Origin of the sequence: Aliarcobacter cryaerophilus ATCC 43158 (genome assembly GCF_003660105.1) — a bacterium.
GTDB lineage: Bacteria > Campylobacterota > Campylobacteria > Campylobacterales > Arcobacteraceae > Aliarcobacter > Aliarcobacter cryaerophilus.
In genome coordinates this window covers 1,845,487-1,960,829 of record NZ_CP032823.1, presented here as the reverse complement: position 1 = coordinate 1,960,829, position 115,343 = coordinate 1,845,487, and the positions used below count along the sequence as shown (strand labels likewise).

The 115,343-nt window shown below is 27.8% G+C and carries 117 protein-coding genes, 1 tRNA gene and 1 riboswitch (3 of these 119 cut by a window edge); of the genes, 50 read left to right on the top strand and 68 right to left on the bottom strand.

The window, feature by feature from the left end; genetic code table 11:
• Positions 1-6: the final stretch of a 16S rRNA (adenine(1518)-N(6)/adenine(1519)-N(6))-dimethyltransferase RsmA gene (gene rsmA / locus ACRYA_RS09960; protein ID WP_105917040.1), read on the top strand. It extends 792 nt beyond the left edge of the window; the window shows 6 of its 798 coding nt (coding positions 793-798); the start codon falls outside the window, past its left edge; the stop codon is at positions 4-6.
• Positions 1-2,011, top strand: the 3' portion of a protein-coding gene (locus ACRYA_RS09955) for a ribonuclease J (RefSeq protein ID WP_105917041.1). The gene continues 11 nt to the left of window position 1, outside the view; the window shows 2,011 of its 2,022 coding nt (coding positions 12-2,022); its start codon lies beyond the left edge, outside the window; it ends in the stop codon at positions 2,009-2,011. Before rsmA ends, ACRYA_RS09955 begins: the two co-directional genes overlap by 17 nt.
• Before the next feature lie 8 nt (positions 2,012-2,019).
• A complete protein-coding gene (locus tag ACRYA_RS09950) occupies positions 2,020-2,982 on the top strand; it encodes a KpsF/GutQ family sugar-phosphate isomerase (RefSeq protein ID WP_105917042.1) in 963 nt (320 codons plus the stop codon).
• Complete coding sequence (locus tag ACRYA_RS09945) at positions 2,979-3,827, top strand: pseudouridine synthase (RefSeq protein ID WP_105917043.1); 849 nt, start codon at positions 2,979-2,981, stop codon at positions 3,825-3,827. Before ACRYA_RS09950 ends, ACRYA_RS09945 begins: the two co-directional genes overlap by 4 nt.
• Positions 3,811-4,995: a replication-associated recombination protein A gene (locus ACRYA_RS09940; RefSeq protein WP_105917044.1), complete on the top strand. Its 1,185-nt coding sequence runs from the start codon at positions 3,811-3,813 to the stop codon at positions 4,993-4,995. The genes ACRYA_RS09945 and ACRYA_RS09940 overlap by 17 nt, the downstream gene beginning before the upstream one ends.
• A 74-nt stretch (positions 4,996-5,069) precedes the next feature.
• A complete protein-coding gene (gene hemJ / locus ACRYA_RS09935) occupies positions 5,070-5,582 on the top strand; it encodes a protoporphyrinogen oxidase HemJ (RefSeq protein WP_105917045.1) in 513 nt (170 codons plus the stop codon).
• Between the two features lies 1 nt (position 5,583).
• The gene (locus ACRYA_RS09930) at positions 5,584-6,987 is read left to right on the top strand and encodes a PhoH family protein (RefSeq protein ID WP_105917046.1); all 1,404 of its coding nucleotides are present in this window, start codon (positions 5,584-5,586) and stop codon (positions 6,985-6,987) included.
• Between the two features lie 67 nt (positions 6,988-7,054).
• Positions 7,055-7,456, top strand: coding sequence for a hypothetical protein (locus ACRYA_RS09925; protein WP_105917047.1), 402 nt, complete (start codon positions 7,055-7,057; stop codon positions 7,454-7,456).
• Positions 7,457-7,487: 31 nt separating this feature from the next.
• Here the strand turns inward: ACRYA_RS09925 and ACRYA_RS09920 are convergent, their stop codons facing one another.
• The 6 genes from ACRYA_RS09920 to accB all read right to left on the bottom strand — a co-directional run bounded on the left by ACRYA_RS09920 (position 7,488) and on the right by accB (position 15,299).
• On the bottom strand, positions 7,488-9,080 hold the full coding sequence (locus tag ACRYA_RS09920) for an asparagine synthetase B family protein (protein WP_105917049.1): 1,593 nt from the start codon (positions 9,078-9,080) through the stop codon (positions 7,488-7,490).
• A gap of 4 nt (positions 9,081-9,084) precedes the next feature.
• Entirely contained in the window at positions 9,085-9,954 is an 870-nt protein-coding gene (locus ACRYA_RS09915) for an AEC family transporter (protein ID WP_265936542.1), read from the bottom strand.
• Positions 9,955-10,022: 68 nt separating this feature from the next.
• Positions 10,023-11,606 carry an inorganic phosphate transporter gene (locus ACRYA_RS09910; RefSeq protein ID WP_105917052.1) on the bottom strand — a complete coding sequence of 528 codons (1,584 nt, stop codon included), beginning with the start codon at positions 11,604-11,606 and terminating at the stop codon, positions 10,023-10,025.
• A 96-nt stretch (positions 11,607-11,702) separates the two neighbouring features.
• Positions 11,703-13,232, bottom strand: a complete 1,530-nt coding sequence (locus ACRYA_RS09905) for a DEAD/DEAH box helicase (protein ID WP_105917054.1) — start codon at positions 13,230-13,232, stop codon at positions 11,703-11,705.
• Between the two features lie 219 nt (positions 13,233-13,451).
• Positions 13,452-14,804 (bottom strand): acetyl-CoA carboxylase biotin carboxylase subunit, encoded by a 1,353-nt coding sequence (locus ACRYA_RS09900; protein ID WP_105917055.1) that lies wholly within the window; start codon positions 14,802-14,804, stop codon positions 13,452-13,454.
• A gap of 9 nt (positions 14,805-14,813) precedes the next feature.
• Positions 14,814-15,299 carry an acetyl-CoA carboxylase biotin carboxyl carrier protein gene (gene accB / locus ACRYA_RS09895; protein WP_105917057.1) on the bottom strand — a complete coding sequence of 162 codons (486 nt, stop codon included), beginning with the start codon at positions 15,297-15,299 and terminating at the stop codon, positions 14,814-14,816.
• 138 nt (positions 15,300-15,437) lie between these two features.
• Here accB and ACRYA_RS09890 point away from each other — a divergent pair, with 138 nt between their 5' ends.
• From ACRYA_RS09890 to ACRYA_RS09870, 5 genes are read left to right on the top strand one after another with little or no spacing between them, the layout of a single operon-like run.
• The gene (locus ACRYA_RS09890; protein WP_105917059.1) at positions 15,438-15,872 is read left to right on the top strand and encodes a deoxycytidylate deaminase; all 435 of its coding nucleotides are present in this window, start codon (positions 15,438-15,440) and stop codon (positions 15,870-15,872) included.
• Positions 15,873-15,925: 53 nt separating this feature from the next.
• Complete coding sequence (locus ACRYA_RS09885) at positions 15,926-16,753, top strand: peptidylprolyl isomerase (RefSeq protein ID WP_105917060.1); 828 nt, start codon at positions 15,926-15,928, stop codon at positions 16,751-16,753.
• A gap of 20 nt (positions 16,754-16,773) precedes the next feature.
• The gene (gatB, locus tag ACRYA_RS09880) at positions 16,774-18,204 is read left to right on the top strand and encodes an Asp-tRNA(Asn)/Glu-tRNA(Gln) amidotransferase subunit GatB (RefSeq protein ID WP_105917070.1); all 1,431 of its coding nucleotides are present in this window, start codon (positions 16,774-16,776) and stop codon (positions 18,202-18,204) included.
• The gene (locus ACRYA_RS09875) at positions 18,204-19,100 is read left to right on the top strand and encodes an NAD(P)H-dependent glycerol-3-phosphate dehydrogenase (protein WP_105917062.1); all 897 of its coding nucleotides are present in this window, start codon (positions 18,204-18,206) and stop codon (positions 19,098-19,100) included. The genes gatB and ACRYA_RS09875 overlap by 1 nt, the downstream gene beginning before the upstream one ends.
• Positions 19,101-19,108: 8 nt before the next feature.
• Complete coding sequence (locus ACRYA_RS09870; protein ID WP_105917064.1) at positions 19,109-20,095, top strand: YhdH/YhfP family quinone oxidoreductase; 987 nt, start codon at positions 19,109-19,111, stop codon at positions 20,093-20,095.
• A gap of 28 nt (positions 20,096-20,123) precedes the next feature.
• Here ACRYA_RS09870 and ACRYA_RS09865 read toward each other — a convergent pair whose 3' ends face one another.
• The 13 genes from ACRYA_RS09865 to purB form a co-directional block, all read right to left on the bottom strand.
• Complete coding sequence (locus tag ACRYA_RS09865; protein ID WP_105917065.1) at positions 20,124-21,788, bottom strand: ShlB/FhaC/HecB family hemolysin secretion/activation protein; 1,665 nt, start codon at positions 21,786-21,788, stop codon at positions 20,124-20,126.
• 16 nt (positions 21,789-21,804) lie between these two features.
• Positions 21,805-26,013, bottom strand: a complete 4,209-nt coding sequence (locus ACRYA_RS09860; protein WP_121443304.1) for a two-partner secretion domain-containing protein — start codon at positions 26,011-26,013, stop codon at positions 21,805-21,807.
• Positions 26,014-26,147: 134 nt separating this feature from the next.
• A complete protein-coding gene (locus ACRYA_RS09855) occupies positions 26,148-26,333 on the bottom strand; it encodes a hypothetical protein (protein ID WP_105917897.1) in 186 nt (61 codons plus the stop codon).
• Positions 26,334-26,351: 18 nt separating this feature from the next.
• The gene (locus ACRYA_RS10910; RefSeq protein ID WP_265735141.1) at positions 26,352-26,480 is read right to left on the bottom strand and encodes a hypothetical protein; all 129 of its coding nucleotides are present in this window, start codon (positions 26,478-26,480) and stop codon (positions 26,352-26,354) included.
• A 96-nt stretch (positions 26,481-26,576) separates the two neighbouring features.
• Entirely contained in the window at positions 26,577-27,263 is a 687-nt protein-coding gene (locus ACRYA_RS09850; protein ID WP_105917896.1) for a response regulator transcription factor, read from the bottom strand.
• Positions 27,260-28,627 carry a sensor histidine kinase gene (locus ACRYA_RS09845; RefSeq protein ID WP_105917895.1) on the bottom strand — a complete coding sequence of 456 codons (1,368 nt, stop codon included), beginning with the start codon at positions 28,625-28,627 and terminating at the stop codon, positions 27,260-27,262. The genes ACRYA_RS09850 and ACRYA_RS09845 overlap by 4 nt, the downstream gene beginning before the upstream one ends.
• On the bottom strand, positions 28,624-29,160 hold the full coding sequence (locus ACRYA_RS09840) for a hypothetical protein (RefSeq protein WP_105917894.1): 537 nt from the start codon (positions 29,158-29,160) through the stop codon (positions 28,624-28,626). The genes ACRYA_RS09845 and ACRYA_RS09840 overlap by 4 nt, the downstream gene beginning before the upstream one ends.
• Positions 29,150-31,177: a TonB-dependent receptor domain-containing protein gene (locus ACRYA_RS09835; protein WP_105917893.1), complete on the bottom strand. Its 2,028-nt coding sequence runs from the start codon at positions 31,175-31,177 to the stop codon at positions 29,150-29,152. The genes ACRYA_RS09840 and ACRYA_RS09835 overlap by 11 nt, the downstream gene beginning before the upstream one ends.
• Before the next feature lie 86 nt (positions 31,178-31,263).
• Positions 31,264-31,764 (bottom strand): helix-hairpin-helix domain-containing protein, encoded by a 501-nt coding sequence (locus ACRYA_RS09830; protein WP_105917892.1) that lies wholly within the window; start codon positions 31,762-31,764, stop codon positions 31,264-31,266.
• Between the two features lie 4 nt (positions 31,765-31,768).
• Positions 31,769-32,758 carry an OmpA family protein gene (locus tag ACRYA_RS09825; RefSeq protein ID WP_105917891.1) on the bottom strand — a complete coding sequence of 330 codons (990 nt, stop codon included), beginning with the start codon at positions 32,756-32,758 and terminating at the stop codon, positions 31,769-31,771.
• 37 nt (positions 32,759-32,795) lie between these two features.
• Positions 32,796-33,818 carry a ribonucleotide-diphosphate reductase subunit beta gene (locus ACRYA_RS09820; protein ID WP_105917890.1) on the bottom strand — a complete coding sequence of 341 codons (1,023 nt, stop codon included), beginning with the start codon at positions 33,816-33,818 and terminating at the stop codon, positions 32,796-32,798.
• Between the two features lie 49 nt (positions 33,819-33,867).
• A complete protein-coding gene (locus tag ACRYA_RS09815) occupies positions 33,868-36,252 on the bottom strand; it encodes a ribonucleoside-diphosphate reductase subunit alpha (protein ID WP_105917889.1) in 2,385 nt (794 codons plus the stop codon).
• 13 nt (positions 36,253-36,265) lie between these two features.
• A complete protein-coding gene (gene purB, locus ACRYA_RS09810; RefSeq protein ID WP_105917888.1) occupies positions 36,266-37,594 on the bottom strand; it encodes an adenylosuccinate lyase in 1,329 nt (442 codons plus the stop codon).
• 112 nt (positions 37,595-37,706) lie between these two features.
• Here purB and ACRYA_RS09805 point away from each other — a divergent pair, with 112 nt between their 5' ends.
• Positions 37,707-38,609, top strand: a complete 903-nt coding sequence (locus ACRYA_RS09805; RefSeq protein WP_105917887.1) for an RluA family pseudouridine synthase — start codon at positions 37,707-37,709, stop codon at positions 38,607-38,609.
• Between the two features lie 14 nt (positions 38,610-38,623).
• On the opposite strand, the gene ACRYA_RS09800 is transcribed toward ACRYA_RS09805, so the two are convergent.
• The 8 genes from ACRYA_RS09800 to ACRYA_RS09765 all read right to left on the bottom strand — a co-directional run bounded on the left by ACRYA_RS09800 (position 38,624) and on the right by ACRYA_RS09765 (position 44,878).
• Positions 38,624-39,886 (bottom strand): homoserine dehydrogenase, encoded by a 1,263-nt coding sequence (locus ACRYA_RS09800; RefSeq protein ID WP_105917886.1) that lies wholly within the window; start codon positions 39,884-39,886, stop codon positions 38,624-38,626.
• Positions 39,887-39,941: 55 nt separating this feature from the next.
• The gene (locus ACRYA_RS09795) at positions 39,942-41,153 is read right to left on the bottom strand and encodes an LL-diaminopimelate aminotransferase (protein WP_105917885.1); all 1,212 of its coding nucleotides are present in this window, start codon (positions 41,151-41,153) and stop codon (positions 39,942-39,944) included.
• 4 nt (positions 41,154-41,157) lie between these two features.
• The gene (locus ACRYA_RS09790) at positions 41,158-41,964 is read right to left on the bottom strand and encodes a hypothetical protein (protein WP_105917884.1); all 807 of its coding nucleotides are present in this window, start codon (positions 41,962-41,964) and stop codon (positions 41,158-41,160) included.
• 12 nt (positions 41,965-41,976) lie between these two features.
• Complete coding sequence (rlmB, locus tag ACRYA_RS09785) at positions 41,977-42,666, bottom strand: 23S rRNA (guanosine(2251)-2'-O)-methyltransferase RlmB (protein WP_105917883.1); 690 nt, start codon at positions 42,664-42,666, stop codon at positions 41,977-41,979.
• 15 nt (positions 42,667-42,681) lie between these two features.
• Positions 42,682-43,503 carry a 16S rRNA (cytidine(1402)-2'-O)-methyltransferase gene (rsmI, locus tag ACRYA_RS09780; RefSeq protein WP_105917882.1) on the bottom strand — a complete coding sequence of 274 codons (822 nt, stop codon included), beginning with the start codon at positions 43,501-43,503 and terminating at the stop codon, positions 42,682-42,684.
• Between the two features lie 9 nt (positions 43,504-43,512).
• Positions 43,513-43,716: a 50S ribosomal protein L31 gene (gene rpmE, locus ACRYA_RS09775; RefSeq protein ID WP_105917881.1), complete on the bottom strand. Its 204-nt coding sequence runs from the start codon at positions 43,714-43,716 to the stop codon at positions 43,513-43,515.
• A gap of 80 nt (positions 43,717-43,796) precedes the next feature.
• A complete protein-coding gene (gene miaA, locus ACRYA_RS09770; RefSeq protein WP_105917880.1) occupies positions 43,797-44,672 on the bottom strand; it encodes a tRNA (adenosine(37)-N6)-dimethylallyltransferase MiaA in 876 nt (291 codons plus the stop codon).
• Positions 44,669-44,878 carry a hypothetical protein gene (locus ACRYA_RS09765; protein ID WP_105917879.1) on the bottom strand — a complete coding sequence of 70 codons (210 nt, stop codon included), beginning with the start codon at positions 44,876-44,878 and terminating at the stop codon, positions 44,669-44,671. Before ACRYA_RS09765 ends, miaA begins: the two co-directional genes overlap by 4 nt.
• Before the next feature lie 77 nt (positions 44,879-44,955).
• Between ACRYA_RS09765 and mqnP the strand changes: the two genes are divergently transcribed.
• The 10 genes from mqnP (at position 44,956) to ACRYA_RS10795 (ending at position 51,593) form a co-directional block, all read left to right on the top strand.
• A complete protein-coding gene (gene mqnP, locus ACRYA_RS09760) occupies positions 44,956-45,831 on the top strand; it encodes a menaquinone biosynthesis prenyltransferase MqnP (RefSeq protein WP_105917878.1) in 876 nt (291 codons plus the stop codon).
• A 47-nt stretch (positions 45,832-45,878) separates the two neighbouring features.
• Positions 45,879-45,955 (top strand) — tRNA-Arg (locus tag ACRYA_RS09755).
• Positions 45,956-46,257: 302 nt separating this feature from the next.
• A complete protein-coding gene (locus ACRYA_RS09750) occupies positions 46,258-47,499 on the top strand; it encodes a tyrosine-type recombinase/integrase (RefSeq protein WP_105917877.1) in 1,242 nt (413 codons plus the stop codon).
• Positions 47,500-48,183, top strand: a complete 684-nt coding sequence (locus ACRYA_RS09745) for a hypothetical protein (RefSeq protein WP_105917876.1) — start codon at positions 47,500-47,502, stop codon at positions 48,181-48,183.
• A 219-nt stretch (positions 48,184-48,402) separates the two neighbouring features.
• Positions 48,403-48,639 carry a helix-turn-helix transcriptional regulator gene (locus tag ACRYA_RS10815; RefSeq protein WP_105917875.1) on the top strand — a complete coding sequence of 79 codons (237 nt, stop codon included), beginning with the start codon at positions 48,403-48,405 and terminating at the stop codon, positions 48,637-48,639.
• Positions 48,640-48,648: 9 nt separating this feature from the next.
• Positions 48,649-48,996, top strand: coding sequence for a VRR-NUC domain-containing protein (locus tag ACRYA_RS09735; protein ID WP_105917874.1), 348 nt, complete (start codon positions 48,649-48,651; stop codon positions 48,994-48,996).
• A gap of 792 nt (positions 48,997-49,788) precedes the next feature.
• A complete protein-coding gene (locus ACRYA_RS09730; RefSeq protein ID WP_105917873.1) occupies positions 49,789-50,025 on the top strand; it encodes a hypothetical protein in 237 nt (78 codons plus the stop codon).
• Positions 50,018-50,710: a coiled-coil domain-containing protein gene (locus ACRYA_RS09725; protein ID WP_105917872.1), complete on the top strand. Its 693-nt coding sequence runs from the start codon at positions 50,018-50,020 to the stop codon at positions 50,708-50,710. The genes ACRYA_RS09730 and ACRYA_RS09725 overlap by 8 nt, the downstream gene beginning before the upstream one ends.
• Positions 50,703-51,416: a hypothetical protein gene (locus ACRYA_RS09720; RefSeq protein ID WP_105917871.1), complete on the top strand. Its 714-nt coding sequence runs from the start codon at positions 50,703-50,705 to the stop codon at positions 51,414-51,416. Before ACRYA_RS09725 ends, ACRYA_RS09720 begins: the two co-directional genes overlap by 8 nt.
• Before the next feature lie 18 nt (positions 51,417-51,434).
• Positions 51,435-51,593 (top strand): hypothetical protein, encoded by a 159-nt coding sequence (locus ACRYA_RS10795; RefSeq protein WP_165786103.1) that lies wholly within the window; start codon positions 51,435-51,437, stop codon positions 51,591-51,593.
• A 213-nt stretch (positions 51,594-51,806) separates the two neighbouring features.
• On the opposite strand, the gene ACRYA_RS09715 is transcribed toward ACRYA_RS10795, so the two are convergent.
• A complete protein-coding gene (locus ACRYA_RS09715; protein WP_105918325.1) occupies positions 51,807-52,223 on the bottom strand; it encodes a DUF1090 domain-containing protein in 417 nt (138 codons plus the stop codon).
• Between the two features lie 304 nt (positions 52,224-52,527).
• Complete coding sequence (locus tag ACRYA_RS09710) at positions 52,528-52,743, bottom strand: helix-turn-helix domain-containing protein (RefSeq protein WP_105916990.1); 216 nt, start codon at positions 52,741-52,743, stop codon at positions 52,528-52,530.
• A 165-nt stretch (positions 52,744-52,908) separates the two neighbouring features.
• Here ACRYA_RS09710 and ACRYA_RS09705 point away from each other — a divergent pair, with 165 nt between their 5' ends.
• The 3 genes from ACRYA_RS09705 (at position 52,909) to zupT (ending at position 55,255) form a co-directional block, all read left to right on the top strand.
• Positions 52,909-53,184 carry a hypothetical protein gene (locus tag ACRYA_RS09705; protein WP_133160978.1) on the top strand — a complete coding sequence of 92 codons (276 nt, stop codon included), beginning with the start codon at positions 52,909-52,911 and terminating at the stop codon, positions 53,182-53,184.
• A 457-nt stretch (positions 53,185-53,641) separates the two neighbouring features.
• Positions 53,642-54,304: an ORF6N domain-containing protein gene (locus tag ACRYA_RS09700; protein WP_105916988.1), complete on the top strand. Its 663-nt coding sequence runs from the start codon at positions 53,642-53,644 to the stop codon at positions 54,302-54,304.
• A 105-nt stretch (positions 54,305-54,409) separates the two neighbouring features.
• Positions 54,410-55,255 carry a zinc transporter ZupT gene (zupT, locus tag ACRYA_RS09695; protein WP_105916987.1) on the top strand — a complete coding sequence of 282 codons (846 nt, stop codon included), beginning with the start codon at positions 54,410-54,412 and terminating at the stop codon, positions 55,253-55,255.
• 53 nt (positions 55,256-55,308) lie between these two features.
• On the opposite strand, the gene rpsU is transcribed toward zupT, so the two are convergent.
• Positions 55,309-55,521 (bottom strand): 30S ribosomal protein S21, encoded by a 213-nt coding sequence (gene rpsU, locus ACRYA_RS09690; protein ID WP_066157053.1) that lies wholly within the window; start codon positions 55,519-55,521, stop codon positions 55,309-55,311.
• A 113-nt stretch (positions 55,522-55,634) separates the two neighbouring features.
• Between rpsU and moaC the strand changes: the two genes are divergently transcribed.
• Both moaC and ACRYA_RS09680 read left to right on the top strand, forming a co-directional pair.
• Positions 55,635-56,105, top strand: coding sequence for a cyclic pyranopterin monophosphate synthase MoaC (gene moaC, locus ACRYA_RS09685; protein ID WP_105916986.1), 471 nt, complete (start codon positions 55,635-55,637; stop codon positions 56,103-56,105).
• Positions 56,102-56,365 carry an HP0495 family protein gene (locus tag ACRYA_RS09680; RefSeq protein ID WP_105916985.1) on the top strand — a complete coding sequence of 88 codons (264 nt, stop codon included), beginning with the start codon at positions 56,102-56,104 and terminating at the stop codon, positions 56,363-56,365. The genes moaC and ACRYA_RS09680 overlap by 4 nt, the downstream gene beginning before the upstream one ends.
• Before the next feature lie 4 nt (positions 56,366-56,369).
• Here ACRYA_RS09680 and ACRYA_RS09675 read toward each other — a convergent pair whose 3' ends face one another.
• The 4 genes from ACRYA_RS09675 to ACRYA_RS09660 form a co-directional block, all read right to left on the bottom strand.
• The gene (locus ACRYA_RS09675) at positions 56,370-56,633 is read right to left on the bottom strand and encodes a hypothetical protein (RefSeq protein ID WP_105916984.1); all 264 of its coding nucleotides are present in this window, start codon (positions 56,631-56,633) and stop codon (positions 56,370-56,372) included.
• A 33-nt stretch (positions 56,634-56,666) separates the two neighbouring features.
• Positions 56,667-57,455, bottom strand: coding sequence for a 5'/3'-nucleotidase SurE (gene surE, locus ACRYA_RS09670; protein ID WP_105916983.1), 789 nt, complete (start codon positions 57,453-57,455; stop codon positions 56,667-56,669).
• Positions 57,430-60,993 (bottom strand): DNA polymerase III subunit alpha, encoded by a 3,564-nt coding sequence (dnaE, locus tag ACRYA_RS09665; protein WP_105916982.1) that lies wholly within the window; start codon positions 60,991-60,993, stop codon positions 57,430-57,432. The genes surE and dnaE overlap by 26 nt, the downstream gene beginning before the upstream one ends.
• Positions 60,994-61,094: 101 nt before the next feature.
• Positions 61,095-61,637: a DJ-1 family glyoxalase III gene (locus ACRYA_RS09660; protein WP_105916981.1), complete on the bottom strand. Its 543-nt coding sequence runs from the start codon at positions 61,635-61,637 to the stop codon at positions 61,095-61,097.
• A gap of 232 nt (positions 61,638-61,869) precedes the next feature.
• On the opposite strand from ACRYA_RS09660, the gene ACRYA_RS09655 reads away from it, so the two are divergent.
• Together ACRYA_RS09655 and ACRYA_RS09650 are read left to right on the top strand one after the other, a co-directional pair.
• On the top strand, positions 61,870-62,508 hold the full coding sequence (locus tag ACRYA_RS09655; protein ID WP_105916980.1) for a FlgO family outer membrane protein: 639 nt from the start codon (positions 61,870-61,872) through the stop codon (positions 62,506-62,508).
• A 4-nt stretch (positions 62,509-62,512) separates the two neighbouring features.
• The gene (locus ACRYA_RS09650) at positions 62,513-63,112 is read left to right on the top strand and encodes a FlgO family outer membrane protein (RefSeq protein WP_105916979.1); all 600 of its coding nucleotides are present in this window, start codon (positions 62,513-62,515) and stop codon (positions 63,110-63,112) included.
• Here the strand turns inward: ACRYA_RS09650 and recJ are convergent.
• The 3 genes from recJ to ccoG all read right to left on the bottom strand — a co-directional run bounded on the left by recJ (position 63,107) and on the right by ccoG (position 67,783).
• Positions 63,107-64,672 carry a single-stranded-DNA-specific exonuclease RecJ gene (gene recJ / locus ACRYA_RS09645; RefSeq protein ID WP_105916978.1) on the bottom strand — a complete coding sequence of 522 codons (1,566 nt, stop codon included), beginning with the start codon at positions 64,670-64,672 and terminating at the stop codon, positions 63,107-63,109. The two genes, ACRYA_RS09650 and recJ, sit on opposite strands and share 6 nt — an antisense overlap.
• Positions 64,672-66,288, bottom strand: a complete 1,617-nt coding sequence (gene pyrG / locus ACRYA_RS09640; RefSeq protein ID WP_105916977.1) for a CTP synthase — start codon at positions 66,286-66,288, stop codon at positions 64,672-64,674. The genes recJ and pyrG overlap by 1 nt, the downstream gene beginning before the upstream one ends.
• 112 nt (positions 66,289-66,400) lie before the next feature.
• Positions 66,401-67,783 (bottom strand): cytochrome c oxidase accessory protein CcoG, encoded by a 1,383-nt coding sequence (gene ccoG, locus ACRYA_RS09635; RefSeq protein WP_105916976.1) that lies wholly within the window; start codon positions 67,781-67,783, stop codon positions 66,401-66,403.
• A gap of 207 nt (positions 67,784-67,990) precedes the next feature.
• On the opposite strand from ccoG, the gene ACRYA_RS09630 reads away from it, so the two are divergent.
• Positions 67,991-69,007 (top strand): thioredoxin family protein, encoded by a 1,017-nt coding sequence (locus ACRYA_RS09630; RefSeq protein ID WP_105916975.1) that lies wholly within the window; start codon positions 67,991-67,993, stop codon positions 69,005-69,007.
• A gap of 26 nt (positions 69,008-69,033) precedes the next feature.
• On the opposite strand, the gene coaE is transcribed toward ACRYA_RS09630, so the two are convergent.
• Together coaE and ACRYA_RS09620 are read right to left on the bottom strand one after the other, a co-directional pair.
• Positions 69,034-69,651: a dephospho-CoA kinase gene (coaE, locus tag ACRYA_RS09625; protein ID WP_370684713.1), complete on the bottom strand. Its 618-nt coding sequence runs from the start codon at positions 69,649-69,651 to the stop codon at positions 69,034-69,036.
• Positions 69,638-70,186 carry a class I SAM-dependent methyltransferase gene (locus tag ACRYA_RS09620; protein WP_105916974.1) on the bottom strand — a complete coding sequence of 183 codons (549 nt, stop codon included), beginning with the start codon at positions 70,184-70,186 and terminating at the stop codon, positions 69,638-69,640. Before ACRYA_RS09620 ends, coaE begins: the two co-directional genes overlap by 14 nt.
• A gap of 96 nt (positions 70,187-70,282) precedes the next feature.
• On the opposite strand from ACRYA_RS09620, the gene purM reads away from it, so the two are divergent.
• Complete coding sequence (purM, locus tag ACRYA_RS09615) at positions 70,283-71,278, top strand: phosphoribosylformylglycinamidine cyclo-ligase (RefSeq protein ID WP_105916973.1); 996 nt, start codon at positions 70,283-70,285, stop codon at positions 71,276-71,278.
• 34 nt (positions 71,279-71,312) lie between these two features.
• Here the strand turns inward: purM and ACRYA_RS09610 are convergent, their stop codons facing one another.
• From ACRYA_RS09610 to ACRYA_RS09580, 7 genes are read right to left on the bottom strand one after another with little or no spacing between them, the layout of a single operon-like run.
• Positions 71,313-72,338, bottom strand: a complete 1,026-nt coding sequence (locus tag ACRYA_RS09610; protein WP_105916972.1) for a glyceraldehyde 3-phosphate dehydrogenase NAD-binding domain-containing protein — start codon at positions 72,336-72,338, stop codon at positions 71,313-71,315.
• A 15-nt stretch (positions 72,339-72,353) separates the two neighbouring features.
• Positions 72,354-72,545 carry a YwbE family protein gene (locus ACRYA_RS09605; protein WP_105916971.1) on the bottom strand — a complete coding sequence of 64 codons (192 nt, stop codon included), beginning with the start codon at positions 72,543-72,545 and terminating at the stop codon, positions 72,354-72,356.
• Positions 72,546-72,601: 56 nt separating this feature from the next.
• Positions 72,602-73,294: a pirin family protein gene (locus tag ACRYA_RS09600; protein WP_105916970.1), complete on the bottom strand. Its 693-nt coding sequence runs from the start codon at positions 73,292-73,294 to the stop codon at positions 72,602-72,604.
• Positions 73,291-74,067: a DODA-type extradiol aromatic ring-opening family dioxygenase gene (locus tag ACRYA_RS09595; RefSeq protein WP_105916969.1), complete on the bottom strand. Its 777-nt coding sequence runs from the start codon at positions 74,065-74,067 to the stop codon at positions 73,291-73,293. Before ACRYA_RS09595 ends, ACRYA_RS09600 begins: the two co-directional genes overlap by 4 nt.
• An 18-nt stretch (positions 74,068-74,085) precedes the next feature.
• The gene (locus ACRYA_RS09590) at positions 74,086-74,637 is read right to left on the bottom strand and encodes a YceI family protein (protein WP_105916968.1); all 552 of its coding nucleotides are present in this window, start codon (positions 74,635-74,637) and stop codon (positions 74,086-74,088) included.
• Positions 74,638-74,639: 2 nt separating this feature from the next.
• Complete coding sequence (locus tag ACRYA_RS09585) at positions 74,640-75,098, bottom strand: MarR family winged helix-turn-helix transcriptional regulator (RefSeq protein WP_105916967.1); 459 nt, start codon at positions 75,096-75,098, stop codon at positions 74,640-74,642.
• A gap of 50 nt (positions 75,099-75,148) precedes the next feature.
• Positions 75,149-75,739, bottom strand: a complete 591-nt coding sequence (locus tag ACRYA_RS09580) for a YceI family protein (protein WP_105916966.1) — start codon at positions 75,737-75,739, stop codon at positions 75,149-75,151.
• Positions 75,740-75,867: 128 nt separating this feature from the next.
• Between ACRYA_RS09580 and ACRYA_RS09575 the strand changes: the two genes are divergently transcribed.
• The 5 genes from ACRYA_RS09575 to ACRYA_RS09555 are packed head-to-tail and all read left to right on the top strand — an operon-like array spanning position 75,868 to position 80,728.
• A complete protein-coding gene (locus tag ACRYA_RS09575) occupies positions 75,868-76,974 on the top strand; it encodes a pyridoxal-phosphate-dependent aminotransferase family protein (protein ID WP_105916965.1) in 1,107 nt (368 codons plus the stop codon).
• A 6-nt stretch (positions 76,975-76,980) separates the two neighbouring features.
• Positions 76,981-77,826, top strand: a complete 846-nt coding sequence (locus ACRYA_RS09570) for an ATP phosphoribosyltransferase regulatory subunit (RefSeq protein WP_105916964.1) — start codon at positions 76,981-76,983, stop codon at positions 77,824-77,826.
• A gap of 1 nt (position 77,827) precedes the next feature.
• On the top strand, positions 77,828-79,078 hold the full coding sequence (locus ACRYA_RS09565; RefSeq protein WP_105916963.1) for an adenylosuccinate synthase: 1,251 nt from the start codon (positions 77,828-77,830) through the stop codon (positions 79,076-79,078).
• Between the two features lies 1 nt (position 79,079).
• Positions 79,080-79,631 carry a DUF507 family protein gene (locus tag ACRYA_RS09560; RefSeq protein ID WP_105916962.1) on the top strand — a complete coding sequence of 184 codons (552 nt, stop codon included), beginning with the start codon at positions 79,080-79,082 and terminating at the stop codon, positions 79,629-79,631.
• The gene (locus ACRYA_RS09555; RefSeq protein ID WP_105916961.1) at positions 79,631-80,728 is read left to right on the top strand and encodes a carbamoyl phosphate synthase small subunit; all 1,098 of its coding nucleotides are present in this window, start codon (positions 79,631-79,633) and stop codon (positions 80,726-80,728) included. Before ACRYA_RS09560 ends, ACRYA_RS09555 begins: the two co-directional genes overlap by 1 nt.
• Positions 80,729-80,782: 54 nt before the next feature.
• On the opposite strand, the gene ACRYA_RS09550 is transcribed toward ACRYA_RS09555, so the two are convergent.
• The 3 genes from ACRYA_RS09550 to ACRYA_RS09540 all read right to left on the bottom strand — a co-directional run bounded on the left by ACRYA_RS09550 (position 80,783) and on the right by ACRYA_RS09540 (position 83,194).
• Positions 80,783-81,343, bottom strand: a complete 561-nt coding sequence (locus ACRYA_RS09550; RefSeq protein ID WP_105916960.1) for an aminotransferase class IV family protein — start codon at positions 81,341-81,343, stop codon at positions 80,783-80,785.
• A gap of 9 nt (positions 81,344-81,352) precedes the next feature.
• On the bottom strand, positions 81,353-82,243 hold the full coding sequence (locus ACRYA_RS09545) for an aminodeoxychorismate synthase component I (RefSeq protein ID WP_306307910.1): 891 nt from the start codon (positions 82,241-82,243) through the stop codon (positions 81,353-81,355).
• Positions 82,244-82,309: 66 nt separating this feature from the next.
• A complete protein-coding gene (locus ACRYA_RS09540) occupies positions 82,310-83,194 on the bottom strand; it encodes an aspartate carbamoyltransferase catalytic subunit (RefSeq protein WP_105916958.1) in 885 nt (294 codons plus the stop codon).
• Between the two features lie 98 nt (positions 83,195-83,292).
• Between ACRYA_RS09540 and ACRYA_RS09535 the strand changes: the two genes are divergently transcribed.
• Positions 83,293-85,629: a fatty acid cis/trans isomerase gene (locus ACRYA_RS09535; protein ID WP_105916957.1), complete on the top strand. Its 2,337-nt coding sequence runs from the start codon at positions 83,293-83,295 to the stop codon at positions 85,627-85,629.
• A 60-nt stretch (positions 85,630-85,689) separates the two neighbouring features.
• Positions 85,690-86,880, top strand: a complete 1,191-nt coding sequence (locus ACRYA_RS09530; RefSeq protein WP_105916956.1) for an aspartate aminotransferase family protein — start codon at positions 85,690-85,692, stop codon at positions 86,878-86,880.
• A gap of 10 nt (positions 86,881-86,890) precedes the next feature.
• Here the strand turns inward: ACRYA_RS09530 and lspA are convergent, their stop codons facing one another.
• A complete protein-coding gene (gene lspA, locus ACRYA_RS09525) occupies positions 86,891-87,349 on the bottom strand; it encodes a signal peptidase II (RefSeq protein WP_105916955.1) in 459 nt (152 codons plus the stop codon).
• 13 nt (positions 87,350-87,362) lie between these two features.
• Complete coding sequence (gene glmM / locus ACRYA_RS09520; RefSeq protein ID WP_105916954.1) at positions 87,363-88,697, bottom strand: phosphoglucosamine mutase; 1,335 nt, start codon at positions 88,695-88,697, stop codon at positions 87,363-87,365.
• An 83-nt stretch (positions 88,698-88,780) separates the two neighbouring features.
• On the opposite strand from glmM, the gene rpsT reads away from it, so the two are divergent.
• Positions 88,781-89,041 (top strand): 30S ribosomal protein S20, encoded by a 261-nt coding sequence (gene rpsT / locus ACRYA_RS09515; RefSeq protein ID WP_066156778.1) that lies wholly within the window; start codon positions 88,781-88,783, stop codon positions 89,039-89,041.
• Positions 89,042-89,044: 3 nt separating this feature from the next.
• Positions 89,045-90,112 carry a peptide chain release factor 1 gene (prfA, locus tag ACRYA_RS09510; protein ID WP_105916953.1) on the top strand — a complete coding sequence of 356 codons (1,068 nt, stop codon included), beginning with the start codon at positions 89,045-89,047 and terminating at the stop codon, positions 90,110-90,112.
• Positions 90,113-90,148: 36 nt separating this feature from the next.
• On the opposite strand, the gene ACRYA_RS09505 is transcribed toward prfA, so the two are convergent.
• Genes ACRYA_RS09505 through ACRYA_RS09490 form a run of 4 tightly spaced genes read right to left on the bottom strand, consistent with a single transcriptional unit; the run spans position 90,149 to position 93,518 of the window.
• Positions 90,149-90,625 carry a phosphatidylglycerophosphatase A family protein gene (locus ACRYA_RS09505; protein ID WP_105916952.1) on the bottom strand — a complete coding sequence of 159 codons (477 nt, stop codon included), beginning with the start codon at positions 90,623-90,625 and terminating at the stop codon, positions 90,149-90,151.
• A gap of 2 nt (positions 90,626-90,627) precedes the next feature.
• The gene (locus ACRYA_RS09500) at positions 90,628-91,518 is read right to left on the bottom strand and encodes a DNA-binding transcriptional response regulator (RefSeq protein ID WP_105916951.1); all 891 of its coding nucleotides are present in this window, start codon (positions 91,516-91,518) and stop codon (positions 90,628-90,630) included.
• Position 91,519: 1 nt separating this feature from the next.
• Positions 91,520-92,641 (bottom strand): bifunctional 2-C-methyl-D-erythritol 4-phosphate cytidylyltransferase/2-C-methyl-D-erythritol 2,4-cyclodiphosphate synthase, encoded by a 1,122-nt coding sequence (locus ACRYA_RS09495; protein ID WP_105916950.1) that lies wholly within the window; start codon positions 92,639-92,641, stop codon positions 91,520-91,522.
• Positions 92,642-92,699: 58 nt separating this feature from the next.
• Positions 92,700-93,518, bottom strand: a complete 819-nt coding sequence (locus tag ACRYA_RS09490; RefSeq protein WP_105916949.1) for an HDOD domain-containing protein — start codon at positions 93,516-93,518, stop codon at positions 92,700-92,702.
• A gap of 130 nt (positions 93,519-93,648) precedes the next feature.
• Positions 93,649-93,746, top strand: a riboswitch (TPP riboswitch).
• A 119-nt stretch (positions 93,747-93,865) separates the two neighbouring features.
• Here ACRYA_RS09490 and thiC point away from each other — a divergent pair.
• On the top strand, positions 93,866-95,227 hold the full coding sequence (thiC, locus tag ACRYA_RS09485) for a phosphomethylpyrimidine synthase ThiC (RefSeq protein ID WP_105916948.1): 1,362 nt from the start codon (positions 93,866-93,868) through the stop codon (positions 95,225-95,227).
• Between the two features lie 62 nt (positions 95,228-95,289).
• Positions 95,290-96,456: an Mrp/NBP35 family ATP-binding protein gene (locus ACRYA_RS09480; RefSeq protein WP_105916947.1), complete on the top strand. Its 1,167-nt coding sequence runs from the start codon at positions 95,290-95,292 to the stop codon at positions 96,454-96,456.
• A gap of 42 nt (positions 96,457-96,498) precedes the next feature.
• On the opposite strand, the gene ACRYA_RS09475 is transcribed toward ACRYA_RS09480, so the two are convergent.
• The 9 genes from ACRYA_RS09475 to ACRYA_RS09435 all read right to left on the bottom strand — a co-directional run bounded on the left by ACRYA_RS09475 (position 96,499) and on the right by ACRYA_RS09435 (position 102,568).
• Positions 96,499-96,894 carry an ectoine synthase gene (locus ACRYA_RS09475; protein WP_105916946.1) on the bottom strand — a complete coding sequence of 132 codons (396 nt, stop codon included), beginning with the start codon at positions 96,892-96,894 and terminating at the stop codon, positions 96,499-96,501.
• The gene (gene ectB, locus ACRYA_RS09470; RefSeq protein WP_105916945.1) at positions 96,894-98,174 is read right to left on the bottom strand and encodes a diaminobutyrate--2-oxoglutarate transaminase; all 1,281 of its coding nucleotides are present in this window, start codon (positions 98,172-98,174) and stop codon (positions 96,894-96,896) included. The genes ACRYA_RS09475 and ectB overlap by 1 nt, the downstream gene beginning before the upstream one ends.
• 10 nt (positions 98,175-98,184) lie before the next feature.
• Positions 98,185-98,661, bottom strand: a complete 477-nt coding sequence (gene ectA / locus ACRYA_RS09465) for a diaminobutyrate acetyltransferase (RefSeq protein WP_105916944.1) — start codon at positions 98,659-98,661, stop codon at positions 98,185-98,187.
• A 177-nt stretch (positions 98,662-98,838) separates the two neighbouring features.
• Positions 98,839-99,183, bottom strand: coding sequence for a MerR family transcriptional regulator (locus tag ACRYA_RS09460; RefSeq protein ID WP_105916943.1), 345 nt, complete (start codon positions 99,181-99,183; stop codon positions 98,839-98,841).
• Positions 99,184-99,209: 26 nt separating this feature from the next.
• The gene (locus ACRYA_RS09455; protein WP_066156814.1) at positions 99,210-99,467 is read right to left on the bottom strand and encodes a hypothetical protein; all 258 of its coding nucleotides are present in this window, start codon (positions 99,465-99,467) and stop codon (positions 99,210-99,212) included.
• An 87-nt stretch (positions 99,468-99,554) separates the two neighbouring features.
• Positions 99,555-100,235 (bottom strand): bifunctional phosphoribosyl-AMP cyclohydrolase/phosphoribosyl-ATP diphosphatase HisIE, encoded by a 681-nt coding sequence (hisIE, locus tag ACRYA_RS09450; RefSeq protein ID WP_105916942.1) that lies wholly within the window; start codon positions 100,233-100,235, stop codon positions 99,555-99,557.
• Positions 100,236-100,502, bottom strand: coding sequence for a hypothetical protein (locus ACRYA_RS09445; RefSeq protein WP_105916941.1), 267 nt, complete (start codon positions 100,500-100,502; stop codon positions 100,236-100,238).
• 26 nt (positions 100,503-100,528) lie between these two features.
• Complete coding sequence (locus ACRYA_RS09440; RefSeq protein WP_105916940.1) at positions 100,529-101,605, bottom strand: SPFH domain-containing protein; 1,077 nt, start codon at positions 101,603-101,605, stop codon at positions 100,529-100,531.
• Between the two features lie 42 nt (positions 101,606-101,647).
• Positions 101,648-102,568 (bottom strand): branched-chain amino acid transaminase, encoded by a 921-nt coding sequence (locus ACRYA_RS09435; protein WP_105916939.1) that lies wholly within the window; start codon positions 102,566-102,568, stop codon positions 101,648-101,650.
• 110 nt (positions 102,569-102,678) lie between these two features.
• Here ACRYA_RS09435 and ACRYA_RS09430 point away from each other — a divergent pair, with 110 nt between their 5' ends.
• Together ACRYA_RS09430 and metH are read left to right on the top strand one after the other, a co-directional pair.
• Entirely contained in the window at positions 102,679-103,263 is a 585-nt protein-coding gene (locus ACRYA_RS09430) for a hypothetical protein (protein WP_105916938.1), read from the top strand.
• A gap of 47 nt (positions 103,264-103,310) precedes the next feature.
• Complete coding sequence (gene metH / locus ACRYA_RS09425) at positions 103,311-106,784, top strand: methionine synthase (RefSeq protein ID WP_105916937.1); 3,474 nt, start codon at positions 103,311-103,313, stop codon at positions 106,782-106,784.
• 23 nt (positions 106,785-106,807) lie between these two features.
• Here the strand turns inward: metH and ACRYA_RS09420 are convergent, their stop codons facing one another.
• Positions 106,808-109,354, bottom strand: coding sequence for an ABC transporter substrate-binding protein (locus tag ACRYA_RS09420; protein ID WP_105916936.1), 2,547 nt, complete (start codon positions 109,352-109,354; stop codon positions 106,808-106,810).
• 80 nt (positions 109,355-109,434) lie between these two features.
• Here ACRYA_RS09420 and ACRYA_RS09415 point away from each other — a divergent pair, with 80 nt between their 5' ends.
• Entirely contained in the window at positions 109,435-109,932 is a 498-nt protein-coding gene (locus ACRYA_RS09415) for a hypothetical protein (RefSeq protein ID WP_105916935.1), read from the top strand.
• A gap of 4 nt (positions 109,933-109,936) precedes the next feature.
• Here the strand turns inward: ACRYA_RS09415 and ACRYA_RS09410 are convergent, their stop codons facing one another.
• The 3 genes from ACRYA_RS09410 to luxS are packed head-to-tail and all read right to left on the bottom strand — an operon-like array spanning position 109,937 to position 112,065.
• A complete protein-coding gene (locus ACRYA_RS09410) occupies positions 109,937-110,749 on the bottom strand; it encodes a D-alanyl-D-alanine carboxypeptidase family protein (protein WP_105916934.1) in 813 nt (270 codons plus the stop codon).
• Between the two features lie 48 nt (positions 110,750-110,797).
• Positions 110,798-111,547 carry a tRNA (5-methylaminomethyl-2-thiouridine)(34)-methyltransferase MnmD gene (locus ACRYA_RS09405; RefSeq protein ID WP_105916933.1) on the bottom strand — a complete coding sequence of 250 codons (750 nt, stop codon included), beginning with the start codon at positions 111,545-111,547 and terminating at the stop codon, positions 110,798-110,800.
• A gap of 2 nt (positions 111,548-111,549) precedes the next feature.
• Positions 111,550-112,065, bottom strand: a complete 516-nt coding sequence (luxS, locus tag ACRYA_RS09400) for an S-ribosylhomocysteine lyase (protein WP_105916932.1) — start codon at positions 112,063-112,065, stop codon at positions 111,550-111,552.
• Positions 112,066-112,201: 136 nt separating this feature from the next.
• Here luxS and ACRYA_RS09395 point away from each other — a divergent pair, with 136 nt between their 5' ends.
• The 3 genes in view from ACRYA_RS09395 to ACRYA_RS09385 are tightly spaced (at most 56 nt apart) and all read left to right on the top strand, a layout consistent with a single transcriptional unit that may run on beyond the window.
• Positions 112,202-114,007 carry an AAA family ATPase gene (locus tag ACRYA_RS09395; protein ID WP_119184501.1) on the top strand — a complete coding sequence of 602 codons (1,806 nt, stop codon included), beginning with the start codon at positions 112,202-112,204 and terminating at the stop codon, positions 114,005-114,007.
• A gap of 1 nt (position 114,008) precedes the next feature.
• Entirely contained in the window at positions 114,009-114,908 is a 900-nt protein-coding gene (locus tag ACRYA_RS09390; protein WP_105916931.1) for an HNH endonuclease, read from the top strand.
• A gap of 56 nt (positions 114,909-114,964) precedes the next feature.
• Positions 114,965-115,343: the start of an MlaE family ABC transporter permease gene (locus ACRYA_RS09385; protein WP_105916930.1), read on the top strand. 734 nt of this gene lie beyond the right edge of the window; 379 of the gene's 1,113 nt are visible here — the first part of the coding sequence; it begins with the start codon at positions 114,965-114,967; the stop codon falls past the right edge of the window.

The following is a 115,343-nucleotide window of genomic DNA, read 5'->3' as shown; positions in this document are numbered from 1 at the left end:
AAATAAAGAAGAAATTTCAAAAAATAATGAAATAAAAACAAGTGAAACAAGAGAAGAGGTATCAGGTACTCTAAGTCCTGAAAAAAGAGAATTCAGACCAAGAACTCCTAGACCTCCTAGAGCTCAGAATTCTGAACAAAATCAAGAAAATAGTAATAATAGTGAACAAACTCAAGAAAAAAGAGCACCTTTTAAGAAGAAAAAACCAAATAATAAACCAAGATTTATAAATAAAGATATGCCTACAACAGGTGATGGTTGGACTAATGATCTTAAAAAAGCTTATGTGATAAATGAAAAAATCCATAAAGATAGATTAAATCCGCACTACAAACTTAATTTAAATACAAATGCTAAGTTAAGAATTACTCCACTTGGTGGATTAAATGAAATTGGTGGAAATATGATGGTTGTTGAGACTGAAAATGAAGCAATCATTGTAGATGTTGGTATGAGTTTTCCAGATGGTGATATGCATGGAGTTGATATTTTAATTCCAGATTTCACATATTTACGTGAAATAAAAGATAAAATTGTTGCAGTTATTATTACTCACGGTCACGAAGATCATATTGGTGCTATGCCATATTTATTCAAAGAGATGCAATTTCCAATTTATGGTTCACCACTTCCTTTAGAGATGATTGGAAGTAAGTTTGATGAACATAAAATGAGAGAACATAGGGCTTTATTTAGAGCTATTTCTAAAAGAACACCAATTAAAATTGGAAATGAATTTGAAATAGAGTGGATGCATGTTACTCACTCAATTATAGATTCATCTTGTATTGCTATTAAAACTGCTGCTGGAACTATGATTCATACAGGAGATTTCAAAATAGATCATACTCCATATGATGGTTTTCCAACAGATATTCATAGACTTGCACATTATGGAGAAGAGGGTGTTTTGGTTATGACTTCTGATTCAACAAACTCTCACTCACCTGGTTTTACAAAAACTGAAAAAGCTGTTGGACCAACTTTTGAAAGAATATTTTCAACATCAACAGGAAGAGTTATTATGAGTACATTCTCTTCAAATATTCATAGAGTTGCACAAGCAATTGAAAAAGCTTTAAAACATGGAAGAAAGATTTGTGTAATTGGTCGTTCTATGGAGAAAAACTTAGATATTGCTATGACTTTAGGATATATAAAATTCCCTAAAGACCAATTTATTGAAGCTCATGAAATAAATAAATATACTGATAAAGAGATTATGATTGTAACAACAGGAAGTCAAGGTGAGTCAATGAGTGCTTTATATAGAATGGCAATTCATGAGCATAGACATGTAAAAATTAAACCTGAAGATCAAATAATTTTATCAGCAAAAGCAATTCCAGGAAATGAAGGAAGTGTGTCAGAGATTATCAATCATCTTTTAAAAGCTGGAGCAAAAGTTGCTTATCAAGACTATGCAGATATCCACGTATCTGGACATGCTGCTCAAGAAGAGCAAAAGTTAATGCTAAGACTTGTTAAACCAAAATTCTTCTTACCAGTTCATGGTGAATATAATCATGCATTAAAACATGGAGAAACTGGAGTTGATTGTGGAGTTTTAGAAAGAAATGTTTATGTTATGGCTGATGGTGAGCAAATTGAAGTAAATCCTAAATATCTTAAAAAAGTAAAAAGTGTAAAAAGTGGAAAAGTTTATATTGATAATCAGTTAAATCATAAGATATCTGATGATGTTGTTATTGATAGACAAACAATGGCAAAAGAGGGTATTGTTATGATAGTTGCTCAAATAAACGAAAATGATAGAACTCTTGCAACAAAACCGAAAGTTGCTACATTTGGATTTATATCTGACAAGCAAGATAGATTTTTTACAAATGAGATAGAAGAAATTTTAAATACTTTCCTTTTAAATGCAAAACCTGGAATATTTAAAAATAGTAGAATTTTAGAAGATGAGCTTAGAAAAGTTGTTAGAAAACATTGTGTAAGAAAATATAAAAAATATCCAATGATTGTTCCAACAATATTTGTGCAATAAGGTAAAAAATGAACTATAAAGAGCTAGTAAAAGAAGTTTTACTTACTGAAGCAAAAGAGCTTGAAATTGCTTCAAGCTCTATCTCTTTTGATATTGAAAATATTGTAAATCTTATTATAAAGTCAAAAGGTAAACTTATTGTTACAGGAGTTGGAAAATCTGGACTTGTAGGTGCAAAAATTGCTGCTACTTTAGCGAGTACTGGAACTAGTTCGTTTTTCCTTCATCCAACAGAAGCTATGCATGGTGATTTAGGAATGATTGGAAAAGAGGATATAGTTTTGGCTATTTCATATAGTGGAGAGAGCGAAGAACTTATCCAAATTCTGCCACATATAAAAAGATTTAATATTCCATTAATTGCAATGGCAAAAGATGAAAACTCAACTTTAGCAAAATACTCAGATTATTTTATAAATATTAATGTACAAAAAGAGGCTTGTCCTCTTGATACTGCTCCAACATCATCTACAACATTAACAATGGCAATGGGTGATGCACTTGCTGTTTGTTTGATGAAAAAAAGAGATTTTAAAAAAGAAGATTTCGCATCTTTCCACCCTGGTGGAAGTTTGGGGAAAAAACTATTTGTCAAGTTAGATGACCTTTTAAGAAAAGATAATCTTCCTATTGTTTCACGTGAAACAAAATTAAAAGATGCAATAATTGTTATGAGTGAAGGACGACTAGGTTCAGTAATTATTGAAGATAATAATAAAAAAGTTATTGGTGTTTTAAGTGATGGAGATTTAAGAAGAGCATTAATGAAAGATGGTTTTTCTATAGATTGTAATGTTGAAACTATTGCAACTTTAAACCCACGAACTTTTGATGATGAAAACCTTTTAGCAAGTGATGCTTTACAAATTATTGAGAATTATAAAATTCAACTTCTTATAATTACAAATAAAAATAAAGAGCTTAAAGGCTTATTACATATTCACGACCTAATAGAGGCAGGTATAAAATGAAAAACGAAACAAGAAAAGAACAAAAAAAAGATATAAAAAAGCCAGAAGTAAGAACAAGAGCAGTTGAAGAGTTAAGATTAAACAAATTTATATCTCATAACAGTAGTTTCTCAAGAAGAGAAGCAGATGCTTTAATAGCTGAAGGAAAAGTAAAAGTTAATAATAGAGTTATTACAGATTTAGCTACTAAAGTTAAAGTAAGTGATAAAGTTGAAATTGGTAAAAAAATTATCAAAGAAGACAAAGAGAGAATGTACACAGTAATAGTTTACAATAAGCCAAAAGGTGAGTTAGTAACAAAAAGTGATCCACAAGGTAGAAAAACTATTTATGATGGCTTAGAGAGTAAATACAAGCATTTTATGAGTGTAGGGCGACTTGACTACGCAAGTGAAGGACTTTTACTTTTAAGTGATAGTGTAAACGTAGTAAACTCTTTAATGCACTCAAATCTTGAGCGAGTTTATAAAGTAAAAGTAAGTGGTCCAATATCTCCAAAAATTGAAATGGCAATGCAAAGAGGCTTAGAGATAGATGATGCAACAAAAGGTGCATATAAAAAAACAAAGATAAAATCAATGAATTTTGCTCCATTTTTAGCATATGATATTCAAACAAATGGAGAAAAGATTTCTAAACTAAAAGTAGTAATTAGTGAAGGTAAGAATAGAGAACTAAGAAGATTTTTTGGGTATTTTGGACTTGATGTTATGGATTTAAAAAGAGTTGAGTATGGTGGGGTTAGTTTAAATAATCTACCAACTGGAAAATCAAGATTCCTTACTAAAGAAGAGTATAAAAATTTACGAATCTTTTTAAACGAAGAAGATGATAGACTTAGCTAACAAATATAGACCAACAACTCTTGATAGTTTTGTTGGTCAATCTCATATTATAAGTAAAGACAAAACTCTTTATAAATTAATAAAACAAAAAGATATTCCTCATCTATTTTTTTATGGAAAACCTGGAACTGGAAAAACTACTTTAGCAAAAATTATAGCTCGTGAAATAAGTAGCGATTATCACTATTTTAATGCAACAACATTTAAAATTGAAGATTTAAGAAAGGTATTTGATAGATACAAAAATAGCTTTATTAAACCTTTAATATTTATAGATGAAGTTCATAGACTTTCAAAAAATCAACAAGAAGTTTTACTTCCAATTATGGAAAATTATGATGCTACAATTATTGGAGCAAGTACAGAAAATCCATTTTTCACTCTTACAAGTGCAATAAGATCAAGATCATTTTTATATGAATTTTTACCTTTTACGTATAATGAAATGGAGAGAATATTAAATATAGTTTTAAAAGATATTGATATAACTTTATCAAATGAAGCTAAAGAGTACTTGATTTACTCAAGTTCTGGAGATGCTAGAGCTATGCTTACTTTATTGAATTTTTCATATAAAGTAAATCAAGAGATTACACTATCTACTTTAAAAGAGTTAAGAGCAAATGTTATAGGAGATGGTGTTAGTTCTAGTAGTTCACACTATGATTTAGCAAGTGCTATGATTAAATCTTTAAGAGGTTCAAATATTGATGCTTCTTTATACTATATGGCAAGATTAATAGATGGTGGAGAGAGTGTGGATTTTATTACTAGAAGATTTGTAATATTTGCAAGTGAAGATATAGGAAATGCAAATCCAAATGCTTTAAATCTAGCAAGTAGTACAATGCAAGCTTGTAATAAAATAGGATACCCAGAATCAAGAATTATATTAGCTCAGTGTGCTATTTATTTAGCTTCAAGTCCAAAATCAAATAGTGGTTATAAAGCAATAAATAAAGCTCTTGAGCAGATAAAAAATGGCAAAATTCTTGATATTCCAAAACATTTAGATAGCCAACATATTGGTTATCTTTATCCCCATGATTTTGGTGGATATGTAGAACAAGAGTATTTAAAAGAGGATTTAAAGCTTTATAATTCTCTTGATATTGGATTTGAAAAAACTTTAAGTGAGTGGATTAAAAAAATTAAGAATGAAAAGTAAATTTATACCTATATTTTCATTTTAATATTTGTTAATTTTGATAGAATAGACTTTAATATATTAGGAGAAATTATATGGAATACTATACTTGGATTTTGAGTCTGCACATAATAGCAGTTTTATCTTGGATGGCAATGCTATTTTATCTCCCTAGGCTTTTTGTATATCACGTAGAAAATATTGATAAAAAAGAGTTTGTTGAAGTTGTAAAAATACAAGAGATGAAAATATACAAGTACATAGGTCATCCAGCTATGTGGATAACTATTTTAAGTGGAATTAGTATGTTAGTTTTAAATCCAGTGCTTCTAAGTCAAAATTGGATGATTGCAAAGCTATTTATGTTATCACTTTTGGTAGCTTACTCATTTTCTTTAAATTATTATAGAAAACAGTTAGAAAATGATACTTGCAAAAGAAGTGGAAAATTCTTTAGAATGTATAATGAACAACCAACTTTATTGGCCATTTTAATTGTTACTTATGTAGTTACAAAAGATTTTTCAATTTTATTTACAGGGATTATAGTTTTGTTATTTGCATTTATATCATATATGATTATGAAACCAAAAAAGGTGAAAAAGTAAGATGAATTTTGAAAAATATTACCTATTAGATACAAATATATTACTTGAAGATGCTAGAAATATCTTTAAATTAAGCGATAGTAGAAAAAATTTAATAATCTTAAGTGAAACGGTTTTAGATGAAATAGATAGCAAAAAAAGCGGATATGACGAAATAAATTTTCAAGCTAGGGAGTTTGCAAGAATTCTAGAGAACTCTGAAATTTTAAGTTCAAATAAATATGAAGATTTTAAGATAATTAGATTAAAACTTATAAATCAAGATGAAACAATATTGGATATTATCTCTAAAGATGAGTACACTATAAATAGTAAAAACATATCTTTAAATATTTTGAATGATAGAAAAATACTTGAGGTTGCAAAGTTTGCACAAATATACTATAACAAAGATATAAAATTTGTCTCTATGGATATTATGGCAAGAACAAGAGCTATATCTCTTGATATAAAAAGTGTAGCACTTCATGGTAAAGATAGTGATAAATTTGATTTCGATTTTATCAAGAATATTGATATAAACTTCGAAGATTTAGAAGATTTAGAGAATCAAGATATAATCAAATTCGATAAAGAACATAAAGTTTCTGATTTTTCATATTGCTTAAAAGTTAAGCACTCAGATCAAATTATTTTAGCTTCAATTCAAAATAATAAGATAAAAGTCCTTGATGAAGAGGAGATAAGAAATCAAATAATTACCCCTTTAAATAAAGAGCAACTATTCTTTTCAAATGCTATAATAAATCATTTTTATAATGTTTTAATAGTTGAAGCTAAAGCTGGAAGTGGGAAAACACTGTTAGCTTTAAGTGGTGCGTTAAAACTTGTGAAGCAGAAACATTTTCAAAAAATTATATATATAAGAAACTCTATTGAATCTTTGGATAAAGGTGAAGATGTTGGATATTTACCAGGACTTGAGGAGAAGTTTAGAATATATAATCATCCACTTATGGATAGTTTAGAGTATATTATACGAACTGAGCACAAAAGAAGAAGGAGTAAAAGGGATGATATTTCATATACTCCACTTGAAGATAGTGAAGTAAGCTCAAGAGTAGAGCAGATGATTTCAAATTATGGTATTGAAACCATGTGGGTTGGGGAAATGAGAGGTAGAACACTTTCAAACTCGTTTATTATAATTGATGAAGCACAAAATATGTCTAATAAAACTATGCAAATGGTACTTTCTAGAGTTGATAACTCTTGTAAAGTTGTAATTCTTGGTTCAAATAAACAAATTGATAATTTTTATGTAAACAGATATACAAATGCTCTAACAACTCTTTTAAAATCTACTCAAAATGAGAATAATCTTGTAAATATTTTTGCAATTAAGCTTGAAAAAATTCTAAGAGGTCCTATTACAGAGTGGGCTGAAAATATTTTTAGCAAATAAATTTTTATTTATAAATAATTTATAAAATGTGTTATAATACAAGATATTTTATGTAAAGGGTTACATTATGTCTTTATTACAATACACATCAGATGAGATGTTTTCGGCAACTGATTTAGTAAGAAAAAATAAATCTATTTTTGATAAATTACAAAAAAAAGAGATTGAAAAAGCAGTAATACTTCGTGATGGTAAACCATCTATAATGATGTTAGACTTTTCAGAGTATGAGAAACTGATGAAAGATTATTTGAATCTAAAAGCCGGAAATAGTACAAATATAAAAACAAAAAATATGAATGAAACAGTAATTGAAGAACAAACGATAAAAAGTGACTCGAAAATTAGTCAAGAAGATTATGAAGCTGCTATGAAAGAGATTGAGCAGATAAGTTTTAGTTCAGATTTTAGTATTAAAGATTATGAACAAAAAGAAACACAAGCACTAAAAGAGTTTTGGGAAAAGTAAGAATGTTTCACGGGAAACATTGTAAATAAAATTAAAGATATACTTTTTTGTACCACAAAGAGAAAACAAAAAGTGAGTACAGATGCTGTTTAAATTTATTTGAACTAGCGAGTGTATAAATCTTTCTTATATAGTTTTCATTAAAAAAAGCTGTTTGTCTATTTACTTCCAAAATAGTATCTAAAATAGAGCTTCCAAACTCTTCATGAAGCCATTCATTAAAAGGAGAGTTAAAGCCTTTTTTTGTTCTATTTATGATTTGTTCAGGAATATATTTTGATGCAATTTTTTTAAGTAGATATTTGTTTGTATTGCCCATTTTTATTGAACTTTCAACGCTAAAAATATATTTGAGTATATCATTATCCAAAAATGGAGTATGAATTTGCAGAGAGTTTGCTTTTGAAACTTTATAAACTTTTGTTAAAACAGGATTTGAAACCCAAAGTTTTAAATCAATATAACTCATATTGTCAATAAAATCTTGTTTTGGTGTTTCACTTTTAAATGTTGGAACTTTTACAAATAACTTTCTTTTTTGTATATCATTAAAAATCTCTCCAAAAGAGTTATATATATTTTGTTTTTTTACAACTCTTCTTAAATATTCACTCTCTTTTGTATTATTTTGCAAAGCTGATACTATTTCATTCAAAAACTCATTTTGTTCTTTTGATAAAGATTTTTCAAAATTATGATACTTTAAAAATTTTGCATAGTTATCATAACCAAAGAAAAGTTCATCTGCACCTTCTCCAGATAGAAGTGAATTTACGCCAAAATCTTTAACACTTTTTAATAAAAAATTTAGTGGAACAGCAGCACTATCACCATGTGGTTCATCAAAAAACTCTAAAGTATTATAAAAACTATCTATATAGTTTTTCTTATCAATTATTATTTCGTGATGATTTGAGTTTATATGATTTGAAGTAATTTTGGCATATGGAAGTTCACAATAGTTTTTGTATTCATTATAACCTATAGAAAAAGTATCTATTTTTCTACCAGATATTCTTGTATATATTGAAGATATAAGTGAACTATCAACTCCACCACTTAAAAGTGTACTAGGAGACGATATAAGCCGTTTTTCAATTCCTGAGTATAAAAGCTCTTCTAAGTCATTTAAAGCTATATTTTCATCGTTTAAGGCTTTATATGTATTAATCTTATAATATTTCTTTTTGATTAAATCTTTTTTTGGTTCAAAAATCAAATATGAGCTATCTTCAAGTTTATAAATATCGCAATAAAATGTATCTTCTCCAAAAGTTGAGAAGTGCTGAATATATTTACTAAGAGCAATTTTATTTAACTTTGGTGAAAAATTAAGCTCTTTTAAAATATGTTTTATAGAAGTTGAAAATATAAAATTTTCATTTTTTATATAATAATAAAATGGAATATTTCCAAATCTATCTCTTGAACAAAAGTAAAGATTCTTTATTTTGTCATATATACAAAAAGCAAAAATTCCATCAAGTTTTGATACAAAATCAAAAGAATATTTTATATATAAATCTTTTAAAATTTCCCCAATATTATTAACTAGATACTCTTCTAATTTATATATTTCACCCTCAAAATATATAGTTAAATTTTCAAAATTATATATTTTCATATATTTATCCTATAAAATAATTAATGATTTCAATGTAAAAGTGAAGAATTGCTACAAAAATGGCACTAGAAACTAAAATAGTTGCAGCTACATCTGTTGGTTTTGTATTGTATATTACAGAAAAATTTACATTATTTACAGCAAGTGGCATCATAAGTTCCATTATAAGAATTGAAGCCACCATAGAGTTTAAATTTGTAAAACTAATAATGATTAAAATACCAATAATAGGTAAAAGAATATGTTTAACAAAACTTATTTGTAAAGATAATTTCCAAGGGATAGTTTTTATCTTTACACTATAAAGATATGTTCCAAAAATTATTAATTGTAGTGTTAATGATGTATATGCACCCATTTCTAAAGCAAAATCAAACTCTTTTGGAATAGGAACTTTATAATAATTTACAGCTAAAGCTAGAAGTGCAAACCAAATTACTGGAATTTTAAATATAGATTTTAAAGATTGTTTGAAATTAAACTGCTCTCTTGCAAAAAAGTAGATAGATATTGTGTACATAAAAAAAATGTTTGCTATATTTATAATACTTGTATATGGAACACTTTGCTCTCCAAAAAGTGCAATACCAAGGGGAATTCCTAGATTTCCAGTATTTCCAATCAAAGCTGTTGCTAAAAAGATATTTTCATCTGTTTTTGAAGAGAAAATAAATTTTGAGTAAAGAAGCATTAAAAGTAGAGTTGAAGCCATACAAAAAATAAAAAATATTGGAGATAGTATAAACTCATAATTTATAGGTTCTTTTGTTAATCCCCAAAAAATCATAATTGGTTGAAGAAAGTATAGAGATATTAAAACTAATGATTTTTCATCTATTTGAGTTTTTAGCTTTTTTTTAGCAATAAAACCCAAAAAGATAAAAAAGTATATTGGAAGAACTGATAGTAATGCTTCTATTTTTTATCCTTTTGTAACAGTTTTTAAACTGCTACAATTCCTTTTATCATATAGTAAATTCCAGCTGCAATTAAAGCAGATGCAGGTACTGTAATAACCCAAGCTGCAATTATTTTTTTAACAGCATCTCGTTTTACATATTTTGCACCTTTTGCTTCTTTGAAATCTTTTTTCTCTTGTTTTACTTGATCTTCAATTTCATCAATCTTTTTAAATAAATCAACAATTTTTACATAAGTTGATTTATTTTTATCTTTTAAAGATTCAAGTTTAAATAAATCTGCTTTTAATTTCTCAAGTTCTTTTTTATGTTTTTTAAACTTTTCTCTAATATCTTGAACATAGTTTTTTTCTGTCATATCAAGAGCTTCTCTTAAAAATCCAACTCCAAAAACACCACCAATTGCAATATGTGTTGAAGATACTGGAAGACCTAATTGACTTGCTAAAATAACAGTAATAGCAGTTGCAATTGCTACTGAAAATGCTCTCATTTGGTCAAGTTCTGTAATTTCACTACCAACTGTTTTGATAAGCCTAGGACCATACAAAATAAGACCAATAACAATACCAATAGCACCAACAATCATAATCCAAAATGGAACTGATGCATTTACATTTGCCCCTTCATGTAATATGGCATCATTAATAGCAGCAAGAGGTCCAATAGCATTTGAAACATCATTTGCCCCATGTGCAAAAGATAGTAGCGCAGCACCGAAAATAAGTGCAGGTGTAAATAATTTATTTACACTAGATCTATCATTTGATAAGTTTGATAAATTTTTATCTATATTTTGTTTAGTTAAAAAATATGCAGCAATAGCAAATAAAATACCAATTCCTGAAGCAAGTAAAAAACTAACATGAATTAATTGTTTTAAACCCTTTAAAATTAAGTATGTTGTAAAAGCCCAAGTCATTATTGCAATTAAAATAGGAACAAACTTTTGTGCTTGTTCTAGCATATTCTCTTTATAAACAATCTGTTTTTTTATAAAGTATAAGAAACTAGCAGCAACAAATCCTCCAAGTAATGGTGATATAACCCAAGAAGAAGCAATTTCAGCTAAACTACCCCAATTTAAAATAGAAAAACCAGCACTTGCAATTCCAGCTCCCATTACTCCACCAACAATTGCATGAGTAGTTGAAACAGGTGCTCCAATAGATGTAGCAAAATTTAACCAAACAGCACCTGCAAGAAGTCCCGCGGTCATTGCCCAAATAAATGAGTTTTTATCAGAAATTAGTGTAATATCAATAATTCCACTTTTAATAGTATTAACAACATCTCCACCAGCAATAATAGCTCCAGCACTTTCAAATATAGCTGCTATTATAATCGCTCCTGTTAGAGTTAAAGCTCTTGCACCAACTGCTGGTCCAACATTATTTGCAACATCATTCGCACCAATATTTAAAGCCATATAAGCTCCAAAAATAGCACCAATTATTAAAAAAGTATTATCGGGTACTTTACCGTGAGAAGAATATGTCCAAAGAAATACTGCTAATAAAAATAGCAAAGATAGAGATAATTTTGCGAAGCTTGAAAGAGATTTTTCGGTGGCACTCTCAATAGTTTTTATGGTTTTTATATCCATATAATGTTCCTTGTGTAACTAAATTGTAATAAAGTTATTATAGTTTAATTACTCTTATTTGAAGTTTAGCTACAAGGAGAAATTAGAAGAAGAGATTTAATCTCTTCTTCTAGGTCTTGAGCTTCTTGCAGGTTTATCAGCTGAATCTTTATTTGTATCTCTACTTGAGCTATTTCTTGATGTTGATGGTTTTCTTTGTCCACCTCTATCATCTCTTGAACCAGAATCTCTTCTTTGTCCACCACCGCTTCTTCCTCTTCCTCTTGGAGGTCCTCTTCTATCATCACCTCTATCACTACTTCTTGACATATTTTCGATTAGTCTACTTATGTCGCTTTCGCTTTTTCCTATGTTGTTGTTACCTTTTACATAAGTTTTAGAAGCAATAATTGAAGCTAATTTAAATGCAATTGTTGATATATCAAACTCTTCTTTTAGCTCTTCAATAATAGTTATTGCATAATCTTTTATCTCTTGATCTAATATAGATTGTTTAAGCTCATCTATTTTTTTCTGTTTAACAGTTGATATATTAGGAATAACTTTAGACTCTAATTTCGCACCAATTGTTTTTTCAATTCTTTGAAGAGTTCTAAATTCATGAGGTGTTACAATTGAAATAGCAACTCCATCTTTTCCTGCTCGTCCAGTTCTTCCAATTCTATGAACATAAGACTCACCATCAAAAGGAAGGTGATAGTTAAATACGTGAGTTACATCATTTACATCTAGACCTCTTGCAGCAACATCTGTTGCAATTAGAATTTCAAGTTTTGAAGTTTTAAATGCTTTTATAGCTTCTTCTCTTTGTTTTTGCTCCATATCACCGTGTAATGATTTTGCCATAAATCCTTGAGATAATAAAAATGTAGATAATCTATCAACATCTTTTTTTGTTCTACAAAATATAATAGATTTTTTTGGATTTTTATAATCAAAAAGTCTAATTAAAGCATCATCTCTTTCTCTCTCATCTACTACATAGAAAGTTTGAGTAATATTTTTATTTGTAACATCAGATTTTGTAATTGTTACAAATTCTGGTTCTTTTAAAATTGTTTTTGCTAAATTCTTAATAGCTACAGGCATTGTTGCCGAGAAAAGTAAAGTTTGTCTATCGTCTGGAAGATATGTAAAAATCTCTTTAATGTCATCTAAAAATCCCATATCAAGCATTTCATCAGCTTCATCTAGAATTACAAATTTTGGTTTAATTTTTATATGTCCATTTTTTAATAAATCTAAAAATCTTCCTGGAGTTGCTACTATAACACTTGCTGTTTCAATTAATTTTAGTTGTCTTGCGTAAGCTTGACCACCATAAACAGTTGCTGTGTTAATTCCTAAAAATTTTCCAAATTTGAATAATTCATCAGATACTTGCATTGCTAGTTCTCTTGTTGGAACTATAACGACTGCTTCTGCATTTTTTCCTGTTAATTGATTTAAAACAGGTAGACCAAATGCTGCTGTTTTACCAGTACCAGTATGTGCTTGTCCTACAATATCTTTTCCTAAAAGTATATGCGGAATTGCATCTATTTGTATTGGACTTGGTTCTTTAAAACCAGCCTCGTCTATTGCTTTTTGTAAATTTTCTTTAAATTTAAAGTCTTGAAAAGTCACTTTTTATCCTTAAGTATATATTGTGAATATACACTCTTATATTAAAAAACCTTCCTATAATGGATAATCAAATATAAAAAATACGTAAGTTTTTAGTATAAAATTACTAAATCTTAAAAAAAGATAGGCATATAAATGTGTATAAATCTGCGGATTTTATCTAAAAAAGAATTAAATTTAGCTTTAAGAAAGAGTTCTCTTTCTTAAAAGCCTAAATTTTTAGATACTATCAAGACCTTTGTAGTTTTCAAGGTATTTTGTATCGTAGTTATTGCTTATGAAATCTTTGTTTTGCATCATTTTCTTGTGAAATGGAATATTTGTTTTAATTCCTTCTACTTCAAATTCGCTTAAAGCTCTTTTCATTATATTAATAGCTTTTTCTCTATCTCTTCCCCAAACAATTAGTTTTCCAATCATTGAATCATAGTATGGAGGAACTATATAATTTGTATAGATATGTGAATCAACTCTTACATTTCTTCCACCTGGAACCATCCATTGAGTTATTTTTCCAGGGCATGGTAAAAATGTATTTGGATCTTCAGCTGTAATTCTACACTCTATTGCATGACCTTTAAATCTAATACTATCTTGTGATGGTAGTTCTTCACCTTGAGCTACTTTTATCATCCACTCAACAATATCTAGTCCTGATACCATCTCTGAAACTGGATGCTCCACTTGAAGTCTTGTATTCATCTCCATGAAGTAAATATTTTGTTTATCATCTGCTAAAAATTCAAAAGTTCCAGCACCTTCATATTTTAAGTATTTTGTAGCTTTTACTGCAACATCAAGAAGTTTTTGTCTTGTCTCTTCATTTAGTAAAATTGCAGGTGACTCTTCTATTACTTTTTGATGTCTTCTTTGAAGTGAGCAATCTCGCTCTCCTATATGAATAGCATTTCCATGACTATCTCCAATAACTTGAACTTCAATATGTCTAGGATTATTTATAAATCTCTCAAGATACATAGTTCCATCACCAAAAGCTGCTAGTGCTTCACTTGAAGCTGCAAGATATTGTGAATCAAAGTCTTTTTCCTCTTTGATTAACCTCATACCTCTTCCTCCACCACCAGCAGATGCTTTTGCCATAATTGGGTAACCAATTTCTCTTGCTATTTTTTTACCTTCATCTAGAGTTCGCACAGCACCTTTACTTCCTGGAACAACAGGAACTCCTGCTTTTACCATCTCTTCTTTTGCTTTTGATTTATCAGCCATTTTTTCCATTACTTCAGATGATGGACCAATAAATTTAATATTATGAAGTTTACAAATTTCTACAAAATCTTGATTTTCAGATAAAAATCCATATCCAGGAAAAATTGCATCACAACCTGTCATTTCAGCTGCTGTTATTAAAGCTGGAATATTTAAGTATGATTCACTTGATTTGGCTCCACCAATACAAACAGCTTCATCAGCATGTTTTAAATATGAAGCATTTTTATCACCAGCACTATAAACAGCAACAGATTTTTTCCCCATCTCTTTTATAGTTCTAATAGCTCTTTGAACTATCTCACCTCTATTTGCTATTAAAATCTTTTTTATTTCTGCCATAAGTTACTCTTAAACTTTTTCAACTATAAATATTGGCATATCATATTCAACTGGTTCCCCATTTTGAACTAAAATATCAAGAATTTTACAATCAAATTCAGCTTCAACCTCATTCATAATTTTCATAGCCTCTAAAATACATAGAGTTTGTCCTTTTCTAACAATATCACCAATTCCACAAAAAGATGGAGAATCAGGAGATGGAGAAGAGTAATAAGTTCCTACCATTGGTGCATTTATTGCTATACCACTTGCTGAACTCTCTTTTGTTGCTTCATTTGAAACAGCAGTAGTAGATAAAACAGATGAAGATGTAGAAGCATTTTGAGTAACAGAAGCAACAGTTTGAACCATTGGAGAAGCAGAAACTGTAGTAACTCCTCCTTCAAAACCTCTTTGCATAGAGATTTCAAATTCTCCTTCTTTAACTCTTAGTTTATTAAGTTCACTTTTATCGAAAACTCTAATTAACTCTTTTATATCTTTAAAATCCATATTTAGCCTTTTTTTTATAAAAATTTCTATGATAATATCAAAAAATTTCTAATTTTTATATTTTTAGGCATAAAAATAAGCTTTTTTTAAGATTATAAATCAAAATTTGTTATAATCTCAAAAAAATTAGGTGAAAATATGATTAGTGATAAAAACTTTTTAAATATTGCAAAAGAGCTATCTTTTGCTTCTAAATGTGTATCAAAACAAGTAGGTGCTGTTATAGTAAAAGATGGAAGAATTCTATCAACTGGATACAATGGAACACCAGCTGGTTATCAAAATTGTAGTGATTATTGGGATGGACAATATACAAAAGATCACCACGAATGGTCAAAAACTTATGAAATTCATGCAGAGATGAATGCTATTATTTGGGCTGCAAGAAAAGGTATTAGTATAGAAGGTGCTACAATTTATGTTACATTAGAGCCTTGTAGTGAATGCTCAAAAAATTTAATAGCAAGTGGAATAAAAAGAATAGTATATGAAAAATCTTACGAACATACGAATTCTCAAATTATCTCAAAATTTTTAAAAGATAATGGTGTTGTTATAGAGCAAATTTTATAAATTTAAGGGAATTTCGATAAAATATCCCTTTTATCAAAGAAAGGATTCCCAAAATGCACAAATTTCTACTAGCTTTAGTTTTAGGCTCAAGCTTAACATATGCTTCAACAATAAACGGTATAGCAATAACTGTTAATGATGAACCAATAACACAATATGATATTGAAAAAACAATGTCTGTAAATAAAATCTCTAAAAATGAAGCAGTTAGTTACTTAATTGATAAAGTTTTATACGATCAACTAGTTAAGAAAAACAATATCACTGCTGATATTTTTGAAACAAATGAGTATATTGAAAAACTTGCAAACTCAAATGGAATGGATGTATATGCATTTAAATCAATAGTAAAACAAGAGTATCCAAATTATGAAGTTTTTGAAAATGAGGCAAAAAATGCTGTAATTAGACAAAAACTTATTACTAGTTTGGTTCGTGGGCAATTGGCAATTGCAAATGATGAAGATATGCAATTATATTATGAAAAAAATATAAACAAATATTTAACTTCAAAATATTTTGATGTTGTTCAATATAGTTCTACAAATAGAAATGCACTTGTTGATACAATTCAAAACCCATCAAAAGTAGCTTCAGGTGAAGTTACAAAAATGCCATTAAAATTAGAGAGTAATAAAATTCATGCTCAACTACAATATATTCTAAATGGTACAAAACCAAATACATTTACTCCAATATTTACAGCAGATAAACAGTATGTAACTCTATTTTTAAAACAAGCAGAAGGAAAAGTTGCAATTCCTTTTGAAGCTGCAAAACCTAGAGTTTTTAATGATATTATGGAGCAAAGAGAACAGACATTTTTGAAAGATCATTTTGAAAAACAAAAAGTAAAAGCAGATATAAAAGTATTAAGATAAGGATTTAAAATATGTCAAGTATGTTTGAAATAGTAATAGGTTTAGAAGTTCATGCACAATTAAATACAAAAAGTAAACTATTTTGTTCTTGTGCAACAAGTTTTGGAGAACAAGCAAATAGTAACACTTGTCCAACTTGTCTAGCACTTCCAGGAGGACTGCCTGTTTTAAATAAAGAGGCAGTTCATAAAGCTATTATGCTTGGAACGGCACTAAAATCAGAAATAAATCAAGTATCAGTTTTTGATAGAAAAAACTACTTCTATCCTGATTTACCAACTGGTTATCAAATATCTCAATTAAGTACACCTGTTGTTGGATTGGGGGAATTAACTATTGATTTTCCAGATGGAAGCCAAAAGACTATTGGAGTTACAAGAGCTCATTTAGAAAATGATGCTGGAAAAAATATCCATAGTGGTAACCATTCACAAGTTGATTTAAATCGTGCTGGAACTCCACTTCTTGAGATTGTTTCAGAACCTGATATGAGAAGTGCGGAAGAGGCTATTTTATATCTTAAAAAACTTCACTCAATTGTAAGATACTTGGGAATTAGTGATGCAAATATGCAAGAGGGAAGTTTTAGATGCGATGTTAATGTATCTATAAGACCAAAAGGTGATACAAATTTTTACACTAGATGTGAAATTAAAAATATGAACTCTTTTAGATTTATTGAAAAAGCTATTGCTTATGAGGTAAATAGACATATTGAAGCTTGGGAAGATGGTGTTCATTCTACTGAAATTGTACAAGAGACTAGACTTTTTGATACAACTACTGGAGAGACAAGAAGTATGAGAGGAAAAGAAGATGCAGCTGATTATAGATATTTTCCAGATCCAGATTTGCTTCCTTTAATTATTAGTGATGAAATGCTAAAAGAGTATTCAAAAATTCCAGAGCTTCCAGATGAGAAAAAAGCTAGATTTGTAAAAGAGTATGGACTAAAAGAGTATGATGCTTCTGTTATAACTTCATCTTTAGAGATGGCAAACTATTTTGACGATATGATGAAAGATGGAGTTAGTGCTAAAAATGCTACAACTTGGCTAACTGTTGAGCTGCAAGGAAGATTAAAAGAGGGTGTTACTATTGAAGAGTCGCCAATAGATGCAAAAACACTAGCTACAATTGTAAAAAGAATTGAAGATAATACAATCTCTGGAAAAGCTGCAAAAGAGGTTTTGGATGATTTAATTGCAAACTCTTCAAAAGATGTTGATGGAACAATTCTTAAATTAGGACTTAAACAAGTTTCAGATGATGGAGCACTATTTGCAATTATTGATGAAATTTTAGCTACAAATGCTGATAAAGTAGCAGAATATAAAGCTGGAAAAGAGAAAATGTTTGCATTTTTTGTAGGACAAACTATGAAAGCATCAAAAGGAAGTGCAAATCCACAGAAGCTAAATGAGCTAATAAAAGAGAGATTAAGCAAATAATGAAAAATGGCAAAATCGCGGTAATTGGTGCTGGAAAATGGGGACAAGCTCTTCATTTTGCACTAAATTCAAAACAAGAGTGTTTTATAACTTCAAGAACAAAAAGAGATATAAAAAATTTTGTACCTTTAGATTTTGCACTATCTTGCGAATATTTAATTATTGCAATTCCAGCACAAGAGATAAAAACTTGGTTAAAAGAGAATTTTATTTTTAAAGGTCAAAAAATTCTTGTTGCTTCAAAAGGAATTGAAGCAAGTAGTGGAGAGTTTTTAAATGAGATTTATTCATCATTTGTACCAAATAAAAATATTGGATTCATCTCTGGACCTTCATTTGCTGCTGAGGTTATAAAAGGTTTACCTTGCGCAATAGTAATAAACTCAAAATCAAAAAAAATATATGAAGAGTTTAGTAAATTTTTCCCAAATTTTATAAAAACATATTATAGTTCAGATGTTATTGGAGCTGAAATAGCAGGAGCTTATAAAAATGTTTTGGCAATAGCAAGTGGAATTTGTGAAGGATTAAATCTTGGAAAAAATGCACAAGCATCACTTATTTCAAGAGGTTTAGTAGAGATGCAAAGATTTGGAAAACACTTTGGAGCAAAAAAGATGACTTTTTTGGGGCTTAGTGGAGCTGGTGATCTATTTTTGACTGCAAATTCTACAATGAGTAGAAATTTTAGAGTTGGTTTAGGACTAGCAAAAAATAAGAGTTTGAAAGATATTTTAGATGAGTTAGGTGAAGTTGCAGAAGGTGTGAAAACTGCTGATGCAATTGATAAACTCTCAAAAAAATATAAAATCTACACACCAATAGCAAATGAGGTAAAACTCATACTAAATGGTAAAAATCCTAAAGATAGTTTAAAAGATTTACTTAAAAATTAAGGAAGAAAATGAAAGCTTTTGTAGTTGAAAAGAATCATAATGATGAAATTATTTCTAGTGTAAAAGATGTTGAAAAACCAATTTGTGGTGAAAATGAAGTTATTATAAAAGCTACATACTCATCTTTAAACTATAAAGATGCTCTTAGTTCAGTTGGAAATCCTGGAGTTACTAGAGTTTTTCCACATATTACAGGTGTTGATGTTGCAGGAGAGATTGTTGAGACAAAATCAAATATCTTTAAAGTAGGGCAAAAAGTTATTGTTACTGGATATGATTTGGGTATGAATACAAATGGTGGACACTCACAGTTTGTAAAAGTTCCAGCTTCTTGGCTTGTATCTATTCCTAGCGCTTTAAGCGAAAAAGAGGCTATGATTTATGGAACAGCAGGACTTACTGCAGCACTAAGTATAAATGAGTTAATAAATAACAAAATAACACAAGAAAGTGGTGATATTTTGGTTACTGGTGCAACAGGTGGAGTTGGTTCTTTGGCGGTTGCAATTTTGAGTAAATTAGGTTTTAATGTTGTTGCTCTTTCTGGAAAAGAAAAAAAGATAGATTTCTTGAAAAATATTGGTGCAAGTGAAGTAGTTTTAAGAGAGGAATTTTTAAAAGATAGCTCAAAAGCTTTTTTGAAACCAAGATTTGCAGGAGTAATTGACACAACAGGTGGAGATATTTTATCAATAGCTTTAAAACAGACAAATTATGATGGAGTTGTTACTTGCTGTGGACTTACAGCTTCAAGTAGTTTAAATACAAATATTTTTCCATTTATTCTAAGAGGTGTAAGATTAATAGGAATTGATAGTGTTGAGTGTAGTTTGGATAAAAAACAAGATGCTTGGGAAAAATTAGCAAGTAAATATAGCGTTAAAAACCTAAATGAAATTACAAATGAAATAAGCTTAGATGGTATAAAATATGCTTATGAAAAACTTCTAAATGGAACTGCTGTTGGAAGATATTTGGTTAGAATAGAAAGTTAAAAATGGGATTTAAACCCCATTTTAATCTCTAAAACACCCATCCAGCTTGAACTAAAAACTTACTGTTTTTATGATTTGTGTATTCACTACTTATTGGTTTTGAGTTTAAACTCCAAGCTATTTGTGTTCTTAAAAAGAAATCATCAAATGATGAATAGTATCCCAAACCAATATCTTGTAGAGTTTTTCTTTGAAATGTTGTATCAAGATTTTTCTCTTGATATACATTTCCCATATCATAAAATACTCCTACTTTATGATTATATGAAGCAATATTAGGAAGTTTAGAAAATAGTTCAAAGCTTGCTATATATCCATTTTCTCCACTTTGTTCACTATATGGATATAGTTTAACTGCATTTGGTCCACCTAAGCTTAAATCTTCACTTCCATCAAGGTTTTTATTTCCTAATACTTTTTGAGCTGTTAGGTTTGTATTTAGTGAGAATATCTCATTAAAGTATATATCATTTGATATATACGTATCTACTTTATTATAGTTTCCATTATTTGGATTGTTATTTTTTGAGCTTAAGTGTCCAGTTGTTAGATTTAAGTTTGCAAACACTCTAGCAGGTAAATTAAGAATTGAGTAATTTTTATCATAATCTAAAGAAGTTACAAAAGAGTTTATAGTTTTATCTTCATATTTATCACCACTCATAAAATCATTCATATCTTTATGGTAGTACTTACCTTTTAAATATAAATTCTCATTTGTAGATCTAAGAAGTGGATAAGATAATCCAGCTTCATATATATTTGAGTTACCTTTAGCATCTAATGATTTATACTCTTCTACTAGATTATAGTTTGTTCTAGTATATGCAAAATCAGATTTTAAACCATAAGAGTTTAAAGGCAGTTCATAAGCTATCTTTCCATTTTTTAAATCAGCACCATTTGAAACTAAACCAGAAATAGAGATTTTATCACCTATATTAAAAGGACTATTTATATTTATCAAACCTTGAACTCTATTATAACCTGTGTATCTGCTTCCATAGTTGTCTGCTACTATATATCCATCAACTCTTTTTGTAGAAGTTGTATCTATATTTAAATTACTACTTCCTAGCTCTTTACCAGCTTCAACTACAGAGTTAGATACTTTTACTCCATTTCTATCATTTATTAAAAGTAATGCTCTTTCTATATCTTTAATATTTATAATACCATTTGATTTTGCATTATCTAAGATAGTTTGCAAAGAGTTATCATTTACAAGTGAGCTATTATTTAGTTTTATCTCTCCATATTTACCTTCAACTATTGAGATAAAAAGGATATTGTCATTTTTAACTAAATCTTGTTTACCCAAATATGCTCGTGCTACAAAGTAGCCTTTATCTCTATAAACTTTTGTAACAACTGCTAATACTTCTTGTATTTGATTAAAGCTTAACTCTTTTCCCATATAAGATTTTAAACTCTGTTTTAACTCTTCACTAGAAACAGCACTATTTCCAGCAAAAGTAAAATCTTTTATCAATACTGTTTTAGAACTATCACTACTTTTTAAACTACCATTTTCTATACCTTCAATTTTTATATCATCTTTTTTTAAAGTTGGTATATCTCTTGGTGCTTGAATTTGTTTTTCTATATTTCCACTATTTATTATAGGTGTTGCTCCTAAAAGAGCAACACTACTTAGTATTGATAAACCAAATACTTTAACTATATTTCTCATCTTAATCCTTTGAATTTTAAAGTTCATCTAAATTATTTACTATATTATCAGGTACTCTTACCCCACCATTTATAACTCTTGTTTCATCTACACCATTAAAAGATAGTGTTCTTATATCGCTATTTAAACTACTTGGTACACTTTGGTTTGAAGATGAGCTTGAGTTAGTACTAGGCTCTATACTAGCTATTACTCTTTGTACTTTTTCATCTACTTTTGGTTTTTGGTTATTGTCTGTTGGTGTTGGTGTTGGATTTACAGAAGCCACAATATTGGCAGTTGTTGTTTTTGAAGTATCAAGTAAATTATAGTTAGATGCTTTGAAACTATCTTTATTTGAAATTGTATATCCAGTAGCAGTTACAACTATATCATCTCCTACATCTTTATTACTAAATATTACTGATGTTGGATTATTTAATACTAAATCTTCACCTGTAACAAGTCCAACTAAACTTCCAATATTACTTAATGTTGCTGTTGTTGTTCCATCATATGTTTTATTATTTGCAGTAATATTTGAGATTGTTAAATCTTTTTTATTTATTGTTAGTTTTCCGTTCACAAATGAAATATTATAATTGTTTGAAGTTAATCCACTTCCACTAATTATATAATTTCCTGCATCTTTTGCTCCTTGAGAAGTTCCACTATAAAGTAAAGTTCCAGCTAATGAACTAGCTGTTTCACCATTTACAAATCCATTATAAGTAATTCCACTTCCTCCACTATATGACACTCCATCATATGTTTTTGAGTTATCATTTAGTGTTGCTGTTAGAGATGCTTTTGAAATATTGGCAGTTGTTGTTTTTGAAGTATCAAGTAAATTATAGTTAGATGCTTTGAAACTATCTTTATTAGAAATTGTATATCCAGTAGCAGTTACATCTATATTATCTCCTACATCTTTACTACTAAATATTACTGATGTTGGATTATTTAATACTAAATCTTCACCTGTAACAAGTCCAACTAAACTTCCAATATTACTTAATGTTGCTGTTGTTGTTCCATCATATGTTTTATTATTTGCAGTAATATTTGAGATTGTTAAATCTTTTTTATTTATTGTTAGTTTTCCATCTGTATTTCCACTTGCTTTTAATATAGCAAAACTATCGCTATTATTAACTAGTTTTATACTGTTATATATATCTGCATCTTTGTATCCTGTAACATCACTTCCAGCTACTTGAAATTTATATTTTGAAAGATCTATAAAACTATGATTAGTTCCAAATATATTAGTTGAGTTGTTGTAAAAAGTGCTTAGATTTTGAGTTGTACCATTATAAGTAGTAGTTTTATCTCCTAGTGTGTACGTTAAAGCTAAAGGAGCTATTGCCCAAACATATTTATTATTTATACTATCCCATTTTATAACTGGTGTTAAAGAAGTAACACTACTATCAGCAACTATATCCCAAGAAGCATTTTTAAATGTTTCACCATAAGACATCTCTTGTGTAGTTTTTCCTGTAACTCCAGAATGTGTAGAGTTATTTCCTACGCCATTTCCTGTATATTTAGTTTTATCATAAAAAGAGTTTGAGATTGTTCCATTATCATTTGCTCCAACCAAACCTCCTGTATGAAATTGTCCAGTTACATTCCCAGTAGAATATGAGTTTGAGATTGTTCCATAAAAGTTAGTTCCAACCAAACCTCCTGTATACATTGTTCCACTTACATTCCCAGTAGAATATGAGTTTGAAATTGTTCCATAATCATTATATCCAACTAAACCTCCTATTCTTTGAAATCCTCTTACATTTCCTGTAGAATATGAGTTTGAAATTGTTCCATGATTTTTTCCAACCAAAGCTCCTACTTGACTGCTTCCTATAATATTTAAATTTTTAAGTCCAATATTTTTAATTGCTGCATTACTATTTGTATATCCAAACAATCCAACATAATTAGTATCATGTCTATTTATATACAAATCTGAAATCGTAAAACCTAAGCCATCAAATGTTCCATTAAAGCTATTTGAAGAATCTCCTATTGGATTCCACCCCAATCCTCCATTTGCTGTATTACTAGCTAAATTTGTATAGTCACTAGTTGATGAACTTAGATTATTTAAAAGATTAAAATAGTAGTTTTGAGTCAGGATATTTGAATTATTTATATTTTGTAGTTGTGTCCAGTTTGTAATTGTATATGGATTTAGAGTTGTTCCATAACCACTTTGAAAAAGTGTGTTTGTAGGTTTATAGAAAGTTTTTAATTGTGGAAGTAAAATAGTATCTATACTATATCCAGCTACATCAGCACCACTTGTAATCCAACCATCTTTCCCTTTAAATTGAGCTAAAATCTCCGCTTTTGTTTTTCCATAAGAACTATCAAACATAGATTTTGTATTTGTTTCATTATCATAAAAAGAGTTTGAAATTGTTCCTGCATTATTTTCTGCAACCAAACCCCCAATAATACCATAATCTAGATTTACACTTCCAGAAGCATATGAGTTTGAAATTGTTCCAAAATCATTTTTTCCAACCAAACCTCCTAAAAAAGATTGTCCATTTAGATTTCCAGTAGTATATGAGTTTGAAATTGTTCCATAAGAGTTATGTCCAACCAAACCTCCTAAAAAAGATTGTCCATTTAGATTTCCAGTAGTATATGAGTTTGAAATTGTTCCCATATAGTTATATCCAACCAAACCTCCTGTATGATTATACCCAGCAATATCTATATTAGTTAAACCAATATTTTTAATTACTGCACTACTATTTGTATATCCAAATAATCCAACATAATCTTGATTTGGTCTATTTATATATAAATTAGAGATAGTAAAACCTAAACCATCAAATGTTCCATTAAAGTAATGTAAATTATCTTCTCCTATTGGATTAAATCCAGTTGTTCCCCATTTTGCTGTATCTGTTTTTGTAACACCTGCATCTATATTACTTCCTAGTTCATATTTTCCATTTAGTGCAGTATTTATCCACTGAAGTTGATATACATTGTTTACTACTACTTTTCCATTTGTATCAAATACTACTTTATTTGTTGTATTAGCTGCTTGAAAATATACTCCACCGTTTGTTTGGTTTGTATTATTTATAGTTGCATTTACATTTATATTATCTGCTTCTAATTTTAACTGTTTATCTGTACCCCAAGTGATATTTTGATTTACAGTTATATTATTAGTTGCTTGCAAGTGTACATTTGTAGTTTCTAAATTATTTTCAATAGCTGTTGCACTAACACTCTCTCCTGTAAGAATATTTCCACCAGTTGATTCTATTAATATATTTGTTGGGTCAAGTAACCAATCTTTTGCAACAACTTTTGTATTTGAAGTAACATTTAATTTCTCCCCACTTGTCTCTACAAACCCACCTTTTGCATTTATTGTTCCATCTATATTTGCAGTTCCTCCATGAGCAAATAGTATTACTTCACTTTGTGTTAATTCATCTAAAGAGTTTACTTCTATTATTCCACTATGATTTACAACACCTTTAAGCAATTCATCTTTTGCATTTGTTGTAAGATATATTTGTCCACCATTTGCAACTATTAGATTTTGATTATCTACAAGAGCATCTAGTACACCTTTATTTACTTTCAAAGATAGATTTTGATTTTCATTTAAAGTTAAAGTTACATCATTTGCACCAACAAGATTTATTGTTCCTTTATGTACTTCTATTTTCCCTTTATTTGTTACACTATTTGCTATAAATGTTGCATGAGTATTTGCTAGGGATTTTATCTCTCCTTCATTTACTATACTAGCAGTTGAGTTTCCTTTAAAGTTATAGTTCCCTTTATTAAAATCTTCATTTGATATATCTTTTGTAGAGGCTACAATTCCAGCTGTATTTACTTTTGCATTTTTACCAAAGAGTACTCCATTTGAGTTTATAAGCCATACTTGACCATTTGCGTTTAATGCTCCATCTATAATAGATTTTTCATTTCCTATTACTCTATTTAAAGTTATAGAGTTAGAGTTTGGTTGATTAAAGTTTACTATTTCATTTGATTTTATAGAAAAATCTTGCCAGTTTATAGTAGCTTTATTTGAGCTTTGGTTTATATTTGTTGTATTTCCACTTTGATTAATAGTTGCATCTCCACTTACAACTGTTCCACCACTTGGAGCCGCATAAAGATTGCAAGCAACTACTACTGAGATAACTGAGTATTTTAAAATACTAAATCGGTTTTTGTATTCATTTTTATAATACATATCTTCTCCTTACTCTGTTTCTATATTACTTTTCTTAATTGTAGATAAAGAGTGTGATGAAGTGTGATGTTTTTTGATTTTTTTTAAGGAATTTGGAAATTTTTAAATGGAATTTAAAAAGAGTGTAAAACTATCTATTTTTTTACTATTTTATAAAACTTAGCATTTGTAATATTTTGAAGAAACTTTGGTTCAATCTCATGTAATGCGATAATACTTACAAAACTATTATCCATATACCAACCTTTGCCAGTATCTGCTATTTTTTCTGTTTCAAACAACTCTATTAACTCATCTTTTGAAACAATAATATCTTCCAAACTAACTCCTAAATATAATTAGATTTGAATCCAACTATCATCATCTATTTCAAACTCTTCTTCTAGTTCATATATAATAAGATTGCAAATCCCCTTATTTGCAATCTCAATCTTTTGATAGTTATGATTTATATAATTAATTAACATGTAATATCCTATAAATTGTTTCCTAGAACTGAATTATAGAAAAAGAGTGTGATGAAGTGTGAAGTTTTTAATAAAAAAATAGTTAAATTTAATATTTTAACTATTTTTTAAAATGTAACCAACACCATAAACATTTAAAATAGTATCTTTGGGAAGTTTTTTTCTTAGATTACTAACCAAAGATTTTACACTATCAAGTGATACTTCAATAAAAATATCACTCCAACAATAAGACATAATATCTTCAATAGTTATATCTTTATTTCTATTTATGATAAAAAGTTCTAGCAAAGAGAGCTCTTTTTTACTAAGTTTTAGCTCAATATCTTTATTATAAAGTTTTTTACTAGTTTGATTAAAATATATATTTTCATCAAATCTTACTATTTTTTCAGAACTTCTTAATAAGTCAATAGAGATTTTATCAAGCATATCTTTTACTTTTTTTAAAGTTGCTGGTTTTATTAAATAGTAATTTACATCTATGTTTATGGCTTCCAAAAGTAAACTGTCGTTTGAGTGTGCAGTTATTAAAACTATTTTTGTTTTATAGTCATTTTCTCTTAATATTTTTGCTAACTCTAAGCCATTTAAATACGGCATATAAATATCAAGTATCATAACATCTGGTTTATTTTGCTGATAGATTTCTAAAGCTTCTTTACCATCATTTGCAGTAAAAACCTCTTTAAAATAGCTAGAAAAATACTCCAACATCTCTACTTGTATAGATTTATCATCTTCTGCATAAAGCAAGGTAAAATTTTTCAAATTCTCTCTCAAAACTCTTTTCCTTTTGGTATTTCCAAGATAAAGTCTATTCCATTATCTTTATTTTTAACTTTTATATCACCTTTAAAACTAGTTTGCATAATAAGTTTAGATATATATAGTCCCATTCCTGTGCCTCCGCTTTTATGTTTTGTGGTAAAGTATGGTTCAAAGATTTTATCTATAATATCCTCTTTTATACCACCAGCATTGTCTTTTATACTTATAAAATAGTTAATATCATCTTCATAAATATCTATATTTATATCTTTTTTTTCTATATTTCTCTCTTTAAATATATCTATTGAATTTGACAAAATAGATATTACAACTTGCATAAACTCACTTTCATAAGCATTTATATAAATCTCTTTTTTATTTATATTTAGCTCTACATCTTTTAATAAAGTATTTAAAACCTTAAAACTTTTTTCTATAGATTGTGATATTTCAAAACTCTCTTTAGATTTGTGAGGATTTAAGAACTCTCTAAAAGTATCTATTGTATTTGACATATGATATACAGCTTGTGATATATCATTTAACCTATCTTGTAAATATTTCTCATCATATTTTTTAAGTTCGATACTTCTATCAGTGTTTAAAACTATTGCATTTATTTTCATGAGAGGTTGTCGCCATTGATGTGCTATATTATCAATCATTTCACCCATAGAGGCAAGACGATTTTTTTGCATAATCTCTTTTTCATATAAAATTCTTTTTTCAAGCTCTTCTTCAATTTTTTTTACCATTTTTACTGCACTATTATTTATTACAGAAATCTCATTTTTAAACTCATCTTCTTTTAAAGTATTATTTTTTTCTAGACTATAATTTTTCATACTCTCTTTCAATTTTATAAGTGGTTTTAAATTATATTTTATTAAATATGAAGATAACAATAAAGAAAAAATAAAGAAGATAGCAATAAAAACTAAAAATTGATAAAATTCATTTAAAAGGTCTGAGTAAATAGATGAAAAAGTATAAAATACTTTTAACTCACCTAATTTTGATTTTAAAATAGTATCTTCTAAAATCATATGGTAAATTTTTGAATTTTGTATATCGCTATTTATATTTTTATATACAATTTCATTGTTGCTATTTTTTATCTCAATTCCAACTAGCTCTTTATGTAGTTTTATACTCTCATTTACAATCTCTTTTATATTGTTTTCTAAACCTAGAGTTAAATTTATAGAGATTATTGGAGATATAGTTTTTATAATTGAATCTATCTTTTCATTTTGAAGTAAAAATAACTGGTTTGATACAATAGAGTAATTTTTATATATAAATATTGATATAAAAATAGTAAAAACAAAAATATTGATAATAGCTATTTGAGTCACAATACTTAAATTTCTCATCTTATTTTTACCACACTAAATATAGAGTTTTGAAGTTCAATTTTACTATTTTTTAAAGCTTCAAGATTTAAAAATATATCTACTTTTGAAGTTATAGATAGTCCAAAAATAACTCCTAAATCTAAATAACTATTATCATAAGCAAAAGTAAGCCTACTATTATTTGTCAAGATTTTTGATATTTCTAAAATTTTTTCATCTTTTCCTAATAATAAAATATATGCTGTGCTTAATTTATTTATATTAAATTCACTATATTTTAAACTATTTACTTCAAGATGATAATCTTTTAAAGATTTATACTCTTTTACTATCTTATCTTTTAAAATTTCTGTTATGTTGTAGTCTATTTCTTCATACAAAATTGTAAGAACTACGCTATTTTTTATAAGCTTATCTTCAAAATTATTGTCTAGTAATATAATTTTTGGAAATACTTTTGCCTGAAAATCTAAAAAATTTAGATTATATACACTATTTGCAAAGAGTGAAAACTGTAAGAAGAGTATGAAAACTATTTTTTTAAAAATCATAACTAAAACTTGTAAACCAAGTTCTTCCTTCCCTTAACATCTTCTCATCTTTAGTTTTACTACCGTAATAATAGTACTCTTTATCTAATACATTTTTAGCTCCAAATGATAGTTTGGAATCTTTTGAGAATTTATAGGTTAGGGTTAAATCTGTTAATAAAACATCATCAATCTCTGTTCCATTTAATAGATTTTTCTTTCCATAATATCTTATAAGTGGACTGATTGTAAATTTTGAACTCAAAGGATAAATAAATCCTAAAGTAGTTGTAAGTTTAGAAACAACAGGTGTATTAATATCAAAATTATAATAGCTATTTTTATATTCAAATATATTATAGCTACTATTTAAAAATAGTTTTGAACGATTTTCAAATAGTTTTGAATACTCTAACTCTAAACCATAATTATTTTCATCATCACTTTTATTAATAAATTTATATTTATTTGTATCAAACTCTCTTGAATCAATACCATTTTTATATATTGAATAGAATAGATTTAATTTAAGTTTATCTTTGTTATCACTGTAAATATATATTAATTCAGCACTTTCTATCTCTTCATTTTTTAAATCTTTATTACCATAAACTCTTAGATGTCCAACCATTGAATCTTCAATAGAAGATGGTATTTTGCTAGATTTTGAGAGAATAAATTTATATATATTTTTATTATCATTTGAATAAACTGTTCCTAGTTTAAAGCTTTTAGCATTATCAAACTCTTTAAAATCATCAAGTTTTGCTAGAAAAGAGAAGCTTAAATTTTGACTATAAGAGTAAGTATCATTAAAATAATAAGAGATATTTGTTTTATCTTCTATATTTGAAATATTTCCATCTTTACCACTTAATTTTGTAAGATATGGTGTATTTGGAATATATGAGTTTCCAATAAAACTTCCAATCTTATAATCTTCATCAACATTTGTATAAAAATCATTTTTTACAGTTGATTTTCTTGAAAGATGTACTCCAAAATCAATTTCATGATTATTAAAAGTACTATTTTTTATTAAAAAAGATAGATATTTATCTCTTTGTGCAAAATCTAAATTAAAATGTGGATTATATAAACCTAGATTATTTGGTTCGAGTTTATAGAAATATGTATTAAATTGATAATTATTTTGTAAAAAACCTATTTTTGATTCAAGAATATTATTTTGTGAAATATCTTGTACATATTTTAATTCACTTGCAATAGTTTCATATTTTGAATATCCATCATCATTAAAATCTAGTAAATTGAAAAAACCATAGTTATTTTGTCTATCACTTTTTATGTATCTATTTGAAAATTCTAAATTATCATTTTTAAAAGATAAGAAAAACCCAACATCCTCTTTACCCTCTAAAGACTCTTTTTTTCTATCAAAAGAAGTTCCAAACTCTTCAGTACTCAAAGTTGCACTTGGAGCATCTACTTTTTTATTATCTTTTAAATAGTAAAAACCTAATCCCATATCAAATGAGCCTAATTTTTCACTTAAAGATAAAGATGTAAATCTTTTATCAAAGCTTCCTGTTTGAAAGCTAATGTTATTTGAGTTGTTAATAGAGCTTTTAGTGATTATATTTATACTTGCAACAAAACTATATGGATTGTTTAAACCAAATGTTGAACCTTTTGATATCTCTATTCTATCTATTAAACTAATAGGAAAATTTTCAAAATTATTTGCACCAATATTAATACCATCGATAAAAAATCCAACTTTTTCATATACAGTGTTTAAAGGTTGGGATTGTCCACGAACTGATATAAAAGGAGCAAATGCAGTTCCTGAGTATGTTTGAATCCCTGGAATAAAATCTAAAGCTTCACCTAGTGTATTTATTCCAAAAGATTCTAAATCATCTGCATATAAAACAGTCATTGCTGATGGTTTATAATCTATATTTAGATTTGTTTTATCACTATAATTATTTAGGTTATCTAATAAATTTCCTATCTCTTGTGAAAATGAGCTTATTGCTAAAGAAAAAAATAAGATAAGCTTTTTTATATGCACTTTTATTCACCTAAATAATGATTTTTTAATATTATATTTTAAAAGAGTGATGAAGTGTGATATTTTTAATAAGATTTTGGAATTTACTATTTTGTATCTAAATCTATATTATCATCAGTTGATTCATCTAAAAGCTTTTGACTATAGTTCGTTTCTCTTCCTGTTTTTAGTATTTTTGCTTGCTCAACCCATTGGTTTGCTCGTACATAGTTTGGAAGATTTAAAAAATTTTCTATCCATTCTGCATTTTTAGTAGACCAAATTGATATTTGTTCAAAATGATAAATTCCAAGTTTAAATAGTTCATTTTCTATATCTTCATCAATACCTTTTATTTTTTTAAGATTATCTTTTTTATTTGATGAGCTTAAAACCATTGGCTTGAAGTCTAAACTAGCACTTTTATTGAAAATAGGATTTATTTTAAACCTATTCTTCTCGATAATATTTGTATCCCTATTTTTAATACTTTGTATAGAGTTAAATTTCTCTTTATTCCCTTTTCCTATAATATAACCAACAACTAAACCTAAAATAAATGCAACTGATAAATTTATAACAATATATTGTGCGATTTCTACTAGCATATTATTAATCCCCTATAATAAATTCTACTCTTCTGTTTATTTCTGACAATCCATTTTCATCATCTTGTGCAATTGGTCGTTCATTTCCATATCCAACTGCTTTAATTCTATTTTTATCAATACCAAAGCTCTCTAAAATCTCTTTTACTCTATTTGCTCTATCTTGAGATATTTTTTTATTTAGCTCTTTATTTCCCCTTGAATCTGTGTGTCCACCAATTTCTATAGTAAAGTTAGTATTTTGTTTTAAAACATTACTAAGCTTTTCTATAAGAATTTTTGATTTTTCTGTTGGTTCTACGCTTCTTCTTTCAAAAGAAATTTTATCTGTTATAAAAATATTATTAATAATAGATTGTACATTATCTTTTGATAATACTTTATCTTTTTGCTCACTATTTTGTTCTATTTCATCAAAATTTTCATTTTTTGTAACATTATTTTTATTTAAATCAATTAGATTCTCTTTTTTTTCATAAATATTAGTTTGTATTTCATATTTATCTATTTTTGATATAACAGTTGTTATTAAATCTTTATGATTATTATTTTTTAATTCACCTTCTAGGAGCAATCTATTTCCATCAAAGATTATTTTTGAACCATTTTCAAAATTATCTTTTAGAAGTTGAGTAAGTTCAGAAATTTGTCTTAATAAATCTTTGCTAACCTCACTATTTTCTAAAATATTAATATCTTGAGTGGCATTTATTTTTAAGAAATCAAGAACTTGTTTTGCAACTTCATCACTTGAAAATGTACCACTTAGAAATAAAAGATTATTATTTTTAGAAATAATAAATTCAGATGGTTTATAACCAACTTTTTTGAAGAAATCTTCACTAAAGAACTTAAAGATACCTTTTTTATCTTTTAGTTCTATATCTTCTTTTTTATTTGTAAAATAATCTTCATAACTAAAAGTATATATAGAAACTATGTTTAAAGATACAAATAAAATCAGTAAAATAAAAATCTTCATAAAAATTGACATTTTGTCCCCCCCCCCCATCTTTTTTTATTGCTAAATTTTAGAAATCATCAAAATCTATACTACCTTTTGAGTAGTTTACTACATTTCCTTCAAAGAAGTTTGTTCTTTGGTCATTGAAACTTGCATATCCATCTACCCATGGAATAGGGTGTTTTACATTGTACTCTGGTTTATATCCAACTGCGTCTAATCTTTTATCTGCAAGATATTGAATATATTGTGTAATTATTGAATCTGTAAAACCTAAAATCTGACCTTGAGTAATATATGCTCCCCAAGATGATTCAAGTTCAACAGCTTTCCTAAACATAGTTCTTACAGTCTCTTCAAGTTCTACTGTAAAAAGTTCAGGTCGCTCTTTTCTTACACTATTTATCATATTTTGAAAAAGTAAAAGATGTGTTACTTCATCTCTTTGAATAAATCTAATCATTTGAGAGCTTCCAAGCATTTTTCCACTTTTACCAAGAGCATAAATTGCTGCAAATCCAGCATAAAAATATAATCCTTCTAAAATTTGATTAGCAAAAAGTGCTAAAAGTAGTTTTTCATCAGTTAATTCCCCATTTGATAAATCTTCATAAACTCCAGCAATATAAGTATTTTTTTCTCTTAATTTAACATCTGTTTTCCACATATCATAGATTAAATCTGTATTATCAGAAATACTCTCAACCATTACAGCATAAGATTTACTATGATTTGCTTCTTCATAAGATTGTCTGCTTAGACAAGCATTTATCTCAGGTGCAGTTATATATGGATTTATATTATCCATTAGATTATTTGTTTGTAAAGAATCCATAAAGATTAATTGACTTAATACTAAATCGTACATTCTTTTTTCTGGTTGCGTTAAATACTTATAATCTTTTGCATCTTGAGTCATTTGAACTTCTCTTGGAAACCAAGTATTTGCTTCCATTGTGTCCCAAAGATTTAATGCCCATTGGTATTTCATTTTTGTAAAATTTATCATACCATCAGAGTTTCCACCAAAAACTCTTCTTTCGTTTAAACTCTCTTTAGAATCAGGGTTATATATAGTTTTTCTTTCCATTTCATTCCTTGTATGCTAGTAATTTTATATTTTTATTTTTAATTTGATTTTACTGGCAGCCAGCACACTCCATACTTCTATCTTCAACATCATTTTTTGCTTCTGGACTTTGACTTCTTAAATAATATGTTGATTTAAGACCTAGTTTCCAAGCTAGAGTATAAATTTCATGTAGGTATTTTCCACTTGCTTTATCTAAACTCATAAATATATTTGTTGATTGTCCTTGGTCTATCCATTTTTGTCTTATTGCTGCTGCTTTTACAACTTGAAGTTGGTCTATTTCAAATGCAGGAGTATAAAAAGACCAAGTGTCTGGGCTTAGTTTTGGAGCTACTACTGGAATTAGACCACTTAGATTTTCTTCAAACCATTTTCTTTTATAAACAGGCTCAATAGCTTGCGTTGTTCCAACTAAAATAGAGATAGATGATGTTGGAGCAATAGCCATTAGGTAACCATTTCTCATACCATCTTTTTTTACTTTTTCTCGTAAGAACTCCCAATCACAAGAGTTATCAAATAAATCTTTATTTACTATAGCATTTACAGCTTGTGGAGTGTGGTCGTGTGGCATAATTCCTTTACTCCAATTTGAACCATCAAAAGTAGGGTAAGAGCCTTTTTCTATTGCCAAATTTGAACTTGATAAAATAGTATTGTATGAAATACATTCCATAAGCTCATCTATTTTTTTAAAATGCTCATTACTTCCCCAAGATATTTTACTGTTTGCCAACATCTCAGCTTCCCCCATAACTCCAAGACCAATTGCTCTTGATTTTAAGTTTGTAGCTTTTACTTTTCTTAATGGATAAAAATTTAAATCAATCACATTGTCAAGCATATTTACAGCTATTGGCACAACTCTTTTTATATCTTCACTTGTATTTATTCTTGATAAGTTTATACTTGCAAGATTACAAACAGCAGTATCTCCATCTATTTTTTGTTTTTCAACTATAAATATTTTTTTACCATTTATACTGTCAAGTGCAGTTACTTTATTTGCTTTTTTTATAATTCCACCATCAACTACCACTAAATCTTCCTCTTCAAAAGTTTTGATAGTACCATCTTCAAACTCTACTTTTATTTTATAGTGATTTGGATTTGTATTTTGAAAAATTTCTGTACAAAGATTTGAACTTCTTATATGTCCTGCATGTGGATTTGGATTTGCTTTATTTGCACTATCTTTGAAGCATAAAAATGGACTTCCACTTTCAAAATATGAAGTTAAGATTTTTTTCCATAAATCTTTTGCTTTTATTCTATTTTTTGTAACACTATCACTGTTTTCATAAGCTATATATTTTGCTGTGAATTCTTCACCAAAAGATTCACTTAAATCTTTTACTTCAACAGGGTCAAATAGTGTCCAATGAGAGTCTTCTAAAACTCTCTCCATAAATAAGTCACTTATCCATAGTGCTGGAAATAAATCGTGAGCTCTTCGTCTTTCTTCTCCACTATTTTTCTTTAAATCAATAAAATCCATAATATCCATATGCCAAGGCTCAAGATAGACTGCAATTGCACCTTTTCTTGTACCTAATTGATCAACTGCAATTGCAATATCATTTGTGATTTTTAAAAATGGTACAGTTCCACCAGCAGCACTTTTATGACCATCAATAGAACCACCAAGGCTTCTTATTTGATTCCAATCCCATCCAATTCCACCACCATATTTAGATAATAGTGCCATTTCTTTATATCCGTCAAAAATACCTTCTATATTATCAGGACTTGAGCCTATATAACAAGAACTAAGCTGATGTCTATTTGTTCTAGCATTACTTAATGTTGGAGTTGCAAGCATTACTTCAAATTTAGAGATAACATCATAAAACTCTTTTGCTTTTTCTTGTTTTTTCTCTTCATTTTGAGCTAAAAACATAGCAATAGCCATAAACATTTGTTGTGGCAACTCTATTGGTTCACCTTTACTATTTTTTAGTAAATATCTATCGTATAGAGTTTTAATTCCAAGATAATTAAATAAAAAGTCTCTCTCTTGTTTTATGTAAGAGTTTAAATCATCTAAATCATAACCATTTGCCAAGTTTGGAATAATTCTTCCCGCGTCTATACCAAATTTAATATACTCTTTTAAATGTCTGTAAGCCTCACCTTTTACTCCATAAGTTGCAATTCCAACTCTATGATATAAATCATATAAAAAAAGTCTAGCTGCAACAAAAGTCCAATTTGGAACATCAATATCAATTTTTTCAACCGCTGTTTTTATTAAAGCATCTTGAATATCACTTGAATTCATTCCATCAATAAATTTTATATGAGAGTCAAGTTCTAATTCACTTTGACTAACTCCGTCAAGTCCTGCAGTTGCTTCAATAGTCATTTTTTGGATTTTTGTAATATCCAAAACCTCTTTTCGCCCATTTCTTTTTTGAATCATTATTGTCATTTAAAATCCCCTATTAATTAAAAACTCTATTGAAAATCTTTTCTACATTTTTTGTATAGTAGTCAAAATTAAAGCACTCTCTAATCTCATTTTCACTTAAAGATTTACCAAGTTCATCATCTGCAAGTAGATATTGAAGATATAGGCTCTCACCTTTTTCATTTGTTGTTGCTTTTCCTTGTTGTATCTCTTGCCATACTCTCATAGCATTTCTTTGTACTATTTTGTATGCATCTTCACGGCTAACACCTTTTAGTGGAAGTTCTAGTAAAACTCTTTGAGAAAATACAAGTCCACCAGTTAAGTTTAAGTTTTTCATCATATTTTCAGGCATTACAGTTAAATTTGCTATTACACTATTCATTCTGTGAAGCATAAAATCTGTTGTTATAAATGCATCTGGTAACCAGAATCTCTCTGTTGAAGAGTGTGAAATATCTCTTTCATGCCAAAGTGCAACATTTTCTAAAGCTGGAGTTACATAAGCTCTAATCATTCTAGCAAGTCCAGTTATATTTTCAGTTAAAATAGGATTTCTTTTGTGTGGCATTGCAGAACTTCCTTTTTGCCCAGCTGCAAAATACTCCTCAGCTTCATAAACTTCAGTTCTTTGAAGATGTCTTACTTGTACTGCAAATTTTTCTACACTTGAAGCTAAAAGTGCTAAAGTTGTAGCAAGTCTTGCGTATCTATCTCTGTGAACTACTTGATTTGAACAAGGTTCTGGTTTAAGTCCAAGCTCAGCCATTGCGTACTCTTCAAGTTCAAGTGGCGCATGTGCAAAATTCCCCATAGCTCCAGATATTTGTCCAACTGCAATAACTTCCATAGTCTCTTCAAGGTTTTTTAGATGTCTTTTAACTTCATCATACCAAACAGCAAGAGTTAATCCAAAAGTTATTGGCTCTCCATGAATACCGTGGCTTCTTCCAACCATTAGAGTATATTTATGCTCCATTGCTCTTTTTTTGATACTCTCTAAAAGCATTTGCACATCTTTTATGATAATTTCTAAAGAGTCTCTCATTTGTAAAGCAACTCCAGTATCAACTGCATCAGAACTTGTCATTCCATAGTGAAACCATCGTGATTCAGCTCCTAGACTTTCAGATACACTTGTATTAAATGCTATTAAATCGTGTTTTGTAATAGCTTCTATCTCTTCAATTCTCTCAACACTAAATTTTGCATTTTTTACTATTTTTTCACAATCTTCATCTGGAATAAGACCCAATTTATTCCAAGCCTTTACAGCTGCTTTTTCAACTTCAAGCCAAGCTGCATATCTTGCTTCTTGAGTCCATTTTGAACTCATCTCTTCTCTTGCATATCTTTCAACCATAAAATACCCTTCTAATCATATTTCTATATTTTTTATTATATTATTTTCAACAAATTTGAGTTTGTATTGTATCCAAATAATATAAAATCAAACAAAAACTGGAGATTAAAACGTGCCATTTACACTTAAAAAATTCAAAGCAATTAAAGACAAAAAGATTCAATTTTTTCTTGAAGATGATTTGGGATATAGCCCTAAAATAGCACAAAAACTAATAGGAAAAGGAAGAGTTTTTAGAAGTGATATGAGTGCTTTTAATCCAAGTGAAATAATTGATTGTGATGAGATTTCTATTGGAGTTTTTGAAGGAGTTAGTAGGGGTTTGAAACCACTTTTAGAGTTTAAAGATTTTGCTATTTTTGATAAACCAACTCATCTTATGGTTCATCCAATATCAAAAAATACTCCTTATTCTTTACTTGATGAAATAAGATTTCATTTTGGAGAGGATGCAAATTTGATTCATCGTATAGATGCTGAAACATCAGGACTTGTAATTGTGGGAAAAAATAAAAAGAGTGAAATTGAGTTAAAAGAGATGTTTCAAGATAAAAAATATCATAAATCATATCTTGCTATTGTTTGTGGAAAAATAGAAAAAGAGATAAAAATAGATAAAAATATTGATAAAGAGGGACTTTTAATAGGTGTAAAAATGAAAACTTGTCAAAAAGAAGAGGGTGGAAAAGAGTCTGTTACTATTATAAAACCTATTAAATATAATAAAGAAAAAGATTTGACACTTATTGAAGTAATCCCGCTAACAGGTCGTCAACATCAAATAAGAGTCCATCTTCACTCAATTGGTTATACAATTTTAGGAGATCCAATTTATGGTATTGATGATGTAAATGCAGAAAATTATCTAAATAAAACTTTAAGTTTAGAAGATAGATTTAAAGTCACAGGTTCAAGTAGACTTTGGCTTCATGCAAACTATCTGGAGTTTATTTATAAAGACATAACTTATAAAATATATTCAAAAAACAGAGATTTAAAAGATGAATTCTTTTAAAAAGATAGAAGATTTTAATCTTCTATTCTTATCATAGCAGGTTTTTTTAGAACTACTTGAGAGTGTTCAAGTTCATTTATAGCTTTTAAAATATCTTTTTCAATACAAGTGTGAGTTGTTAAAAGTAGGTTTGCTTTTTCATCTTTTTTTGATTTTTGCATCATATTTTCTATCGATATAGAATTGTCTCCAAAAACTTTTGCAACTTTTGCTAAAGTACCTGTCTTATCTGCAACTTCAAGTCTTAAATAATATTTTGTTCTAATCTCATCTTTTGGCATTAAAGTGGGTTTTGTCCCTACTTGTTTTTCAAATCCAAGCATAGGAGAGCCTTTACCTTTTCTTGCAATATCAATTATATTTGCAATAACTGCGCTAGCTGTTGCATCTCCGCCTGCACCTGCTCCATAAAACATAGTTTCACCAACTTTATCTCCAACAACAGAGATTCCATTCATAACACCATCAACTTTTGCTATCATTTTTTCTTCAGGGATTAAAACAGGGTGAACTCTAAGCTCTATTTGATTTCCTACTTTTTTTGCAATTCCTAAAAGCTTTATATTGTACTCAAACTCTTTTGCAAACTCTATATCAGTTTTAGAGATATTTTGGATACCTTCGATTAAAATATCTTCTGGTTTTACATCAATTCCATATGCGATTGAACCTAGAATTAAAAGTTTATGAGCAGTGTCAAAACCCCCAACATCAAAAGTTGGATCAGCTTCTGCATAACCTAATTCTTGAGCTTCTTTTAAGATAATATCATAAGCGATACCTTCATTTATCATCTTTGTAAGCATATAGTTACAAGTTCCATTCATAATCCCTTGAATAGACTTTATATTGTTTGCACTCAAACCATCTCTTAGAGCATTTATTATTGGAATTCCACCAGCAACTGCTGCTTCAAATTCAAAAGGTGTATCACTTGCAAGTTCTTGAAGCTCATATCTATGATATGCCAATAAAGCTTTATTTGCAGTAACCACTGCTTTACCATTTTCTAAAGCTCTTTTTACTATCTCATAAGGTTTTTCAATTCCACCCATAAGCTCAACAACTATATCTATGCTATCATCTTCTAAAACTTTTGAAACATCATCTGTAAGCTCTATTTGCACATCTCTTTTTTTATTTAAATTTGAAACTACTCCAATAGTAGGAACAATTTCAACTCCAGCTCGTGCAGTAATAATATTTTTATTATCTCTTAAAATATTTACAACACTTGTTCCAACTGTTCCTACTCCAATAATTCCAATTTTAAGCATATATTTATCCTTTTAAATGGTTCCCATTAAAAAAAGGAACCCTATTTATATTTTTCTACTCTAAAGTTTTTAAATATCTTTTGATATTTTTTGCAGCTTGTCTAATTCTTTTTTCATTTTCAATCAAAGCAATTCTTACATACTGGTCACCATAATGCCCAAAACCAATTCCTGGACTAACAGCCACTTGAGCCTCTCTTAAAAGTTGTTTAGAAAACTCTAAACTTCCTAAATGTCTAGCTTTTTCAGGTATTTTTGCCCAAATAAACATAGATGCATTTGGTTTATCCATAACCCAACCAGCTTCTGCAAATGCTTGAAGCATAACATCTCTTCTTTTTTCATATTTAGAAACTATCTCATCAACACAATCTTGTGGACCATCAAGTGCTACAGTTGCTGCAATTTGAATAGGTGCAAACATTCCATAATCAAGCCAAGATTTTATTCTTTTTAAAGCACCTACAAGTTTTTCATTTCCAACAATAAATCCAACTCTCCATCCAGCCATATTGTATGATTTACTTAATGTAAAGCATTCAACAGCAACATCTAAAGCACCTTCCGCTTGAAAAATAGAAGGAGTTTTATATCCATCAAATGTAATATCAGCATAAGCAATATCAGAGATTATATAAAATCTTTCTTTTTTAGCCATTGCTACAAGTTTTGTATAAAACTCTGGTGTAACAGTTGCACAAGATGGATTGTGAGGGAAGTTTACAACTACATATTTTACTTTTGGAATTGACTCATCAATTGTTTTTTGAAGATTTTTAAAAAAAAGTTCTTCATCTACTTTAAACTCATTATCAAATACCAATTCAAATTTATGAATTGCAGCTCCATTTAACATAAAAGCATATGAGTGAATAGGATAAGTAGGATCTGGAACAACAGCAACATCACCAACATTTACAATAGCTTGAACTAAGTGAACATATCCCTCTTTTGAACCCATTGTTGCACAAGCGTGTTTATCTGGGTCTAAGAAATCTACATTATATTTTCTTTTATACCAATTACAAATAGCAAGTCTTAATTTATAAATTCCAATACTAGCACTATAACCGTAGTTTTTTGGCTTACTTGCAGCATCTTTTAATTTATCAACAATATGTTTTGGAGTTTCTCCATCTGGATTTCCCATAGAAAAATCTATAACATCAACTCCAGCTCGTCTAGCTTCCATTTTAATAGCATTAACTTCTGCAAACACATAGTTTGGAAGTCTTTTCATTCTTTCAAATTCAATTTCGTCAAACATTTTACTACTCCTTAGTAATATTTAAACCATTTTTTATATTTGTTAAAGCATAAAAATCATCAATTTTTATAAATCTTGTATTTGTTGGAATATCAACTCTAAGATTTTTATGCAAATTTTCACTCTCAAAAACATCAATTACATTAAAACTATCATCATAAAAAATAATATTTGGGTACCAGTTATTTCCTACGTTTGAATCAATTTTGATTGCATCTGTATTTGCAATTTCCAAAATATATGGCTTAACTGGTTTTTTTAATGAAACGCTAGCCTTTGTAACTAAATCTTCAGCTTTATAAATAGAAGATTTTTTTGAGTCAATATAATAACTCCATTTATTGTTACCCTCTTTTTTTATATCAACAACCCTACAATTTGCATTTTGTAGCTCTTGAGATAACCTAAGAGGGTTTATGGCGGCTGCTGTTTGTACTTTTATACTCCATTTTAATTGGTTTTGTGAAACACTTTGATTTATTGTTACAAAATTTTGTACTCCTATTGATTTTAAAATATCATTTATATTTTTAAAAGATTTTTTTGGGTTTGAGTTAAATATAAAAGTTGCTTCAATAGATTGAGTAGAACCTAAAGAAAGTTTTAAAAGATTGTTGTTTTGTAAAGTTTGAGAAATTTTTGCATAATCAAGACTTCCATTTGTATAAAAATAGCTTTGATTTTTAAAAAGAGTATTAATCAAATTTCTATGAGTATTGAAATCACTACTTCCAATTATGCCTAAAACAGCTTGATTGATATTTGCATTCAAGCTTAGGCATAAAAATATTATAAGTAGTAGTGTTTTCATATATTTTCCTTTTTATCTTTTTAAATTATATATTAAAATTGCAGCTGCTGAGCTTACATTTAAAGAGTCAAATTCATGTTCCATTTTTATTGAAACTTTCAGGTCTAATTTTTTTGCTACTTTTGGACTAATTCCAGCGCCTTCATTTCCTAAAATTATTGCGACTTTATCAGTTTTTTCGATTTTCCCATATTTTTTTAAATCGACTCCATCCGTTGTTGCACCTATTAATGTAAAACCAGCATCGATTAATTCACTTGCTAAATCTACACTTCTTGGGTGAATTGCAAAAGGTAAATCAAGTAAAGCTCCAGCACTAGTTCTTATAGTTCCAGAGTTGCTTATAGTTTTTATATCGGCTGCAATCATTCCATCAACTCCTAAAGAGTAAGCAGTTCTAGCTATTGCTCCAATATTTCCTACATCTGTAAGACCATCTAAAACTAAGATGAAATTCATATTTTTTATATCTTTTAGAGGTGCATAAACATAATCGCTAAGTTTTAAAATAAGCCCTTGGTGATTTCCACCTTTTGCTAAAGCTTGAGCTTTTTGGTTATCAACTTTGTGAATTTTTTTATTTAGTTTTGCAAATCTTGAAAAAAGTTTACTATCAATCTCTTTTGATAAAAAAATCTCTTCTATTAAATCTTGGTGTTTTTCAAGCACATATAAAACTATCTGTTTTCCGTATATTATCATTTTTTCTCGTTTAAATTAATTTTGGATTTTATCCAATAATTCTTGATAAATTTCTTTTACACTAGCTCCTGTAAGCTTTGCTATTAACTTTGCTTTTATTTTTGGAGCAATATCAAGCGGTAAAATATCATCTAATTCAAGATTAAAACCAAATTTCTCTTTTGGTTCAACTACTACAACCCATTCACCTTTTATTTCAATATTTTTTAACTCTTCATATAGAGTTTTTGCACTATTTTTATATGTTTTTTGATAAAACTTACTTATCTCTTTTACTAAAAATATTGTTCTATCTGGTTCTTTTTTATTTAATTCTTCAAGAAGTTTTAAAAGTCGATGAGGTGATTCATATAAAATTCCAACTCTAGAACTATTTAAAACCTCTTCAAGTTTTGAAGCACGACTTGCTCCTTTATGATCTAAAAAACCAAAAAATGTAAACTCTGTACTACTAAAACCACTCATAGCAAAAGCTGTTAAAATTGCATTTGCTCCAGGGATTACATCGAAATCAACTTCGTTTTTTATGCACCAATCAACTAAACTAGCACCTGGGTCACTAATGCAAGGCATACCAGCATCGCTACAATAAACAACATTTTTAGTAAAAGTATCTTTTGTTAAATTGTTTAATATCTCTTTTTCATTGTGAGAGTGAAAAGATTTGAACTCTTTTTGTGAAAAATCTAACTCATATTTAAGAGCTAAAAGATTTAGAAGTTTTTTTGTGACTCTTGTATCTTCACAAAAAATTAGTTCCGCTTCCAATAGAGCCTTTAAAGACCTTTTTGAAATATCTTCAAGGTTTCCTATTGGTGTTGGAACTAAGCACAACATAGCAATAAACTATTTTGCCATATTATATTTAGCTTTGAATTTCTCAACTCTTCCAGCAGCATCAACTAATTTTTGCTCTCCTGTAAAGAATGGATGACAATGTGAACAAATATCAACTCTTAAAGTTGCAACATTTGATTTTGTCTCAAAGCTATTTCCGCATGCACAAGAAACTTGACATACTTTGTAATCTGGATGAATATCTTTTTTCATTCCAATTTCCTTTTAAAATATTAAACGTCTAAAAAAAGAGCAAGTCTTTGCAAGTCCTTTAATAGACTTTTGAACGGCGATTATATCGAAAAATACTTAATAATCTCTGAATTTAAGCTAGGAATTATATTTGAAACTCTATTTGTAAATTGACCTTTATTGAAAGTATTTTGTCTTTTTGCAAGTTTTAGAGTATTTTGAATAATTTTATCTTCTAACTCTTGTTTTGATATTTTGCCATCAAGATACTCTAGCGTTTCTACTATTCCTATACTTGCCATACAGTTTGGGCTTCTTGTATATTTTTTCTCTAAATATATAATTTCATCAATAAGTCCAGCTTTTATCATCTGTTTTGTTCTCAAGGCTATTCGATTTATTAATTCATCTTTTTCCCATAAAATCTCAAAAATCGGAAGGTTTGCACATAGAGCAATTTTAGGATTTTTCAAAAAATATTCACTTGGAGTTAGTCCACTTTGTTTATAAATTGAGTAGGCTTTTTCTACTCTATATTTATCATTTGGTTCAATTTTTTGCATATACTCTTTGTCTAGACTATAAAGCAAATTATAAGCATCATTTAAACACATATCTAAATTTGTATTTTCTTTTAAACCATCGCTTATTCCGTCAACTAATGCTTTGAGATAAAAGCCTGTTCCACCTACTATAATTAAGTTTTTCATATTTTTTTCTGCATACTCTTTTGCATTTTTATACAAATTTAAAAACTCAATAACATCAAATTTCTCATTTGGAAAAATTTCATCTATTCCAAAATGAACTATATTGGCTCGCTCTATTTTTGTTGGTTTTGCACTTGCAATATCTATATCTTTGTAAACACAAAGAGAGTCCAAAGATAAGATTATAGAGTTTGTTTTGTGTGCAATTTCAAGTGAGAGTGCTGTTTTTCCTGAAGCTGTTGTTCCTATTATTGCTAATTCTTTCATCTACTCAACTTTTTTTTTGTAGCTCCACACTGTTCAAGCTCTTTTATAATATCATTTATCTCTTTGTCTTTTTGTGCAAGTTGATCCAAAAGTGTTGATATATCAGCTGTATTTGAGTTATCTATAGATTCATCTATTTTTGTGCTACAAGCTGTAAAAAATATAGAAAAAAGGCTTAAAAGTATTAGAAATATATATTTTTTCATAATTAATTCCCGATTAAAATTTGATTGATTATAACCAAAAAGCATTAATTTACTCATTATTTGATAAAATCCAGCCCATGGAAAAATTAATAAAAAAAATAAAAGATTTTAGTGAACTAGTGATGTTTAAGCACTCTGTTTTTGCCTTACCATTTATATTTATAGCAATGGTTGTATCTTCATCTCAAACAAATGGAACTGCTTGGTTTGGATTTAAACTTTTGGTTTTGGGAACTTTATGTGCGGTATTTGCACGAAACTTTGCAATGGGTTTCAACCGTTTTATGGATAGAGATATAGATGCTTTAAATCCACGAACAAAAAATAGACCAAATGTAGATGGAAGAATATCTGCAAAAGCTATGTTTGTATTCTTTTTGGCAAATGCTTTTGCATTTATTTTAGTAGCTTATTTTGTAAATGATTTGGCTTTGATTTTATCACTTCCTATTTTGATAATAATTGGTTCATACTCATACTTTAAAAGATTTTCTTATTTAGCACATATAATTTTGGGTATCTCTTTGGCACTTGCTCCTATTGCTGGGGTTGTTGCTGTTAGTGAGAGTATTCCTTTATGGGTGATATTTTTAAGTATTGGAGTTATGTTTTGGGTTGCTGGGTTTGATTTACTTTACTCTCTACAAGATATTGATGTAGATAAGAAACTAGGACTTCACTCAATTCCTTCAAAATTTGGTGCTAAAAATACGATGCTGTTTTCAAAAATATTCCACGCTCTAACAGTTATTTTTTGGCTTTTATTTGTGATATATTCTCAAGGCTCATATTTTGCATATTTTGCAGTTTTGATTGGTGCTTTGATGCTATCTTATGAACACTATTTAGTTTCAAAAGATTTTAGAAAAATAGATAAAGTATTTTTTACTGTAAATGGTTACTTAGGAATAGTTTTCTTCTTTTTAATAGTTTTAGATAATATCTTCTTCTAAAATTTTTAAGTAAAATTAGGATAAACTTCAATCCTAATTTTTCAAGTGCGTCTGTAGTTCAACTGGATAGAATACTCGGTTTCGACCCGAGGGGTTGTGGGTTCGACTCCTACCAGGCGTACCACTTTATAAACTCAAATAATCTAACACCATATATAAAACCCTTATAAATAAGCCTTTTAAACAATCGTTAATCTGTATTCATCTATAATAATCTAGTACAATCTAATATAAATTGGGTCTTTTTTTGGGTCGTTGATAAAAAAATCTAAATATTTTATGAATTTACGACCCAATTTAAAAGTAAAATTTAATAGATATTAGAGTTCTACTAATCTTATACCTCATCATACTAAAGCCTATATTATCGTATTTATAAGATAAATTGGGTCGTAAATTTTGAGTATTTATAAAAAGGTTTAAAATATGGCTTCAATTAACATATTAAAAGATATCCAAATCAAACAAGCAAAACCAAAAGAAAAAGAGTATTTCTTAAATGATGGTGGAGGGCTTAGAATTTCTATAAAACCAAATAGTAATAAAATATGGGAGTTTAGATATACATATAATGGAAGTCGTAGAAAAACTACATTTAAAAGCTACCCTATTGTAACACTAGAAAATGCAAGAATAAAAAGAGATGAGTTTTTAGATTTAATTGCTAAAGGTATTGACCCAATAAATAAAACTAAAGAAGATAAGCAAGAGCAAATTGTAGATATAAACGGAATGTTTTTAAATGTTTCTAATGAGTGGCTAGAGAGAGAAAAAGAAAGAATAGCACCAAGTACTTTTAAAGATAAGAAAAAAGTATTTGAAAAAGATATTTATCCATTTTTCAAGAATACTCATATAAAAGATATTGAGCCAAAAGATATTATAAAAGTAATAGATACAAAACAATTACAAGCCCGTGAGGTTGCTTCAAAGATATTTAATTATTTAGATAATCTTTTTAGATATTCAGTTATGCAAGGTTATTGTAAAAGAAACATTATCCAGGATATAAGAAAAAGAGATATTTTAAAACCTGAGAAAGTAAGACATTATTCAAAAATTACAGATGAAAAAATATTAAAAGAATTGATAAATGCAATCTATTGTTATAATGGTAGCCACTCCACACGAAATGCTTTAAGATTAGTTTTACATATTCCCTTAAGAGCTGACAATCTATGTAATTTGAAATGGGATTATATTAACTTTGATGAAAAAAGCTTAACTATTCCAAGAAATGAAATGAAAGTAAAAGATACAAATTTAGAAGATTTTAAAATACCTTTGAGTGATGAGGTAATAAATATATTAAAAGACCAAAAACCATTTACAGAACACCAGGAATATATATTTTTAGGTAGAAATAATAGAAGTCCAATAAATAAAGAAAGCCCAAATAAAGCTCTTAAGTTAATGGGCTTTGATGATGAATTAAATAATAGGAAAATTACATCACACGGTTTTAGAGGTACATTTAGGAGTTTAATTGATACTTTAGATTTAGATAATAAATTTAGTTTTGAAGTAAAAGAAAAAGCACTAGACCATCACGAGATAAGTGATACAGTAAGAGCATATACACATAAGGCTGATTATTTTGAAAGACTTAAGCCTTTAATGGATTTTTGGAGTGATTATATAACTGAATTAAAAAATAAAGCTTTTTAAATGAATATAGATTTAAATATTATAGAAGCTTTAAAATGTTCAGAAGTCAATATGAAGACTTATAAAAACGATATTATTGAAGTACTAAAAAAAGCCGATAAAACTTTAAAGAATATAGAAAATCATAAGCATATAAGAACTGATAAACATTTAAGAAATGGATTAAATAAGTTAAAAAAACTTTATGATGATGAAACATATAAATCTGAGAGATGGATAGACTTTTTAATGTATTTAATAGGTTGCCGGTTAGTTACAAATATTGGAGCAGATGAAATAAAACTTATAATATTATCATATAGGAAACAGAATAATAAAATTAATGAAAGAGTAAAAAAAAGATTTAAAGAGTTTATAAATAGTTTAGAAAATGTAATAACAGATAAAGAGCATATAGACAATAAGCATTTTATTAATATAAAAGAGCATATAGGAACAATGCACAAAAACGATATTGTAGATTTAGCGATACATAATATAACACATATTATAGTTATTAATGAATTAGAAAATATTACAGAAAATGAAATAATAAAAATAAAAGGTATAGAAATTATCAATTCTAAAGCTAAAAGATGTAGGACATATTTAAAAAAATCTATTGAAATAGTAGAAAATACATTTAGAAATCAACCAACACAAAACAAAAGAATAAAAGGTTTACAAGAATTAATTTTAAGCTAAAATTAATAAATAAGAAAATTTTGTAATAGTACACTAAATATGATTTATTGAGATACTAAAAATTTAAATTAATTTTTTTATATATAAAATGGTGTGCCAAAAAATGACTTTTTACACTTTTAATTTTTCCAAAAAAACGTATTTTATTTATTTTTAATTTTTATTAGAATGTATGTATAGGTTTAATATGTACCTAAATAGATTAGTAGGAGTTAAAAAATGAGTGCAAATATTTATATGAGTAGTGATATTCAAAAGTTTATGAGAGCGGGGCAAGTGGCTCAATACTTAGGAATAGGAGTAAGTACTGTTTGGGCTTATAGTAAGCAAGGGCGTATAACAGCTAAAAAACTAAGTCAAGGTGTTACTGTATTTTCAATAGATGAAATTAAACGAGAATTTGGATTAGAAGATATTATAAACAAATCAAATCAAGAAAGTAATATAGATAACTAAGTTTATATTATGAAGATAATACCAACAGAACAACAAGAACAAAACCTAGTTATAAAATACTGTGAATTAAAGCAAATTCCAGTGTTTCATATACCAAATGGAAGTTACAAAAGCTTTACAGCTAGAGTTAAATCTAAACAAGAGGGATTAAAAGCAGGTGTTCCAGATTTAATGATACCAATAGCTAAAAGTATTTATCACGGTTTATTTATAGAAATGAAGCGTTTAAAAGGTGGGAGTGTTTCAGAACACCAAAAACAATGGATAGAACTATTAAATAAGCAAGGATATAGAGCTATTATTTGTTATGGAAGTAGTGAAGCTATAAAAGAGATTGAAAGTTATTGTAAAAAGTAAAAAAATAACTTTTTATTTATAGTAAAAAAAGTTTCAAAGTTAAGTAATAATTAAGTTTAAAAGCACTTTAAGGTTTGAAAAAACACCACTTATAGATTAGTCTAAGGCAGTCTAAGTAACAAGTAAAAATTGACACCTTCAAAATGCTTAACTAATTCGACTATTACGAGGCTTGATTAAAGTTCGGTATAGTGATTTAAGAATTGAAAGTCTTAATGTAGCAAAGCTTTTGCTTTAATGAAACTTAAAAGTTATTATAATTAATCGTCGCACTTTTTAATAAAAATAACTAAATAGTAGAATTAAATTAGTTTGAATTTTTATCAAAATAATTAAGGCTCAATAATGTTCTATTGTTATGAAAGTATATAAAAGGAGGGTAGGTCGAATTACTATAGTTTGGTGATTATGAACACCGACCTTATAGATAAATTTTGACAAAGTCCTATATTAGGGGAGTACCCTTAATGGAAACTAAAAAATATAAAAGACTTAATGTAGAAAAATTAAAATGCTTATATCGTTTAATAGTTTGATAGAGTGCAGTAGATAACACTTAAACCATTAAAAAAGATTAAAAATATTTAAATTGTTTCAATCTATATTTACTTTGTATTTCCAAAAAGTTTCCAAATGATATGGAAATATAAAAAGGTACTTCCTAGAGTTTGAAGTGTACGAGGGTAGTGCTAACCCCGATTATCAGGGGGTTTAAGCCAAATATAAAAGGTAGCCAAAATAATATAATGGGTTCAATTAGCCATTAATAAAATATAAAAGGGTAGTTAACAGATGAGTAAACTTATAGAATTAAATAGTGAAGTTGAAATATATATCAAAGCTTTACAAAACAATAAACAATATAAAAAATCATTTGCATTTATTGATTATTGTTTATGTTTAAAAAATGGGGACCATTATTCAACACGTGAAAATGCTAAACGTTGTAATATATCATCAACAACAGCTCACGAATGGAAAAAAGATTATGAAACTATAATAGATAATATAGAGTGTAGAGATGAATGATAATAAAAGAGTAAGCCAAAGAGAATTGGGGCGTTTAACTAATTGTGTACATCAAAATATATCAAAACTTGTACAAAAGGGTATTCTAGAAGTTGGAAAAGATAGAAAGTTAGATTTAGATAGTTCTTTACAACGATTAAAAGATTTTAACTATTTAGATGAGAATAATCAATTTAGAAAACCAACAGTTGCAAGAGATGAAAAAGGGCAAGAATTATACACAAGTCCTAGTCCTTTAAGTGTTGAAGATAAAAAACAAAAGGCTATTAATCTAAATATGGAAATTGAAGCTTTAAAAAATCAGATAAAGAGTAAAGAACAACAATTAAAATATGATGATTTAGAGATGGTTAATCAAGATGAGTATATTTCTTATAACCTAAAAGAGTTTAATGATTTACTTCAATCACGCCAAAAAGCCTTAACTCAATTAGAGTTAATATTAAGTGATGAGTTAAGAGAGTATTTAACTGAATTAAATAGCATAGAGAAACAAATATCTAATAGATATAGAAAAATACTCAATGAATTATCAAAAAGCTTTTTAGAGCTTCCAAAAGGTTTGAGTGAGTGTATAAATGATGATGAATATAACAAAGATGATATTATTGATATTTATGTATATGAAATCAAATTCATTTTAAAAGAGCATTTATCAAAAGTTGGTCTTAGATTTAATGACTAAATCAAAAGTTTTAAAAGATTTAGAAGATTATATAAAAGATTTTAATGATAATAATGATTTAAAATTAAGCTATGACACCATAAGAATAGATTTTTCAAAACAACATAAACTTACAAAAATAAAGGCTTTGGGAAATTGGAAAAAGATTAGTAAAAGCAATAGGGCTATATTTTCAAGTCTTAGAAAAAAGATAATAGATGATGAGGTAACAAGTGTTTATCAACTTGAAAACTATAATATCTTTTATTATAACAGCAATAAGGATAAGCCACGTTATAGATTAGCAACTATGGTAATATTTGGATTAAAACAATATCATAAAGAGCCTACACCTCATCACATAATAGAAAATCTACTATCTATACTAAAAAATATAACTAGTCTTGATTTATGTTGTGATATGAAACAAAAACCAAATATTGATAATTTAAAAGGTAAATTTAGGACTAGACAATATTTAACAAAGGAAAAAGTTAAAACAGATACTCACTATATCAATAATACTAATATTTTAATGTTGGATAGAGTTTGTATATACAATAAAGCTAAAAAGAATGACTTAAAAGGTAGGTTATACAGAATTGAAGCAACTATATCAATTCCAAATATAAAAGCCTTAGCGTTGCCTTTATATGAGTTTAAACATATAATAGAGTTATTGGTCACCTTTGATAATAAAAATACACGCCCAAAAGATACTGTTTAACAAATAAGGATTAATTTAATGGATAAAGCACTTAAAAGAGAATTTGAAAAAGGTTTAAAAGAGATATTATCAAAATATGATATTTTGAAAGATACAAAGGTAACTATAAATTATAATGAAAAGCAAAAAACTAAAAATCATAAAGTTAAAAAATATGAAGCTATTTTTTTAGTTTAAGGGAGAGCGTTCAGAGTTTTGTGTCAGTAACTGATAGTTCCTTTTAGCATAGTTAATCTTACTAATCCTAATTTGCGCCAAAAAGTACAGGTTGTGGAACTTATTATTTTAACTTAGATACTTTTAAATTCTGAGTATGAATTTTAGTTACCTCTACAATGTATCCTTTTTCTATTGTAAAATATTTAATCTATATAAAACTTACAAAAAGAGTTAAAAAGTATTTAATTCTTCTTGCAGTTCTTTTATTTCTTTCTTATCTTCTGTCATTTTAGATTCATATTTTTTTATCTTATCTGTTTTATTATCTGTTTTATTATCTGTTACTGCTTTTTCATAATCTTCTAAATGTTCGGCTAGGTCTTCTTTTTTATCATTAATTTTATCTTTTAAATCTTTGATTAATTTATCATTAGTACAGTATTTGCGAACTTTATCTAATGCAGTTTCTAAACCATCTACTTTAGAAATAATATTCATTTTTTTTGCTGATTCTAACTCTTTTTCAAGTTTACAAATTTTCTTTTCACAGCCAATTAACTCATCACAATTCACTAAAGAATTTGCTTGAATATTAGCACCTATTAATAACAATCCAATAACTTGAACTTTTAACATTTTTTTTAACATAAATAAATCCTTTTAAAATAAATATAGAGTTTAATTGATAATTATATCTTTTTTTAATTAAGACTGATGGCATTATAAGCTTTTTAGTACAGGTTGTTGAACTTCATTTTATAACTTAGATTATTTTAAATTATTCATTGCAACTTCAACTTGTCCTAAGTCGTCACTTATCTTATCAATTTTGTCATTTTTTACAAAATCTGTACAACCTAAAACATCTAAAAAAGCAACAAAACTATCTTAGTATTTAATTGCTGTTTCATTATTTTGTTTAATCTTTTTTTTATCCATATTAAATTACCCTTTAATCCATTTTAATATACGGTTTTACTGTTTCAGCTATTTTGTCAATATCCTTAGCCTTTATATAATTTTCAAGCCAAGATTTAACCCAATAAGGTATATTTTGAGAACTACCCCAGTTATTTAAAGAGCCTGGATTTATATCAAGTATATTCGCAAATTCTTTTTTAGATAAATTTGCATTTTTTAGTAATTCATTAAATTCTTCTTTTTCCATAATACACCCACTTTTAATTAAATAATGATGTAATATTAACATAAGATAATTAAAAAATGATATTTGCACTTGACATATTAATTATATAATGATATTATCTCGCTTTAAAATCATTTAATAATGATATAAATGAGTTATATAAAAATAAAAGGATTATATTTTACAATGGAAAAAATAGAACTGGATTTTTCAAAAATCGCAAATGATGAAGATATTGAAATGGAAATAGAGCCTAAATTGAAAGGGCTTATTTTTATTTTAGATAGCTTATTTTTAGTTGGTAATGCGGGTGAACATAAATTTCAAAAAGAGGGCTTTTTTGCTTTACATAGTTTAGCTTCAACAATACTAGATGATGTATATGAGTTAAAGGAAAATGTTGAATATATGTATCAATCAATACATAAATTTAGAGATATAAAAATAGGAGTTGAAAAATGAAAATTAAAGTATATATAAAAGACAATGTTTACAAGATAGTTACGGTTTTAGTTATTGATGATATAAAAAAGATAGCTAGTAAATATGAAAGATGGGAATATGTATTATAAAAAGATACAATTAAGGGTTTTATTTTAACCCTTTTTTTAATATAATCAAATCATAAAATATTTAGAATTTACATACAAAATATTAAAGTGGGTCGTAAACTGGGTCGTTATAATATTTCAATATATCAGGAGTAACGTAAATAATGTTATTAGTTGATAGTTTTTCTATTCCTACCAGGCCATTCAATAATTTAACTTACTCTAATACAATCTAAGCAATTCGATAAAATAGGCTTTCAATCAACTTTAAAATATAAAAATCAAATTTAATTACAAATTGCAATATTCCTTTATATTTTTACTCTCTTTTGCTAAGATTTAAAAAATCTTTCAAGCAAGGAAACAAAATGCAAGATTTAATCATAAATGAAAACAGTATAAAAGATAAAATCTACACTATACGAAATATGCAAGTTATGTTGGATAGAGATTTAGCAGAGCTTTATGGTGTTGAAAATAGGGCTTTAAAACAAGCCGTAAAGAGAAATATAGATAGATTTCCACCTGATTTTATGTTTGAGCTTACAGATAAAGAAATAGATTCTCTGGTATCACAATTTGTGATACCATCAAAAAAGTATCTAGGAGGAGCAAAACCTTTTGCTTTTACAGAACAAGGTGTTTCAATGTTTAGTGCTGTTTTAAGAAGTGAAGTTGCTGTAAATGTTAGTATAAAAATTATTAGAGCTTTTGTCGAAATGCGAAAACTAATCTCTCAAAATATAGCTTTGTTTGAGAGATTTGAAAGAATAGAAAACCGCTTAACAATCCATGATAAAAATTTTAATACACTATTTAAAGTCTTAGAAGATAAAAACAATATTCCAGTGCAAAACATTTTTTTTGATGGACAAATTTACGATTCTTACAGCTTTGTAAATGATTTACTAAAACTTGCAAAGAGTGAAATAGTTTTGATAGATAACTATATAGATGATACGGTTTTTACTTTGTTTAGTAAGTATCCAAATATAAATTTTATAATCTACACTTCAACAATTTCAAAATAGATGAGTTTGAAATCTTTAAATTTAGATGAGATTTTAAATAAGCTAGAAGTCTAAAAATCAAATATGCTACAATACAAACTTTAAAAAATAAATCATAGGTAATTTATGCAAGACATCTCACTAGAAACATTCCTTTTTGCTGCAATGCTTACTTTTTTGGCAGGATTTGCTACATCTATTGGTGCTATTTTGGCATTTTTCTCAAAAAAAGATAACTACTTTTTGCTATCAATTGGTATGGGATTTTCTGCTGGAGTTATGATTTATGTATCGTTTATGGAGATTTTAGTTAAATCAAGAGAATCTTTTACACAAATATATTCAAGTCCTATTACGGGCGAGGTTTTGACAATTATTTGCTTTTTTATAGGAATAATTTTAACAGCCTTTATAGATAAGATAATACCAGAAGATTTAAATCCACACGAGCCAAAAAGTGACAATCAGCTTCAAGAGTTAAAACCTGATACAAAAGCTTCACTAATAAGAAATTCAAAGCTAAGAAGAACAGGAATTTTCACAGCAATCGCAATAGCAATTCACAACTTTCCAGAAGGTTTTGCTACATTTGTTTCAGCTTTGGAAAACCCAACAGTTGGTATTACAATCGCATTTGCAATTGCTATTCACAATATTCCAGAAGGAATGGCAGTATCTTTACCAATTTATCACGCAACTGGAGAGAAGAAAAAAGCATTTTGGTATGCAACACTTTCTGGACTTGCAGAGCCACTTGGTGCTGTTATTGGGTTTTTCTTGCTTCTTCCTTTTATGGGTGCATCTACTTTGGCAATTGTTTTTGGAATTGTTGCTGGAATTATGGTTTATATCTCTTTTGATGAACTTTTACCAGCATCAAGAGTTTATGGAAATGCTCACACAACAATAGTTGGAATATCTTTGGGAATGTTTGTAATGGCTATAAGCCTTGTATTGTTTAAGTTTATCTAAATAAAAAAGCCCAATTCCTAAGAACTGGGCTTTTACTTGGAAAATAATAAATCTTATAACCTAGATTCGTATCTTCTAAGCATATATAATTTTTTAAGCATTTTCTTTCTAGCAGAAATTTTTTGTTTTTTTCTGATTTCAGTCATTGGTTCAAAATATCTTCTAGCTCTTGTTTCTGTAACTATAAGGTTTCTATCACATTGCTTTTTAAATCTTCTATACGCTTCGTCAAAAGATTCATTATCTCTAACTTTAATGCCTGGCACTAAAATCACCCACTTTCTTTTTAAATTTGAGCTTGGATTATAATTAAATAAACTTAATTCCTATTTAATCTATATTAGAATAGAATAATTTTTTAAATATTAAGGAATATATTATGAACTTAACACATATTGATGATAATAATAGACCAAAAATGGTAGATGTTTCAGGAAAAAATGAGACACATAGAATTGCAGTTGCAAGTGGAAAGATTACTATGAGTAAAGAAGCTTATGATGCAATTATTGGAAATGTTGTAAAAAAAGGTCCAGTTTTACAAACAGCAGTAATAGCAGCAATTATGGGTACAAAAAAGACAAGCGAATTAATACCTATGTGTCATCCTCTACTTTTGAGTGGAATTAATTGTGATATAGAAGAGTTTCCCCAAACAAATAGTTTTAAACTTTTTGTTACAGCAAAACTAAATGGACAAACAGGTGTTGAGATGGAAGCTTTAACAGGTGTTAGTGTTGGACTTCTTACAATTTATGATATGGTAAAAGCTATTGATAAAAGTATGATAATTTCAGATATTCAGCTTGAAAGTAAAAGCGGTGGAAAAAGTGGAGATTTTAAAAGATGATAGATTTAAGTGATAAAAAATTAGAGTTAAACTACCCTTGTAGTTGGGAATACAAACTTGTTGTGCTGGAAACTTGTGATATTAAGAAAAGTGTAAAAGAGGTTATTTTTGAACGAGAACATAACTTAAAACCTTCAAAAACTAGCTCAAAAGGTAAATTTAAAAGTTACAACTTAGAGATATTAGTTCACAATGATGATGATAGAACTGAGATTTTTAGACTTTTTGGTGAGCATTGTGATATAAAAATGGTGTTGTAGATTTTTATAAATCTACTAACTCCCTTTTTAATATCTCTTGATTTAATTTTTTGATAGCAGTTTGATAGATTTTTTCTACCTCTTTTGTATCTTCTTCTTTTAAAAGAGTTTTTATTTCATCTATATTTTTGCCTTCTTCAAAAGCTATAAAAGTTTTGTACTCCCTTTTTGTAAATTTTCTTTTTAATATTTCTTGAAGTTCATCTTCACTTTTTAGAGTTCCTACAAGTTTTGTTATGTGTTTTGTAATTGAATTTGTGAAATTCATAGTTTAATCTTTCCTTTTTTTAATTTTTTCTTTTTAGTTTTCTAGCCAATTTTCTAAATTTTTTATATCGCTATGTGATGTCATATCTAACATTATTGGGCTTATTGATACATAGCCATTTTTTATAGCTTCAAAATCACAAGAGTTATCAAGACTAGGTTTCCAGCTTAATGGATGAAGTCCAATCCAGTAGTACTCTTCACCCCTTGGATTTGTATGTCTATGTGCATCATTTCCATACACTCTATATCCAGCCTTTGTGATTTTTACACCTTTACAATCTTTTGTTTTTAAAGGTGGAATATTAACATTTAAAAACTTTCTTTCAGCTAGTGGAAAAGAGCCATTTTCTATTCTAGTTACAAGTTCTAAAATTACCTTACAAGCTAGTTCAAAGTTCCAATCAACAACAATACTTCTACACATATCTTCACAAACTTGTGATACAGCAATTGCTGGAACTCCATGAATTACAGCTTCCATTGCGGCACTTGCTGTTCCACTATATGTGATATCTTCTCCCATATTTGCACCGATATTTATACCACTTATTACTAAATCAGGTCGGTAACCATTTTTAAAAAGATGCCCTAAAGATAGGTATATACAATCTGTTGGTGTTGCATCATCTATTTTATAGTACTCATCATCAACACTTATAAGTCTTAATGGCTTATCCAAGGTTAAAGAGTGACCACATGCTGATTTATTTTTTGCAGGTGCAACTACCATAACTTTTGCTATTGGTGTTAAAGCTTTTATCAAAGCTTTTAGACCAACTGCATCGTATCCATCATCATTTGTTAGAAGAATTTTCATCATCTATTATATATGCTCCTTTTATATTGTGAATTAGTTTTTCAACTGCATTTGATACTTTTATACCACTTTCAAGCTCTAAGTCTGCTAATTTTGATTTTATTATTACTTTTAATTCTCTTTTACCTTGATTATTTATTACTAAATCAAATAGGCTGTAAATAGAGTTTTCATCTTCTGAAAATGGAAGAGCAATAGTTAATGGCGGTTCTATTATCTCTTTTGCTTTAATTTTTATTTTCTCTTTTTGAGCATCAAAAATAGTCTCTATTTTTAAAACACTCATTCTTGTAAATTGGTCATTTTTTGAGATTCTAACTTTAAAAGCTATTGGTTCATTTAAATCAAAATTCTCTTGAAGATCTTTTAATTTATCCTCAAATAACATAAATTCAACAGTTCCATGAAAATCCAAAATTGATACAATTCCAAATTTAGAACCTTTTTTTGATATTTTCTCAGATATTGTTTCAATCTTTCCAACAATCAAAATCTGGCTACCATCTGCTAACTCATCTATTTGTGAAGATAAAGTATAGTTTATTTTTTCTATTTTATCTTTGTACTCATCAAGAGGATGACCTGAAACATAAAAACCAAGACTTGCTTTTTCAAGTTCTAAAATCTCTTTTTTTGAATATTCAGGTAAATTATCAAGTTCAATTTCTATACTTGTAAGCTCTGTGCTATCTCCAAATAGAGAACCAGATGACATTTTTTTTGCATTTGAAGCTTTTGAAGCACCATCAACTATTTTTTCTATTTGACTTAAAAGAGCATTTCTTGAATATCCAAAACTATCAAAAACACCTGCTTTTGCTAAAGATTCTATAACTCTTTTATTAACTTTACTAGCATCTATTCTTGATACAAAGTCTGATAAATTGGCAAAATTTCCCTCTTCTCTTGCATTTAATATTGAGTTTATAGCAACATCTCCAGCACCTTTGATTGCACCCATTCCAAACATAACAACTTCTCTATCATCTACTACCCTTGCTGCAAATACTAAATCTGATTTATTTATATCAGGTGGGAATAGTTCAAGTCCTAATCTTTTTACTTCATCAACATATCTTACAACTTTATCTGTATTATCTTTTTCAAGTGTTAAAAGTGCTGCCATAAATTCGGCTGTGTAGTAACATTTTAAGTAAGATGTATAAAAAGTAATCAAAGCATATGCAGCTGAGTGAGATTTATTAAATCCATATCCAGCAAATTTTACAATTAAATCAAAAAGCTCTTCTGCATAGGCTTTTGTAAAACCTTTTTCTACTGCACCATCTGCGAATTGACCTTTTAGTTTATCCATTTCCTCTTTGATTTTTTTACCCATAGCACGTCTTACTAAATCGGCTCCTCCTAGAGAGAAACCTCCTACACTTTGAACAATTTGCATAACTTGCTCTTGATAAACAATAACTCCATAAGTATTTTCCAAAATAGGTTTTAGTGCAATTTCTAGCTCATCATGGAAATAATCAATCTTTGCCCTTCCGTGTTTTCTTTCTATAAAGTCATTTAGCATTCCAGATTCCATAGGTCCTGGTCTATAAAGCGCAAGAACGGCTACAATATCCTCAAAATTTGATGGTTTTAATCTTTTACATAAATCTTGCATACCATCTGATTCTATTTGAAATAATCCTAAAGTATCTCCAGTTTGTATTAAATCATAAACACCTTTATCATTTACATCAACAGTTGCAAAATCTATTTTTCTACCATGTCTTTGCTCTATTAGTTTTAAAGCTTCATTAATAACTGTAAGAGTTTTAAGTCCTAAAAAGTCGAACTTAATCAAATCTACATCTTCAATATATTTTCCATTGTATTGAGTTGCAAGTGTGTCAAGTCCACTTGGTTTAAAAAGTGGAGTCTTATTCCAAAGTGGCTCATTTGAGATAACTACTCCAGCTGCATGAGTTCCAGCATTTCTATTTAATCCTTCAAGTGCAAGAGCATATTCCCAAACTCTAGCTGCTAGTGGGTCTGTTTCACAAAGTTCTTTTATCTTTGGCTCTTTTTCCCAAGAGTTTTTCAAATCAATTCCCAACTCATCTGGAATTAGTTTTGCCATAGCATCAGCTTTTGCATAAGGCATATCTAAAACTCTTGCAACATCTCTTATAACTCCTTTTGCTAGAAGTTTACCAAATGTGATAATTTGTGCAACGTTTGCTCTTCCATACTGATTTACAACATAATCAATAATTTCACCACGACGACTTTGGCAAAAGTCCATATCAATATCGGGCATTGATACTCTTTCTGGATTTAGGAATCTTTCAAAAAGTAAACCATAAGGAATAGGGTCTATATCTGTAATCTTTAAACTATATGCAACTAAACTTCCAGCCGCACTTCCTCTTCCTGGACCTACAGGAATTTGCATATCTTTTGCAACTTTAACGAAATCCCAAACTATTAACATATATCCTGGAAACTTCATATTATTAATTATCTCTATCTCTGTTTCTAGCCTATCTTTGTACTCTTGATGTTTATCTTCAGGTACAAGTTTTAATCTATCTATAAGTCCAACTCTACACTCATGAGCAAATAAAACCTTATCATTTTCCAAAGAATACTCATTTTGAGGTTCAGGGATTTCTATATTTAGTTCTTTTAATTTATCTCTTGTAAATTTAAAGTTTGGTGGAGTTGGATTTCCTAATTTAATTGTTAAATTGCATTTATCTGCAATTTCTTGAGTTGCTTCTATGGCTTCTGGAATATCAGCATAAAGTTTATATATCTGCTCAGGAGATTTTAAATAAAACTCATGAACACTGTGTCTTAATCTATTTGGGTCATCATAAAGTTTATTCATAGCAATACACATAAAAGCCTCATGTGCATCAGCATCTTTTTGTTCTAAATAGTGAGTATCATTTGTAGCAACAACTTTTATTCCAGTTTCTTGTGAAATTCTTAAAATCTGGTCATCTACAAAATGCTGGTCACCAATACCATGTCGCATAATTTCTAAATAAAAATCATCACCAAATATCTCTTTGTATTCAAGCGCTATTTTTTTTGCTTCTTCATATCCTTTTGCACCATTTTTAACATTTCTCTCATTTTGAGTATTTAGATGCCAGTTTACCTCACCTTGTAAACAAGCAGCACTACAAACAAGTCCTTTGGAATGATTTTTTAAAAGTTCTTTATTTATTCTAGGATAGTAGTAAAAACCATTTATATAAGCTTGCGAACTAAGATACATAAGATTTTTATAGCCTATCTCATCTTTTGCATATAAGCATAAGTGAAATCTTTGTCTATTTGTCTTATCTCCTAAATCTTGACTGTTGTGAATATATGCTTCCATTCCAATGATTGGTTTTATTCCCTCATTTTTCATTGCATTATAAAAATCTATTGCACCAAACATATTCCCATGGTCAGTCATAGCAACACTTTTCATGCCAAACTCTTTTAATTTTTTTGCAAGAGGTTTTATTTTGTTTGCACCATCAAGTAATGAATATTCTGTGTGTAAGTGTAAATGTGTAAATTGTGGTATTTGTGACATATTTTATAAATCTTCTATTTTATTTTTTAAGTAAAGATTTTATCTAAAATTTTATTGAGAAGATATTAATATCATATAAGCCCTAAGAGAGCTTATATTAATTATGCTAGAAGACCTGTTTTAACTTGGTGATAAATATCATCACCTTTTAAAGTTTTTACAATTTCAAGTGCAAAATCAATAGCAGTTGCTGGTCCTCTTGATGTAATTACATTATTGTCAGTAACCACATTTTTATCATCTTGGTAGCCATCATCTTTTATTTTTTTCTCAAAACTAGGGTAACAAGTATAGTTTTGGTTTAAAACTCCAGCTTTGTGAAGAGCATAAGGCGCTGCACAAATAGCTCCAATTTTTTTGTTTTTCTCTTCAAACTCTTTTAAAAGTCTTTGTACATTATTGTCTTCTGCTAAAGTAAAAGCATTTGGAAGACCACCTGGAAGAACTATCATATCAAAATCACTTGAATATACTTCAGTTATTTTTTTATCCATTTCAATTTTTATGTTATGAGCACCTGTTAAAATCTTGTCTTCAACTCCAGCAGTTACAACTTCGATTCCTGCACGGCGGCAAATATCAATAACTGAAATTGCCTCTATCTCTTCAAATCCATTTGCTATTGGAACTAAAATTTTTGCCATAAATTTATCCTTTTTCAATAGCTCCTATTTAAAAGGGAACTAATATTTTTTAACTACTTTTAACACAATTTATAAAAAAATGTTAAAGTAGTAATTCCTAAATGGCTTCAAGAATGAAGCTTAACTCAAATTTGAAGCTTATTATATTGAATTTTCGTTTATATAAGCTTTTATAAAGGATATATAAGTAAATTTTAAATAAAATCTTAGGAATTTAAAAAGGGGATTGTAAATGTCAAAACAGATTTTAAAATTTGCTATTTTTGTATGTTTTATAACTATTCTTTCAGGTTGTACTCAAAAAAACAAAGAGGTTCAAACCGAATCAGATAAAGTAAATCAGATGAAAGCTGGTATGAATGTTGCAAACTATAAACAAGAGAATATCACAGTTCAAAACAGTTTAGAAGCAACTATCGCTTCTCTTGCAACACAAATGATGGTAAATAAAAAACTTGATACAAGCAAGCCATTAATTGTAACTTCTTTTGTAAGATTAGATCAATTCAAAACAACTTCGGAGTTTGGAAGAGTTGTTGGAGAAAGTATGATTGATGAGTTATCAAATAGAGGGTTTAATCTAATTGAATTTAGAGGTCAAATGGCTATTTCTATAAATGATAAGGGTGAATATTTTTTAAGTAGAAAACCACATGAGCTAAAAAAAGAGGTTCCTAGTACTTATGTTGTTGTTGGAACTTACTCAAGACAAAATGGTAAAGTGATTTTAAATGCAAGAGTTATTGATAATATAACTGGAAAAGTAATAACAAGTGCAAGATCAACTTTTATTCATGGATTATCTCAAGATTGTACAATGTTTGGAGATTGTCCCCCTATGAGAACTATAAAAATTGTAAAAGAGAAATAGTTTTATGATTTTTAAAAACTTAAGAGTATTTAGATTTTATCTATCTTTAATACTCTTAACACTTTTTTTAGGCTCTTGTGGAGCATATAAAGACCCAATATCAAAAAATACAAATTTCGATTCAATGATAAACGATATGGTAAAAAAATCAGCTATTAAGATAAAGAGAAATGTATCTTATGATGAGGTTGTTTTAGTATCGGATTTTGTAAATCTTGATAACTTGAAGAATAGATCTCAACTTGGTTTTTTACTATCAAATCTTTTAAAAGATAGATTATCATCTTTAGATGTTATTGTAAAAGAGATAGAGCTTGGGAAAGAGTTCGAATTTGGACCATCTGGTTTTAATCTTTTAACTAGAGAAAAAAATAGAATTTTAAGTGATAATGTGAAATCAAGATATGCAGTTGTTGGGACTTACTCTATTTCTAACAAAAGTTTAAATCTTTTTATAAAATTAATAGATATAAATAGTGGAAATATTCTTAGTTCATCTTTTGCAAGAACAGACCTTGATAGCGAAATACTAGATCTTGAGGGAATATCTCAAAATAGAGATACTGAATTTAGAAATAGTATTAGAAGACCTATGGTCTTATAAAAACTCTTGAATTAAAAAAGATGGAGTAATTACTCCTCTAAACTCATTTTTTGAAATTGATACTATCAAATCCAATTTATCATTTAAGTTTGTATTTGAGTTAAAAAACTTTAAAGCTTCAAATATAAATCCATCACTACTTAGAGTTAATTTTAGATGATTTTTATCTTTACCTATTAGTTCTGATTTTATAAGATTTGCATTTGAAACTTTAAAAAATGGTCTATTGTTTTCAAGTCCATAAGGTTCAAAACTTTCAATAATAGAGATAAATTCTAAATCTACACTACTAATATCAAGTTCACCCAAAGTTATAAACTCATTGTGTAATATATCATCTGATTTCTCAAGCTCTTTATTTATAATCTCTTTAAACTCATTTAAGTTTTTTTCTAATAAAGATAGACCAGCAGCATTTTTATGTCCACCAAAACCTAAAAGAAGATGAGAAGCCTTTGATATTAAATCATATAAATTTATATTTGAGTTTGCTCTAGCACTACCTTTTGCAATACCATTTTGAATTGAAAATATAAAGGCAGGTTTTTTTTGACTATTTGATAGTTTTGAAGCAACAATACCAATAATTCCTTCATGCCAATCTTCAGCCCAAACAATAACAGATCTATCTTCTTTATTTGATTTTTGTTCTGCTTCATTAGAAATTCTTTCTTGAATAGTTTTTCTATAATTATTTAATTCATCTAAAACAGCTAAACTCTCATAAGCACTAGATTGATCTTTTGATAATAAAAATTTTAATGCAACAGTTGCATCATCCATTCTTCCTGCACTATTTAACTTTGGAGCAATTGTAAATCCAATATCATCAGAAACTAAAATATCTTTTTTTAAGTGTAAATTTAAAAGTTTAAAAGCTTCTCTAGAAGAGTTTTTTATCTTTTTTAAGCCTTGTCTTACCATAGTATAATTAAGACTTGTCATAGGCATAATGTCTGCAATTATTGCTAAACATAAAAGGTCTAAATATGAACTCATATTTATATCAAAATTCATCTCATTTTTTATTGCGGCACAAAAATACCAAGCAACTTGAGCACCGCAAATCTCTTTAAATTCAAAATTACAATCTTTTTGTTTTGGGTTAATAATTGCAAGAGCTATTGGTACTTTCTCTCCAACAGTATGATGGTCTGTAATTATTAAATCAATATTTTTCTCTTTTAGTTTTAAAGATGCTTCATATGCAGTTATTCCATTATCAACAGTAATTACTAAGCCACTATCAATCATATCAACAATTTTAACAGATAAACCATAACCATGTTCAAATCTATTTGGAATAATATAATCAACTTTTATACCTAAAGAGTTGAAAAAATCTATCATAATAGTAGTAGATACAATACCATCTACATCATAATCTCCAACAATAGTTATTTTTTCACCATTTAAAATAGCTTGTTTTACTCTTTTTGTAGCAATATTTATATCTTTGAAGTTATTAAAAGATGGAATAGATGCAAGTTTTGAATATGGATTATTCAAATGCCTTGCATTTAAGATTTCAAAAAGTCTATCCTTAGTGATTTTCGACATTATTTAGGAGAATTAGCTTTTCTTACAAAATCCAAAATTATAGGATTTGGTGTCTCTAAATGAGATGTAAATTCAGGATGAAATTGAACTCCAACAAACCAAGGATGATCTTGTAGTTCAACTGCTTCAATAAGTCCATTTGACTCTCCGCAAATAATCATACCAGCTTTTTCTAAAGCTTCTTTATATTTTGGATTTGCTTCATATCTATGTCTATGTCTTTCAAAGTACTCTTTGTTATTTCCATAAGCTTTTTGTAGTTTTGAACCTTTTAGTGGCTCAAAAGGATACTCCCCTGATCTCATAGTTCCACCAAGAGGTGATTTACTTGTTCTTAGTTGTTTGTTTCCACTTTGATCTATAAATTCATCAATTAAATAGATTAGAGGATTTTTTGTTTCACTATTAAATTCAATAGAGTTTGCATCTTCAATTCCTAAAATATTTCTAGCAAATTCTATTATTGCTAGCTGCATTCCTAAGCAAATCCCTAAAAATACTATTTTATTTTCTCTTGCATATTTTATAGCTTCAAGTTTTCCTTTTACTCCTCTTGCACCAAATCCACCAGCTACTAAAATAGCATCTACATTACCAATAACTTCATAAGCTCCCAAATCTTCAATTCTTTCACTATCACACCAGTGAATATTTATTTTTGTATTTAGATGGGCTCCTGCATGAATTAAAGCTTCAGTTAAAGATTTATATGACTCTTTTAAATCAAGATATTTTCCAACAAAAGCAATAGTAACTTCATCTTGAGGAACTAAAATATTTTTTACTAAAGTATCCCATTTTTCCATATTTGGTTTAATTTTAACATTAAAATGCTCTTGAAGTGGAGTTAAAATTCCATCTTTTATAAAATGAAGAGGCATTTGATAAATAGATTGTGCATCACCAGCTTCTATAACAGCATTTCTATCAATATCACAAGATAGTGCTAATTTATCTTTTAGAGCCTTTGGAAGCTCTTTTTCTGTTCTGCAAACTAGCATATGAGGAGTTATTCCAATTCTTCTTAGTTCTTGAACAGAGTGTTGAGTTGGTTTTGTTTTAAGTTCACCAGCTGCCTTAATATAAGGAACTAAACTTACATGAATATTCATTGTATTTGATTTTGGAAGTTCATGTCTAATAGATCTAATAGCTTCTAAGAATGGAAGACTTTCAATGTCTCCAACAGTTCCACCAATTTCAATTATTAAAAATTCATTTCCTTCAGCAGCTTTATAAATTCTATCTTTTATCTCGTCAACCACGTGTGGAATTACTTGAATAGTTTTTCCTAGATATCCACCTTCTCTTTCTCTTTTTATTACACTTTGATAAACTTGACCAGTTGTGAAACTATTTATTTTTGTTAAAGTTCTATCTATAAATCTTTCATAGTTTCCTAAATCAAGGTCAGTTTCAGCTCCATCAGCTGTTACAAAAACTTCACCGTGTTCCAAAGGACTCATAGTTCCTGGATCTACATTTAAGTAAGGGTCAATTTTTAACATACTTACTTTAAATCCAGATTGCTTTAATATTGTAGCAATTGAAGCTGATGTAATTCCTTTTCCTAAAGAGCTTAAAACTCCACCTGTTACAAAAATGAATTTTGTCATTAAAATACTCCATAAAAATTATTAAATTTGTAAAATATATAAGCTGTGATTGTATCTAAAAGTTTATAATAAGCAATTTAAATAAGCATAGTGCCGAAGCACTTTGCTTATGTTATTTAAGTTTATCGGATCTTGGGAAGAAAAAAGTAGCTTTTCTAAATACCTTTACTTTTTCTGGGTCCTCTTTTGCATAAGCTTTAAGAGTTACTGTAATAGGAGTATCTTTTAGATTATTATCTACTAAAAGTTTATCTGTTTGAAGGATTACAACTTTTTTTGCCATTTTTCCAGGACTTAGCGTGAATGGTTCAAATCTTGTTATTTCTATATCAGGATTATCTACTATTTCTAATTCATAAGTTAAAGTTTTTGACTCAGTATTTTGGAAAAGTAATAAATAGTTATTTGATACAACATTTCCATCTTTTATTTTATAAAGTTCAGTATCCTTATTAACATTTAAAAGCATATACTCTTTTTCTCCACTCATAACAAAAAGTAAAGCAAAAGTAATAGCAAGAGATATAAAATACATAATTGTAGTTTTTCTAAGAAGTTTTGTTGGTTTATTTTCAACAATAGTGTTTGTATTTGACCATTGAACTAAAGAAGGTTTTCCTAATTTACCCATAACTGTTGTACAAGCATCTACACACTCAAGACAGTTTATGCACTCAAGTTGCATACCTTTTCTAATATCAATATGAGTAGGGCAGACAGTAACACAAGCTTCACAAGCAGTACACTCATTTGCTGGGTCTGGTAAATCTTTTATTTTCCAAACAACTTTTTCTTTATTTTCATCATATATTTTTCCACCACGGTTTGTAGAGTAGATTGCTTGATAAGTATTATTATCATATAAAACAGATTGAACCCTTGAATATGGACAAATATATACACAGAAATCTTCTTTTAAAATAATTACATCATAGATTAAAAATGCAGCTATACTTAAAACAATTACTATTAAAAACATATGCTCAAGTGGGTCTTGAATATATGCAAAGAAATCTTGTGGTGGTACAAAATACCACATAAAGTTGGATGCAGCAACTAAAGATAAAATAGACCATAAAATTACACCAACAAATTTTTTTATTTTATTTCCATTTTTACTTAAATCAATATCTTTTTGTTTATTTTTTATTCTTCTAAGTTTTAAAAGTGTTGATTCAATTAAATCTCTATAAATTACTCTAAAAATTGTCTGAGGACATGCCCAACCACACCAAGCTCTTCCACCAATTGAAGTTATTGCAAAAATTCCTATAAATAGTAACATTAATAAAAATGGCATCAAGTATAACTCTTGCATATCAAAAGCAGTTCCCATAAGATGAAACTGTTTTTTATCAAAAGATAATAAGAATAATTGATTACCATTTACTTGAATAAATGGTATTACTAAAGATACTATTGAAACGATAGCATAAACAAAATATCTCTTTTTACGATAAGAAGTTTTTTTTACAAACTCATCTTTTTCGCTCATTTTAAATCCTTTTACATAAAAAATTTTAAGATTTTATATAAACACAATTTAATCCTATAGATATTTATCATAAGATTAAATTATATTTATAGTAAATTTTATTTTATAAAAAGAATTTTATCATTTTTAGATTAAAGAATTCAAATTTATAGCTTTTTGTAATGATAATTTCAATAGAATCAACTTTATTTTAAAATAGGAAAGATTATGAAGTTTATGTTTAATCGTTTATTTTTAATTTTTGTTGCAATATTCATTGCTTCAAATTTAAATGCAAAAGAGGGTAAAGTTATTGGATCTTCAAATCATGAAGTACCTAGTTGGTTTAAGGATAGTTTTTTAGATATAAGTGAAGATATTGAAGAAGCTAGTCAAAAGAATAAGCACTTTATGATATTTTTAGATTTTGAAGGTTGTCCTTATTGTGCAAAAATGCTAAAAGAGAGTTTTGAAGAAGATAACAAAACTAGCCAATTTATCAAAAATAATTTTGATGTTATTGAACTAAATGTTAAAGGAAGCCGTGAATTAACTTGGGTTGATGGAGATGTTTTAACTGAAAAAGATTTAACAGAAAAATTAAAAATTCAATACAGTCCAACACTTCTTATTTTTAACTCAAATAAAGAGATAGTAGCTAGAATAAATGGATATAGAAATAGTACAGATTTTCAATATATTTTGGATTTTATACAAACAAAAGCTTATGAAAAAATGGATTTTACATCATATTTAAGTAAGGTAAATAAAAAAGATACATATGATTTTATTTCAAATAAAATGTTTAAAGAGTTAAGTGATTTATCAAAAATAAAAACTCCTGTTGCAATTATTTTTGAAGATAAAAGTTGCATTCAATGTGACCATTTTCATAACAAAATCTTAACAAACAAAGATGTAATTGATGAGTTTTCAAAATTTACAGTTATTAGAGTTGATGCAAATAGTACAAAAGAGTTGATTTTACCAACAGGTGAAAAAACTACACCAAAATCTTTGGTTGAGAAAATAAATTTAGATTATCGACCAGGCATTTTGCTTTATAACGATAAAAAATTAATCTCTACAATAGATGCATTACTTTTTCCTTTTCACTTCAAAGAGGTTTTAAGATATGTTAGTGGAAAACACTATGGACAGTTTCCAAAAACTTATTTGGATTATTTAAGAGTTAGGCAAGATGAACTTTTAAAACAAGGTATTGATATAAACGTATCAGAGTAAAAATTAGCTCCTAATAAAAGTGGGAGCTAATTTAATACCTTTGATATTAAATCTTCTACTTCATTTTGAAGATGTTTTAAATCTTTAGAGTTATCTATTATATATGTACCCAAAGCTTTTTTTTCTTCAATATCCATCTGGTTTGAAATTTTCAAGATAGCCTCTTCTTTTGTAATATTATCTCTATTTTGCAACCTTTTTATTTGTAAATCTTTTGGAGTATAAATAACAATTGATTTAGAAATAGGGTAATGCATCTTTTCAAAAAACAGAGGAATATCAACAATATAAGGTTTATTTTGTTCTTCAAAAACTTTTGCTTCTTTTTCAATTTCATCAAAAATTAGTGGATGAAGTAGTTCTTCAAGTTTTAGTTTATTTACTTCATTTGAGAATATTATTTTACCTAACTCTTTTCTTAAAACTTTTCCATTTTCAACATATTGTTTTCCAAAAAGTTGTTCTATTTTTTGACTATTTTCATCTAATAGTTTATGAGCTATTTTATCAGCATCTATTATTAGAAAACCATGAAGTTTCAGAAGGTTGCAAACTGTACTTTTTCCAGTTGCAATTCCTCCTGTAAGTGCAATTGCATTTTTAAAACTATCTTCTTGTGATTGCTTCATACTATCTTTTTGCAATACCCGTTAAATCTTTATGTTGTTTTGCTGGAAAAACAAAAGAAGCTGTATGAATTTCGCTTGAATAATATTCTAAATCATCAAGAAAATCTGCTCTTTGAAGATTTAAGTCAGCCGTTGGGTGATATTTTTTTGAAGCAAGTATTGAAGCTTGATGCCCAAATCTATAAGGCATTGCTATCCAAAATTTCTCACCTACTAGCTTTAAATCATCAATTAATCTATTGTCATCTCTTGAAAAAACTTTTGAAGAAAATGCAATAAGTCCATCATCTTTTAAAATATCAAAAAGCTTTCCTACAATTTTTATATCTAGTTTTGTATTTGGTAAAATTACTACATCGTAAGATTTGTTTTCAATGTTTTCTAAATCGTTTAGTTCAATAAATTTGTAATTAGACTCTTTTTTATGTCTATCAAGTTCATTTGTTAAATCAATATTTCCTTGTGATACTACTAAAATATCTTTAGCAAGTTTATGTGTGCAAAGCGGTATATGTACCATCATTTCACTAAATGCAATATTATCTTTCATTTTTGAATTCCTTAAAATTTATAAATAGTTTGCTATAATACCGAAAAATTTTTAATAAATCTTAAGATTTAAGAATATTACGAAAAAAGGTAAAAAATGGCAACAGTTAGTTACAAAGATGCAGGAGTTGATATAGATGCAGGAAATCAGTTTGTAGAAAATATCAAACCTTATGTAAAATCTACAATGATTCCTGGAGTTCTTGGAGGAATTGGTTCTTTTGCTGGTGCTTTTGAACTTCCAAGTGGTTACAAAAAACCTGTTATTTTAGCTGGAACAGATGGTGTTGGAACAAAATTAAAATTAGCAATAGATGCTAAAAAATTTGACACTGTCGGTATTGATTTAGTTGCTATGTGTACAAATGATTTACTTTGTAACTTTGGAGAGCCACTATTTTTCCTTGATTATTATGCAACTGCAAAACTTGAAGTTGAAGAAGCAACTCAAGTAGTTAAGGGAATTGCTGAAGGTTGTATTAGAAGTGAGTGTGCATTAATTGGTGGAGAGACTGCTGAAATGCCAGGAATGTACAAAGAGGGTGATTTCGATTTAGCTGGTTTTTGTGTAGGAATTGCTGAAAAAGATGAACTAGATCGTGTTTCAAGAGTAAAAGCAGGAGATGTTTTAATTGCATTTCCAAGTTCTGGAGTTCACTCAAATGGATTTAGCTTGGTTCGAAAACTTCTTTTAGAAAAATTAGGAATGAGTTTAGAAGATGATTTCCAAGGAAAAAAATTAAAAGATGTTTTACTTGAGCCAACAAGAATTTATGTAAAAGAGTTCAAAGCTAACAAAGATAAAATAAATGGTTTAGCACATATTACTGGTGGTGGAATTACTGAAAATTTACCTAGAGTTTTACCAGAAAATTTAACAGCAGTTGTAGATAGAAGTAAAATCAAAGTATTACCAATATTTGAATTTATGAGTAAACATGTAGAGCAACAAGAGATGTATAGAACATTTAATATGGGTGTTGGAATGATACTTGTAGTAAATCCTTCAAATGTAGATTCTATTTTATCTTCAACTGATGGTTATGTAATTGGTGAGTTAAAATCAGGTGAGAGAAAAGTAGAGTTTATATAAAACTCTCTTTTAAGCTAAAGGCTAGATTTTTTATCTAGCCTTTTTTTATATCTATATATTTTAAAATCTCAACAACTTTTGAAGCATATCCCCACTCATTATCATACCAAAGAAGAAGTTTTATCATATTTTGTTTAACTTCCAAAAATCTATGATCTATTATAGTTGTAAAATTCTCTTTTTTAAAATCACTTGAAACAAGTGCTTCAAAATTATTTAAAACTATTGGAAATTTTTGATTTTTTTCAAATTCTAAAAAAAGATTTTTTATCTCATCTTTACTTGAAATCTCTTTTGTGAAAAGTGTTACATTAATTGCACCCACTGTATCTGTTGGAACTCTTAGAGAATTTGAGCTTATCAAATTTGAATTAAACTTTTCTAATACAAAAGAGCAAGCTTTTATAGTAGTTGTTTGACTTGGAATTATATTTTGAGTTGAACTTCTTCCAAATTCAAAGTTTAAATCAACATCTCTTGTTGCACTTTGAACAAAACTTCCATCTAAAACTCTTTGATGATTTAAAAGTGGATGAATAGTCACAATATCACCGCAAATAATCTCTTTTTTATCATCTATTAACTTTAAAGCAGGCAGAAGTGCTGTTGCATTACAAGAGCTTGTAGATATTATTTTATGATTTTTAAAATCAAGTTTATCTTCATTTACACCCAAAACTATATTTATATCAGCATCTTTTTGAGGATGAGTTAAAATTATTTTATCTACTTTTAATTCTCTTAATAGACTTAAATCTGTTTTTTGACCACTTGCATCAATTAAAATATCAATACAATCTAAATTTAATTCAGAGATATCTTTATAGTTTGTAATTTTGATTTTTTGTTTTCTATTTTGAATATAAGAGTTTTCTATAACTTTAAATTTATCATTTAGTTTTCCATATGTTGAATCATAGTTTATAGAGTAAACTATATTTTCAAGTGATGGATTTATCTCATTTATAACAACAACTTCAAAATTTTCTTCATCTAAAAGCTGTTTTAAAATTGATTTACCAATTCTACCAGCTCCATTTAAAAGAACTTTTATACTCATAATTTAATCTTTTTTTTAAAGTATCTCTTGAACACGACCAACATCTCCATTTTGTAATCTTACTTTTATTCCATGTGGATGAGTTGGAGAATTTGTTAAAATATCTTTTACAACTCCTTGAGTTAGTTTGCCTGTTCTTTGATCTGCTTTTAATACAATATTTACTTTTAAACCTACTTTTACATCAAACCTTTTTTTTGGATCCATATTTACTTCTTTCTATATAAACTACATAAATTTATTGAAGTATAGTAAAAAATATATTATTTTTTCATTTCTATAAATAAAATATGGCTTTTTGAAATAGGATTGATTACTATTTTATCTTCATTTGTAATCTCCATTGCATCACCAAAATCCAAAGTAGTTCCATTGATATTTGAGCTTCCTTCAATTTGTACAAAATAGATTTGTTTACCTTCTTTTATTTTAAATTCTAGTTCTTTATCAAATTCACTAACATAAATATTTACATCTTGATAGATTTTAATAGCACTATTTCCATCTTGACTTGACACAATATTTAAAAATTTATTATCTCTATCTTCTTGTTTATATTTATGAGAACCATAAAGTCTAGGAAGTCCTTTTTTAGGAGGGAAAACCCAAATTTGTAGAAGTCTTAAATCAGAAGATGATTCATTGTTTTCACTATGAAATATACCATCTCCAGCACTTAAATATTGAACTTCTCCTCTTCCTAGAGTTTCACTATTTCCCATAGAGTCTTTATGAGTAATTTCGCCATCTACAATATATGTGATAATTTCCATATTGTCATGAGGATGCATATCAAATCCACTCTTAGGTTTTACAATATCATCATTTAAAACTCTTAAAACTCCAAAGTGCATATTTGCTGGATTTCTATAATCTGCAAAACTAAAGTGAAAACGACTTTGCAACCAACCAAGATTTGATTCTCCCATATTCTGTTTTGGTAATTTTTTTATCATTTTTCTACCTCTTTTTCATCAAAAATAAAACTTTCCATAGAGATATTTGAATATAACATCTCACTATTAAATGACTTTCCTTTTTTATTGTTAGCACTTCCAAAAGCTAAAAGTAAAGGTATAAAATGTTCTGTTGTTGGGTGATTTTTATAGAAATTTGTATTTTTGGTTATATTTTTTAGCTCTTCAACTTTTCCATTTTCTACAATATCTTTAATCGTATCATTAAACTCTTTTGCATAATTTTTTGTATCTTCATATCCCATTTCACTTAAATTGTGAGTAACTCCACCACTAAAAACAAGTAAAGCATCATCTTTAAATATTTTTAGTTTTTCACCTAATTTTAAAAACTCAGGAATTGTGTAAGATATTGGAATACTAAGCTGAATTACAGGAATTTCAAGTTTTTCATATATCAAAGATAAAACACTCCAAACACCATGGTCATAACTAGTACGACTTTCATCTATTCTTATATCAATATCTTGATTTTTTAATTTCTCTATTAGATTGTTTGTTAAATTTAAATCACTTTTTATATTGTATTTAAACTCATATAACCCTTTTTCAAAACCGTAAAAATCATACATAATACTATTTGAAATTGGATTTATCACTTTTAAATTTTTGGTTACATAGTGTGCTGATACTATAATAATATACTTTGGTGTATCCAAAATCTTTTTTAGATTTTGAATACTTTTTTTAGATTTTAAATCACTAAAAATAATATTTGGTGCTCCATGAGAAATAAATAAAGATGGATTCATAATATTATTTGACTAAAATTAATTAGCCAAATTTCCTTCAATATCAATATTTAATTTCACTTCATCACTAACAGCAACTCCACCTGTTTCTAAAATTTTATTCCAAGTTACACCAAATTCACTTCTATTTATTTTTCCAGTTAATGAAAAACCTGATTTTTTACCTAATGCTCCACCATTTTCAAGATTTAATTTAATATTTTTTGTAACACCTTTTATAGTTAAATCACCATAAACTGTATCTTTTTCTACTTTAGTAGATTTAAAACTGATTTTTGGGAATTTTGCAATATCTAAAATATCATCAGCTTTTAGATGAGCATCTCTTTTTTCATCAGCTGTATCAATAGAAGCAACATTTAATTCACCTTGAACGCTTAATAAAGTATTTGCTTTTTCATCATATTCATAAGTTCCAGATATATCTTTTATTTTTCCAACAACATTTGTAACCATCATATGTTTTACTGAAAAACCAGCAGTCGAGTGTGATGTATCTACACTATAAGTTCCAGCAAATAAAGAACTTGCTGCAAATATACTTAATAATCCTAAAGTAATCTTTTTCATTTTTAATCCTTTTTTTCTTTGTAAATTTTATTTAATAAATCATATAAAGTTTTTAGTTCATCATCATTTAAAATATCTAAAAACTCATTTAGATTTCTAGCATGATTTGGAAAAATCTCTTGCATTATCAAACTTCCTTTGGAAGTTATTGATAAAATTGAAGATCTATTGTCATTTGGGTCTTTTTTTGACTCAATTAGTCCATCTCTATTTAGATTTTTAATAACAACAGTTGTATTTCCTGGAGTTCCCATAATAAGTTTTGTAATTGAACTTATATTTAGGTCACCTTTGTGGTATAAAACTTCTAAAACTTTGAATTGATTAAATGTAAGGGTATGTTTTGACAAAAAAAGTTCTGTTTTGTTATTTAAAATATGAGCAACTCTTAAGAGCCTCATAACTGTTTTCATTGACTTGTCAGCTTTTTCGCCATAAGATTTTAAACTTTTTTCGTTCATAAAAACTCCTTAAGCGAAATTATACTACTAATTAGTATTAAAAGTCAATACTATTTTTTTGTTTTCTCTTTTGTGTGTTGAAAAATTAAATCATTTTGTAAAGAAGCTTGCATATTTATAGTTACTTTAATATCATTTGATACAGCACTACTTCCAAAATCTTCTAAAACATCCCAAAACAAATCAAAGTAACTTCTTTTTAAAGTTGTACTCATTGTTACATAAAGTTTATCAAGAAAAATACCACTATTTTCAATATCAAACTCAATATTTCTTTTTACACCATTTATTTTAATATCTCCAAAAACTTTATTATCAGTTATTTTTTCTGCTGTAAATTCAATTTCTGGGTATTTTTTGCTATTTAAAATTTTTTCGCTTATTATTAAAGAAGTTAACTCGCCACTTTGAGTTGTTACTGAGTCTGTATTTACAGAACCTTTTATTGATTTTATTATATTTTCTTTTTCATCAAAAATTATCAATCCACTAATATCTTGAAAGCTTCCATCAACTATATTTGTTTTTTTGTATGTTAGTTGAAAATTTGCTTTTGAATTTTTACTATTTACAACAAACTCTTTTGCGAAAAGAAAAGGAGTTAATAGTAGTATTGAGAATAAGATTTTTGTTGCTTTCATTTTTTACCTTATAAAATTAGTCGTGCAATTATATCTAATAAAATATATTTTAACCATTTAATAATCTTTTTTTAGCTAAAATATTCCGTTTTACTGAAATATGAAATATTTAAATAAGGATAATTAATATGTTATTAACACCAGGACCAACTCCTGTACCAGAATTTGCAAGAAAAGCTATGAGTGATATTACGATGCATCATAGAACAAAAGAGTTTGAAGCAATTTTTGAGAAAACTAGAAATCTTTTAATCGAAATTTATAATATGCCAGAAGTTTTAATGTTAGCTTCAAGTGGAACTGGAGCTATGGAAGCTTGTATCACTAATTTTACTAGAAAAAAAGCACTTACAATTAACTCTGGAAAGTTTGGAGAGAGATTTGGAAAGATCTGTAAGGCTTTTAATATTGAATATACTGAATTAAAAAATGAGTGGAATACACCTGTTAGCGTTGAAGATGTAATAAATACAATAAAAAATGATTCAAGTATTGATGCTATATTTATTCAAGTATGTGAAAGTGCTGGAGGATTGAGACATCCTGTTGAAGAAATAGCAAAAGAAGTTAAAAAAATAAACTCAGAAATAATAGTTGTAGCAGATGGAATTACAGCTTTGGGTGTTGAAAAAATCGATGTTACAAATATTGATGCACTTATTACTGGAAGTCAAAAAGCATTTATGCTTCCTCCTGGACTTGCAATGATTGGATTATCACAAAAAGCAGTTGAAAAAATAGAAGAAAAATCAGCTGGGTATTATTTTAATCTTGCAACGGAATTAAAAAATCAAAGAAAAAATACAACAGCTTGGACAGCTGCAACTACATTGATTATGGGCTTAGAAGCTATTTTAGTTGAATTAAAAAAAGTAGGATTTGATAATTTATATAATAAAACAGCTCTAAGAGCAAAAGCGACTCAAGAAGCATTAAAAGCTATTGGTTTTGAAATATATCCAAAAACTCCAGCAAATGCTATGACAACAGTATATACAGAACAATCAAATGAGATTAGAAAAATTTTGAAAAATAAATATAATGTTGATATCGCTGGTGGGCAAGATCATTTATCTGGAAAAATTTTTAGAATTAATCACATGGGATTAGTTGAAGATTTTGAAGCTTCTTGGGCTGTAAATGCGATTGAGTTAGTTATGGATGAGTTAAATATTAGAACATTTGATGGGACTGCAAACAGAGTTTTTGCACAAACATTTTATAAAGGAAATTAATCAAATATGATTTTTGAACACGAAATTCCAAAAGGTAGCAGACTTTATTTTGGTAAAACAGCAAAAGCAAAAAGAGTTTTAGAAAATAGTGTTTGTGAAATTTTGGAGAAAAATGGATTTGAAGAGATTCTAACTCCAAATTTTTCATATTCTCAGCATCAATCTATTGAAGATAATAAAAAACTAATAAAATTTTCAGATGAAGAAAATGAACAAGTTTCTTTAAGAGCTGATTCTACTTTAGATGTTGTAAGAATTATTACAAAAAGATTAGGAAGAGCTACAAACCATAGAAAATGGTTTTATGTGCAACCTATTTTTTCTTATCCATCAAAAGAGGATTACCAAATTGGTTGTGAATGGATAGAGCACAATAATATATCTGATATTATGAATTTAACAGCAGATATTTTAAGAGCTATAAAAATAGAGCCAATTTTACAAATATCAAATATAAATATACCAAAATTAATAAGTACAGAGTTAAATATTAGTATTGATATCCTTAAAAATGGTGAAATATCTGAACTTTTAAAGTTAAATTGTGATTGGTTAAATAGCCTTTTGAGAGTAAAAGATATAAAAAGCTTAGAAAGTATTATAGAAGTAGTACCAAATATTTTAAAAAAAGAGCTAGAGACTCTTTTGGAAAAATCAAGAGAGGTGAATTACTCAAATATTATTATTGCACCTATGTATTATGGAAGTTTAAAATACTATAATGGTGTTTATTATAGAGTAATAGATAAAAATTTAGTTTTATGTAGAGGTGGAATGTACGAGACTGATGGAATTAGCTCTCTAGGTTTTGCGCTATACACAGATAATTTATTAAAAATGTTAGAGGGATAAAATGAAAGCAGATGTAATAGTTGGAATTCAATGGGGAGATGAAGGCAAGGGTAAAATAGTTGATATGCTTGCTCAAAAGTATGATATGGTTTGTAGAAGTCAAGGTGGACATAATGCTGGTCATACAATTTGGGTTGATGGTGTAAAATATGTACTTCAGTTAATTCCTTCAGGAATTTTAAATCCGAAAGCTATAAATATTATTGGAAATGGAGTTGTTGTATCTCCTTCAAATATATTAAAAGAGATGAGTCAATTTGGAAGCTTAGTTGGAAGATTGTATATTTCTGATAAAGCTCATTTAAACTTACCATTTCATGCTTTAATTGATCAAGCAAAAGAGAGATTAAAAGGTGAAAAAGCTATTGGAACAACAGGAAAAGGAATAGGACCAACATACTCTGAAAAGGTAAGTCGTAATGGCTTTAGAGCAGGAGATTTATTAAATCCTTCAAAACTATGTGATGATATTTTGGAATATTTTGAACAAAATAGAGCTATCTTTGATGTTTTAGATATTAAAACACCTACAAAAATTGAACTTTTAAATGAGCTTGAAGATTATAGTTCTAAACTAGCACCATATATTACAAATACTACAAACATGGTTTGGAAAGCACTTGATAACAACAAAAAAGTTTTACTTGAAGGAGCACAAGGAACTCTTCTTGATATTGATCATGGAACATATCCTTATGTTACATCTTCAAGTACAGTTAGTGGTGGAGCTTGTACAGGTTTGGGATTAAACCCAAAAGATATTGGAGATATAACAGGAATAGTAAAAGCTTACTGTACAAGAGTTGGGAATGGTCCATTTCCAACAGAAGATTTCACTGATTATGGAAAAACTATGGGTGAAGTTGGAAAAGAGTTTGGAGCAGTAACTGGAAGAAAAAGAAGATGTGGTTGGTTTGATGCCGTTGCAGTTAGATATGCAAGTAGATTGAATGGTTGTGATAAATTGGCACTTATGAAGCTAGATGTTTTAGATGGTTTTGATAAAATTAAAGTTTGTGTGGCATATTATTATAATGGAGAGAAAATAGATTATATGCCATCAAATATGGATAATGTAGAAGCTATTTATGAAGAAATAGATGGTTGGGATAGCGTTGTTGGAATTAGAAAATATGAAGATTTACCAATAAATGCAAAAAAATATATAGAAAAAATTGAAGAGATAACAAATGTAAAGGTTGGAATAATTTCAACTTCACCAGAACGAGATGATACAATTTTAAGGGGATAAAATGAGATTAAAGCTACACCAAACTACATACCTTTCAAGAAGAATTACGAGAGATTTAATCACTTGTGATTTCATAGAAGCAAGAAAAGACAAATCTAGTATAGAAGAGCAAGTTGAAAGAATTTTAGATGAAGATATTCTTAAAGAGCAATCTTTGGATGAAAAAGTAGAAGAGATTTTAGATTCTCAAACAGACGAAATTGAGTATCTAAATGCTGATAGAAGGCAACTTTTCTGGATGACAAAAAAAAGACTTGCAAATGATTTTGGAGTTATTTTAAACAATGAAGATAGATTCTCTGATATTGCTCACAAAATATTAGATTATCTATGGGAGGAGGATTATATACATTTTACTTGTTCAGATAACCAAATAAAAAATGTGATATTTGGTTCTTTGGATGATTTCATTAAAGGGTTTGAAAAAGCAGATGGTGAAGTATTAGCTAAACTTAAAAATTATAAAAGAAAGCTAATTCCAGGTACTGAGGACTATGATTTGGTTTATCATAGACTTTATGAAGAAGAGTTAATAAAAAGAGGATTAATTTGATGCAAAAAGTATATATTTATTTAGAAAACGGGATATTTTTAGAGGCAAACTCTTTTGGTGCAGATACAACTGCTGTTGGAAAACTGGTTTATAATAACTCAACATTTGGACAACAAGAGATTATTACAGACCCTTCAAATAATGGCTTATTTATCAATTTTACAGCTGTAGAAATAGGAAATACAGGTGCAAATAGAGTTGATATGGAAAGTTCTAAAGCTCATGCAAAAGGTATAATTGTGAGAAATTATCATGATTTTTATTCAAACTATAGAGCCGATATGAGTCTAAAAGATTTTTTAATAGAGCAAAATGTTGTTGGAATTTGTGATATTGATACAAGATTCTTGACAAAAATCGTAAGAGAAGAGGGAAGTATGATGATGATTGCATCTACACAAATCTCTTCAAAAGATGAACTAGCAAAAAAATTAAGTGAAGCAAAAAAATATGATGAAATCAATTTTGTAAAAGAGAGCTCAACAAAAGAGGCTTATATTCATAAATCAGGTGTTTGGAATCATGAAACTGGAGAGTATAATAAAGCACAAATGAGTGATAAAAAAGTTCTAGTAATTGATTATGGAGTTAAAAAGTCATTTTTAAATGAACTTGTTGAGTTAGGATTTGAAGTTGAAGTAGTTCCCTCTTCTACAAAGGCAGAAGATATAATCAACAACTTTAAAGCAGGTAAAATAAGTGGAGTAGTTTTAAGTAGTGGTGCTGGAAATCCAAATATTTTAACTGATGAAATAGCTGAAATAAAAATATTAATAGATGAAAATATTCCAATGCTTGCAGTTGGTTTAGGACACTACTTACTTGCACTTGCAAGTGGTGTAAAAGTAGATAAGATTAAATCTATTAAATATGGAAGCCACCCTATTAGAGGTGAGAAAACTGTAGAGATTTGTAGTATAAATGGTGATTTTAAGATAAGCGAAGATATTAAAAATATTGCAGATGTAACTCATATTAAAGTATTTAATGATACTGCTGCTGCTTTAAAATATAAAAATAAGAATGAAATAAGTAGTGAATTTACACCAACTTCAAACTCTAGTATTTGTAAAGAGTTTTCTCAAATGGCAAAATAGAGTTTAAAAATATCTCTGAGGCTTTGCCTCAGTAATAAAATAAGTCTACTTTGCCTAATCTTCTATTCTAAAATCTTTTATCTCATAAAAATCTATCATAGCATTCATAAGTGCAATTTTAGAACTATTTTTTAGCATATCCAAGCTTATATCTTTTTCAAGTATCTCTTTTTTTTCAATCAATTTTGCTCTTGAAGTTCCTTCAAGTAAGCAATTCTTTGATGTAATCCAAACTCCATCATAAAATATAGCTATATTTGCAATTGTTGTATCCGTAACTATTCCATTTTTTACAATAATTATCTCATCGCAACTATCTTTTTTAAAAAATAGCTCATCTAGTTTATCTCTATTTAGATATTTTTTTGAGTAATCTAAACCGTTATCAACTACTATTTTAAAGCTTTTTATCTCTCTTCTTTGATAAGGAAAATAATCTACACTTAAAATCTCATCTTTGTTGTAAACTATTTTACATCTCAAAAGTTCATTTGTTGGTGGATTTATATACTCTTGTAAATCAAAATTTTTCCCAATAGTTTTTGCAACTCTTTTTTGATGATACTCTAAATTAAAAATCTCAAAATCATTACATTTTATTGTTTCAAAAAACATATTTATCCTTTAAAATGGTAGATAAACTTTATTTAAAAGTTCTTCATACTCTTGTTTTGTAATGCTGTCACTTGTAATTCCACCACCACTTTTATAGAAGAGTTCTTTGTTTATATTTTCAATAAATCTAATGAGTACAAAACTTTGAAGATTTATTCCATCAAAAACACCAAAAATTCCACTATAAAATCCTCTTTCATAGCTTTCTATATTTTTTAAAATTTCTATGGTAGATTTTTTTGGAGTACCTGTAATACTTCCAGCAGGAAGAATATTTGAAAAAATATCTCCTATTTTTTCTTGCCAATTGTTTTCTAAATCTCCAGAAATAATTGAGCTTGTTTGAAAAAGTTCACTATTTTTTGTACTTATTTTACTAAAAGTTCTAAACTCTTCCACTTTTATATTTTTTGCAACTTTTCCTAAATCATTTCTTAGTAAATCAACAACCATAGTATGTTCTGCTAACTCTTTTTTACTGTTAAGTAATAGATTTTTTGCATCATCTAAATTTGTATCAATAGTTCCTTTCATAGGATATGTATAGATTTTATTATCTTTTATATCTATAAATTTTTCAGGGCTAAAGCATACAAAATCTAAATCATCTATTTTTACTCTTAGTTTTAACAAAGAACTCGCTGCTTCATAAATCTCATCTAAACTTAGGTTTGTATCTATTTTTGTTTTTGTAGTTAAATTTAATAGATAGCTATTTCCCTTTTTTATCTCATCTTGAATTAAATCAAATTTTATTTTGTACTCTTTGAAACTAATTGGATATTTCTTTAAAGTATAATCTTTTATATTTTTTATATTTTTACTATCTATTTCAAATTTTATATTTTGTGAGAGATTGTTTAGTTTTTCTATATATATTTTTTTTAAATCATATGAGATTAAAAATAAAAAAGGCTCTTTTGAAGAGCCAAATTCATTTAGATTATCTTTAAAATTAGTAAATATTTATTTATCCTCTAGGATTAGTTTTTTCAAAATAGCAGCTCTTATTGCAACTCCATTTGTAACTTGCTCTAAAACTTTGCATCTTGGATGTTTTAAAACTTCATCAGTTATATCAATATTTCTGTTTACTGGTCCTGGATGAAGAAGTAAAAACTCTTTTCTCTCCATTAATTCACTTGTAATACAAAAATCTTTTGCATACTCTTGAAGTGATTCAAAATATGTAATATTGTGGCGTTCTAGTTGGCTTCTTAAACTCATAACAATATCCATATCATCAACTATATCTTGAATATTATCAAACTGTTTAAATTCATCTCCTTCGTATTTAAAACAGTCAGGAGCTACTAAATTTACGTCTATTCCAAATCTAGGTAGTAATCTTCTATTACTTCCTGCAACTCTTGAATTTTTTACATCACCTACAATTGCTATTTTTTTACCTTCAGTTTTTCCATCAAAATATTCATTAATTGTAAAAAGGTCTAATAAAGCTTGAGTTGGATGTGAGTGTCTTCCATCACCTGCATTTATTATAGGACAATCAACATAACCTATCAAACTTTCTGGAAGTCCATGAACACTATGTCTAATAATTATTGCATCTGGGTTCATCGCATTTATATTTGAAACAGTATCGTACATTGTTTCACCTTTTTTTTGTGAAGATGTACCAACATCAAGATTTACAACTTCAGCTCCTAGTCTTTTTGCAGCTATTTCAAAAGAGCTTCTCGTTCTTGTTGAATTTTCAAAAAATAGTGTAACAATAATTTTACCTTCTAAAATTCTGCTAAATTTAGTAGCTTTAAACTCTCTAGCATCATCAAAAATTTTAAATATTTCTTCTTTTGTAAAGTCGGAAGTACGAATTAGGTGTTTCATTTTTTTCCTTTGATTTTAGTTTGGAATTTTAGCAAAAAGCACTTTAAAAATAAACTTTTTGTATAATCTAAGAATTCTAAGATAACAAGGGAAATTTTATGAAGCTTCAACTCATTATTGTATTTATTTTTTCATTCTTATTTTGGGGATGTTCAAGTAAACCCCTTGATCCTGTAACTTTTGATATAGTTAACAAAGAAATATCTTTTACCAAAGATATAAAACCTATTTTAGATAATAGATGTGTATCTTGTCACTCTTGTTATAACTCCCCTTGTCAGCTAAATTTAGGATCATTTGCAGGGCTTGATAGAGGTGCCTCAAAAGATTTAGTTTATGCTACAAGAATAAAATCTGTAAATCCAACTAGACTTTTTGTTGATGCTTTGAATACTAAAGGTTGGAGAGATAAAAGTTTTTTTTCTATGACTGATAAGATGGAAGATACAAATGCTTCTATTATGATGCAGTATCTTTTTGAAAAAGATAAAAATCCAAATTTAGAAGGTAATTATTCTCCTGAAACAGATAAGTTATCTTGTGTAAAAAATAAAGAAGAGCTTGAAAATTATCTTGATGTAAATCCACACAAATCAATGCCTTATGGTTTTCCAGCTTTATCAAAAGATGAATACAATATTTTGATGACTTGGCTTGATAATGGAGCAATAGATGATACTTTAAAAGATACTGTAAGTGATTTTGAAAAATCCCAAATAAAAAAATATGAAGATTTTTTAAATAATAGAAGCATAAAAAATCAGGTAACAGCAAGATATATCTATGAGCATCTATTTTTGGCTCACATCTCTTTTGATGATAATAGTAAAAACTTTTTTCAAATAATTCGTTCTAGTACTCCATATGGATATGAACCAAAGATTATTCCTACTAGACTTCCTTATGACGAGATAAAAGAGAAGTTTTATTATAGATTGCAAAAAGTTGAAGGAACAATTGTTCATAAAACTCATATGGTTGTTAAGTTTAATGATGAAAAATTAAAATTTTATAATGATACTTTTATAAAACCAAATTGGGAAGAAGAGCCTTATTTAATATCTTATAATGAACATTCTGCTCCAAACGCACTAGCAGTATTTGAACAAATTCCAGCAAAAAGTAGATATGAGTTTTTACTAAATGATATATATTTTTTTATAAATACATTTATCAAAGGTCCTGTTTGTAAAGGACAAGTTGCATTAAATGTAATTCAAGATCACTTTTGGGTAATGTTTATGGATCCAGAATATGATGTTAGTGTAATAGATAAAAACTTTTTAAAAGATAACTATAATTATCTTAAAATCCCAAATCAGTTAGGAGAAGATCCTGGACTATATGAAACTTTTAAAAACTTAGGGCATGAAAAAGAGACAAAAAAATATCAAGAAGATAGAGCAAATATTTATAAAAAATATTATCCAGATGGAATGAAGCTAGAGCATATTAGAAAAAGTAAGAATCCATATCATAATGATTCTGTATTGACTGTTTATAGGCATTTTGACACAGCCTCACTTCAATATGGAGCAGTAGGAAGTGTTCCAAAAACTCTTTGGGTTATAGATTTTCCTCTGTTAGAAAGAGTATATTACTCTTTAGTTGCAGGTTTTGATGTATTTGGTAATACTGCTCATCAGTTATTAGTAAGAACTCATATGGATAGATTAAGAGTAGAAGGAGAGAATAATTTTTTGGAGTTTTTACCCCAAAAAAGTAGAATTGGTTATTTTAACTCTTGGTATATTGGTTGGTTAGCAAAATATCTTACAGTTTATTCTCCCTCAAAAAATGAAACAGGAATAAAATATTATTCAAATGATTATAAATATGAGTTTACAAATATGGTACTTGATTATACAAAAACAAAAAGAGATAAAATTAATTTTTTAGAAAAAGCATATAAACCGACTCCTTTGAGGGATAGTTATAATACAAAAGAGGAGATTGAAGAGAGTTTTAAATCTTTAGCAGCTCCTGGTAGTACAAAAATTACAAAGCATTTTACAGATAGAGATGCAAATGCTATTTTAATTAGAATTATTATGGATAATGGTGAAAATCTTATTTATTCAATGATTATAAATAGATGGCATGATAATGTCGCTTTGATGTTTAATGAAGAGTCAAGACTCGACCCAACAAAAGATGATATAGATTTTATTGAAGGTTTTGTAAGTTCTTATCCTAGTATGTTTATAGTTTTAAAACAAAATGAAATATTAGATTTCTTTAATACTATAAAAAATTATGAAAGCAAAATAAAATTAAAAGAGCATATTAGATATTACACAATAAATAGGGCAAATCCAAATTTCTGGGAACATTTTGATTGGTTTGATAATGAGTTTAAAAAATCAAATGCTTTGGAGTATGGATTGTTTGATTTAAATAGGTATTATTCAGCAACAAAAAATGATGATAACTAGTAAGATTTAACCATTTATAGTTATAATTCATAAAAAATTATTAATTAATCAGGAAGAATAATGAAAGATATAGAAAAATTAGATAAAGATTATGTACTACATACATATGCAAGAAATTATGTAAATTTTAAAAAAGGTGTAAATGCAACACTTTATGATGATGAAAATATAGATTATATAGATTTTACATCAGGAATTGGAGTTACAAGTGTAGGTCATGGAAATCAAAGAGTTGCAAAAAGAATTTTTGAACAAGTTTCAAATCTCACACATACTTCAAATCTATATGCAATAGAACCTCAAGCACTTTTGGCAAAAAAAATAAAAGAGCTTAGCGGATACGATGTAAGAACTTTTTTTTCAAACAGTGGAGCTGAAGCAAACGAAGGAGCTATAAAAATAGCACGAACTTATGGAGAGTTAAATTTTGAGAAGAAAAGATATAAAATTATAACTTTGGAAAACTCTTTTCATGGAAGAACAATCACAACCGTAAAAGCAACAGGTCAAAGCTCTTTTCATCAAAGTAAGTTTGCTCCATACCCAGATGGATTTTCATTTAATGCAATAGATGATGTTTATAATGCAATAGATGATGAAACAGTTGCTGTTATGATAGAACTTGTACAAGGTGAGGGTGGAGTTTTTCCATTTGACAAAGAAAAGATAGAAGAGTTAGCAAAATTTTTAAAAGAAAATGATATTTTATTAATAATTGATGAAGTTCAAACAGGAGTTTATAGAACTGGAGAGTTTTTGGCTTCAAATTTATATGAAATAGAGCCAGATATTATAACTTTGGCAAAAGGTATAGGAGGAGGTGTTCCTATGGGTGCTGTTATTACTAAGCATAAAGATATTTGGGCAGCTGGTGACCATGGAAGTACTTTTGGTGGTAACTATTTGGTAACCGCTGCTGCTTTGGAAGTTTTGGATATTTTGGAAAATTTAAAAGATAGTGGAACTTTGGATGAAACTATTATATATTTTACAAAAAAATTAAATGATATTTTCGAAGCAAATAGAGATATTTTTATAACTCATGTTGGATTAGGACTTATGAGAGGATTGAGAGTAAAAGATGCTGATACTTTAGCAAGCTTAATAAAAACTGCTTTTGAGTGTGGAGTTATGGTTCTTAAGTCAGGAAATAATACTCTAAGATTTTTACCAGCTTTAACAATCTCTAAAAGTGAAATAGATGAAGGATTTGTAAGACTTCAAAAAGCTATATCAAAGATAAAATCATAAAAAAAGTGGATTAATCCACTTTTTGTTTTCTACTCTCTTTTATTTGCATAACTATAATTATAACAACTGCTAAATCTATCATAACATCTGCAAAATTAAATATTGCAAACTCAAACATATAGTGCCATGCAAAATAATCAACAACTGCACCATAAGTAAATCTATCTAAAATATTCGATAATCCACCAGCATATAAAAGTGCAATAGGAATATGGTACTTATAAAAAACATCTCTATTTTTAAGAAGATAAATAGTCCCCAAAATTACTATGAAAAGCTGTATATATTTTAAATATTCAGCTAAAAATTCAAGCATAGAAAATGCTACTCCATAGTTATATGCAAGTTCTAAATTCATAAAACTTCCAGTAGCTCCCCATCCTAAATTTGCAAAACCAAATTTTACAACTTGATCTATAATAAAAATAGTTGCAAAAATAAACAATGCAATTTTTAACTCTTTTTTCAAATTATTTCCTATTTTAGAGTGTTTTTTTGAAAAAATCTACTAAAGTTTTCATAGATGATTCAACATCTTTTTTATTTTTACCTTCAAGTAAAAGTCTAATTTTATTTTCAGTTCCAGAGTATCTTATTAAATCTCTTATACCTTTTTCTCTAATTGGCTTTAAAATTTCATCTAAACCTTTTATATCTTTTAATGGTATTTTTTCACTAACTTTTAAATTTTCTAGTATTTGAGGGTATAAAGTAAATGGATTTAAAGCAATACTTGCTTTTTTATTTGATTTTATTATTAAAGCTAAAACTTGAAGAGCTGAAGCCAAACCATCTCCTGTTTTTGCAGCATCTGAAAATATTATATGTCCACTTTGTTCTCCACCAAAATTTACACCATTTTTTTTCATAACTTCAAGTACATATTTATCACCAACATCACTTCTTAAAAGTTTTATTTTATGTTTATCTAAATAGTCTTCTAAAGCTTTATTTGACATAACTGTTGCAACACAAGCATTTCCTTCTAAAAGATTCTCTTCTTTTAAATATACACTTAAAGCTCCTAAAAGATTGTCACCATCAACTATATCTCCATTTTCATCAATAACAACTAGCCTATCAGCATCACCATCAAGTGCAAGACCTATATCAGCTCTATATTCACGAACTAAATTTGAAACGTTTTCAGGATGCATAGCTCCACAATTATCATTAATATTAAAACCATTTGGTTTATTATTTATTGTAATTACATCAGCCCCTAGCTCTTCTAAAATGGTTGGAGCGACTTTATATGCAGCTCCATTTGCACAATCAAGAACAATTCTTAATCCTTTTAGAGTCAAATCTTTTGGGAAAGAGCCTTTTATTACAACAATATATCTTCCAATCACATCATCTATTCTTTTTGAAGAGCCAATATCTTTTTCAACTGCTTGATTTTGTTGTAGTAAATCATCATTGTTGAAAATCTTCTCAATCTCTTTTTCACTTTCAACACTTAGCTTATCACCATGATTATCGAAAAATTTTATTCCATTATCTTCAAATGGATTATGTGAAGCACTAATCATAATACCAGCATCACATCTCATGCTCTCCGTTAAGTATGCAATAGCAGGAGTAGGCATAGGTCCTATTTGAATTACATTGTAACCAACTGAAGTTAATCCACTTACAAGTGCATTTTCTATCATATAACCACTTCTTCTTGTATCTTTTCCTACAAGAATTTTATTTGTTGTTGAGTGTTTTCTAAAATAAATCCCAGCTGCTTGCGCTAATTTTATAACTGTAATTACATCTAAAAACTCTCCAGCCTTTCCTCTAACTCCGTCTGTTCCAAATAGTTTCATTAAATCTTCCTAAAATTAAACTCTATTTAAGTTATTTTGGATAGTATTCTATCCTTTAAAAATTTATAAAGAGGTTAAATAAAATGGCAAATCATAAATCTTCTGAGAAGAGAGCTAGACAGACATTAGTAAAAACTATAAGAAATAGATTTTACAAAACAAGAATTAAAAACATCACTAAAGATGTTATTGCAGCAGTAGAAAGTGCTGATAAAGAAAAAGCAGTAGTTGCTATGAAAGTTGCAAATAAATACTTCCACCACTGCGTTTCAAAAGGTATTTTAGCAAAAGGTACAGCTTCTAGAAAAGTAAGCAGACTTCAACTAAAAGTTAATGCTATATAATTTATGCTAAAAGACAAACTCCAACCTTTTATTACTAGATCAGAGGAGATTACAAATCTATTGATGTCTCCTGACATAACTAGTGATATAAAAAGAATGACAACACTGTCAAAAGAGCAATCAAGTATAGAACCAATTGTTAGAAAAGCAAAAGAGTATATAAAAGTTCTTGAAAATATTGAAGAGAATAGAAGTATGCTTGATGATTCTGAGCTGGGTGATTTAGCAAAAGAAGAATTAAAAGAGCTAGAGCAAAAAAAACCTATTTTGGAAGATGAGATAAAGTTTCTTATGATTCCAAAAGATCCAAATGATGATAGAAATATATATTTGGAGCTTAGAGCTGGAACAGGCGGAGATGAAGCTGCACTTTTTGTTGGAGATTTGTTTCGTGGTTATTTGCGATATGCAGAAAACAATGACTGGAAAGTTGAAATAATGAGTTCAAGCGATAGTGAAGCTGGTGGGTATAAAGAGATAGTAATCCTAGTAAAAGGTGATCACGTTTACTCAAAGTTAAAATATGAAGGTGGAACTCATAGAGTTCAAAGAGTTCCAGCAACAGAGTCTCAAGGTAGAGTTCACACTTCTGCAATTACAGTTGCTGTTATGCCAGAAGTTGATGACGTCGAAGTTGAGATAAATGAAAATGACCTTAAAATTGATGTTATGAGAGCTAGTGGAAATGGTGGACAATCTGTAAATACTACTGATTCTGCTGTTAGAATTACGCATATTCCTTCAGGTATTGTTGTAACAAATCAAGATCAAAAATCTCAACACAAAAATAAAGATAGAGCAATGAAAGTTCTTAAAGCTAAACTTTTTGAAATTGAGATGCAAAAAAAGATGGAAACTGAAGGTGCAAATAGAAAAGAGCAAGTAGGAACTGGAGATAGAAGTGGAAGAATTAGAACTTATAATTTTCCTCAAAATCGTCTAAGTGACCACAGAATAAATCTAACTTTATATAGACTTGACTATATTCTTCAAGATGGTCTGTTTGATGAGGTAATTGATCCTCTTATTGCTGATCATCAATCAAGACTTATCGAAGCAAATGGGCTATAAAAGCCCTCTTTGTTTTATAGTATAAAGTCAAATTTCTTAAATCATAAACTTTTCAATTAGTTGCCAAATACCAGCTGTACAAATTCCAGCAAAAATTCCAGCAACAACATCATCACCCATTACTCCTAGACCACCCTTTACATCCCTATCAATTTTTCCAATAATAGATGGTTTCCAAATGTCAAAAATTCTAAAAAAGATAAACGCAATAGGAGCTAAAATAAAAACATTTTCACTATTTATTCCACAAATAGCTAATGCTATCCACATACCAGCTAATTCATCTATTACAATTTCACTACTATCATGACTACCAAGCTCTTTTTCATAAATGTCTATTTGTTTAACTGCTATTATAGTTATCAAAATAGATAGCAAAAATAAAGATGAAGTATGTAAAAATTCAAGTAAAACAAGTCCTAAAATTAAAGATACAAAACTTCCAACAGTTCCAGGTGCTTTTGGACTTAATCCACTAAATCCAACAGTTAAGAAAAATTTTCTAAAATTCATTTTTACTTCTTTTTATCAATTTCAAGTTTTTTTCTCTTTTCCCAAAGAGATTTTCTAGATATTCCCAATCTTTTTGAAAGTTCAGTATCAGGATATCTATTTTGATGATTTATTACTATAGTTTTTATATAATCATTTATTGACATAATTTGACTATGATCTAAAGATTTATTTTTACTATTAAAAACTACTTTCTTATGAGTAAATTCATCATCGCTTTCTAAGGAGCAAATTACACATTTTTTATCTACAATTTGTTTTAGAACTTGATCTTTTACATTTCTTTTTAAAGTATGATAATCAGTAAGGTATATAATAGTTCTTTCACATTCACTAATTATCTGTTTTTGCCAATTTGCTGAAGATAAAGATATAAATTTTATTGGTAAATCTACTTTTTTTGCAATTTCAAAAACAAGTTTATCAGCATAACTTTGAAAATTTGTCTCTATTAATAAAGGGAATGAAAGTGGTACTAATACATCATTAATATCAATATCGCTCATAGTAAAGTCGAAATAATCTTTTAATACTTTAAGTTCTCTTCTTATTGCTCTACACTCTTTGTAGTGGTAAATTTTCCTAACTAATTCATCCATCAAAAATGGCTTCATAATATAATCTTTAGCACCATCTTTGATAGGATTTGTTACTGTTTCATCTGAAATATAAGATACTAAAAGAAGTATTATTGAATTTTTTGCATATTTTTTTATAACACTCTTTGCAACAGAGCTTGAAATAGATGTTGAAAGAAGTACAATATCATACTCTTTTGTGAGATTTTCAATATTTACATTCTCTACAAAATCACAGTTATGACCGTCATCAAGAAGTCTTGAAACAACTTTTTGTGCTAGATACACTTCATTTTCAATTATTAATATATTCATTTTATTTAGTCCAATCGTAATATCTTAAATTTGCGATAGCTTGTACAACTACTCCTTCTTCTCTTCCTATAGCTCCAAGTTTTTCTGCTGTTGATGCTTTTATATTTATAAACTGTTTTGGAAGATTTAGAAGTTTTGATAAACTTATTTTTATTTCATTTTTGTGAGGATTTATTTTTGGTTTTTGAGCAATTATTGTAATATCAATGTTTACAATCTCATATCCAACACTATTTACAAAGTTTAGAATCTTTTTCAAGAGTATTTTAGAGTCAATTCCTTTGAACTCATCACTAGTATCTGGAAAAAACTCTCCAATATCACCAGCACCAATACCACCTAGAAGAGCATCAATTAAAGAGTGAATTAAAACATCACCATCACTATGAGCTTTAAATCCATAATTATATGGCAATTTTACCCCACCCAAAAACATCTCTTTTGTATCTTCAAAACTATGAATATCATATCCCATTCCAACAAATTGTGTTTTAGCTGGAGCTTTTAAGCATGGAATTTGTGAAATATCCTCTACAAAAGTTAGTTTTTTACTAGCAATATCACCTTTTACATAGAAAATATCTTCACCTATATTTTTTATAGCACTACTTTCATCTGTAAACTCAATATTATTTGAAATTGCTTTTCTTAGAATATTTGTATTTGATAATTGAGGAGTTTGAATAAGTTTTACATCTTCTCTTTTTATAGTATTTTTTTCAAATATAACTGTATCACTTACATCTAAAATTGGAACTATACAAGATGCTTTATTTTTATTTTTGATTAAATCAGAAATAATGTTTTGGCTAATACAAGCACGAGCTACGTCACTTATCATAACATAAGGAGTATCAACAAATTGCAAAGCATTTTTTATAGAATTTTGTCTTGTATCTCCACCTTTGGCAAAAATAAAATCATCACTAAAGTTTTTCATGTAGTTTAATTCAATTTTATGTGAAACTACAATAGTTTTTGAAAAGTTATAAAAAGAGGTTAATCTATTTGTAACATTTAACCACAGAGGTTCATTATCAACTCTAATCCACTGTTTTTTACATAAATTATCAAATCTTGTAGAATTTCCAGCACATAAGACAACTAAAGTAATATCTTTCAATTATAAACCTTTGAGTAAAAAAGTTACATATTGTAGCTAAATGTTACTTATAATACTTTTAAGAATTACTCTTTATATTGTCGTTTATGTTACTTATTGTAGTTAAAAATGTATTACTGTTTAATCCAAATAACTCAATTTCATTAATAGCTTTTTTTATATTTTGTTCTAACAATGGCTCTCTTAAATTAGAAACAATACTAATAATATCTAATATAAGAGCTTTTAGTCTAAACTCATTTGGGCAATTTTGTAAATCCTTTGAAAACAAAATTGGAAATATAATATTGTGACTTAAACCCCATTTTTTAAGTATATTAGAGCTTATTCTTTGAGAATTAAAACCTATAAATTTTTCTTCAGCTTTACTCATATTTGAGTTATTTATTTCACTTAAAAACTGCTCAGTTAGCTTATTTTCGCTTATTGCTTTTGAAATAAGAGGTTTTGCTAAATCTTGTAAAAATGCTGGAATAAGAAGTTCATTTTTTAGTTTTTTATCACTATTTTTTAACCACATTTCAACAATTAGCATTGAAAGAGTATTTGAATATAAAAAATCATCAAAAGTAACAGCATATGAAAATAGATTTGTTTTTATAGTTCTACAAAAAGATAAAGATGTTGCCAATGCACAAACAAACTCTAAACTTGTAATTGAGATAAAATTTTGTATATTTTTTGGTTTATTAAAAAAGTCAAATATTTGAAAATCGATAATTTTTAAAATATCTAAATGAAGATTTTTGTCTTTTTTTATAATCATAGCAAGTTGTTTAAAATTTCTATTTTTTGATTTTCTAAAACTATCTAAATCTATGATAATTTCTGGTAAAGTTGGTATATTTTGTATATATTTTGCGAAATTTTTTATCATTTTGTTTAAAAACCTAATATGAAATAAGAATGATTATATAAAATTGTAACTTATACTATAGGTATTAAATATAATTAAGCTATAAAATAAAATTAATATGCTTTTAAACATTCTTTATGATAGAATATTTTTTTTATTGCGGGGGGACGCTTTGGCGTTGAGAAGGTAAAACCTGACCCTTTGAACCTGATGGTTAAGACCAGCGTAGGAAGTAAATTTTAAAAATTAAATTTGATAAAGCTAAAATAGATAAAATTTAATAAAAAGTACTTTCTTTCGAGAGTACTTTTTTTTTGCTCAAAATTTGTCTTAGCAATAAAGAAAATAATATTAATTTAGGAGCAAAAATGCAAGATATACACAAATGGTTAGAAGAACACAAAAACGATGAAGTAAGAACTCAAATGTATTATGCAAAACAGGGAGTTATAACTCCTCATATGGAGTATGTTGCAAAAGTTGAAAATCTTGATGTTGAGTTTATAAGAAGTGAAATTGCAAGAGGAAGACTTATAATTCCTGCAAATGTAAATCATACGAATCAAATTCCTATGGCTATTGGAATTGCTAGTTCATGTAAAATAAATGCAAATATTGGAAGTTCAGCCCTAGCAAGTGATGTTAGCAAAGAGATTGAAAAAGTTGATGTGTGTTTAAAATATGGTGCCGATACTATCATGGATTTAAGTACAGGTGGAGATTTAGATATGATTAGAAAAGCTGTTATAACTCACTCTACAGTTCCAATTGGTACTGTTCCTATTTATCAAATACTACATGATGTAAAAGATAAAATAGAGGATTTAAGTATCGAAAAAATGCTTGAAGTAATTCAAAGACAAGCAGAGCAAGGTGTTTCTTATTTCACAATCCATGCTGGATTCTTACTTGAATTTATGCCTCACATTGCAAAAAGAAAGATGGGAATAGTTTCAAGAGGTGGAAGTTTGATGGCTGCTTGGATGATGCATTATCATAAAGAAAATCCATTTAATACAGCTTTTGATAAAATATTAGATATTTGTAGAAAGTATGATGTATCTTTATCTTTGGGTGATAGTTTAAGACCAGGTTGCTTGGCAGATGCTAGTGATGAAGCACAACTAAGAGAGCTAAAAGTTCTTGGAGATTTAACACTTAGAGCTTGGGAAAAAGATGTACAAGTTATGATTGAAGGACCTGGACATGTACCTTTAAATCAAATTGAGAGAAATATGAAAATAGAAAAAGAGTATTGCCATGAAGCTCCTTTTTATATTTTAGGTCCTCTTACAACTGATATTGCTGCTGGATATGATCACATTTCAAGTGCAATTGGTGCAGCTGTTGGTGGGTGGCATGGTGCAAGTATGCTTTGTTATGTTACACCAAAAGAACATTTAGGTTTACCAAATGCTGAAGATGTTAGAAATGGAATTATTGCATACAAAATTGCAGCTCATAGTGCAGATATAGCAAGAGGAAGAAAAGGTGCACGTGATATTGATGATGAAATGAGTGATGCAAGATATTCATTTAATTGGAATAGACAGTTTGAACTTTGTTTAGATCCAGATCGTGCAAGAGAGTATCACGATGAAACTTTACCTCAAGATGTATTTAAAGAAGCAGAATTTTGCTCAATGTGTGGACCAAAATTTTGTTCATATAAGATAACTCAAAAAATTGTAAAAGAGCATGGTGAAGCAATAGATAATATGGTAGGGTAATTTAAGACAAAAATTATCCTAATTAAAATATAATACTCTTCGAAGTATATAAAGGATTTAAAATGAATATAGAAGATATTAAAAAAGCTTTACAAAGCGTTAAATACCCTGGTTTCTCAAAGTCAATTATTGATTTTGGATTTGTAAAGGATATTAAATTAGATGCAAGTTCTTGCACAATATTATTAGATATTACTTCAACAGCAAAAGAGGTTGAAGATGAATTGAGAAGAGATGTTCCAAAAGCTCTTCCAAATTTAAATGTTAATTTAGTTTTTAGTAAACCTAAAGAGGAACAGCAAAAAAGTAATAGTGTAAGTGGTCAAAATATTGCACCACAAATAAAAGATATTGTAATGGTTAGCTCAGGAAAAGGTGGAGTTGGAAAATCAACTACAACCGTAAATCTTGCAATTGCAGCTGCTATGCAAGGTAAAAAAGTTGGTATTTTAGATGCTGATATTTATGGACCAAATATTCCTAGAATGATGGGAGTAAATGGAAAAGAGGTTGAAGTAATAGGAAATAAAGCAAAACCATTAAACGCTTATGGTGTTGATGTTATGTCTATGGGAATTTTGATGAAAGAGGGAGAAGCTGTTATTTGGAGAGGTGCTATGATTATGAAGGCAATCCAACAGCTTCTAAGAGATATTTTATGGGAAGAGTTAGATATTTTATTTATTGATATGCCTCCAGGAACAGGAGATGCACAACTTACACTTGCTCAAAGTGTACCTGTTAGTGCTGGAATAAATGTTACAACTCCTCAACATGTAGCTCTTGATGATAGTAGAAGATCTTTAGATATGTTCTCAAAACTTCATATTCCAGTTGCTGGAATTGTTGAAAATATGAGTGGATTTATCTGTCCATCATGTAATACAGAGTCTGATATTTTTGGAAAAGGAACATGTGATGAATTAGCACGTGAGTACAATACACAAGTTTTAGCTCATCTTCCAATTGAACCTTCTATTAGAGTTGGTGGAGATAGTGGAAAACCAATTGTTTATTTTGAACCTGAATCAATAAGTGCAAAAAGATATATGATGGCTGCAGATAAACTTATATCTATGCTTGAAAATCAACAAGAAGTTTCAAATGAAGCTATTCAGCCAATTATGCCAGCAGGAATTAGTGCATGTTCTCCTGAGGGACAAAAGATTAAAGCTGAGCATGAAGCTAAAAAAAGTGGTGGTTGCGGAACTGGATGTGGCTGTCACTAAAAGAATGTTTGGATAGGTAGAATACCTATCCAAATTTATAATTTAATCAACTAAAGGATAAACGCCATTTTTGTCATGGTTTTCAATTCCCTTGATTGGTGGATTAAATACACAAATCAATCTCATATCAACATTCCCACCATATAAATAGTGCTCATCATGATTATTTAAAGCATACATTACACCATCATAAATTTCATGAATTTTTCCAGTTTTTAAATCCTCTATTTTGCCATTTCCTGCAACACAGTAAACAGCTTCAAGATGGTTTTGATAGTGAATAAGTGTTTTTGTATTTGCTTTTATAATTGTCTCATGAAAAGAAAATCCCATTTCATCATCTTTTAAAAGCATTCTTCTACTAATCCATTGACCATCTTTTGCAAAAACTTCTTTAGAAGTTCCTATTACATCTTTATTTATATCTCTTAGTATCATTAATACTCTCCTTTTAAGTGTTCTTTTCTCTCTTCTATTAATTTATCTACTGCTATTTCAAATTTTTTTAATCCTTCTTCTAAAAGCTCTTCTTCAATTAAAAGTGGTGGTAAAAATTTAACAACTTGACTTTCGCTTCCACAAGTTTCCACAATTAATCCTTCTTTAAAAGCATTTTTAGAGATATCACTTGCCATTGATTTATCATTTTTTATCTCAAAACCATAAGCCAAACCTCTACCTCTTACATCAATGTCATAAACATCTTTATATTTATTTGCAATATCAAGTAATCTTTGTTTTAAAATTTTCTCTTTGTAAAATACAGCTTTAGAGATATTATCATTTTGCCAATAGTGTTCAAGAGATACTTTTGAAGCTACAAAAGCTAAATTATTTCCTCTAAAAGTTCCTGTATGCTCACCTGGTTTCCATTGATCTAAATGTGGCTTAAATAGTAAAAGAGCCATTGGTAAGCCACCACCTATTGATTTTGACAATGTTACCATATCAGGATTTATTCCAGCAAATTCAAAAGAGAAAAACTCCCCACTTCTTCCATTTCCTACTTGAATATCATCAATAATTAATAAAATATCAAACTCTCTACAAATGGCTTCAAGCTGTTGTAACCACTCTTTTGAAGCTACATTTATTCCACCTTCACCTTGAATAGTTTCAAGTATAACAGCAGCTGGCAAATCAACTCCACTACTTCCGTCTTCTAAAAACTTTCTAAAATATGTTAATGTATTCATATCTCCAAAATATCCATCAAATGGCATAAAAGTAGCATTTGTTCTACTTATATAACTCTCATCTCTATACTCATTATTTCCAGTAACCGCTAATGAGCCTTGAGAAAGTCCATGGTAACCATTTGTAAATGCGACAATATTACTTCTTCCTTTTACAAGCCTTGCAAGTTTAAGTGCAGTTTCAACTGCATTTGTTCCTGTTGGTCCTGTAAATTGAAGTTTATATTCAAGATTTCTTGGTTTTAAAATTAAACTTTCAAAAGTTTGTAAAAACTCTTTTTTTGCAGTTGTTGCCATATCAAGTCCATGAACTATTCCATCTTCTTGCAAGTATTCAATCAAAGCTTTACTTATGTGTTCATTGTTGTGTCCATAATTTAAAGTTCCAGCTCCTGCAAAAAAGTCGATATATTCAACTCCTTGTTCGTCTGTTAAAATAGCACCTTTTGCTTTTTTAAAAATTGTTGGGAAACTTCTTATATATCCTCTTACTTCTGATTCTAGTTTTTCAAATATTCTCATTTTTTCTCCTTTATTTTATTGGTCCAATTTTAAATTGAACTTCCTCTTGGTGTGAATCTATAAAATCTTCAATAAAAAATAGTGTATTTTTTTCTATTTTTGTCTCATACTTTTGTGCAAATTTTTCAAAAACTCTTTGTGATGATATATTTGAAGGTGATACAGTTGAGATTAAATATCTTATATTTTTTCTTGTTACTATATTGTCTATTAAATTTAAAGCTATATTTTTTCCTCTATGATTTTCATCAACAGATACTTGCCAAATAAAAAGTGTATTATTTTCATTTGGTAAATAATATCCTGAAACAAAACCAATAATCTGATTTTCAAATAGAGCAACACTACAACTATTTTTAAAGTGGGTTGATTGAAGAAGGTATAAATACTGTGAGTTTAAGTCTAAGACTTTACTTTTTTTAACTAAATTATATATATATTTAGCATCTTTTTTTTCTGGTTCTCTTATGGTGTATCTGGTATCCATAATGCTCCTTTTAGTCTAAATTATGTAAAAAAATTACAAACTTTATGTAAAATATTTACAAACTATGAGTGGAATTTATACCATTTTAAAATAAGTTATAGCTTAATGCTTTTAATATTATTGTATGATTTATTTGGTTTGATGTCGTTTTTTAGGGTGTTTAAGAAATTTGGTAAATTAGAAGTTATCTAGTTTTTCTGAATCACAACTTGAGAGTGTTTCTAGTTTTTTTTCAATAATTTTTAGAAATTCTTGTTTATGTTTTAAATCCATATTGTCTTCAATTATCTCCAAAATATATAAAATTCCATTTGAATTTATTTTTTTTATTGTTGCAAGATAATGAACAAATGCTATTATTTTAATATCATCTATTGAATAAAGTTTTTTTATAGTTTTATCTTTTTCTAAAGGAAGAAGAAGTTTTTCTTCATACATTTTTAGAGTTCTTGTTTTTGTATTTAGAAGTTCTGAAATACTACTAAGTGGTAAGATATTTTTTTGATTATTTAAAAGTGCCATTTTTTATTTTGAAAGAAGTGTGGAATTTATCCACACTTGTAATACTCTTGGAATAATTCTTCTACTTTTTCTATTACTAACTCTTCGTGCCAATTGTGTCTTTTAGCAAAAGTTTTGATTTCATAGCTTTTCTCCTCTTCTGTACAAAAAAAGTATAATTTTTTTACAAAAGGTTTTGGAACTGATATTGCAATTTTTTGAAAATAGTTCTCTTTACAAGCTGGAGAGCAAAAAACTTTTGAAATTGGTATTTTCTTAGAGCAGTGTTGACAGCTATTTGTCATTTAAACTCCTTTTTTAGTTTTTGTTTCGAGCATTATAACAAGCAATTATTAAATGCAACTTAGTTGTATAAGAAATATTAATAATTTTTATCTGTTTCTTGAGTTTTTTTCTTCTATTCCTGAGATTTCAAATCTTCTTGCTAACTCTTGTTTTACTCTATCAGGATTTATATTAAGACTTGCAAGAGCTACTAAAACATGATATGTAATATCGGCTGCTTCATATATTGCTTCATTTTCATTTTTATCTTTTATTGCAAAAGTGAACTCTCCTGCTTCTTCTACAATTTTTTTAAGCATAGAATTTTGGCTACCATTTAAAAGTTTTGCAGTGTAAGATTTTGTAATATCTTCATTTTTTCTTTTTTGTATAGTGTGGTATAAATTATCTATTACACTATAAGTTTTTGATAAATCAATTTTTACATTTTCAACAATTTCACTATTTTCAAGATTTGTAAAAAAACAAGATTTTCTTCCTGTGTGACAAGCAACTCCTTCTTGAATTACTTTAAACAAAAGAGTGTCGTTATCGCAATCAATAAAAATATTTACAATTTTTTGAGTGTGATTTGAGCTTTCACCTTTTTTCCAAATTCTCTTACGACTTCTACTAAAATAGTGTGCATATCCAGTTTTTAGTGTAATTTCTAAAGCTTTTTTGTTTGTATATCCTAGCATTAAAACTTCATTTGAACTACTATCTTGAGTTATAACAGGTATTAAATCTCCCATTTTTTCCCAATCTATTTTTTCTATATCTTTCATCTAATTAATACCTTTAAATTTTGTTCCAATATCTATTTTTAATCTATCTATAGCCATAAGCTCTTTATCTATACCAATATCAATTCCAAAGTCATATTTTTTATTGTAATCATCATTTTGGTTATCGCTATATTTTTTGATTTTGTCATATTTTTGGTTTTGATTATATTTTATTGGAGGTTTTATTTTAAGAACAGATTCAATAGAATCACCAAAAAGGTGGTTAATAGAAGATAGTAATAATAAAATTAAAGCTACTATTTTCATTTTCCATCCTTTTTGGAGTCTAGATACTATTTTTGATTAACTACTGTATCTCTATTCTTGTCTTTTGTATCAACCCAAATATTTGGAGTTGAACCTCCTGGCGTTAAGAAAATTTTAGCATCTTTGTTTTCTCTTAAGGCTTCGTTGAATTTTCCTTGAACTTCAATTTGTTGCATTTGAAGAAGACTAGGTGTTAAAGATTCAGCAATAACTTTATTTGCAACAGATTGTGCTTTTGCCTCAATAGCAACAGCATCAGCTCTACCTTGTGCTTCAATTCTTTTAGCTTCAGCTTCTCCAGTTGCAAGTGCAGCTCTTTTTTCAGCTTCTTGCTTAGCTCTTTGAACTTCGTATCTTACTCTTTCAGCTTCTTGATTTGCTATTTGAACTTTTTCAATTTGTTCTTTTATTTTTTCAGGAAGAACTATCTCTTTTAGTTGAACAGATTCAACAATAACTGCATTTTTAGATCTCTCATTTACTTTTTCTTTGATTAATCTATCAAGACTTTCAGCAACTTCATTTCTTTTCATTGGAAGAACTTCGGCGTTGTATCCACCAAGAACACTTCTTGCAACTTCTCCAACAACTTGATTTACAATTTTATCTTCCCAAGATGGTCCCCAAATTGCAATTGTTTCAGGAACTCCATCAGCAATAATATTGTATTGAACTGTTAATTCAATAGAAATTGGTAAACCTCTTGAATCAAGAACATTAATAGCAGGGTTATTTTTGATACTTTGATCAAACGAACCTATAGATTGTGTATTCATATATGTTAAAAGTCTAACTTTTGTATCAACAACAATAACTTTTTGTATTACTGGTATATAAAAATGAAATCCTGGATTTAAAGGTTCTTTATCATATTTTCCAGTTGTTGCTTTAATACCAACTTGTCCTGATTCAATAATAACAAATGGTTTAAACAAAAATAGTGCACCAATTAATATAATTACAAGGTATAACATACCAGCTTTTTTACCAAAATTTTTGAAAAATTCTGGAGTTTCAAATGGTGGCTGAAAATTTCCACCTCCTCCACCGCTAGGTTTATTTCCTTGCTGTCTGTTCTTAAAATAGTCGTTATCTATTGGCATAATCTTCCTTATCTTTTTTTTAATCTAATATACTATTTAAAATTAGTTAATATATGTTAAATACTGTGTATATTTTGGATTTTTTCCAGTTACTACATCAAAATATGCAGATTGGATTTTTTCTGTAATCGCTCCTCTGCTTCCACATCCAATAACTCTTGCATCAACTTCTCTAATAGGAGTTATCTCAGCTGCAGTTCCAGTAAAGAATGCTTCATCAGCTACATAAATCTCTTCTCTAGTTATTCTTCTTCTAACAACTTCAATTCCCATATCATGTGCTAAATCAATTGCAGTTGCTTGAGTAATTGATTCTAAAGAGTTGTCATTTGGTGGAGAGATTAATTTTCCATCTTTAACTATAAAGAAACATGCACCTGATGCTTCTGCAATATATCCTTGGTCATCTCTTAACAAAGCTTCATCATATCCAGCTTCAACAGCTTCAAATTTTGCCATTTGAGAGTTCATATAGTTTGCAACTGATTTTGCTTTTCCCATACCTGAAGTATTTGGAGTTCTTGTAAATGATGATATTTTTACTCTAACACCTTTTTTAAGACCTTCTTCTCCTAGATATGCACCCCATTCCCAAGCAGAAATAGAAACTTTTACAGGTGCATCTTTATGATAAAGTCCCATTACTCCATAACCTAAATATACAAGAGGTCTAATATATGCTCCATTTGTTAGCTCATTTTTTTGTAATAATTCTACTTGAGCTTTGTTTAACTCTTCTAGTGAAAATGGAACATTCATTAATGTCATTTTTGATGAATTTAAAAGTCTTTGAGTGTGTTCATTTAGTTTAAATATTGCACATCTTCCATCAACTGTTTTATAAGCTTTTGTTCCTTCAATTGCACCATTTCCATAGTGTAAAGTGTGACTTAAAACGTGTACTTTTGCTTCATTCCAAGGAGTAAACTCTCCATCCATCCAGATATATTTTGATTCAGTCATTGGTTTTATTATCCTAAAATTAGATTTTAATCAATAATATTATCAAAAAGATAATTAAAATAAGTTCTAAGATTAAAAAATGTACTATTCGTAAAATATTTGGAAATAAAATGATAAAAAACTTGATACTAATTTTTATGTTACTATTTTTTAGCTCTTGTGCAGTAAATCAAAATAGATTAGAGCAAATAAAAAAAGAGCCAATAGATGAAGAGCTTTTGAGCCATGTTCGATATATACTATACTTAATGCAGATAAATGATTTAAAAAATCTAAATGAGATTTATATAAATAAAAACTATGGTTATTTTGAGGTAAATTTAAATGAGTTTGAAAATAAACCACAAATAATCAAAAAATATACAATTGAAGAAATTGATACATATATTGAGAGTTTTGATATACAAAATATTGAAGTTTCATTTAATTGTAGTCCATACAATGATGCTTTTTATGGTTGGAATAAAGATGGAATTTTTATTTTTGAACCAAAAACAAACTACTTAGATACTTTTTTAAATGATAAAACTAAAGAGGAAAAAGAGTTTACTAAAAAAGTTAAAAATATCAGTTATGAGGTTGTTGCTACAAATAACACTATATTCTATATTACAAAAATTGATAAAAAATATTATATTACATTAATCGATAATTTAAAAACAAATTGTAGTAATTCTTTAATTCAAGCTTTTTAGCAATTTTAAAATATAATATAATCTTTAAATAAATATAAGAAGATGATATGAAGCAAAAAATAGAAGATTTAATAAAAGATAAAGTTTTAATAATTGATGGAGCTATGGGAACACAGCTTCAAGCTTGTGAGATAGAAAAAGAGTTTTGGCAATTTGAAAATAAAGATTTAGAAGGGTGTAATGAGCTTTTAAATCTAACAGCTCCTCATATTTTGGAAACAATTTATGAAAATTATGCAATTGCTGGTGCAAATTTTATTAGCACAAATACATTTGGAAGTATGCCATGGGTTTTGGAAGATTATGAAATAGGACATATGTCTTACGAGTTATCAAAATTAGCAGCTAGTAGTGCAAAAAAGATTTGTGAAAAATATCATACAAAAGATGAGCCAAAATTTGTTTTAGCATCTATTGGACCTGGAACAAAACTTCCTAGTCTTGGTCATATAACTTACGATGCAATGTATGAAGGCTATAAAATAATGGCTTCTGGTTTATGTGACGGTGGAACTGATGTTTTTCTACTTGAAACTTGTCAAGATCCACTTCAAATAAAAGCAGCTCTACATGCTTTAAATGATGTTGCACCAAAAATTCCAATTATGGTTTCAGTGACAATTGAGTTAAATGGAACAATGCTAATAGGAACAGATGCACAAACAATTGCTGCAATACTAAAACCTTTTAATATTTTATCTTTAGGATTTAATTGTGGGACTGGACCTTTGCAAGTTCAAAAACATGTCAAAGCTTTGAGTGAAGTATCAAAATTCCCAATCTCAGTTCATGCAAATGCAGGACTTCCTCAAAATAGAGGTGGAAAAACTTTTTATCCAATGGGACCTGATGAGTTTACAGCTTTACAAAAAGAGTTTTTAGAGATAAATGGTGTTTCATTTTTGGGTGGTTGTTGTGGAACTACACCTACTCATATAAAAACTTTAAGTGATGCAGTTAAAGGTATTGTTCCAAAAAAACCAAATGGATTTTTAAAAGCTTCATTAGCATCTCTTTTTAATATAGTTCCACTAAAACAAGAACCAGCTCCTCTTTTAATTGGAGAGAGAAGTAATGCAACTGGAAGTAAAGCATTTAGAGAACTTTTAAAAGCAAATGATTATGAAGGAACACTTAGTGTGGCTCAACAGCAAGTTCGAGCTGGGGCTCATGTAATTGATGTTAGTGTAGGTTTTGCAGGGCGAGATGAAACGCAAGATATGGATAAAGTTGTATCTTTATACTCTCAAAAGATTTCACTTCCACTAATGCCTGATTCTACTCAAATAAAAGCTTTGGAAGCTGCTTTAAAGCAAATAGGTGGAAGATGTATTATAAACTCAGTTAATCTTGAAGATGGAGAAGATAAATTTGATGAAGTTTGCAAATTGGCAAAAAGATTTGGAGCTGCTCTTGTTTGCTTAGTAATAGATGAGATAGGAATGGCAAAATCAAAGATGCGAAAACTTGAAGTTGCACAAAGAATTTATGATTTATGTGTAAATAGACATGGTTTTGATCCTGCTGATTTAGTTTTTGATATGCTTACATTTACTATTGGTTCTGGTGATGATGAGTACAGAACTGCTGGAATTGAAACTTTAGAGGCTATAAAAGAGTTTCAGTTACTTCATCCAGAAGTTGGAACAACTTTGGGATTATCTAATATCTCATTTGGTCTTGCACAAAATGCAAGAATTTATCTAAATTCTATCTACCTTGACCACTGTGTAAAAGCAGGTCTAACGACTGCTATTGTAAATGTTAAACATATAATTCCACTAAATAAAATAAGTGTTGAAGATAGAAAATCTTGTGATGATTTGATATTTAATAATCAAGAAGATGGTGATCCACTATTTAAATTTATTGACCATTTTTCAAATGTTGAGTCACAAGATGAACAAAGTGATGAAGAGTATCAAAAAATGGAACCAATAGAAAAAGTTAAAAAACTTCTTTTAGATGGCGACAAGGATAGATTACTTCCTTTGGTTATGGAGTTAAAAGATGTTGTTCCCCCTGAACTAATTGTAAATGAGTGGCTAATTGATGGAATGAAAATAATTGGAGAGCTTTTTGGAAGTGGTCAGATGCAACTTCCATTTGTACTTCAAAGTGCAGAAACTATGAAAGCCACAGTTGATGCTTTAAATCCATTTTTACCAAAACAAGAAAAAACTAGTGAAACAACTATGGTTATAGGAACTGTAAAAGGTGATGTTCACGATGTTGGTAAAAATCTAGTTGATATTATTTTAAGTAACAATGGTTTTAAAATTGTAAATATTGGAATAAAAGCAGATTTAACTCAATTTTTAGAAGCCGCAAAAGAGCACAATGCAGATGCCATTGGAATGAGTGGATTACTTGTTAAAAGTACAGGTGTAATGAAAGATAATCTTGAAGAGATGCAAAAACTAGGACTTAAAATTCCAGTTATTTTAGGAGGTGCTGCACTAACTAAAAACTTTGTTGATGATTATTGCAGACCAATTTATGATGGACCAATTTTTTATTGCCGTGATGCATTTGATGGTGTTGTAACAATGCAAAGAATAGAAAAAGGCGGAGAGCTTGATACAAGATTAGCAGCTGATTTAATTGAAAAAATCGATACAAGCGATAGAGTTGAAAAAGAGGAGGCTGAAATTCCTCCTTATGAAGAGATATCTATGCCAAAAAGAGAGTTTATTGTTCCTCCATATTGGGAAAGAGTTGCAAAAACTGGAAATGAATTGGATAAAGAGTTGATATTCTCTTGGATAAATCATAGAGTTTTATTTAGACAAAGATGGGGATATAAAAGAGGAAAACAGACACCTGAGGCATTTATGAAGTATGAAAAAGATATTGTTGAGCCTATTTACTACTCTTTAAAAGATGAGCTTATTTCTAAAAATATATTTGAGCCAATTGCAATTTATGAGTACTATCCTTGTGTTTCTTATGATAATAAACTATATATTTTTGATAAAAAATATCTTTTTAATAATATTGAAGATGCCAAAAATGTTCCACCCTTAAGTGAAGCTATAAAAGTTATGGAGTTTCCAAGACAAAAAAGAAAACCTTTTAGATGTATAGCTGATTTCTTTGCAAATGATAGATTAGATGTTGTAGGATTTACATTAGCTAGTGCAGGATTAAAAATAAGTGATTATGAAAGAGAGTTTTATGATCGTGGAGAGTTTACAAAATATTATCAAGTTCACGGGCTTGGAGTTGAATTAGCTGAAGCATTAGCTGAAGTTTTACATAAGCAAATAAGACTTGATTGGAATATTGTTCCAAAAGAGGGGCATAGATTAAGTGATGTTCAAATGAAGCAGTATGTTGGTTGTAGATACTCTCCTGGTTATGCAGCTTGTCCTGATTTATCACAAAATAGAGATATTTTTGATCTTTTAAATCCTGAAAAATATGGAATAGAGCTTAGTGAAACATTTCAAATGCATCCCGAGCAAACTACTTGTGCAATTGTTGTTCACAACAAAGAGGCAAACTATTATAATGTTTAGATTTAAGAATTTACTTCTTAAATCTATTTTACCTCAATTTTAATAGGTAACAAAATAGTAAATTTTGCACCTTTGTAATCTATATTATTATAAAAGAATTGATAGTTTTCTACAAAAATATTACCTTTTAGATTATTATCTACTAATATTTTTGACATATACAAACCAATTCCTGTACCTTGAGATTTATGTTTTGTTGTGAAATATGGTTCAAAAATTCTAGATATAATCTCATCTTTTATACCCAAAGCATTATCAAAAATTTCAATAACTATATTTTCTTGATTTTTTGAAATATTAATAAAAATATATCTTAAGTCTTCTTTTTTTAAATCTTTTAAAGCATCTTTTGCATTTGTAATAATATTCATCAAAATTTGAATCAAATCATTTTCAATAGTTAAAAACTCAAAATCATCTATATTTTTTATAACTTCAATATTGTGAGACTGCAAAGATGGATTTAAAATATCTAATACTTTTTGCACTAAATGATTTATATTTATATTTGATACAACTTTATCTTTATCCAAAAAGCTTCTAAAATCCTCAATAGTATTACTTAAATATGATACAGAAGATTTGATATGATTTATTAAATCATAAAAATCTTTATCTTCTAAAATATTCATATTTTTCTTAAGCTCCATACCTGAAGTACAAACACTAATAGTTGATAGTGGTTGTCTCCATTGATGAGCTATATTTTCAAGCATTTCACCCATCGCTGCCATTTTTGATTGTTGTAAAAGAAGTCTATTTTTTTCTTCATTTTGTTTTATCTCAAAAGTAACTCTATTTTCTAGTTCTTGATTTGTTTTTTTTAGTAAATAAGCTCTATAAATAATAGCTAAAATTAAAAATAGAACAAAAATAACAATAAACAACTTAAAAACTGTATCTTTATCAATATTATTTTGATAGTGAATATATACCCATTTATTAAAAAATTCATGTTTTTGATTTTCATTTATTGAATTCAAAGCTTTATTTAAAATTGATGCAAGAGTTTTGTTTTCAATATTTGTTGCCATATAGAGTTTTAGACTTTCATCTATTTTTCCAGATACTTTGATATCTCCTACAAAGTGATTTTGTATTTCATATCCAATAACTGCAAGAGAGTCAATAACAGCATAAACTTCACCTTTTCTTACAGCTTCTAAAGCTTCATAAAGAGTTGAATACTCTACAAAATTGATATTTTTATACTTATTTTTTATTATATTACTTGTCGCAAAATCTTTAATAAGAGCAATTTTGACTCTTTTTAGACTTTTTAAATCTTCAATAAAAGGTTTAGAAATATCTGTAGCAATAACAAAAGGAAAATCTATATAAGGGTTTGTAAAATTTAAAAGATTTTCTCTATTTTTTTTAGATGCAATTGTTGTTAAAATATCACACTCATTTTGTACAACTTTTTCAAAACTTTCATGCCAATTTAAAGTTGGTATAAAATCCAATTCTACATCCAAATTTTTTGAAATTTGTATAATATACTCTTCTATAATTCCAATATGTTTATTGTTCAAAGTAGCTTCAAATGGCATCAAATCATTGTGTGAACAATAAGTAAAAGATTTTTTTGTTTTTAAATATGCTTTTTCTTCACTATTTAGTTCATTTTGAAAATTATTATGTAAAATAAAACTATTTAAATCTATATCATTTTTTATTAACCCCATTACTTTATATGTATTTATGATTAGATTCATTTTTTCATCAGAAACTGTTCCAATATCTCCATTTTTATCAAAAATAACTTTTTTTATCTCATTTGCTTCAAAAAGTAGTGCTTCTTTACTTTTATTTAGTGGATTATATTTTTCAAAAACAATATCAACACTTTTTTCAATATTTTCAAATGCCCATTTCCAACCATCTATTGAAGCTTTATAAAAATCATATACAATTTTTGGGTTTTTTTCTGCAAATTCGCTATTTGTAAACATAATATTTTCGTAAAAGTCAAATCCATAATCTTTTGGGTAGAAAATTTTGCTTTCATAACCTTTTTCTTTTAATAAAAAAGGTTCATTTGTAGTATAAGAAGCCATTAAATCAGCTTTTTTATTTATTAAATCATCAACATTAAAAGAGTGAGGAATTAGATTTACAGATTTAATATCAAAGTTTTGGCTACTAAACATAGCTTGTAAATTTGCAAAATTTAGTTGCTCATCTGCAATCATCAAGTTTTTATCTTTTAAATCTTTGATTGAGTTGATATTTGAATTTTTTAAAGCCAAAATTACAAGAGGTGAAGTTTGAAAAATAGCTCCAAATATAGAGATATCTTCGCCATTTGATTTGTGTACTATAAGAGAGCTAGAACCAAGTCCAAAAGTTGCTCTATTTTGAGTAACTTCTTGCAACACATTCGTTTCATTTTGGAATTTTTTAAACTCTACGTCAAGTCCAGCTTTTTGATAAAACCCTTTCTCTTTTGCTATATAAAATCCAGCAAATTGGAACTGGTCAAGCCACATAAGTTGAAGTGAAACTTTTTGTAAATCTGTTGCATATAGGTATTTGAAAAGTAAAATAAAAATAAATATCTTTTTCAAAATCAACCTTAAGTTTAAAATTTTAACAATTATTATAGCAAACTAAGGTAGAATTGTCACAATTTATTTGAGGAAATATTATGAATAGAGAAAAAAATATTAAAAATTACATATTAAATTACATTTATGCAACTTCAAAGCAACCAATTTTATTAAAAGATATGTTAGTTGCTTCAGTTCAGTTTAGCAATGATATGGAAGTTGATAGTTCAAGATTAGGTTTTAGATTAAGATTAACAAGAGCATATCTTGTTTATGTTTGGTTAGTTTTAGCAGTTCTTTTACCTATTTCTCTTCTTACACATAAAATGTTGGCAAAAATAGATTCACATATATCAATAGTTGGCGCGATGATTATAACAGCACTTATATTTATGGGATTTAACTACTTTAAAGATATTATAAAAAAGGAAATGACAAAAAGTAGGCTTAAAAAAGCTTGGAATTTACATTTTCCATTTTTTGATTATGAAGAGTATGCGAATAAAGTAAATGAGATTTTTGAAGAGGCTATGAGAGAAGAGGTTTCAAAAAGAGATTTACAAAAATATATTTTAGATAGATTGACTAATATTTAGTAATCTATCTTTTATCTAAAACTGTATCTAAAGCTAGTTTTGTATTTTCCCATCTATTTTGAGAGTTTAGCATTACTAGTAAAATATCTTTTTTCCCATCTTTAGCACGTGCAATTAAACAAGGTCCAGCTTTGCTTGTATAACCAGTTTTAACTCCAATCATATATTTCTCTTTTGGAAGAAGTTTATTGCTTGTATGTGCAAAGTAAGATCTTTTTGTATTTATTGCTTTAAAACTATAACTCTCTTTTTTTACAATATTATTAAAAGTACTATTTTTAATAGAGTATTCTGTAAGTTTTAATAAATCACTTGCAGTACTTTTGTGATTTGGAGCATCAAAACCACAAGGATTTTCGAAATTAGTATTTTTCATACCTAGTTTTTTTGCTTTTGTATTCATCATAGTTACAAATTTTTGTTTGCTTCCATTTCCAAGATAAATTGCAATTGCATTTGCTGCATCGTTTGCTGATTTTATCATAGCAGCATTTACTAAATCTCTTAAATAAAACTTCTCACCAACTCTAAAATTCATAATTGTAGGTTCAACTTTTTTCATCTCAGCAGTAATAGTAACAACGCTATCCATTTTACCGCTTTCAATCGCTAAAATTGATGTCATAATTTTTGTTAAACTAGCAGGTCTTATTATTTGATTTGCATCTTTTTGAAAAATTAACTGTTTTTTGTTTAAGTCTTTTACAATAATAGAGTCTAAATCTTTTTCAATTTTTTGAAAAACTTTTGCATCATTGTAGGCAAAGGCAAGTATTGGGCTTAAAAGCAAGACAAATATTTTTAAAAAGTTTCTCATGAAGTTTCCTGTTTGTTTTTTAGAATTTGCATTATATTGAAAAAAAAATTAAATAAAGCTATCAAGTAGGGCTTTTGCCTCTTTATTCCTTATTTTCTTTAGTTCCATATCTATATATTTACCAATAATCATCTGTTCTTGTTTAAAAGCCAAAGTTATTTTTCTTTTTGTTGGTCGTGTTTCATATATAAAAAAACCTGCTTCATACATAGACAATCTTATATTTGTAGAGATTGCATAAGTTGTAATAATTGAATTTTCTTTGCATATTTTATAAATATCAATAAAATACTCCTTTGTCCAAAGCTCAAAATTAACTTCACTTGAGAAAGCATCTTGATATACTATATCAAAAAAGTTTTCTTGAAAAGTTTTTATATACTCTCTTGCATCACCTATAAAAATCTCTATTTTTATTTTTTCATCTTCATATTTTTGATTGTTTGAGAGTTCATTTATGATATTTTTAAACTCATTAAACTCTTTTGGAAAAGTAAAATCTTTTAAAGATTTTATTAAATCTAAATCAAATTCAGGAGAATAAATATTTATTTTAATATCAAGATTATTTTTTAAAATATAATAAATAGTTGCAAAAGTATTGTAACCCAAACCAAAACATATATCTAAAATATTTAACTCTTTTTTATCTTGAAAATATGTAAATGCTGGAATAGTATGTTTGTTTAAAGCTTCACTTAATCCACCATCTTCTGTGTTGTGGAAGTGTTGATTATATTTTTTAGAAAAAAGTGTATGGCTACCATCACTTGTGGTAACCAGTTTATCACTTTGCAAAATTAATTTCCTAAACTCTCTAGTTTATCTTCACTTAAAAATAGTTTTTCATTTGACATAACTCCAATATTTGAAGCTAAAATATCTTTTGCAATATCTTTTGCTTCAGGAAGTGAGTGCATAGCACAAGTTCCACATTGGAAAATATTTAGCTCTGGAATATCACTTTGTTTTTCTACTTTTAAAACATCTTCCATAGATTTTTTCCAAGCAGTTGCTACTTCTTCTTCTTTTGGAGTTCCTATTAAACTCATGTAAAAACCAGTTCTGCAACCCATTGGAGAAACATCGATAATCTCAACTGTAGGAGAATTTAGATGATTTCTAATAAATCCAGCAAATAGATGCTCTAAAGTATGAATACCTTTTTCACTTAACATCTTTTTATTTGGTACACAAAATCTTAAATCAAAAACTGTAATAGCATCGCCTTTTGGTGTTTGCATAACTTTCGCAACTCTTACAGCAGGTGCTGGCATAATTGTGTGATCAACTCTAAAACTATCTAATAGTGGCATTTTATATCCTTTTTAATATATATATTTTTTAAAATTTTGAAAAATTATAGCCAAAGAAATGTAAAGTGTTATTAAATCATAATTTAGATTTTTTTGACTAAGATTAATCAAAAATTATCTAAAAAGAGAGTTTTCTATGGAATTGGTTTATTTATGGGTTGAAGATTATAAAAATATAAAGAAGCAGGGGTTTAATTTTTCGCCTAGATTTAGGTGTGAATATGATGACGAAAAGAATGAATTAAATATTATTGATAAAGATGAAACGGGTGAATTTTATCCTAAAAACTTTTTTGGTGATAATATAAATATTACTGCTATTGTTGGTGAAAATGGTAGTGGGAAAACTTCTCTTATAAATTTTATAAATACTTCACTTAATTTCAATAATAAAAATAAATTTTTATTATTATTTTTAGATAACAATGAAAAATACTATAGATCTAACTTAAATTCGTTTGAAAAATCTTTAATGATTCTTAAAAAACTTAATTTTAAAAGAAGTAATTATAATCCACTCAAAAATATAATAATAAATACTAAAAGTTATAATATAGAAAACACATTAAGATTTTTTATTTCAATATTTAATGAAGTAGAAAAAAATCTTTTTTTTAATCCAAATACAATTTTAATACAAGAAAACCAAGAAAAAAAACTAGAAATAATATCTGAACTTTTAGAAAATATAAGAGAAAAAGAGAAATTAGAAAAAGAATTATTAAAAATAAATATTTACATACTTGATGTAATAAATAAATTCTTTAATAATGAGAATTATATAGATTTTTTATGTGATGAACATGAAGAAAAAGATGAGTTTTATGATGAAATCGAAGAATTATCATTAAGAAGTATATTGGAGAAAAATAACTTTTACAAAGATTTTTTAAGTTATTTGTTAAATTTAATTATAGCATTAAATAATCATTCAGAAAAACCCACTAATCCTTTTTCAAAGTATATACAAAATAAAGAAGTAAGCTATCTTTTTAGAAATATTCAGGAAGTAAATTTCATAGAAAATTTTTTACATGAACTAAATGAAAGTAAATTTATTTCTCCAGAAGATTATGATGAAGAAAATGTTTTAGCTAAAGATAAAACTTTTGAAGAAAATTGTAATGACTATCTTAATTTAGAAAAAAATCTGAATGAAAAAGTATTATTATCAAAAATTAGAATTTACAAAATCCAAAAATTTAAAGAACTTTTGTGCTTTGACTTTTTTGATGATAGAGATGTTTCATTTAATAATTTTAGCGAGGGTGAGAAAAATTTATTTCTCTCAAATTTAGAAATATATTTTCAATTTCTAAATGGAAATAAAATTATATTACTAGATGAAATTGAATTAAGTTTACATCCTCAATGGCAAAAATACTATATAAATAATTTGCTAAAAATATTTAAATTTAATAATGTACATTTAATCTTTGTTACTCATTCCCCTTTTCTACTTTCTGATATTCCAAAAGAAAATGTAATTTTTTTAGAAAAATATAATGAAAATGATGATGAAGTAAAAAAAAGAGTTCAAAGAATAGGTAATTGCAAAAATGTATCTAAAAAAACAAATATAGAAACTTTTGGAGCAAACATTCATACTCTTTTATCTCATGGATTTTTTATGAAAGATGGGCTTATGGGAGAATTTGCGAAAGATAAGATTCAATCAATTATAGATTATCATGAAGAACTTTTGAAAAAAGAACTAACTAAAGAAGAAAATGAAAGTCAAAGAGATATAGAAAAAGAAATTTATGAAAAAGAGCATAAAACTAAGTTTTGGCAAATTCAATCAATTATTGGTGATGATTATTTAAAGCAAATAATAAAAAATCATTTGATAGAAATAGAGAAAATAGTCTTAGGAAATGATGAAGCAAAAAAAGAAGAAGTCAAAAGATTAAAAGCTCAAATAGAGTTATTGGAAAAATGAAATGTTAAAAATAAAATATTCATCAAATTTAGAAGATAAATATTACAAAGAAATTGCAAAAAGTAAAGCTGATAAATTTAATGGTTTAACTTTTGAAAAGTATTACGAAGAAAACTATAAAAGTATTCTCAAATTTGATTTAAAAGATATTCTTTGTGGAGATTTTGAAAAACTAATTGAGATTAAAAATAAACTTGGCAAAAAAGATGACAATAAAATCAAAAGTTTTTTTAACTATGATAAATCTAAAATAAATAATTCTTCGCCTTTGATTTCAAAACTACAACCAAAAATATCAAACTTTTTTCAAGAAAATATAGAAGTTCATACTTGTTATTACTGTAATATTGATTTTATAAATACTTTCAAAAAAAAGAATGAGACAAAAAATGCTTTTACTTTAGACCATGTTTTAGAAAAAGCCGATTATCCATTTTTGGCGTTGAGTTTATACAATCTAGTACCAAGTTGTTATGTATGTAATAGTAAAGTAAAAGATTCAAAAATACCATTTGATGATTTTTCTCCAACAAATAAAGATTTTGATTTTGATGAAAGAGTAAAGTTTAAATCATTTATTTCAAATACAAATCTTCAAATAGAAAAAGAGCAAGATTTTTATATAAAACTAATTGAAAACTATTCAAACAAATTTGATAAATATATTGAGAGTTTAAATTTAAACAATAGATATGATTACCATAAATACAAAGTTTTAGAAATGATTCAAAAAAGAAGAGAATACCCAGATAGTAGAATAAAAGAGTTATCAGATTTGACTAAAAAAACACAAGAAGAGATAAAACAAGATTTATTTGGTATTTATACATCTGAAGATTTACAAAAACGCCCACTTTCAAAACTAATAAAAGATATAAGTGAAGAGTTAGATTTGATATAAACTCAAATTTAGATAGAATCGTATATTAATATTAAATTATAGGATAAGTTGTTATTATGAATAATTATTTTAGAATTGAACATCTTAAAAACAATACTTATCAACTTTTTTTATTTGATATTTGGAACAAAGATACTTTACCAGATATTATAGAAAATATAAAACAATCAAATATCTCTAGAACTAAAAATTTAATTATAGATTTTCAGAATTTAAAAGAGCTTGATAGTATTGCTATTATTTATTTAATATCGTTTTTAAAAAAATTTAAAAAGCAAAATATTTCATATTTGAACTTTGAAAAATATGAGCAAATTTTTGAGTTTTATCAAAAACATTATCAAAATGAGTTTCTTAAAGAGAAAAAAATATTAAATAGATTTTTTGAAAGTGTTGGAAAAAAAGTATATGATATATTAAAATCGACAAAACTAT

Coding starts and splice junctions, on each gene's coding strand:
- ACRYA_RS09725 (WP_105917872.1), top strand. CDS start 50,018: ATGAATGATAATAAAAGAGTAAGCCAAAGAGAATTGGGGCGTTTAACT.
- ACRYA_RS09620 (WP_105916974.1), bottom strand. CDS start 70,186: ATGAAAGATAATATTGCATTTAGTGAAATGATGGTACATATACCGCTT.
- ACRYA_RS09870 (WP_105917064.1), top strand. CDS start 19,109: ATGAAAGCTTTTGTAGTTGAAAAGAATCATAATGATGAAATTATTTCT.
- ACRYA_RS09455 (WP_066156814.1), bottom strand. CDS start 99,467: ATGACAAATAGCTGTCAACACTGCTCTAAGAAAATACCAATTTCAAAA.
- ACRYA_RS09555 (WP_105916961.1), top strand. CDS start 79,631: ATGCAAAAAGTATATATTTATTTAGAAAACGGGATATTTTTAGAGGCA.
- ACRYA_RS09715 (WP_105918325.1), bottom strand. CDS start 52,223: ATGTTAAAAAAAATGTTAAAAGTTCAAGTTATTGGATTGTTATTAATA.
- ACRYA_RS09680 (WP_105916985.1), top strand. CDS start 56,102: ATGATAGATTTAAGTGATAAAAAATTAGAGTTAAACTACCCTTGTAGT.
- ACRYA_RS09910 (WP_105917052.1), bottom strand. CDS start 11,606: ATGGATATAAAAACCATAAAAACTATTGAGAGTGCCACCGAAAAATCT.
- ACRYA_RS09875 (WP_105917062.1), top strand. CDS start 18,204: ATGAAAAATGGCAAAATCGCGGTAATTGGTGCTGGAAAATGGGGACAA.
- ACRYA_RS09795 (WP_105917885.1), bottom strand. CDS start 41,153: ATGTTTGACGAAATTGAATTTGAAAGAATGAAAAGACTTCCAAACTAT.
- rpsT (WP_066156778.1), top strand. CDS start 88,781: ATGGCAAATCATAAATCTTCTGAGAAGAGAGCTAGACAGACATTAGTA.
- ACRYA_RS09920 (WP_105917049.1), bottom strand. CDS start 9,080: ATGAAAATATATAATTTTGAAAATTTAACTATATATTTTGAGGGTGAA.
- ACRYA_RS09415 (WP_105916935.1), top strand. CDS start 109,435: ATGAATAGAGAAAAAAATATTAAAAATTACATATTAAATTACATTTAT.
- ACRYA_RS09580 (WP_105916966.1), bottom strand. CDS start 75,739: ATGAAAGCAACAAAAATCTTATTCTCAATACTACTATTAACTCCTTTT.
- ACRYA_RS09390 (WP_105916931.1), top strand. CDS start 114,009: ATGTTAAAAATAAAATATTCATCAAATTTAGAAGATAAATATTACAAA.
- ACRYA_RS09765 (WP_105917879.1), bottom strand. CDS start 44,878: ATGAAAAAATATATATTTCTAATACTTTTAAGCCTTTTTTCTATATTT.
- ACRYA_RS09570 (WP_105916964.1), top strand. CDS start 76,981: ATGATTTTTGAACACGAAATTCCAAAAGGTAGCAGACTTTATTTTGGT.
- ACRYA_RS09735 (WP_105917874.1), top strand. CDS start 48,649: ATGAAGATAATACCAACAGAACAACAAGAACAAAACCTAGTTATAAAA.
- ACRYA_RS09720 (WP_105917871.1), top strand. CDS start 50,703: ATGACTAAATCAAAAGTTTTAAAAGATTTAGAAGATTATATAAAAGAT.
- ACRYA_RS09700 (WP_105916988.1), top strand. CDS start 53,642: ATGCAAGATTTAATCATAAATGAAAACAGTATAAAAGATAAAATCTAC.
- ACRYA_RS09590 (WP_105916968.1), bottom strand. CDS start 74,637: ATGAAAAAGATTACTTTAGGATTATTAAGTATATTTGCAGCAAGTTCT.
- ACRYA_RS09800 (WP_105917886.1), bottom strand. CDS start 39,886: ATGCTTAAAATTGGAATTATTGGAGTAGGAACAGTTGGAACAAGTGTT.
- ACRYA_RS09840 (WP_105917894.1), bottom strand. CDS start 29,160: ATGATTTTTAAAAAAATAGTTTTCATACTCTTCTTACAGTTTTCACTC.
- ACRYA_RS09500 (WP_105916951.1), bottom strand. CDS start 91,518: ATGAATATATTAATAATTGAAAATGAAGTGTATCTAGCACAAAAAGTT.
- purM (WP_105916973.1), top strand. CDS start 70,283: ATGGCAACAGTTAGTTACAAAGATGCAGGAGTTGATATAGATGCAGGA.
- ACRYA_RS09865 (WP_105917065.1), bottom strand. CDS start 21,788: ATGAGAAATATAGTTAAAGTATTTGGTTTATCAATACTAAGTAGTGTT.
- accB (WP_105917057.1), bottom strand. CDS start 15,299: ATGGATTTTAAAGATATAAAAGAGTTAATTAGAGTTTTCGATAAAAGT.
- glmM (WP_105916954.1), bottom strand. CDS start 88,697: ATGAAACTATTTGGAACAGACGGAGTTAGAGGAAAGGCTGGAGAGTTT.
- rpmE (WP_105917881.1), bottom strand. CDS start 43,716: ATGAAAAAAGATATTCATCCAGATTACAAAGTATGTCAAGTTTCTTGT.
- ACRYA_RS09660 (WP_105916981.1), bottom strand. CDS start 61,637: ATGGCAAAAATTTTAGTTCCAATAGCAAATGGATTTGAAGAGATAGAG.
- ACRYA_RS09430 (WP_105916938.1), top strand. CDS start 102,679: ATGATAAAAAACTTGATACTAATTTTTATGTTACTATTTTTTAGCTCT.
- ACRYA_RS09565 (WP_105916963.1), top strand. CDS start 77,828: ATGAAAGCAGATGTAATAGTTGGAATTCAATGGGGAGATGAAGGCAAG.
- ACRYA_RS09830 (WP_105917892.1), bottom strand. CDS start 31,764: ATGCTAGTAGAAATCGCACAATATATTGTTATAAATTTATCAGTTGCA.
- metH (WP_105916937.1), top strand. CDS start 103,311: ATGAAGCAAAAAATAGAAGATTTAATAAAAGATAAAGTTTTAATAATT.
- prfA (WP_105916953.1), top strand. CDS start 89,045: ATGCTAAAAGACAAACTCCAACCTTTTATTACTAGATCAGAGGAGATT.
- ACRYA_RS09825 (WP_105917891.1), bottom strand. CDS start 32,758: ATGTCAATTTTTATGAAGATTTTTATTTTACTGATTTTATTTGTATCT.
- ACRYA_RS09460 (WP_105916943.1), bottom strand. CDS start 99,183: ATGGCACTTTTAAATAATCAAAAAAATATCTTACCACTTAGTAGTATT.
- ACRYA_RS09950 (WP_105917042.1), top strand. CDS start 2,020: ATGAACTATAAAGAGCTAGTAAAAGAAGTTTTACTTACTGAAGCAAAA.
- ACRYA_RS09435 (WP_105916939.1), bottom strand. CDS start 102,568: ATGACTGAATCAAAATATATCTGGATGGATGGAGAGTTTACTCCTTGG.
- rsmI (WP_105917882.1), bottom strand. CDS start 43,503: ATGTTGTGCTTAGTTCCAACACCAATAGGAAACCTTGAAGATATTTCA.
- ACRYA_RS09940 (WP_105917044.1), top strand. CDS start 3,811: ATGATAGACTTAGCTAACAAATATAGACCAACAACTCTTGATAGTTTT.
- ACRYA_RS09710 (WP_105916990.1), bottom strand. CDS start 52,743: ATGGAAAAAGAAGAATTTAATGAATTACTAAAAAATGCAAATTTATCT.
- ACRYA_RS09820 (WP_105917890.1), bottom strand. CDS start 33,818: ATGGAAAGAAAAACTATATATAACCCTGATTCTAAAGAGAGTTTAAAC.
- ACRYA_RS09900 (WP_105917055.1), bottom strand. CDS start 14,804: ATGGCAGAAATAAAAAAGATTTTAATAGCAAATAGAGGTGAGATAGTT.
- rlmB (WP_105917883.1), bottom strand. CDS start 42,666: ATGATAATATACGGAAAACAGATAGTTTTATATGTGCTTGAAAAACAC.
- ACRYA_RS09885 (WP_105917060.1), top strand. CDS start 15,926: ATGCACAAATTTCTACTAGCTTTAGTTTTAGGCTCAAGCTTAACATAT.
- ACRYA_RS09595 (WP_105916969.1), bottom strand. CDS start 74,067: ATGAATCCATCTTTATTTATTTCTCATGGAGCACCAAATATTATTTTT.
- thiC (WP_105916948.1), top strand. CDS start 93,866: ATGCAAGATATACACAAATGGTTAGAAGAACACAAAAACGATGAAGTA.
- ACRYA_RS09575 (WP_105916965.1), top strand. CDS start 75,868: ATGTTATTAACACCAGGACCAACTCCTGTACCAGAATTTGCAAGAAAA.
- ACRYA_RS09480 (WP_105916947.1), top strand. CDS start 95,290: ATGAATATAGAAGATATTAAAAAAGCTTTACAAAGCGTTAAATACCCT.
- ACRYA_RS09945 (WP_105917043.1), top strand. CDS start 2,979: ATGAAAAACGAAACAAGAAAAGAACAAAAAAAAGATATAAAAAAGCCA.
- ACRYA_RS09600 (WP_105916970.1), bottom strand. CDS start 73,294: ATGATAAAAAAATTACCAAAACAGAATATGGGAGAATCAAATCTTGGT.
- ACRYA_RS09610 (WP_105916972.1), bottom strand. CDS start 72,338: ATGAGTATAAAAGTTCTTTTAAATGGAGCTGGTAGAATTGGTAAATCA.
- luxS (WP_105916932.1), bottom strand. CDS start 112,065: ATGCCACTATTAGATAGTTTTAGAGTTGATCACACAATTATGCCAGCA.
- ACRYA_RS09860 (WP_121443304.1), bottom strand. CDS start 26,013: ATGTATTATAAAAATGAATACAAAAACCGATTTAGTATTTTAAAATAC.
- ACRYA_RS09750 (WP_105917877.1), top strand. CDS start 46,258: ATGGCTTCAATTAACATATTAAAAGATATCCAAATCAAACAAGCAAAA.
- ACRYA_RS09650 (WP_105916979.1), top strand. CDS start 62,513: ATGATTTTTAAAAACTTAAGAGTATTTAGATTTTATCTATCTTTAATA.
- ACRYA_RS09730 (WP_105917873.1), top strand. CDS start 49,789: ATGAGTAAACTTATAGAATTAAATAGTGAAGTTGAAATATATATCAAA.
- ACRYA_RS10910 (WP_265735141.1), bottom strand. CDS start 26,480: ATGTTAATTAATTATATAAATCATAACTATCAAAAGATTGAGATTGCA.
- ACRYA_RS09505 (WP_105916952.1), bottom strand. CDS start 90,625: ATGAATTTTAGAAAATTTTTCTTAACTGTTGGATTTAGTGGATTAAGT.
- surE (WP_105916983.1), bottom strand. CDS start 57,455: ATGATGAAAATTCTTCTAACAAATGATGATGGATACGATGCAGTTGGT.
- ACRYA_RS09445 (WP_105916941.1), bottom strand. CDS start 100,502: ATGAAAATAGTAGCTTTAATTTTATTATTACTATCTTCTATTAACCAC.
- ACRYA_RS09605 (WP_105916971.1), bottom strand. CDS start 72,545: ATGGATCCAAAAAAAAGGTTTGATGTAAAAGTAGGTTTAAAAGTAAAT.
- ACRYA_RS09550 (WP_105916960.1), bottom strand. CDS start 81,343: ATGTTTTTTGAAACAATAAAATGTAATGATTTTGAGATTTTTAATTTA.
- dnaE (WP_105916982.1), bottom strand. CDS start 60,993: ATGTCACAAATACCACAATTTACACATTTACACTTACACACAGAATAT.
- ACRYA_RS09930 (WP_105917046.1), top strand. CDS start 5,584: ATGAATTTTGAAAAATATTACCTATTAGATACAAATATATTACTTGAA.
- ACRYA_RS09585 (WP_105916967.1), bottom strand. CDS start 75,098: ATGAACGAAAAAAGTTTAAAATCTTATGGCGAAAAAGCTGACAAGTCA.
- ACRYA_RS09815 (WP_105917889.1), bottom strand. CDS start 36,252: ATGACAATAATGATTCAAAAAAGAAATGGGCGAAAAGAGGTTTTGGAT.
- ACRYA_RS09410 (WP_105916934.1), bottom strand. CDS start 110,749: ATGAGAAACTTTTTAAAAATATTTGTCTTGCTTTTAAGCCCAATACTT.
- ACRYA_RS09705 (WP_133160978.1), top strand. CDS start 52,909: ATGGAAAAAATAGAACTGGATTTTTCAAAAATCGCAAATGATGAAGAT.
- ACRYA_RS09535 (WP_105916957.1), top strand. CDS start 83,293: ATGAAGCTTCAACTCATTATTGTATTTATTTTTTCATTCTTATTTTGG.
- ACRYA_RS09560 (WP_105916962.1), top strand. CDS start 79,080: ATGAGATTAAAGCTACACCAAACTACATACCTTTCAAGAAGAATTACG.
- ACRYA_RS09925 (WP_105917047.1), top strand. CDS start 7,055: ATGTCTTTATTACAATACACATCAGATGAGATGTTTTCGGCAACTGAT.
- ACRYA_RS09675 (WP_105916984.1), bottom strand. CDS start 56,633: ATGAATTTCACAAATTCAATTACAAAACACATAACAAAACTTGTAGGA.
- ACRYA_RS09540 (WP_105916958.1), bottom strand. CDS start 83,194: ATGAAACACCTAATTCGTACTTCCGACTTTACAAAAGAAGAAATATTT.
- ACRYA_RS09490 (WP_105916949.1), bottom strand. CDS start 93,518: ATGATAAAAAATTTCGCAAAATATATACAAAATATACCAACTTTACCA.
- ACRYA_RS10815 (WP_105917875.1), top strand. CDS start 48,403: ATGAGTGCAAATATTTATATGAGTAGTGATATTCAAAAGTTTATGAGA.
- recJ (WP_105916978.1), bottom strand. CDS start 64,672: ATGTCGAAAATCACTAAGGATAGACTTTTTGAAATCTTAAATGCAAGG.
- ccoG (WP_105916976.1), bottom strand. CDS start 67,783: ATGAGCGAAAAAGATGAGTTTGTAAAAAAAACTTCTTATCGTAAAAAG.
- ectA (WP_105916944.1), bottom strand. CDS start 98,661: ATGGATACCAGATACACCATAAGAGAACCAGAAAAAAAAGATGCTAAA.
- hemJ (WP_105917045.1), top strand. CDS start 5,070: ATGGAATACTATACTTGGATTTTGAGTCTGCACATAATAGCAGTTTTA.
- hisIE (WP_105916942.1), bottom strand. CDS start 100,235: ATGAAAGATATAGAAAAAATAGATTGGGAAAAAATGGGAGATTTAATA.
- zupT (WP_105916987.1), top strand. CDS start 54,410: ATGCAAGACATCTCACTAGAAACATTCCTTTTTGCTGCAATGCTTACT.
- moaC (WP_105916986.1), top strand. CDS start 55,635: ATGAACTTAACACATATTGATGATAATAATAGACCAAAAATGGTAGAT.
- ACRYA_RS09440 (WP_105916940.1), bottom strand. CDS start 101,605: ATGCCAATAGATAACGACTATTTTAAGAACAGACAGCAAGGAAATAAA.
- ACRYA_RS09630 (WP_105916975.1), top strand. CDS start 67,991: ATGAAGTTTATGTTTAATCGTTTATTTTTAATTTTTGTTGCAATATTC.
- ACRYA_RS10795 (WP_165786103.1), top strand. CDS start 51,435: ATGGATAAAGCACTTAAAAGAGAATTTGAAAAAGGTTTAAAAGAGATA.
- miaA (WP_105917880.1), bottom strand. CDS start 44,672: ATGAAAGAATTAGCAATAATAGGAACAACAGCTTCAGGAAAAACAGCA.
- purB (WP_105917888.1), bottom strand. CDS start 37,594: ATGGTTGAAAGATATGCAAGAGAAGAGATGAGTTCAAAATGGACTCAA.
- ACRYA_RS09475 (WP_105916946.1), bottom strand. CDS start 96,894: ATGATACTAAGAGATATAAATAAAGATGTAATAGGAACTTCTAAAGAA.
- ACRYA_RS09745 (WP_105917876.1), top strand. CDS start 47,500: ATGAATATAGATTTAAATATTATAGAAGCTTTAAAATGTTCAGAAGTC.
- ACRYA_RS09790 (WP_105917884.1), bottom strand. CDS start 41,964: ATGAAAACACTACTACTTATAATATTTTTATGCCTAAGCTTGAATGCA.
- ACRYA_RS09890 (WP_105917059.1), top strand. CDS start 15,438: ATGATTAGTGATAAAAACTTTTTAAATATTGCAAAAGAGCTATCTTTT.
- ACRYA_RS09845 (WP_105917895.1), bottom strand. CDS start 28,627: ATGAGAAATTTAAGTATTGTGACTCAAATAGCTATTATCAATATTTTT.
- gatB (WP_105917070.1), top strand. CDS start 16,774: ATGTTTGAAATAGTAATAGGTTTAGAAGTTCATGCACAATTAAATACA.
- ectB (WP_105916945.1), bottom strand. CDS start 98,174: ATGAGAATATTTGAAAAACTAGAATCAGAAGTAAGAGGATATATAAGA.
- ACRYA_RS09655 (WP_105916980.1), top strand. CDS start 61,870: ATGTCAAAACAGATTTTAAAATTTGCTATTTTTGTATGTTTTATAACT.
- ACRYA_RS09530 (WP_105916956.1), top strand. CDS start 85,690: ATGAAAGATATAGAAAAATTAGATAAAGATTATGTACTACATACATAT.
- mqnP (WP_105917878.1), top strand. CDS start 44,956: ATGGAAAAATTAATAAAAAAAATAAAAGATTTTAGTGAACTAGTGATG.
- pyrG (WP_105916977.1), bottom strand. CDS start 66,288: ATGACAAAATTCATTTTTGTAACAGGTGGAGTTTTAAGCTCTTTAGGA.
- ACRYA_RS09395 (WP_119184501.1), top strand. CDS start 112,202: ATGGAATTGGTTTATTTATGGGTTGAAGATTATAAAAATATAAAGAAG.